At 56.0% G+C, this 115,343-nt stretch carries 79 protein-coding genes and 12 pseudogenes; 38 read left to right on the top strand and 53 right to left on the bottom strand.

Translation table 11 applies throughout. From position 1 onward, the window contains the following. The first annotated feature begins 420 nt into the window (after nt 1–420). Both HSEST_RS14180 and HSEST_RS14175 read left to right on the top strand, forming a co-directional pair. Nucleotides 421–609, top strand: coding sequence for a hypothetical protein (locus HSEST_RS14180; RefSeq protein WP_229123026.1), 189 nt, complete (start codon nt 421–423; stop codon nt 607–609). After that, complete coding sequence (locus HSEST_RS14175) at nt 609–1,970, top strand: amidase (RefSeq protein ID WP_229123025.1); 1,362 nt, start codon at nt 609–611, stop codon at nt 1,968–1,970. Before HSEST_RS14180 ends, HSEST_RS14175 begins: the two co-directional genes overlap by 1 nt. A gap of 270 nt (nt 1,971–2,240) precedes the next feature. On the opposite strand, the gene HSEST_RS14170 is transcribed toward HSEST_RS14175, so the two are convergent. Both HSEST_RS14170 and HSEST_RS14710 read right to left on the bottom strand, forming a co-directional pair. Beyond that, nucleotides 2,241–2,411 carry a hypothetical protein gene (locus HSEST_RS14170; RefSeq protein WP_229123024.1) on the bottom strand — a complete coding sequence of 57 codons (171 nt, stop codon included), beginning with the start codon at nt 2,409–2,411 and terminating at the stop codon, nt 2,241–2,243. 38 nt (nt 2,412–2,449) lie between these two features. Next, nucleotides 2,450–2,839 (bottom strand): annotated as a pseudogene (locus tag HSEST_RS14710) (formyltransferase family protein); the annotation flags it as partial. Between the two features lie 157 nt (nt 2,840–2,996). On the opposite strand from HSEST_RS14710, the gene HSEST_RS14165 reads away from it, so the two are divergent. The 3 genes and pseudogenes from HSEST_RS14165 to HSEST_RS14155 all read left to right on the top strand — a co-directional run. Continuing rightward, complete coding sequence (locus HSEST_RS14165) at nt 2,997–3,704, top strand: hypothetical protein (RefSeq protein WP_229123023.1); 708 nt, start codon at nt 2,997–2,999, stop codon at nt 3,702–3,704. Nucleotides 3,705–3,966: 262 nt separating this feature from the next. Then, nucleotides 3,967–5,298, top strand: a complete 1,332-nt coding sequence (locus HSEST_RS14160) for a PQQ-binding-like beta-propeller repeat protein (protein ID WP_229123022.1) — start codon at nt 3,967–3,969, stop codon at nt 5,296–5,298. A gap of 615 nt (nt 5,299–5,913) precedes the next feature. Next, nucleotides 5,914–6,042: pseudogene (locus tag HSEST_RS14155) on the top strand (IS6 family transposase); the annotation flags it as partial. Between the two features lie 252 nt (nt 6,043–6,294). Here HSEST_RS14155 and HSEST_RS14150 read toward each other — a convergent pair. Together HSEST_RS14150 and HSEST_RS14145 are read right to left on the bottom strand one after the other, a co-directional pair. After that, a complete protein-coding gene (locus tag HSEST_RS14150; RefSeq protein ID WP_229123021.1) occupies nt 6,295–6,951 on the bottom strand; it encodes a hypothetical protein in 657 nt (218 codons plus the stop codon). After that, on the bottom strand, nt 6,948–7,175 hold the full coding sequence (locus tag HSEST_RS14145; protein WP_229123020.1) for a hypothetical protein: 228 nt from the start codon (nt 7,173–7,175) through the stop codon (nt 6,948–6,950). The genes HSEST_RS14150 and HSEST_RS14145 overlap by 4 nt, the downstream gene beginning before the upstream one ends. 119 nt (nt 7,176–7,294) lie before the next feature. Here HSEST_RS14145 and HSEST_RS14140 point away from each other — a divergent pair, with 119 nt between their 5' ends. Then, nucleotides 7,295–9,508, top strand: coding sequence for an AAA domain-containing protein (locus tag HSEST_RS14140; protein WP_229123143.1), 2,214 nt, complete (start codon nt 7,295–7,297; stop codon nt 9,506–9,508). A gap of 183 nt (nt 9,509–9,691) precedes the next feature. Here HSEST_RS14140 and HSEST_RS14135 read toward each other — a convergent pair whose 3' ends face one another. From HSEST_RS14135 to HSEST_RS14125, 3 genes are all read right to left on the bottom strand, one after another. Next, a complete protein-coding gene (locus tag HSEST_RS14135; RefSeq protein WP_229123019.1) occupies nt 9,692–10,147 on the bottom strand; it encodes a hypothetical protein in 456 nt (151 codons plus the stop codon). A 327-nt stretch (nt 10,148–10,474) separates the two neighbouring features. Next, nucleotides 10,475–11,632 (bottom strand): hypothetical protein, encoded by a 1,158-nt coding sequence (locus tag HSEST_RS14130; protein ID WP_229123018.1) that lies wholly within the window; start codon nt 11,630–11,632, stop codon nt 10,475–10,477. Continuing rightward, the gene (locus HSEST_RS14125) at nt 11,625–13,379 is read right to left on the bottom strand and encodes a DEAD/DEAH box helicase (protein WP_229123017.1); all 1,755 of its coding nucleotides are present in this window, start codon (nt 13,377–13,379) and stop codon (nt 11,625–11,627) included. The genes HSEST_RS14130 and HSEST_RS14125 overlap by 8 nt, the downstream gene beginning before the upstream one ends. A 152-nt stretch (nt 13,380–13,531) precedes the next feature. On the opposite strand from HSEST_RS14125, the gene HSEST_RS14120 reads away from it, so the two are divergent. Continuing rightward, a complete protein-coding gene (locus HSEST_RS14120) occupies nt 13,532–16,741 on the top strand; it encodes a DUF499 domain-containing protein (protein ID WP_229123016.1) in 3,210 nt (1,069 codons plus the stop codon). Between the two features lie 25 nt (nt 16,742–16,766). Here HSEST_RS14120 and HSEST_RS14115 read toward each other — a convergent pair whose 3' ends face one another. Beyond that, nucleotides 16,767–18,599, bottom strand: a complete 1,833-nt coding sequence (locus HSEST_RS14115; RefSeq protein WP_229123015.1) for a DUF262 domain-containing protein — start codon at nt 18,597–18,599, stop codon at nt 16,767–16,769. Between the two features lie 83 nt (nt 18,600–18,682). After that, nucleotides 18,683–21,253: a TrlF family AAA-like ATPase gene (locus HSEST_RS14110; RefSeq protein ID WP_229123014.1), complete on the bottom strand. Its 2,571-nt coding sequence runs from the start codon at nt 21,251–21,253 to the stop codon at nt 18,683–18,685. Between the two features lie 266 nt (nt 21,254–21,519). On the opposite strand from HSEST_RS14110, the gene HSEST_RS14105 reads away from it, so the two are divergent. The 3 genes from HSEST_RS14105 (at nt 21,520) to HSEST_RS14095 (ending at nt 25,729) form a co-directional block, all read left to right on the top strand. After that, on the top strand, nt 21,520–24,189 hold the full coding sequence (locus tag HSEST_RS14105) for a DUF1156 domain-containing protein (protein ID WP_229123013.1): 2,670 nt from the start codon (nt 21,520–21,522) through the stop codon (nt 24,187–24,189). A gap of 193 nt (nt 24,190–24,382) precedes the next feature. Then, entirely contained in the window at nt 24,383–25,114 is a 732-nt protein-coding gene (locus HSEST_RS14100; RefSeq protein ID WP_229123141.1) for a hypothetical protein, read from the top strand. 231 nt (nt 25,115–25,345) lie between these two features. After that, on the top strand, nt 25,346–25,729 hold the full coding sequence (locus tag HSEST_RS14095; RefSeq protein WP_229123140.1) for a hypothetical protein: 384 nt from the start codon (nt 25,346–25,348) through the stop codon (nt 25,727–25,729). 30 nt (nt 25,730–25,759) lie between these two features. On the opposite strand, the gene HSEST_RS14090 is transcribed toward HSEST_RS14095, so the two are convergent. The 5 genes from HSEST_RS14090 to HSEST_RS14070 form a co-directional block, all read right to left on the bottom strand. Continuing rightward, the gene (locus HSEST_RS14090; RefSeq protein WP_229123139.1) at nt 25,760–27,514 is read right to left on the bottom strand and encodes a 5-methylcytosine restriction system specificity protein McrC; all 1,755 of its coding nucleotides are present in this window, start codon (nt 27,512–27,514) and stop codon (nt 25,760–25,762) included. Next, on the bottom strand, nt 27,504–28,751 hold the full coding sequence (locus HSEST_RS14085; RefSeq protein WP_229123138.1) for an AAA family ATPase: 1,248 nt from the start codon (nt 28,749–28,751) through the stop codon (nt 27,504–27,506). Before HSEST_RS14085 ends, HSEST_RS14090 begins: the two co-directional genes overlap by 11 nt. Before the next feature lie 193 nt (nt 28,752–28,944). Continuing rightward, nucleotides 28,945–29,454 carry a hypothetical protein gene (locus tag HSEST_RS14080; protein WP_229123137.1) on the bottom strand — a complete coding sequence of 170 codons (510 nt, stop codon included), beginning with the start codon at nt 29,452–29,454 and terminating at the stop codon, nt 28,945–28,947. A 90-nt stretch (nt 29,455–29,544) separates the two neighbouring features. Beyond that, nucleotides 29,545–30,060: a hypothetical protein gene (locus tag HSEST_RS14075; protein ID WP_229123136.1), complete on the bottom strand. Its 516-nt coding sequence runs from the start codon at nt 30,058–30,060 to the stop codon at nt 29,545–29,547. A 3-nt stretch (nt 30,061–30,063) separates the two neighbouring features. Beyond that, nucleotides 30,064–31,161, bottom strand: coding sequence for a hypothetical protein (locus HSEST_RS14070; RefSeq protein WP_229123135.1), 1,098 nt, complete (start codon nt 31,159–31,161; stop codon nt 30,064–30,066). Between the two features lie 658 nt (nt 31,162–31,819). On the opposite strand from HSEST_RS14070, the pseudogene HSEST_RS14065 reads away from it, so the two are divergent. Next, nucleotides 31,820–32,563 (top strand): annotated as a pseudogene (locus HSEST_RS14065) (ATP-binding protein); the annotation flags it as partial. A 70-nt stretch (nt 32,564–32,633) separates the two neighbouring features. On the opposite strand, the gene HSEST_RS14060 reads toward HSEST_RS14065, so the two are convergent. From HSEST_RS14060 to HSEST_RS14050, 3 genes are all read right to left on the bottom strand, one after another. Continuing rightward, nucleotides 32,634–33,626, bottom strand: coding sequence for a metallophosphoesterase family protein (locus HSEST_RS14060; RefSeq protein WP_229123134.1), 993 nt, complete (start codon nt 33,624–33,626; stop codon nt 32,634–32,636). Nucleotides 33,627–33,787: 161 nt separating this feature from the next. Next, nucleotides 33,788–37,501, bottom strand: coding sequence for a UvrD-helicase domain-containing protein (locus tag HSEST_RS14055; RefSeq protein WP_229123133.1), 3,714 nt, complete (start codon nt 37,499–37,501; stop codon nt 33,788–33,790). Continuing rightward, entirely contained in the window at nt 37,494–40,682 is a 3,189-nt protein-coding gene (locus HSEST_RS14050; protein WP_229123132.1) for a PD-(D/E)XK nuclease family protein, read from the bottom strand. Before HSEST_RS14050 ends, HSEST_RS14055 begins: the two co-directional genes overlap by 8 nt. A gap of 568 nt (nt 40,683–41,250) precedes the next feature. Here HSEST_RS14050 and HSEST_RS14045 point away from each other — a divergent pair. The 3 genes from HSEST_RS14045 (at nt 41,251) to HSEST_RS14035 (ending at nt 47,355) form a co-directional block, all read left to right on the top strand. Continuing rightward, nucleotides 41,251–42,660 (top strand): metallophosphoesterase family protein, encoded by a 1,410-nt coding sequence (locus HSEST_RS14045; protein WP_229123131.1) that lies wholly within the window; start codon nt 41,251–41,253, stop codon nt 42,658–42,660. After that, complete coding sequence (locus HSEST_RS14040) at nt 42,657–46,133, top strand: AAA family ATPase (RefSeq protein ID WP_229123130.1); 3,477 nt, start codon at nt 42,657–42,659, stop codon at nt 46,131–46,133. Before HSEST_RS14045 ends, HSEST_RS14040 begins: the two co-directional genes overlap by 4 nt. A gap of 205 nt (nt 46,134–46,338) precedes the next feature. Continuing rightward, entirely contained in the window at nt 46,339–47,355 is a 1,017-nt protein-coding gene (locus HSEST_RS14035) for an HNH endonuclease (protein WP_229123129.1), read from the top strand. 595 nt (nt 47,356–47,950) lie between these two features. On the opposite strand, the gene HSEST_RS14030 is transcribed toward HSEST_RS14035, so the two are convergent. The 3 genes from HSEST_RS14030 to HSEST_RS14020 all read right to left on the bottom strand — a co-directional run bounded on the left by HSEST_RS14030 (nt 47,951) and on the right by HSEST_RS14020 (nt 50,961). Further along, nucleotides 47,951–49,003, bottom strand: coding sequence for a hypothetical protein (locus HSEST_RS14030; RefSeq protein WP_229123128.1), 1,053 nt, complete (start codon nt 49,001–49,003; stop codon nt 47,951–47,953). Next, nucleotides 49,003–49,491: a CRISPR-associated ring nuclease gene (locus HSEST_RS14025; protein WP_229123127.1), complete on the bottom strand. Its 489-nt coding sequence runs from the start codon at nt 49,489–49,491 to the stop codon at nt 49,003–49,005. The genes HSEST_RS14030 and HSEST_RS14025 overlap by 1 nt, the downstream gene beginning before the upstream one ends. Nucleotides 49,492–50,067: 576 nt before the next feature. After that, complete coding sequence (locus HSEST_RS14020; RefSeq protein ID WP_229123126.1) at nt 50,068–50,961, bottom strand: hypothetical protein; 894 nt, start codon at nt 50,959–50,961, stop codon at nt 50,068–50,070. Between the two features lie 1,090 nt (nt 50,962–52,051). Here HSEST_RS14020 and HSEST_RS14015 point away from each other — a divergent pair. From HSEST_RS14015 to HSEST_RS14005, 3 genes are all read left to right on the top strand, one after another. Then, a complete protein-coding gene (locus HSEST_RS14015) occupies nt 52,052–52,288 on the top strand; it encodes a hypothetical protein (RefSeq protein WP_229123125.1) in 237 nt (78 codons plus the stop codon). A 207-nt stretch (nt 52,289–52,495) separates the two neighbouring features. Then, nucleotides 52,496–53,191 carry a hypothetical protein gene (locus HSEST_RS14010; protein WP_229123124.1) on the top strand — a complete coding sequence of 232 codons (696 nt, stop codon included), beginning with the start codon at nt 52,496–52,498 and terminating at the stop codon, nt 53,189–53,191. Then, complete coding sequence (locus tag HSEST_RS14005; RefSeq protein WP_229123123.1) at nt 53,188–53,550, top strand: SHOCT domain-containing protein; 363 nt, start codon at nt 53,188–53,190, stop codon at nt 53,548–53,550. Before HSEST_RS14010 ends, HSEST_RS14005 begins: the two co-directional genes overlap by 4 nt. Before the next feature lie 27 nt (nt 53,551–53,577). Here the strand turns inward: HSEST_RS14005 and HSEST_RS14000 are convergent, their stop codons facing one another. Continuing rightward, nucleotides 53,578–55,008, bottom strand: a complete 1,431-nt coding sequence (locus HSEST_RS14000; RefSeq protein ID WP_229123122.1) for a hypothetical protein — start codon at nt 55,006–55,008, stop codon at nt 53,578–53,580. Nucleotides 55,009–55,064: 56 nt separating this feature from the next. Next, entirely contained in the window at nt 55,065–55,700 is a 636-nt protein-coding gene (locus tag HSEST_RS13995; protein WP_229123121.1) for an IS6 family transposase, read from the bottom strand. A gap of 173 nt (nt 55,701–55,873) precedes the next feature. On the opposite strand from HSEST_RS13995, the gene HSEST_RS13990 reads away from it, so the two are divergent. The 3 genes from HSEST_RS13990 to HSEST_RS13980 all read left to right on the top strand — a co-directional run bounded on the left by HSEST_RS13990 (nt 55,874) and on the right by HSEST_RS13980 (nt 61,511). Further along, on the top strand, nt 55,874–58,027 hold the full coding sequence (locus HSEST_RS13990) for a DEAD/DEAH box helicase (RefSeq protein ID WP_229123120.1): 2,154 nt from the start codon (nt 55,874–55,876) through the stop codon (nt 58,025–58,027). Between the two features lie 173 nt (nt 58,028–58,200). Further along, nucleotides 58,201–59,388, top strand: a complete 1,188-nt coding sequence (locus HSEST_RS13985) for a PQQ-dependent sugar dehydrogenase (protein WP_229123119.1) — start codon at nt 58,201–58,203, stop codon at nt 59,386–59,388. A gap of 722 nt (nt 59,389–60,110) precedes the next feature. Further along, nucleotides 60,111–61,511, top strand: a complete 1,401-nt coding sequence (locus HSEST_RS13980) for an ATP-binding protein (protein ID WP_229123118.1) — start codon at nt 60,111–60,113, stop codon at nt 61,509–61,511. A gap of 51 nt (nt 61,512–61,562) precedes the next feature. Here the strand turns inward: HSEST_RS13980 and HSEST_RS13975 are convergent, their stop codons facing one another. The 12 genes from HSEST_RS13975 to HSEST_RS13920 form a co-directional block, all read right to left on the bottom strand. Then, the gene (locus HSEST_RS13975; protein ID WP_229123117.1) at nt 61,563–63,833 is read right to left on the bottom strand and encodes a hypothetical protein; all 2,271 of its coding nucleotides are present in this window, start codon (nt 63,831–63,833) and stop codon (nt 61,563–61,565) included. Between the two features lie 418 nt (nt 63,834–64,251). After that, complete coding sequence (locus tag HSEST_RS13970; RefSeq protein WP_229123116.1) at nt 64,252–64,629, bottom strand: YccF domain-containing protein; 378 nt, start codon at nt 64,627–64,629, stop codon at nt 64,252–64,254. A 235-nt stretch (nt 64,630–64,864) separates the two neighbouring features. After that, nucleotides 64,865–65,161 (bottom strand): hypothetical protein, encoded by a 297-nt coding sequence (locus tag HSEST_RS13965; protein ID WP_229123115.1) that lies wholly within the window; start codon nt 65,159–65,161, stop codon nt 64,865–64,867. A gap of 219 nt (nt 65,162–65,380) precedes the next feature. Further along, nucleotides 65,381–66,163 (bottom strand): HAD-IIA family hydrolase, encoded by a 783-nt coding sequence (locus HSEST_RS13960; protein ID WP_229123114.1) that lies wholly within the window; start codon nt 66,161–66,163, stop codon nt 65,381–65,383. Nucleotides 66,164–66,374: 211 nt separating this feature from the next. Beyond that, a complete protein-coding gene (locus HSEST_RS13955) occupies nt 66,375–67,580 on the bottom strand; it encodes an RNA-guided endonuclease InsQ/TnpB family protein (protein WP_229123113.1) in 1,206 nt (401 codons plus the stop codon). Between the two features lie 247 nt (nt 67,581–67,827). After that, nucleotides 67,828–68,949, bottom strand: coding sequence for a hypothetical protein (locus HSEST_RS13950; protein ID WP_229123112.1), 1,122 nt, complete (start codon nt 68,947–68,949; stop codon nt 67,828–67,830). A gap of 31 nt (nt 68,950–68,980) precedes the next feature. After that, nucleotides 68,981–69,637, bottom strand: coding sequence for a metallophosphoesterase family protein (locus HSEST_RS13945; protein ID WP_229123111.1), 657 nt, complete (start codon nt 69,635–69,637; stop codon nt 68,981–68,983). After that, nucleotides 69,634–70,572: an ADP-ribosylglycohydrolase family protein gene (locus HSEST_RS13940; protein WP_229123110.1), complete on the bottom strand. Its 939-nt coding sequence runs from the start codon at nt 70,570–70,572 to the stop codon at nt 69,634–69,636. Before HSEST_RS13940 ends, HSEST_RS13945 begins: the two co-directional genes overlap by 4 nt. 76 nt (nt 70,573–70,648) lie before the next feature. Next, on the bottom strand, nt 70,649–72,439 hold the full coding sequence (locus tag HSEST_RS13935; RefSeq protein ID WP_229123109.1) for a HEAT repeat domain-containing protein: 1,791 nt from the start codon (nt 72,437–72,439) through the stop codon (nt 70,649–70,651). Then, complete coding sequence (locus HSEST_RS13930) at nt 72,439–74,418, bottom strand: vWA domain-containing protein (protein WP_229123108.1); 1,980 nt, start codon at nt 74,416–74,418, stop codon at nt 72,439–72,441. The genes HSEST_RS13935 and HSEST_RS13930 overlap by 1 nt, the downstream gene beginning before the upstream one ends. Before the next feature lie 407 nt (nt 74,419–74,825). Then, nucleotides 74,826–75,353, bottom strand: a complete 528-nt coding sequence (locus tag HSEST_RS13925) for a hypothetical protein (RefSeq protein WP_229123107.1) — start codon at nt 75,351–75,353, stop codon at nt 74,826–74,828. Between the two features lie 11 nt (nt 75,354–75,364). After that, nucleotides 75,365–75,949: a DUF7437 domain-containing protein gene (locus HSEST_RS13920; RefSeq protein ID WP_229123106.1), complete on the bottom strand. Its 585-nt coding sequence runs from the start codon at nt 75,947–75,949 to the stop codon at nt 75,365–75,367. Nucleotides 75,950–76,208: 259 nt separating this feature from the next. On the opposite strand from HSEST_RS13920, the pseudogene HSEST_RS14705 reads away from it, so the two are divergent. Together HSEST_RS14705 and HSEST_RS13915 are read left to right on the top strand one after the other, a co-directional pair. Then, nucleotides 76,209–76,379: pseudogene (locus HSEST_RS14705) on the top strand (hypothetical protein); the annotation flags it as partial. 1,080 nt (nt 76,380–77,459) lie between these two features. After that, nucleotides 77,460–77,930, top strand: a complete 471-nt coding sequence (locus HSEST_RS13915) for an FKBP-type peptidyl-prolyl cis-trans isomerase (RefSeq protein WP_229123105.1) — start codon at nt 77,460–77,462, stop codon at nt 77,928–77,930. A 109-nt stretch (nt 77,931–78,039) separates the two neighbouring features. On the opposite strand, the pseudogene HSEST_RS13910 reads toward HSEST_RS13915, so the two are convergent. Together HSEST_RS13910 and HSEST_RS14565 are read right to left on the bottom strand one after the other, a co-directional pair. After that, nucleotides 78,040–78,252 (bottom strand): annotated as a pseudogene (locus HSEST_RS13910) (RNA-guided endonuclease TnpB family protein); the annotation flags it as partial. Nucleotides 78,253–78,362: 110 nt separating this feature from the next. After that, nucleotides 78,363–78,575 (bottom strand): FG-GAP repeat protein, encoded by a 213-nt coding sequence (locus HSEST_RS14565; RefSeq protein WP_267491937.1) that lies wholly within the window; start codon nt 78,573–78,575, stop codon nt 78,363–78,365. A 338-nt stretch (nt 78,576–78,913) separates the two neighbouring features. Here HSEST_RS14565 and HSEST_RS13900 point away from each other — a divergent pair, with 338 nt between their 5' ends. After that, nucleotides 78,914–80,260 (top strand): S8 family serine peptidase, encoded by a 1,347-nt coding sequence (locus HSEST_RS13900; protein WP_229123104.1) that lies wholly within the window; start codon nt 78,914–78,916, stop codon nt 80,258–80,260. Nucleotides 80,261–80,481: 221 nt separating this feature from the next. After that, nucleotides 80,482–81,117, top strand: a pseudogene (locus tag HSEST_RS13895) (IS6 family transposase). A gap of 20 nt (nt 81,118–81,137) precedes the next feature. On the opposite strand, the pseudogene HSEST_RS13890 reads toward HSEST_RS13895, so the two are convergent. Continuing rightward, nucleotides 81,138–81,434 (bottom strand): annotated as a pseudogene (locus HSEST_RS13890) (IS5/IS1182 family transposase); the annotation flags it as partial. Between the two features lie 186 nt (nt 81,435–81,620). On the opposite strand from HSEST_RS13890, the gene HSEST_RS13885 reads away from it, so the two are divergent. Then, complete coding sequence (locus HSEST_RS13885; RefSeq protein ID WP_229123103.1) at nt 81,621–82,625, top strand: glycerophosphodiester phosphodiesterase; 1,005 nt, start codon at nt 81,621–81,623, stop codon at nt 82,623–82,625. A gap of 294 nt (nt 82,626–82,919) precedes the next feature. Here HSEST_RS13885 and HSEST_RS13880 read toward each other — a convergent pair whose 3' ends face one another. The 4 genes and pseudogenes from HSEST_RS13880 to HSEST_RS13865 all read right to left on the bottom strand — a co-directional run bounded on the left by HSEST_RS13880 (nt 82,920) and on the right by HSEST_RS13865 (nt 87,983). Further along, complete coding sequence (locus tag HSEST_RS13880; RefSeq protein WP_229123102.1) at nt 82,920–84,404, bottom strand: alkaline phosphatase; 1,485 nt, start codon at nt 84,402–84,404, stop codon at nt 82,920–82,922. Nucleotides 84,405–84,692: 288 nt separating this feature from the next. Then, nucleotides 84,693–85,364, bottom strand: coding sequence for a hypothetical protein (locus tag HSEST_RS13875; protein ID WP_229123101.1), 672 nt, complete (start codon nt 85,362–85,364; stop codon nt 84,693–84,695). 476 nt (nt 85,365–85,840) lie between these two features. Next, nucleotides 85,841–87,202, bottom strand: a complete 1,362-nt coding sequence (locus tag HSEST_RS13870) for an alpha/beta hydrolase domain-containing protein (RefSeq protein ID WP_229123100.1) — start codon at nt 87,200–87,202, stop codon at nt 85,841–85,843. 207 nt (nt 87,203–87,409) lie between these two features. Beyond that, a pseudogene (locus HSEST_RS13865) lies at nt 87,410–87,983 on the bottom strand (IS6 family transposase). Nucleotides 87,984–88,376: 393 nt separating this feature from the next. Here HSEST_RS13865 and HSEST_RS13860 point away from each other — a divergent pair. The 4 genes from HSEST_RS13860 (at nt 88,377) to HSEST_RS13845 (ending at nt 90,793) form a co-directional block, all read left to right on the top strand. Then, nucleotides 88,377–89,216: a ParA family protein gene (locus tag HSEST_RS13860; protein WP_229123099.1), complete on the top strand. Its 840-nt coding sequence runs from the start codon at nt 88,377–88,379 to the stop codon at nt 89,214–89,216. Then, nucleotides 89,213–89,596: a hypothetical protein gene (locus HSEST_RS13855; RefSeq protein WP_229123098.1), complete on the top strand. Its 384-nt coding sequence runs from the start codon at nt 89,213–89,215 to the stop codon at nt 89,594–89,596. Before HSEST_RS13860 ends, HSEST_RS13855 begins: the two co-directional genes overlap by 4 nt. A gap of 244 nt (nt 89,597–89,840) precedes the next feature. Then, nucleotides 89,841–90,359 (top strand): DUF7342 family protein, encoded by a 519-nt coding sequence (locus HSEST_RS13850; RefSeq protein ID WP_229123097.1) that lies wholly within the window; start codon nt 89,841–89,843, stop codon nt 90,357–90,359. Nucleotides 90,360–90,361: 2 nt separating this feature from the next. Further along, nucleotides 90,362–90,793, top strand: a complete 432-nt coding sequence (locus HSEST_RS13845) for a hypothetical protein (protein WP_229123096.1) — start codon at nt 90,362–90,364, stop codon at nt 90,791–90,793. 165 nt (nt 90,794–90,958) lie between these two features. Here HSEST_RS13845 and HSEST_RS13840 read toward each other — a convergent pair. From HSEST_RS13840 to HSEST_RS13830, 3 pseudogenes are all read right to left on the bottom strand, one after another. Continuing rightward, nucleotides 90,959–91,153, bottom strand: a pseudogene (locus HSEST_RS13840) (hypothetical protein); the annotation flags it as partial. A gap of 7 nt (nt 91,154–91,160) precedes the next feature. Further along, nucleotides 91,161–91,794, bottom strand: a pseudogene (locus HSEST_RS13835) (IS6 family transposase). Nucleotides 91,795–91,859: 65 nt separating this feature from the next. Beyond that, nucleotides 91,860–92,435: pseudogene (locus HSEST_RS13830) on the bottom strand (inositol monophosphatase family protein); the annotation flags it as partial. A gap of 47 nt (nt 92,436–92,482) precedes the next feature. Between HSEST_RS13830 and HSEST_RS13825 the strand changes: the two are divergent. Beyond that, nucleotides 92,483–93,296 (top strand): annotated as a pseudogene (locus HSEST_RS13825) (IS5 family transposase). 419 nt (nt 93,297–93,715) lie between these two features. Here the strand turns inward: HSEST_RS13825 and HSEST_RS13820 are convergent. From HSEST_RS13820 to HSEST_RS13800, 5 genes are all read right to left on the bottom strand, one after another. Then, nucleotides 93,716–94,537: a hypothetical protein gene (locus tag HSEST_RS13820; RefSeq protein ID WP_229123095.1), complete on the bottom strand. Its 822-nt coding sequence runs from the start codon at nt 94,535–94,537 to the stop codon at nt 93,716–93,718. 132 nt (nt 94,538–94,669) lie between these two features. Continuing rightward, complete coding sequence (locus HSEST_RS13815; protein WP_229123094.1) at nt 94,670–96,007, bottom strand: sulfatase-like hydrolase/transferase; 1,338 nt, start codon at nt 96,005–96,007, stop codon at nt 94,670–94,672. A gap of 39 nt (nt 96,008–96,046) precedes the next feature. Beyond that, nucleotides 96,047–96,832, bottom strand: a complete 786-nt coding sequence (locus HSEST_RS13810; protein ID WP_229123093.1) for an IclR family transcriptional regulator — start codon at nt 96,830–96,832, stop codon at nt 96,047–96,049. A gap of 200 nt (nt 96,833–97,032) precedes the next feature. Then, nucleotides 97,033–98,385 (bottom strand): alpha-galactosidase, encoded by a 1,353-nt coding sequence (melA, locus tag HSEST_RS13805; protein ID WP_229123092.1) that lies wholly within the window; start codon nt 98,383–98,385, stop codon nt 97,033–97,035. A 72-nt stretch (nt 98,386–98,457) separates the two neighbouring features. Beyond that, on the bottom strand, nt 98,458–99,639 hold the full coding sequence (locus HSEST_RS13800; RefSeq protein WP_229123091.1) for a glycoside hydrolase family 27 protein: 1,182 nt from the start codon (nt 99,637–99,639) through the stop codon (nt 98,458–98,460). A 107-nt stretch (nt 99,640–99,746) separates the two neighbouring features. Between HSEST_RS13800 and HSEST_RS13795 the strand changes: the two genes are divergently transcribed. The 5 genes from HSEST_RS13795 to HSEST_RS13775 all read left to right on the top strand — a co-directional run bounded on the left by HSEST_RS13795 (nt 99,747) and on the right by HSEST_RS13775 (nt 106,244). Then, on the top strand, nt 99,747–100,928 hold the full coding sequence (locus HSEST_RS13795) for an ABC transporter ATP-binding protein (RefSeq protein ID WP_229123090.1): 1,182 nt from the start codon (nt 99,747–99,749) through the stop codon (nt 100,926–100,928). 129 nt (nt 100,929–101,057) lie between these two features. Beyond that, the gene (locus tag HSEST_RS13790; RefSeq protein WP_229123089.1) at nt 101,058–102,359 is read left to right on the top strand and encodes an ABC transporter substrate-binding protein; all 1,302 of its coding nucleotides are present in this window, start codon (nt 101,058–101,060) and stop codon (nt 102,357–102,359) included. 9 nt (nt 102,360–102,368) lie between these two features. Then, nucleotides 102,369–103,283, top strand: coding sequence for a carbohydrate ABC transporter permease (locus tag HSEST_RS13785; RefSeq protein ID WP_229123088.1), 915 nt, complete (start codon nt 102,369–102,371; stop codon nt 103,281–103,283). A 1-nt stretch (nt 103,284) separates the two neighbouring features. Beyond that, nucleotides 103,285–104,181, top strand: coding sequence for a carbohydrate ABC transporter permease (locus HSEST_RS13780; protein WP_229123087.1), 897 nt, complete (start codon nt 103,285–103,287; stop codon nt 104,179–104,181). A 68-nt stretch (nt 104,182–104,249) separates the two neighbouring features. Then, complete coding sequence (locus tag HSEST_RS13775; protein WP_229123086.1) at nt 104,250–106,244, top strand: beta-galactosidase; 1,995 nt, start codon at nt 104,250–104,252, stop codon at nt 106,242–106,244. A 29-nt stretch (nt 106,245–106,273) separates the two neighbouring features. Here HSEST_RS13775 and HSEST_RS13770 read toward each other — a convergent pair whose 3' ends face one another. Both HSEST_RS13770 and galT read right to left on the bottom strand, forming a co-directional pair. Then, nucleotides 106,274–107,353, bottom strand: coding sequence for a galactokinase (locus HSEST_RS13770; RefSeq protein ID WP_229123085.1), 1,080 nt, complete (start codon nt 107,351–107,353; stop codon nt 106,274–106,276). A gap of 91 nt (nt 107,354–107,444) precedes the next feature. Beyond that, on the bottom strand, nt 107,445–108,431 hold the full coding sequence (galT, locus tag HSEST_RS13765; protein WP_229123084.1) for a galactose-1-phosphate uridylyltransferase: 987 nt from the start codon (nt 108,429–108,431) through the stop codon (nt 107,445–107,447). Nucleotides 108,432–108,784: 353 nt separating this feature from the next. On the opposite strand from galT, the gene HSEST_RS13760 reads away from it, so the two are divergent. The 3 genes from HSEST_RS13760 (at nt 108,785) to rdfA (ending at nt 112,908) form a co-directional block, all read left to right on the top strand. Further along, nucleotides 108,785–109,732, top strand: coding sequence for an NAD-dependent epimerase/dehydratase family protein (locus tag HSEST_RS13760; protein WP_229123083.1), 948 nt, complete (start codon nt 108,785–108,787; stop codon nt 109,730–109,732). A 256-nt stretch (nt 109,733–109,988) separates the two neighbouring features. Further along, a complete protein-coding gene (locus HSEST_RS13755) occupies nt 109,989–111,926 on the top strand; it encodes an archaea-specific SMC-related protein (protein ID WP_229123082.1) in 1,938 nt (645 codons plus the stop codon). A 361-nt stretch (nt 111,927–112,287) separates the two neighbouring features. Continuing rightward, the gene (gene rdfA, locus HSEST_RS13750) at nt 112,288–112,908 is read left to right on the top strand and encodes a rod-determining factor RdfA (protein WP_229123081.1); all 621 of its coding nucleotides are present in this window, start codon (nt 112,288–112,290) and stop codon (nt 112,906–112,908) included. Nucleotides 112,909–113,105: 197 nt separating this feature from the next. Here rdfA and HSEST_RS13745 read toward each other — a convergent pair whose 3' ends face one another. Both HSEST_RS13745 and HSEST_RS13740 read right to left on the bottom strand, forming a co-directional pair. Further along, nucleotides 113,106–114,182, bottom strand: a complete 1,077-nt coding sequence (locus HSEST_RS13745) for a 2-hydroxyacid dehydrogenase (RefSeq protein ID WP_229123080.1) — start codon at nt 114,180–114,182, stop codon at nt 113,106–113,108. Nucleotides 114,183–114,556: 374 nt separating this feature from the next. After that, nucleotides 114,557–115,312, bottom strand: a complete 756-nt coding sequence (locus HSEST_RS13740; RefSeq protein WP_229123079.1) for an IclR family transcriptional regulator — start codon at nt 115,310–115,312, stop codon at nt 114,557–114,559. Nucleotides 115,313–115,343 lie beyond the last annotated feature (31 nt).

The following is a 115,343-nucleotide window of genomic DNA, read 5'->3' as shown; positions in this document are numbered from 1 at the left end:
AGACACGTTTTCGGGATTGCGAACCCACCACTCCCACCACTCGGGATTCCTCCGCGTTCACGTGGAGGGGGATGTCAACCAAGAGCCTGCGTCGTATTAGCGGTCATGCTCGTGTCCTATGTTTCCTAATATTTATCACCATCTGATCAAAGGGTATTCACCTGGGATTTATATGTGATGGGTTCAGGATCAGAAGTGGACAGTATGAGTAGGAAACCGCCGTTCACTCCTAGTATTAGTAAAGAAATCCAAGATAGTGGCAGAGAAGATGAAGAACTAGACGAAAAAACACCATTATCGATAAATCGACGATCCACTCTCGGTCTCCTTGCGGCACTCGGCAGCGCGGGGTTGTTCGCTACGCCGAGTACGGCGGACGAACACGACCCAGAAGACGTTTCTGTCGATGCTGATCGTCCGGTGGGGACGGAAGCATTGCTCCAGTTGATCGAGGACGAGTACGGGGATCTGCTGTCTAGTGAGGACATCGAGCAACTCGAAGAGGCGGTCGCGGGCAACCGCGAAGCAGCGAATACACTCCGGGATTTCGATCTCGCTAACGGTGCCGATATGGCGACGACTTTCCGAGCCTACAGGGGGTCGTACTGATGATTCCCGACGACGAGGTGTTGTTCGAGTCGATTCCGGAACTCGGTCAGCGACTCAGAGATGGGGAGTTCACGTCCTACGAATTGACGCTCGCCTACATCAGCCGGTTGATTCGCGTCGGGCCAACGCTGAACGCCGTCCAGACGATCACTTACGATCGGGCTATTGAGGCCGCTGAACGTGCCGATGAGGAACTTTCGAACGGAACCGATCGGGGGCCGCTTCACGGCATCCCTTTCGGTCTCAAGGACCTCATCGCCTTCGAGGGCTACAACACGACGTGGGGGGCCAATCCCTACCGTGATCAGGAGTTCGACTACGACGCGACCGTGGTCGAGAAACTCCTTGAAGCAGGCGCAGTCCCGATAGCAAAACTAGCGAATGTCGAACTCGCCGGTGGAATGGGGTACTCACCAGAGACGATGACATTCACTGGGAAGGGACACAACCCGTGGGCACCGAACGACGAGGACGAGTGGAGTGGTGGGTCCTCCAGCGGATCTGGGCAGGCCCCCGCCGCCGGACTTGTCGGGTTCGCTATCGGTACCGAGACGTGGGGCTCGATTATGTCTCCTACATTTAACAACGGTCTTGCAGGGCTCCGTCCGACCTACGGCGTCGTCAGTCGATACGGTGTGATGGCGCTGTCGTACACGATGGACAAGATCGGACCGATGTGTCGAACTGCGGAGGGGTCACAGGCTGTCTTTGAGGCCATCTACGGGTCGGACCCGAAGGATCACACGACCTCAGAAAGAATGGACCTTATCGAGGAGGTAAGCCTCTCGGATCCGCCACAACTGGCAGTTCTCGACACCGATCCGGACGACGAGAACCTACAGCAATCCCTCGACGTCCTGTCAGAGTTCGCCGAACTGACTGAGATCGATATCCCAGATTTACCCGCTGGGACGGCAGCTTCGACGATGATCTCCGCGGAGGCAGGGTCGATATTCAACGACTTGATCACGTCTGGCGACGTACAGGAGTTGACCGACCCCGAAGGCAGCATAGGCGGCTACGCCTTTGATTCGATTCTCGCCAAAGACTACATCACCGCTCTGCGCATTCGAAAGCGTATCCAGGAGGAGATTGACGAGGTGCTTGAACCCTACGACGCCCTCGTTTCGGCACCGTGGGCCATCAGTGGAATGACGAACCTTTGTGGGCTTCCTGGTCTTGGAATCCCGAACGGATTCGACGACAACGGCGTCCCGACGGGGCTGTTGTTCACCGGTCGTGCCTTCGATGATCAGAAACTCTTCGAACTCGGGAAGATGTACGAAGAGCGGACTGACCACATTGACCATTCAGACCTTCTTGGAACACTCGGCGAAGACACCTTCGACCGCGCGCTGTAGTCCTCCCAGTAATTGTTGTACGTCTGCCCCGGGTCGACCGCACGAAGGCGTGTGATCGTATCCGGTGATTTCTTTCCGGTGCAGATCGCCGACGATATCGAACCCGGCGATGAGGTCGTTGCCGTGATCAAGGCCAGCGAAGTCATGGTCAGCAATGACTAGCGAGCGGACTTTCGTCTCGACACCGTTGGCCTTGTTGAAGCCCCCAATCGGTGATAGGTTTCAGCAGTCCTGCTGAATACAATGCGCGTATCGGTCATAGAGATCCCATTAAAGAAACGCGTTGCCGCGCTCGTAGAAGAGCCGTCGCTCCTTGGGGCCCGGAAGCCCGTGATAGCCTGCTGGAATCGTCTCGTTGGGCCGCTCGGCTGGCAATTTGGGATAGGCGGCAAGCAACTCGACCGCAAGTGAGGCGCCCGCCTCGGCGAGTTTGCGGTACACCGAATCGACGGTGTCGGCGTCGTCGAGGGGAAAGCCCGCTGGGCGAGAATTGGGCCTGCGTCGAAGTGCTCAGTCATACGATGTGCTGTGATACCCGTTCGATCGTCGCCGTAGAACAGCGGCCAAAAGACGGTCGCCCGGCCGCGGTACTTCGGCAATAGCGACCCATGGAGGTTTACCGCGTCGTCGGCGCTCTCTAGCACCGGCCCGGGAAGCCGCTGGCCCGCCACAATCGAGAGCAGAAGGTCCGGTGCGAGGTCCTCCATACGCTCGACGAACGTCGGGTCACTCACGTCGGGGATTCGCTCAACTGGGACGCCATAGGCTCGCGCGACCGCCGGAACCGAGTGATACCGACCGGTGGCCCGCCGGGCGACCTGCCCGGGTAACGCGTCAAGCGCCCGACTCCGTCCGTAGCGGAGCGCCATCCGGATGCCCGCGCGGGCACCGTACATACCTGCCTGCGAGCGTAGCTGCTCAGCCGGGGAGGCGTTGAAGGGGGCGATGACAACCTGGTCGATAGTGTCAGCGTGGGCCTCGAAGAGCGGCTGGAGGTACCGGGGAAGATAGAGCGGTTCCGCACTCGTGAACAGGACGACCCGCACAATCGAGGATGAGAATCTGAGGCTGATATCTCTTCTGGTCGGTTGCCACAAAGCCTATTATATCCACGGTGAATGCAGAACCATGCCTCCCCCATTCAAGAGAAACGCCCTCCGCTCTGTGTTCAGAGACGTATGTCAGGCTATCGGTGTCTTTCTCTCCGGTGGCCTCGCCATCGCCGTGCTGTCACTGTGGCATTGGACCATCTCGTCGATCCAAGTAGCTAGAGACGGACCCGGAACTGAGGAGCACGATGACCCCGCACTCATCGAGTACGAACTCGACTGGTACCAGTACATCAAGGCCTTCGACGCCCACCACGGCCCTAGCGGGGGGCCCGACAGAGCTATCGATTCAGGGGCGTTCGTCCGCGGGCTGCACGTGTGGCTGAAAACACGTTGTCTCCGAGGCTACACGCTCGAAAACGAGGTGTACGTGTGCCCGAACGCGCCACGGGTGCTGCGCGTCCACCAGGCAGGCCACGCGCCCGCATTCGGAAAAGGGTGTGAGACGCTGGTCCAGCCACGCCGCGAGAACGGCGGTCTCGACGACGAACCGCTCTCCACTCTCGACGTGATGCTTCCGGGCCACTTCCCGCACACGTTGCTCCGCCTGCGGGACCCACGTGGACTCATGGACCGATACGAGGCGTGGCTACGAGACGGAAAAATCGCGCGAGTACGATCCTGAGGATAACTACTGTCGTCACTTCTCTGCTGAACTATCTCCCTGAGTTGGTCACGTGGTTACTGACAGGGTTCAAATAGGTGCGGCCGAAGCTGCTGAATAGAGGGCGCAAGTTCATCATACTTGTCCAGTGTCTGTTTAGACATTCGCCCAGATAGTATCTTCTCAGGGTCAAGCACGTCATTGTAGGGACCATGAGATTGCCTGAATACCCTAATCTCGAAAAACCGCAGACTTTTCGTTGTGTCCGCGTGTCGCGTCCCCTATGGACAACTGGAACCGACGTGACGTGCTGAAGTCTGGGGCAGCACTGGGGGCCAGTAGCCTTGCTCTTACGACGACAACTACTGGCGTGCGGGCTGCGGCTGGCGAGCAACAGTGGGCCTTCGAGACAGGTGATATGGTGAACTCGTCGCCGACGGTGGTGGACGGGACCGTCTTCGTCGGGAGTAACGACACCAACCTCTACGCGGTGGATGCGGCAACGGGCGAGCAACAGTGGGCCTTCCAGACGGGCAGCAACGTGACCTCGTCACCGACGGTGGTGGACGGCACCGTCTTCGTCGGGGGTTGGGACGGCAACCTCTACGCGGTGGATGCGGCCACGGGCGAGCAACAGTGGGCCTTCGAGACGGGCGACCGCGTGCACTCGTCGCCGACGGTGGTGGACGGCACCGTCTTCGTCGGGGGTTGGGACGGCAACCTCTACGCGGTGGATGCGGCAAGCGGTGAGCAACAGTGGGCCTTCGAGACGGGCGAGGTGGACTCGTCGCCGACGGTGGTGGACGGCACTGTCTACGTCGGGAGTTTCGACTACAACCTCTACGCGGTGGATGCGACCACGGGCGAGCAAGAGTGGGCCTTCGAGACGGGTGACTACGTGGACTCGTCGCCGACGGTGGTGGACGGGACCGTCTTCGTCGGGAGTCGAGATGGCAACCTCTACGCGGTGGATGCGACCACGGGCGAGCAAGAGTGGGCCTTCGAGACGGGCAGCTATGTGGACTCGTCGCCGACAGTGGTAGACGGCACTGTCTTCGTCGGGAGTTCCGACGACCTCTACGCGGTGGATGCGGCAAGCGGCGAGCAACAGTGGGAATTCGAGATGGAAAAGAGGGGGGACTCGTCGCCGACAGTGGTAGACGGCACTGTCTTCGTCGGGAGTGACAACGACAACCCCTACGTGGATGCCCTCCACGCGGTGGATGCGAGCACGGGCGAGCAAGAGTGGGCATTCGAGACGGGCGACTGGGTGTACTCGTCGCCGACGGTGGTGGACGGGACCGTCTTCGTTGGGAGTCGAGATGGCAACCTCTACGCGGTGGATGCAGGCGTTTCGGGCTCAAGCGAAGGGTCACGCGTGATGCTCGGAACGCTGGGCCATCACGGTCAGTCTCATCCTGGTCAGTCTATCAGCACTGCCGAGCCATCACAACAAGATACGGATTCAGGACCTGACGGCGACGATGAGACCGCCGGGGGCAGTGGATTCGGTCCCGGCTTCGGTGTCCTCACTGCTCTCGCTGGACTCGGCGGCGGTGGCTATCTGGCCCACCAAAATCAGACCAATCAGCACGCCGGGGAGGATTCGGAATAAGTCGATCTTCGCTACGCAAGACGCCAGGTCTCCCCTCATCTTGTAGGCAGTCGCATCTGCTCAATCACTCGACATATCTGTGTTTGTGAGCCAACAATGGTGGACACAGAGGCGACCAACCGAATTCGTACTTTATATTTCCGGTGTGCAACAAGCAAAGACCGATTGCTGACTTGATCCTCTAAATGTTGCACGAGTGTTTTACCAGTTGGTGGATCGTTCGTAGTTCTCCGCGTTACTTCGGCGGCCTAGATTTTGTATCAAGACTTTCCTGAACGCGGCATCATGACTGAACGACGGATGACACCACGAGTGCAACTCAACGAATGGGAGACACTGATTGATGAACTACGTCGATTCGGTCGCGCAGGTGATGTAACGGCGACTGATACTCGGATTCACATCGACTTCGGCTCTGCACGTGTCGAATTGTCGCGCGATGGGACGCTCCAGACTGGGATGCCATTGCACGATTTCACGCACGATGACACCGTTGCGGTTGTCGTGGATCACGACGCCGGCACCCTCATAGTTGACACAGATACGGTAAGCTACACGTTCAGGCGGCCAGGTGAGTGATGACTGCATCCTCTAAGTCTTGCACGCCGCTTGTGACACTCGTTCTGGCGGAGCAGTCAATCAAGCGCGAAACGCTGGCTGAGACGCTTTAGACACTACTACAACCGCAATCGACCGAACCACGCGTTGGGTGGCTCGACTCCAGCTGAGGAGGTGCTGAACTAGACAGTGCCGCTTGGATTATCGTATCAGTGGAAATATGTTTGTTAGGCGCTTGCTATCGGGGGTTTTGCAAGGATCTTCCCTCAACTCTACCTTTGCTTTGCGGACGTTGCGCCTCTCAGCGGCCTTACAGCCCCGAATTGAGTCCCCTCTTTGGTCGTAAGCCCACGTCCCGCTCAGCCCCCACCAATCTCTGACAACCGAGCCGAGTCTCCGAATATTGACCGGTAGTTGTCAGCGTATACAGTGGCCCTATTATACATCTGGATACGGGTCATCAGCTTGCCTGAAAATAGGATCTTTTCGCAGGACAGCGTACTCTGGTGTGTACCCCTTACTGCCAATCGAAGCGCACCAGACATGCGATACGTTTGGAACTGCTGTTAGTTCATCAACATTCGCGATTTGCTTGAGATGGGCTTCGCCCGCTTCCTTACTGGTGAATAACCGCCGTGCTCGTGTTTTTCCAATTTTTTGCTCGATGATATACGCATGCCAGACATATTCGGTCATATCTTCAAGTGTGAGTTGCTCTGAAGGTGTAGGCTGACGGAGGCGAACTCGGGCGTACTGGCTCGTATTAACCAATTCTAACTCGTCAAAGGCGATTAGATCCATCACTGCCCCGTGGATATCTTCCCGCTCCCAATCCAGTTCTTTCTCTAACTCGGCGGTAGAGGTAGCAGTTCCGTCTGGCGGCGAGAGGTAATCAATGATACGCTGATACAGCTTCCCTTGTTCTTCAGTGAATCGCATAGTATTTTCTACTCTATGGCCCACTTTTTTCGCTTGAGCCAGAATGAGGTCCTCATGTTCTGCCACCCACTCCTTGCCCTTCCGGTCGATAGTGACCTCCAACAGATCCTGCCCTTTGGGTGTCAGCTTTTCTTTTAGGCTACTCAAGTCGGTCATATCTTTATTGTCTCACGCTTGACCAAGTCGGTTATACTGTGACGCTTTTGTTTGTACTCTTTGCCGAGGGCTTCGCGGATGGTCTCTTCCGGATAGTTCTCGAATAGCAACGTGAGATATGTCTCGCCGAATTTGTCCTCGTAACGCCACTGATACGGCTTGTTGTTCTCGAAATGATCGTCCGGACCTAACTCGATCGTGGGAATGTCATCGTCGTCGGACACAAGTGTACTATTCATTTACGTTACTTGTTTGTTTCTCTGAGCTCTCAGAGAACGCTGTTCTATCACTTTCGCTTGATAACCACGAAGTATTATTAGTATCGCCCGAGCAGGATCGAATAATGTCTCTGCTGTTTGAGTATGCCGTCAACCAGTTCTCTCTCGCTGATGCTTCGCTCCACACTGCCTCTGAGGCGACCCTTTCACCATCCGGCAGGCAAATCCCTGTTCGTCCGATCGCTACGTTCGCCAGCCACCACGACGAGCTCAGCCATCCTGACCGCGAGTGGACGTGTATTCCGTTACACAGCCTCGACACGGCGACGCCGACCGGAGAGTTCGTCGCCTATACTGACCACGAAGTGCGTGGTGAGATTTTCATTGTCGAACAGGACGGCGATATTGAACCAATTGCTGCTGACGAATTTGGCGCCACTCAACTCGCTGATCGGATCCGATTCTGGCACTCCGATTATCTTCCGGAGACATACCCACCAGGCTACGACGCGCCGATTGACGATCACGAGGATCCTCGACATCCCGTGGCAAATACCGACTTGCTCACAGAGTTCCGAGATTACATCACCAACGAGCGTGCGGCAACGCGGGCAAGTCATGAGACGCGGGCCCGCAACCACTCAGCACGAGCGCTGTACGAACAAGGTGGATCCGCCATCCCCGAACTGACCTGCCGTGGCGTCGACGATGGGGAATACCGCTTCCGAGTTACGCTTGATCCGGAACTAGAAGACCGTCGCGACGGTGACTGGGCATACTTTATCGAGAGCGAGTTCGATATCTACCAGGATAACGAGGTCCTGATCCATGCCGACAGCGAGGACGCTCCTGATCCTTTCCCGGTCCCTGCAGAGGTTGCACGCATCCGCGGCCTGACCATCTGGCTGACTATCAAGTGGGGAAGCATCGACGACACGGCGATGGTAAGCGCGTATCTGGAGGGCGACCACACAGTCGGGTGTTCAGAGCTCCTGAATCCAGTCCCGTTTAACCGCGAGTTCGCGGCCATCGACGACCTACAAGACGATCCGTTTCGTGAGGTCCTCGTCGGCGATCGTCCACTCACGTTCTCGAATGAAGCCGCCGCAATGAGCGCGTCCTTTGACGACGAATTGAACCAAGAGCAACAACTGGCTGTCGAATACGCCCTCCTCGCCGATGACCTGTTCTGTATTCACGGCCCCCCAGGGACGGGCAAGACCCGAACGCTCGTCGAGATTATCCGTCGGGCCGTTGCCGCCGGCGAAGATGTTCTTGTCTGTGCAGATTCCAACCAAGCGCTGGACAACCTGGTTGTCGGCAACTCAACGCCAGGTAACCCCGACGCTGGCTCACTTCACGCTTATGGCCAGCACGGCACTGCTGAGTTCACGCTTGACCGTGTGAACGCCGAACGGTCAGCACACGACATCGTCCGGACGCAGTACCACGATGTCACCGAAAGAGCCGAGGTCGTCGCCGCGACCAACAGCAGTGCCGCCACGCTCGCCCGCGAGTTCACCCTCCTGGTCCTCGACGAAGCGACGCAGGCAACCTGTACCGCCTCGTGTATTCCACTTGCCCGTGTCGACCGGGCTGTCCTTGCGGGTGATCACCGGCAACTCCCACCGTTCAGTGCGACGGAAGATCCGCCCGTCTCAAGCTATGGACTCTCGCTGTTCGAGCATGTCTACGCTGACGGTGGCGTCTACGAGGGAGTGGGTCTCCAACTGAAAACGCAATATCGGATGCACCCCGATATCGCCTACTTTTCCAATCGCCAGTTCTACGACAGGTCTCTCCGCACTGGCCGAGTCGTCAAGCCACTTGAGGACAAGCCAGCAATCGAAGGGTATGACATCGGTGGCACGGTCGACGTAATCGACCATTCCCGGGCTAACGAAGCCGAGGCGCACCTTGTCGTCCACCTTGTCCAAGACATTCTCAAGGCTGTTCCGCCCGAGGAAGTCGGCGTTATTACGCCGTACGCGGCGCACGCTTGGTTGCTCCGTGACCTCCTCAACGAGCAGATCAACTGCGCCAACGCGATCACGGTCGACACTATCGATTCCTTCCAGGGAAGCGAGAAGACCGCAGTCGTCATCTCGCTGGTTCGGAGCAACGCCGAAGGGGACATCGGCTTCCTCGGCCGGCCCGATGATGGGCCGCGCCGGCTTAACGTTGCACTCACCCGGGCCAAGCGGTACTGTGCGGTCGTCGGCGACTTCCACACACTCCGATACGATACTGACGGGAAGTGTACAGGTCTCTACCGCGACTTCCGAAATTTCTTCGAGTCGACCGGCCGTCTCAACGATGTCGACCCGGCGTTTCTGTGAGTGTGGGTCTGATAGAATACGAATGCTTGTGCAGAGCTATCTTGAAGAGTTAGTAAATTGGTAGTGACACTATCTCGAATATCCTGAGAACCTCTATCAGTCCACTCCGGAATTTCATCATCCGGTGGCCACACATCACCGGGGGCCCGACGAAAGCTACCTGATCGGTCGACGTTTCGGAATCTAGGCGCCCATCCCAGTCCCTTCCCTTTGGGTTCCCCACTCTCTTCTCGCGTGTGGTCTCGACAGGTTGAGCGTTCGTTCAGCTGCTTGCTCGACAAAGTAGCTCTGGAAAAGGATGACGCTGCCCTTGCTCTCACGTTCGGAGGACGACGTTGATATTCGTCCGGAACCGATTATCTGTGTCGTAGATGACCTTCCGTTCGGCGAGTCGATCTGTACCTGGTCGTCGCCTGGGTCCGCTGTAGCGGTCATCGGCTCCAAGCTGTGCCTTCTCGACGAGGTCATCGGTCCGACCTCAAGCTGGCGATCGCCGTCGCACCCACTGGCCAGCACGCTCGCGACATGCAACGTGCCGGCCGCGAACACGCCCTTTTTGAGTCGTACAGCGAGGGATATCGTCTTCTTTACACACGAGAAGTCGTGATCTCTCCATCGTAGACGATCGAGGCTCGCCATCGACAGGCCCACGAAGATCGTCACCGCATTCGCGAAAGAGTTGGAGGATTTCCTGAGCCAGATCGAAGGGAACGTTGGAATGAGGACCGGAATCCCTGCTGCCTGGGTCTTTGTGGGCTGCTCGTAGACTTTGGTCTGGGTGTCGCTGAACGAGCGGTGCTGTATCGTGTTGCCGTACGTGGACTCATGGAAGAGTTCATCTGCTTCTGGTGGGTCGTCGATATCACCTATAGGGATCAGTAATTCGATCCAGACACTGTCGCTATTGCTCTGTTTTGACGGCTATCGATTCGTATCGACTGAACTCTGGAAATGAACGCTAATCCCTTAGTCCCCGCAATGAGAACACTGAACCCCGCATTTGATCGCGGAGATCGGGTTTTCTTCGCAGAGGTTTTGACCGCAGTTACTACACACGATGCTTTCGGTCGTACCGACACCGCTTCCATATCCAATGGTGACTGATTGGGATTCATCTCCTGTGGTAAGTTCGAAAGTAACCTCACCCCGTTCGTACTCTACTTGAGTCAGAGTGAGGGGTTTCACCCTGACATCGATTGCATGTCGGCTCCTGATTTCCCGTTGTCGTTCAGGAAAGCCCCGCTCTCGAGCTTCGCGTAAATCAGCTAATTCTTCTTCGATGTCCTTGTACGCGGATTTGACCTCTTTCCGTTCCTTGAGTAATTCCATCCGCTCAGATTGGGCACTCTGTTCGATGGCTACGTTCAGTTCGTCAACCTTCGACGAAAGCGTCGTATGCTTCCCTTCCAACTCTTCCATTCGTTGTTCCTGCATCTGGCGGTATTCCTCGACCTCTGAATCCGCGGCTCGGGATGCTTCCTGATGTATTTCGTCTATCCGTGGTTGGATGCGATCCACAAGGATCTCACCGGCATCCCGAACAAGTGGTTCGACATCACACCTCTCGATGTCGGTTCGACCAGTTTTGATTGAATCTTTCTCGAGGGACGTCTGCTCCAGGAACGTCTCTTCCAGTTTTGCGAGGGGCTCTTCTGACCGCAGGTCGATCGCAGCCGCGCGAAGCAGTTCCGTTTGATACTCGCTGACCGTCTCGATACTCACCTGAAACAGGATCACGACCGCGGTCCGATCGTAAAATGGTGTGAAATTCGTCTCAGTGACTTCTACTGTGTCGTTTTCGATCCAGCTAGGTGGTTCAACGCTGGTTCTCGATGTATCCACAGAGACTTTTCCGACGGGACTCCGTTCACTCGCTTCAGTCAAGAGCTCCTGAAAGAACGAACTCTCCGGGTGGAGTGCTCGTACTAAGTCATTGTCAGCATCGGCGTCATCACCAATGACGATAGACACAGTCTCGGTGATCAGTTCCGTCTCAGCGTCTTCGTCGGGTGTTACCCTCCAGTTGTCACCTTGTTTTTCGATTGAGCAGCCGACCGAAGGTAGGTACACTTCGGCAAACCGCTCTACAGCGGATTGTGTGATCGCAACTGAGGCGTCAGTCATCGCTCGCCCCCAGATCGAATCCTTCGAAAACGCCGTCGTTGAACTCTTCGAGTTTGTCCGCTAACTCTCGCTGTTCCTGAAGGTCGATAGCCATGTCGTCAAAGTCGTTTTCGAGATCGACTTCCGAATCGGCGTTGACCAGTCGCTCGAAGATTTCGTCCTCGAAACTCGTTCCCGACTCCTCCAGCCGGCTCAATATTGAACTCAGTTCACCGACGGTCTGTTGGAAGAGATCGATCTTGTGGTACAATTTATCCAGTACATACTCTTCGATGGTGTCCCGCAGCGCCATGTTGAAGATGTACACTCGCCGTTTCTGACCGATACGGTGAATGCGTCCAATACGCTGCTCGACGCGCATCGGGTTCCAGGGGAGATCGTAGTTCACCATGATATTGGCAAACTGGAGGTTGCGGCCCTCACTCATCGCGTCCGTCGAGACGAGGACACCACCCTCTTTTTCGAAATTCTCGACGATCTGCTCTTTCTCCTCACTGGAGTGTCCACCGTGGAACGAATGGACAGTGTATCCTTCCTCGGCCAGTCTATCGAGGACTTCGCGTTGGGTCGCTCTGAATTGCGTGAACACGATTACTCGTCCCATCTCGACGTTTTCACGGGCTTCCTCGACGATATCGAGCAGTCGTTCTTGCTTGGTCACAGTGTCGATATTATCGATGAGATCCAGAATCGTCTCCAGTTCATCCGCGTGAGTGAGCTCGTTTTGCTCGTATAGTCGTTTCTCGATCGTCTCTTTGAGTGCGGCAGGACTGCTGACCACCTCCTTCTGGAGAAGCATCAGTACGAGTTTCTGCCCTTGGTCCTGGCTGTATGCTCCCTTGACGTAATCCGAGACTGCCTGGTAGAGTTCTCGCTCGGCAGGACTCGGATCGAACTTTCGGGTGTCGATAACCCTCTCAGTGAAGTCAATATCAGTGTCCGCTCGTCGGTTGCGGATCATGACTTTATTCAGCCGGTCCTGGAGTTCCTCTCGATTGACCAGTGTCTCCTGACTGCTGTTCACGAAGTAGTGATGAAAGACGTCGCGAGTTCCGAAAAGGCCGGGTCGGAGCAATGAAACAACGTTGTAGAGATCCGTGAGTTCGTTCTGGATTGGCGTCGCTGTCAGGAAGAACGCGTAGTTGTAGGTGAGTTTGTCGATCAGGTCGTAGCGATCTGTGTCTTCGTTTTTGACGTAGTGGGCTTCGTCGAGAACGAGGACGTCCCAGTCTCGGTTGAGCACTGTCTGCCTGTGCCTGTCGCTCTTGGCCGTGTCGATGCTTGCGATGATGTAGTCGTGCTGGTCAAACCCAGAGAACTCATCGTCGTAGTTACAGACGAATTCGAGACCGAACTTCTCGCGCATCTCTGCCTGCCACTGCTTGGCTAGCTGGGCCGGCGTCAGGATGAGTACGGAGTCGTCAGTCTGCCTGAAGTGCATCTCCTTGAGGATCATCCCGACCTCGATCGTCTTCCCGAGTCCGACCTCATCAGTGAGGAGAGCCTTCCCGTCCATCTCGAACAGCGCCCGATACGCAGCATCGACTTGATGTTCGAGCAACTTCACCGAGTTTTCGTCGAGCTCTTTGAGCGAGCGGAGTTCCGAGTCCGGCTGACCCGCTTGGAGACGAACGGCCTGGACAGTCCGGACGTGATCCTCGGGATTTTGGCCCTCAGACAGCGATGCGAGAAGATCGTCCGCAGATTCGTGCGTGACCTCGATGTCCACGAGGTCGTAGCTCCCCATATCACAGTAGCATCGGGGGCGGGAAGATAGATTTTGCGACGCTTTGGAGTAGGGAGATATAGATGATCAGCCGTATGTCAGCCATTTTTCAAAGTGATAGGATGACCATAGTTCTTATTGACTCGGGCTGAGGTGTGTGTAGATACCAACAGATGGCAGAAACAGAACCGCTGTCCACCACTCTCTCGGATACGGTGACGCTGAGTCGTGAACTACGAGAGGAAGGACAGATAGACGGGCAGGTAAAACTCTACAACGTCGAAGACGACGGTGAATTCGAGTCCGACGCCGAGCTCTTCTTCGAGCGAACGCTGATGACGCAGGGGCTTCGGGAAGCGCTGACTATTCTGCGTGATTCGCTGACCGGAGACGACCCTCGTGGCACCCATATCCTCTACGGGCCCTACGGAAGTGGGAAATCTCACCAGATGGTCGCGCTTTACCACTGTTTCGACGATCCGGCAGCAGCCGGTGAGTGGGCCAGCGACTCCGTCGAGGGCTTCGACGCCGCGCTTCCGGACTCCGCGATCCCGATCACGGTCGCGATGCAGAACGAACAGTACGAGTACCTCTGGGAGCCGTTCTTCGAGGCGCTAGACTACGACCCCGGGACGTACGAATCGGGCGGCTATCCCGACATGCAGACGATCAAAGAGGCCGTCGGCGACGACACGGTCGCGTTCTTCGTGGACGAACTCGAGGACTGGTTCGACACGCTTCAGGGCGACCGCAAGAGTGCGAACAAGGCCTTCCTTCAGGCTCTCCTCGAATCAACGGCTCTCTCCGATCTGGAGCTCTACACCATCGTCTCTGTCCTCCGTGAGGGTTCCGAGGTTCACGATATTCTGAATCGCGAGCAGGCAGTCGAAGTCAACATGAACAACCAGGTGGACAAGCGCGAAGTCTTGCGCCACCGCCTGATCGATTCCGTCAACGAAAGTGTTGCTCGGGAGATCGTCAACGAATACTTCGACGCTTACGACCAGTCCGACCACGTCGATCTGCCCGACGACCTGCTGTCGGACATGCACGACCTCTACCCGTTCCACCCCGTGCTGATGGATGCCCTCGAGACGCGTTACTACGCTGACGAGGGTAACCAGAACACGCGCGGGATGATCTACCTCTTCTCGAAGGTCCTGCTCGAGATGCGAGATCAGACCGATCTGATCACGCACGGGGACATCGACGCCATCGAGTTCGAAGACGAACTGGCGAAGATCAACTACGAGCGCCTAAACGCTGCGACTGGAGACATACAGAACCGGATTGATACCGATGAGGTTCCGCACGGTCGCCGAATCCTGAATACGATCCTTCTCTACTCGCTCAAGCCCAGCGAGGGCGAAGGAGCAAACGTCTCTGAAATCGTCATGGGGGCGTACCGGACCGGCGACCTCGTCTCCGACGTCGTTCTCAACCTCGAACGGTTGCACGGCGTCGCTTGGCATCTCCACAAACTCAACGGCAAGTACGCGATCCGCGATCGACAGAACCCGAACGCGCTCATCCGAAACGCAGCCGTTGACGTCTCGGAAACGTCTGCGAAGGCGGAGATTGCAGATTTCATCACTGACATCTTCGGCTCTAATGCACACCCTGTCGGATTCAGAACGAACGACATCCAAGATATTCCAGACAACCGCGAGATCAAGGTTGTCGTCAAGGATGATCAGTGGACGCAGGAAGAAGTCAAGCAGGTAATCACGAATGACGGCCGTGGGCGCGAGTGGCGAAACACCCTCGTGTTCGTCCAGCCATCGGGCGACAAGGCAATCGAATCCGGGACTCGCTACATCGACAAGGCTCGCTACATCGAAGGGGCACGCCAGGTCCTCGCCGACGAATCCCTCGATGATGAGATACGGGCGTCGATCCAGGGAATGAAAGACCAGGAAGAGGACGAACTCCGGGAAGAGATTCAGCTCCTCTACGGTGAAGTCCTCGACGGTGACGACCTGCTCAACGAGTTCGACCTCGCGGCCCCGATGGATCTCGACGTGTTCGTCCTGGACGAGGCAGAACTCGATGCGTCGAATATCGCCGACTCTGCTGCGGCCGACCCGTTCGACATCCAGGGCCACATCTGGTCGATCGCTGAGGATCTGCTCGATCGGCGTGGCGAAGCGTCTATCGAAGATATCTACGAGCAGTTCCTGCGCGATCCGGAGCTTCCCATCCCGGGGAGTGCCAACGACGTGCTGAACGCGACTGTCGAGGCGCTCGATGACAAACCAGTCCTCGCCAGAGACACTGGCGGGTTCCGCGATGACCTCTCCGGAAGTTCTCTGGACACCGTTCTGGTCCATCAGGACGACGTGAAGGTCTGGGGTGTCGATGACGTCGAGCAGGAGCTTCGACAGCGCTTCGGCAGCGGGACGACGGCCATCGACATTGGCGACTTCGAGCTGGATCTCGTCGAAGATGGGGAGGTCTGGATCGACGGTGACAGCCACGACGTCGTGATGCGGGCGATCGGCCGTCTGAGCCAAGAGGATCAGTACGTCATCGTTCGTGGGAACGAGATTCTCGACAAGCCGAAGTCTGACGCGACGCTCCGTGACGTCGGCAGCGCAACGACGGTTGGCGCGTCGTACATCGTCGATCAGATTGAGGCGAAGATCAGCGAGGACGGATACGCGAACCTCGACACGATTATCGGCGAAATTCGCGCCGACGAAACGGTGTTCCTGCCACCGGACGAAACCGAAACCGCAGCTCGCGAGGCCGTCAACGAGTTCCTCGTAGACGACTACCTTCTCGAAGCCGGTGGTCGCTACCTCGATTCGCTGGGCGATCGCGACCCGACGACGGTCAAGGTCGTGCCGACCGTTCCGGATCGGATCGGTGAGCAGATTCTGGAGTACATCGACGACCTGGATGCCGAGGACCAATTCACCGTGAACAAGGTCGCCGAGCGCTTCGACAGCAGTATTTCGGAGTACATGGTTCGGACGTACCTGCTGGAGAACATCGGCAAGGACGAGCAACCGGAGTACGTCGTCAACACGACCGGCTCGGACAAAGCGTCCGACTGGGTCCCAGGATATCCGTTCCGGCGGGCCGATCCAGAGGCCGAGACGTGGCGCTTCGAGTACAAGGGCGACGACATTGCCGCTCTCCGGACGAAGTGGCGCGATAATCACCAGACCGGGACTGTCGAGTACGGCGACGTCACGTTCATGCTGCCCGACCGTGAGGGCGTCCCGGGCGCGTTGCAGGGGACTGCTGACATCGAACGGACACAAGTGAGCCTGACGCTGGTGTCCGAGCAGGACTATACGAAGGTGCAGGATCTGTTCGAGCGGATGCCCGACGAAGCGTCAAGTGTGAAGGTCGAGATTAGCTTCCAGACGGAGTGAGCGCTACGAACTGGCGGTTTGGTGCTTACCAGTGTGATGCGCTCGGGCCGGGCCAGACTTCGATCGCCTGCTCGGAAAGCCACTCTCCGCGCTCGGCGATTGTCTCCTCATTCCACTCCTCCGGCCAGTTCGTGACGAGGTGTTGATTCACCCGGAGTACCGTGTACTCCTGGATCGAGTCACGCTTGTCATCCCATGCTGCGTTCGAAATCGAGGGATTGAGTTTGTCAGTCAGGACCGTCAGATTACCGATCGTGTTCTTGATTTCGTCTCGCTCCATTCGCTCAACCTCCGCTGCCCGTTCGCCGGGCAGCGACCAGTGATGTGACCACTCCTGTGGGAGAAGATGCTCGATTTCCAGATCCTGCGTGATCTCCAGCGTCTCGCTGTATCCAGTGTCCCGGAGATTTCGCTCGATCGCAGCGAACACCATCTTCAGCCGTCGCTGATTGATCCGTGCCCAGTACTGTAGTTCGACCATCGATTCGCTGACCTCGTCGTCTTCGGGCCAGTAGTCGCTCTCACCCTCCTTGCTCTGGAAGTACCCGACGACGGTGTCCCCGACCTCTTCAGAGTCGGTTTGCTCGAGCACTTCCAACAGCTCGATGAATATGTTGTTGTAGTTCTTTGTCGTCAGACGGCACAACATGCGACGCATCAACCAGCTTTCGATCGCTTCGATTGCTTTCACTCGCTGGGAGTCCGGGATGTCGTCCTGACCGAACATCCAGAGGAGAACCGGAAACGGTGTCGTCGTATCGAGAACGTCTAGACGGTGGAAAAAGATTCCCTCACGCGACTCTGTGTCCGATTCGGAGATCTGCTGATAGATCGACGCGTAGTGGTCGATATCCCGAACGACTTCCTCGGTGGTGTGGTCGGTCCGATCGAGGTACTTGCGAAAAGCCGGGAAGAGCTTCTTGGCCCGGACCTGCTGGCGCATCTTCATCGTGAGCCAGTGCATAATAAATACGTCTATTTTCGGGCGTTCCAGACGACCCTGCGAGATGTCCTCTCGCCACTCGTCCTCGTCGAACTGAGCCCAGTACGTGTCGTGCAACTCCCCGGGATCGGTCTGTTCGATGGCCGCCTCACGGAACAGGTAGTTCTTGATCAGATCGGCGGCGAGCAGTGGAGTTCCGCGGGCGTTCAGCGTCTCGAAGATAACTTGCGCGTCGTCGTTGTCTTCGAGATCGATGACGACGACGCGGATCAGCGTCCACATCGTGGTCACCAGAGCGTCAAGTCGCTCGTTTGCTGGCTGTTCGCCGCTCTCGATCCACTCCTTGATCCGGGTGCGGAAATACCGGAAACACTCGTGGAGTATCTCGTCGCCATCGAGTTCGGACACGTCGGAGTCGGGATCGGAGAGGGACATCACATTAATGAATGCGTCCTGGTCCGCTTCGATCGGCCAGACCTTGAGTCGGTCCGTGTCCTCCCGAATCAGGTCCCTATCGTTGAACATCAGCTTCTCGAAGACCGAGGCAGATCCGGAGTCATCGAGATCCACCGATACTGCACGTGCGGCAGAGAGGAGCACCTGTAGCGTGATGAGTCGCTGTTGGCCATCGATGATTTCCCGGGTCTCTAACTTCTGGGTGGGTGTCGATTGCTGATCGAGAACGATCGCACCCAGGAAATGTGGCGACGTTTCGAGTTGGGCGTCGTCGCGCTCTATCTGTGTCTCTGCCTCCTCCCGGCGGGTCATCAGCTCGTCGACGACGAGCCGGAGGTCCTCCCAGAGGAGCTGCCAGTGTTCCTCCTCGTTCCAAACGTAGGGGCGCTGAAACCTCGGTACGACGTACCTCGTATCCTTCCGAAAGATGTCCTTCAGATCGAGCGTGTCCGCTTTCATCGATGCTCAAACGTTTACCTGACTGGCATATAAGCGGTTTGCCTGTGACAGACTTGACGTTGAATCCAAAAGTAGTGTTTTATTTACACAACCCGATGATACATCTCTCTCCGTCTTTTGAAAGCCGTTTCTCCGCCTTCAAGGATATCTTGTGCTAGTGCTTTGATTTCGTCGTCGTCGATGGAACCACAATCCCGATAGAAACCAGCACGTCCATTAGATCTCATTACGACTATCTGCTCAGCATCGCCTATGATGGGGATATTCGCGTTATGCGTCGCTGCGACCACTTGTCGGTCCTGCTTGATCGAACGGAGAATATCCACCACATCAGTGAAGATGAATTTATTGTCGAGCATATCTTCCGGTTGGTCTATGATTAACGGAACTTCACGCTCAATCATCGCGATGGAAAGAAGGGCTGTGCATTGCTGACCATCGGACATCTCATTGAGTTCTTTCCAACCGCCATCATTGAGTTCGATGACCGGCCGATCGTGAATCTCGTAAAGCTCTAACTTAGTCAGCTGCTCAACGAGGTCGTCATGAGTGACGAAATTCTCAGCAGTCGTCGGGGTGACATCGGCGAGTTCACAGAGAGTTTCGGTATCATTATTACGAACAATCTCGGCTAATTCTGGCGGATCGATGGTTTCAGTGATTTGCTCTTTATGCTCAGTCCAGACACCCGAACCTTCCAGCACGTGGTTGACCCAGTCCGTGTATTCATCCCGGTTCGATTGGCTGTGAAGTGACACTCTGACGTTGCCTAACTGAGCATTCAGTTCTTCAATCCCTTCCTTTCTGGCCTGGCTGAGATTTTGTCGGGCCGCTTGGAGGTCGTCCAGAAGATCAGCTTTCTCACCACGGGCGTCTCGTAGGCGTCCCCGTTTATTTTCCAAGTCTTCCGATACACCTCTCAAATCCTCTAATTCGGCCTTTTTATCGAAGAATTCCTCAATATCGACACCAATCTCTTCTTCGATCTCGTCTGCAAGAGACTCGTGCTCTTTCTCGCGCTTCTCATTCTCCTCGTTCCACTTCTCGCGAATATCTTCGATGTCTCCACGCCCCTCATTGACAATTCTTTTTAGCTCCTTCTCATGTTCAGCGATATCGTCTTGTAGTTCTGAAATCGTCTCATTTACAGATTGAAGCAAATCTTCGTTCGGACCATCGTCAACCTCGGTGAGCGATAGCTGGTCAGCGAGAGCGAGCGATGAGACTTCTTCCTCTAAGGCTTCGACATCTCCAATGACGTTACTGAGCGCCGCTCGTTCTTGTTCCCACTCCTCCTGGCCCTCGACGTATTCTTCTACACCCTTCTGCTCCATCACCTCGACCTGCTGTTTCAACGCTTCAAACCTCTCTTTTTCGGCCTTAAGAGAGTCTACCTCCTCACGGAGATCAGCGATCTCACGGTTTTTTGCTCTAATATCCTGTTTTACCGACTCACGTGCCTCGATTTCGTCATTGATGTCGAAGTAGGAGTCGAGTAGATCCAGTTGATCAATCTCATTCCGAGCTAACTCGACTAGTTCTCTCTGGCTGTGGATCTCGACATCGAAAAATTCCGTTCTAAACTGCTCAATCGTGAGGTCCACTTCCTGTGGCTCGCTATCCTCAGTATTCGGTATCCGTTCGATTTCCGGTTCTTCGCCGTACTCACGTCTAATTCGGTATTGATCACTATTCGTAGCAGTGACTAACACTTCCACTATCCCATCGGGTCGAAGGGTGTTCTCAATGAGAGCGTTATAATCGTCTTCGATATCATCCGAGCGTGGATCGATGTCCAGAGCGTAACGGATCTGTTCGATGACAGTTGATTTTCCTGTCCCTTTGCCCCCGATGAGACAATTGAGATTCTTATTCAGTTGGAGATGTCTGTCCTGAAGGAACCCGTTGTGACTGAGCAAACCATCCACACTCGGATGCGTGGTTGGTTCACTAGTCAGGGAGAGCCGGGACTCTGGGTCCGCAAACGCTGTACGCAGTCCCTCGAAGGTGGGTGAATCCATCTTGATAAAGGTATATCTTGATCCGATATCTGCCAAGGAATGGGCGTCAGAAGAGCGGATGTGAGCGAAGTCCTCGAATTCATCGGCCGTTTCCTCTGCGACGACTTCCAGAGCAGCGACTCTTTCGGGATCAAATACCTTCTGCCGAGTCGGATTGTTTCGATCAGTCAGCTCGAAGTCAGCACCAGCCTCCACATCAATGTGCGCTAATATCGGAAGGCCCCCATAATCGCGAGTCTTGTCACAAATTTTCGGAATCGTGTCTTCAGCGATCGCATGTTCCGGGTCTCCTCTGATGCCGATATCATGTAGGAAGGGAGACAAGGCATCAGCTTCCTCGGGAGGGAAGACTGCAGTCATGTGTATTTGATGTTCCCCGCTTTGTCCCGTTGTAATTTCCACCCCGGGCAGAACTGTGACGCTTGAACCCTCAGCCGCCTCTTGAAGCTGTTCGAAATACTCTCCGGTATTGTGGTCGGTGACAGCCACTAGGTCGAGGTTCTTATTTTCGAACTCCGCGACTAGATCATCTGGCGCAGCATCTTTATCGTCGTAATCGTGTGATCCGGGTGTATGTATGTGGAGGTCCGCTTTGTAGAACTTCGCTCCGCCTGGCGTATCAAATGATACCATGAAGTGGAATTCAATTCACTTGTCGTTGGTAAATAACTAATGGGACGTGAACTCTATGAGGTGGTTTCACTGTACTACGGCTGAACTGTCCAGCGGCCAGCCCTGAGCCAATCTCACCCTCAAGGAATCTTGACAACAAGGATGCAAGAGCTCGATAGTAGATTATTCTTGGATAATCTCATCCACAATGGAAGTTGCCATCCGAGCCAGTTGAGAGAACGCACACTTATTGGGCTCGCCTGTATTCGATGCTACATACTGTACTCATGTCTGAGCAATCCGGATCTTCACAAGGTCGGCAGGAGCGGACTGAACTCCCCATCGAGCGTGGCTTCCCCATCGAGCGCGTGAACGAGATTGCTGAGAAGGAAGGACGGGCGAAGATGTACTACCGCCCGATCTACACGATGCACAAATGGTGGGCTCGCCGTCTGGGCTGTGTCTTCCGCGCGATTTCTCTCTACACCCTACTCGACGATCCAGAGAAGGTGCAGGTATTCGAGCCCGGTCACGAAGGCGGTACACTCGCTGACTACGGCGACGACGCCGATGGTGAGTCCGACCTCGACGTGGCGTCGCTGCTCGAACGCGTGGACATGAGCGATCCAGAGAGTCTCTGGGAACTCTACCCGAAGGACGTCCGCGTCGAGGACAAGAAGATTCTCGACCCGTTCATGGGTGGCGGTACGTCGCTGGTCGAAGCCTCACGCTTCGGGGCTGAGGTCGTCGGCAACGACCTGAATCCTGTCGCGTGGTTCGTCACGAAGAAAGAACTCGAAGCGGGCCAGACCGATGTCGAAGAGCTTGAAGAAGCTTTCGAGCAAGTGAAAGAGGATGTCGCCGACGAGATTACGCAGTACTACAAGACACCCTGTCCGAACGGCGACCACGAAGCGGACGTGATGTACAACTTCTGGGTGAAGGAGTTGGACTGTGTCTCCTGTGGGCACACTGTTCCCCTGTTCAAGGACTATCGCGTCGCCGCGGGGCGCTACGAGAACGACGACAAGTACAACGTTCTCTGTCCTGACTGCGGCGCGGTGACGCTGGTGGACGACTGGCAGTCCGAGAGTGTCTGTAACGACTGTGGACACGGCTTCGTTCCGAAGGAGGGGAACGTCTCGCGAGGCGGGAAGTACAACTGTCCCGACTGTGGACAGAAGTACGCGATAACGGACGCGATTCAGGAACAGGGCGGGTACGATCTGCGGCTCTACGCTCTGGAGTACTACTGCGAGCATTGTGATGACGCTGGTGAGTCAAAGGCCGATCAAAAAGGGTACAAGGAGGCAGAGAAGGAAGACAAAGAACTGTATCGTCAAGCTAAGCAAGAGTGGGAGGAAAGTGACCATCTTCATGAATATGTGCCGAATGAAGAAATCCCAAAAGGAGCAGTTACGGCATCTTCATCAGTAAATGGAAACGACGTTTTCGAACACGGATACGACCATTGGTGTGATCTGTTTACTAAGCGCCAGCTTCTTTCTCTATCAAAGCTGCTGAAGGCTATCGAAGGAGTGTCAGATAAGAATGCTCGAGAGTATCTGCTTCTAGCTTTCTCTGATTCTATTAGGTATAATAATACCTTCGTGACATACAATAACGGATACAATAAAGCAGACCATTCATTCAAAACAAATTCTTTCGTGCCGACTATGTCTCCTGTAGAAAACAATGTCTGGGGGACGAAGTTCGGTTCCGGTCCGTTCACCACTGTTTGGGAGAGAGTACTGAGTGGTGTAGAATATGCAAATTCACCGTCAGAGCGCTATGTCGTTGACGGTGAGAATAACGAAGCGGAAGGATTCCCACCAATCGAAGCGAACGCAACTCTGTCATTAGGGGACGCAAGGCAATTAGACGCTGAAAATGAATTTGATGCGGTAATCACAGATCCGCCATATTACGATAACGTAATGTATTCTGAGATTTCCGACTTCTTCTACGTCTGGCAAAAAATCCTACTCAAAGACCACTACGAGGGGTTCCAAGCCGAAAAAACGCCCAGAGCCGAATCGATCGTCACGAATCCGTATCTTGGTAAAACTACTGAAGATTTCGAACATGAAATAGGCCAAGCGTTCGAAACGATTCACCGATCACTCAAAGAAGACGGTGTGCTTACCTTCACATATCACCATAGTGACTCTGAATCCTGGGGAGAGTTACTAGGATCGTTATGTACTGCTGGCTTCGAAGTGACGGCCACCTATCCACTTACTGCGGACATTAACAAATTCATAGGCGGTGAAGCAGTCTCTTTTGACATAGCTATCGTTGCCCGTCCCATTGACGACACAGAGGCAGCATCGTGGAACTCCCTTCGTCGCGACATCTACCGCACGGCCCGCCGGACCCGAAAACAGCTCGAAGAGAACCGCGAGCTCTCCCGCGGCGATATCGGCGTGATGGAGATGGGTGCGTGCTTCCGCGAGTATTCCAAACACCACGGGAAGGTCCAGCGCGACGGCGAGATCATGGACGCAAAGGAAGTCGTCCAAGAGATCTACGGCATTATCCAGGAGGCCAGCGATATCGGCGTCGAGGACGTGTTCATCGACCTACTGGACACGCCGAGTCCGTCCTTCGACGACGTCAATAAGCTCTGCAGGGGGACCAACGCCACGCCGGAGGACCTCAAGGAGATGCGCCTATACAACCAGGACGACGGCTTCGAACTCGGCACCTGGGACAACGAGAAGCGCCAGGCGTACATCCAGGAGCGCGCCAACGGCGACGGCGGCGACCATCTCTCGAACCTCGACAAACTCCAGTTCCTCCGCTACCGCTACGAGAAGGGCCAGTCCGTCCAGAACTACGTCGAGAAGTGGGGCGTCGATGACGACCTGCGTGAGCTCGCCGGTCGGCTCGCCGATGTAACCGGCGACGATACTTACACACGAGTGCTCGGCGATCGGGACATCACGAGCTACTAACGAGTCATCCGATTTTCGGAACGTCGAAGATAATTCAGAATACCAGTCTTTGAATGTCGCCCTTGGTTGTAAGCGGAACGCTCAAGAAACCCGAAGGAGTCATCAAAAGTAACCTGTGCGTCCCTTTCGTGCCGGAGAGACGATATACGAACGATCAGTAGCGATCGATGCGAGCACTATCGATGGCCTCACAGTGACAGTCGCCGTTACTGCTGATCGTACTGACGAACTCGATATTCTGGATAATATCTATACCGCTGCTGAGGACTATTCGTTCTACCCGTTCCGAGACAAATCGCACGACATCGAGTACGAAGAAAGCCGAGATCTCTTCGAGATCGCAATCGAGTCAAATGAACACTTCCTGGCGGCGACGACCCATTTGGGAAACGATGGTTCCGATCGGGAGAGGGTCGAAGCAGTCCAGTCGGCCGTTCTCGTGAAAGAGCTGGGTCTCACGGATGCACTCGTTATTCTCGACGGAGACGAAGACAAAGCTGAGCGATTTGGGCGGGCAATCACCGGTATCTCGGATACTTGCCCTCCGACTGCGACTTGCATTCAGTCTGAGCTTTATTATCCGAGTTCGCTCCTTGCGGACCTCTGTGCGAGTCATTTAGCATACGAAATTGAACACCCACGCCACTGTACCGAAGTCACTCCCTCTGCACCGGTCACCAAGGAGGCATTCAATGATCATTGGGGATCAGCATACCATAGTATGATTAATTCCTCGGATAGGGTTGAGACAGAACCAATTGAGCAACGACGTGCAGAAACCGTCCGGACTCGCATTAATTGCTGGTTTGAAGGCTATATGGGCGGTGGCGAACCAATGCCATACGACCAGTCAGTACAGCCTATTGTTCGATACGCACGGGAGGAAGGATACGAAGAACTCGCTACCAAACTCTCTCAAGTATAGGTATCAGGTGCGTTTCCTGTGCCCACGTCCGTCTTCAACGCCCATTGGCTTGCGCCGCCGGGCTTGCGGGTCATGGTCACACAGGCTCTACGCAGCACCACTGCGCTCATGTCTAGGTACTATACGCTGGCATATAGAAGTTTGGATGAGGGGAAAGTAGAAAGGGCCTCTCTTCCCACAGTCAGTTGGATAACACTTCATTTTTTACTCTATGGTACGGTGTAGTGAGCAATGGCTAGTCCTGGGCAGATCCCCGGTCGATACAATATCATCGTCAAAGGTGAATACGAAACGTTCGAGCATCAGATGCCTGTTGAGGAGTATATCCAGCGATTGGACAACGACGATGTTCCAGAGAAAGTGAGCGTGGTTGGTCTGGAGAAAGCGTTTGAAGACAGTGACTTGGCAGAAAAGCTAGCTCAGACAATGGATCGACGTGCAAACGATCTCGAGTATCAGAGCCCGACAGTCCAGTTCGTGGTGGAAGGATCGTTTCATCGTCAAGGGAAGACCTACGACTTGCGGTATGACGGTGAACTCTACTCCTTGCAGCAAATATTCGGTCCGCAGATTGAGCGGAAAGAGGAAGGCGACTGGTTAGTTGCCCCCTTCTGAATCGTTAATAATCAGCGCGGTTTTTCCGGCTCACAGGAGCTTCAGTGGCCCCTCTTTCGTGACCTCCCCTGCGCCGTTCTGGAGGAAATAGAGATCAATCCATTCGCTACCATCCTCTCGGCAGAAGACCGGGATACAGGTCGTCGCGTGTTCGTAGTAGTTACCACACCGAGTTTCGATCTGATCACGAGTCCAACTCCCACCTTGTTCTAAGTCGTCACGATTTCTGACGTTCCACGAGTGCTCGTTGGCAGCGGCTTTCACCACCCGGAGAGAGAATTCTTTCTCATCGCGGAACGTGAACGGACCACTCATATCTCGTGCTCGTTCCAAGTCAGTCTTGTCTGCCCCATCCAATGCGAGCTTGTTTTCGAATACTGCACGAAATGCTCGCAGTTCAGGATACTCTTCGACGAGAAGTTTGTGTAGATAGTCGTGTACAGTGTCGTCGTAGTCCTCGAGCGTGAATCCATTCTCAGGCGAGATGATCTCTAACTCAGCGTCCGTCTGCTTCACGCGACGGGTTCTCGGCTCCAGAAGCGGGCAGAGGAACCCAAGATGGTCTGCATACAGCAGGTATGCGTAGCTGAAGAGCCGGGATCGAGACGGCGATTCCTTGACTGGGTCGTGGCCTTCAGCATAGTACTTCGAGTCGAGAACAGCGAGCGTTTCTTCTCCCCGCTCGATCGCGTGGTCTGGCTGGTGGTAGATGCCGCCCTCTCCTTCGAACGGTTTCACAGTCGGCGACCGAGCAGAGGTCACGTTCATCAGATCGTCGAGGTAGTCGTACTCTCTGACGCTCTCGAGTTGCCGTTCGATAACCACCTGTGAATACTGTTCGAAGAGCGACTCCATGTTGAGTACGTAATCGACAGTCAACTCCCGCTGCCCTTCCTGCAACTGCTGGCCGAGCGACGAAGACGCGATGGCCTTCGAAACGTCCAGTGCTTTCTGGTAGTAATGCCGTTGCTTTGGAAGATCGTACAGTGAGAAACTCCGATACTCAGGCATCTTTCGCGGAGAGCTCGTGACACCGATTTCTTCTAATTCACGCACTTCGCGATGGACCTGCGAGAAGATATGATCGTACGCAGGGTGATCGTATTCGTCGGAGTGTTCACGGAAGAGTCGGAGTAAGACGGTCCCAGCGTAATGGAGCAGCGAATTTGCGGGGTTGTCGTATTCGACTTCTTTGAGAATGCAGTGCACCTGCGTACTGCCTTCTGCTTGATTCACGAGCGTACGCTCGACGTCAATTTCTCCACGGACATCATCAAGATCTGCCCGTCTCGTCTCCAGATTTCTAATGAACCCGTTGCGATGGATGATGTCGATACCCTCGAGATAGTTGATCGCGAGGATGAGGAACACATCAGAGAGCTCGATATCGTCGGATAGGAAGCTCTGGAGAGGAACACCGTGGTACTCGATGGACCTGTTTTGATCGTAGACAGCCAGCACCATATCGAAGATGTGTTCCCAGTCGATCTTCGGATTGATCTGGATTTTCGACGACGGCGTCAGACTCACGACACCGACGACGTCGCTCGCTTCGATGCGGAGATTAGTCCCCTTCAACGTCGCAGTGACGACTTTGTATTCTGTCTCGTCGTCGAATCCCTTCTGAGTCTTCTTGTATACTCCAGGACTGATCTGATCGAAGTTTGCGCGGCGAAGCTGTTCACCGATCGACCCCGGGCAGTCCTCGATGAGAATTTGCCCGCGTTCTGGCACGTCAAACGTCTTTGGGGCGAATTTGTACTGTCTATCTACGCTACTGCTCATAGGATCCCATCTGTCGCTGCTCGGACTCGAGTTCCCGCTTCGCTAGATCGGCAGCCGGTTTGAGATTGTATTCTTCGAACTGGTCGTTGAGCGCTCTGTAGTGGTTCTCAATCCGCTCGATCTGGGGGAAGGCAGCTGAATTAAGCAACCGTGGGACGATGTACGTTCGGAACGCCTGACCAACGGCTTCCCCTGGGTTGTCGAGATAGAGATCTGGGTCGCTTGTAGCCTCACCCAAGAAGCGAGCGATGTCCTCGTAGTGCATCGGTCCGAATCGCATTATCGGGCCCTGTGATGTCTGGTCGTTGCCTTCATTGATCCCTTTGTAGTCTATCTCGAATAATTCGAGAAGGTCCGATTCATCGAACACGGGCGAGCCGCCATCGCTCACTTGCTCGATATGGTCATCGATGAATTTCTCGAAGAGCTCCCGACGACTCTCGTCACTATATTCATCCACCTCGATCATAGCGAAGCGACGAGTGATTGCATTGTCCAGCTCGTTCACCGTTCGATCGGACATGTTCATCGTACAGATGAGATTCACATCGTCGTTGAGGGTGATCGGCTCGCCGTCATCTGTTTCGATGAGTTCCTGCTGTGGGTTCTCGATGGCGGTGTACAGAGGACCGAAGATTTTGGAGATGTCAGCACGCGTGATCTCGTCGAGGATCACGGTGTAATCGATCGCGAAGTCTTTTGACCGCTTGATCGCCTCCGAAACGCAGCCCAATTCAGTCTGGTAGTTGAGTCGGTGACCGCTAAGTTTCGGCCCGATTCCACCGATGATATCCTTCGCTGTCCAAGACGGTGTCGCGGTGTTGAGTGAATAACCGATTGACTCTTCTAGGGCGAGTTGCTTCGCGAACGTGGTTTTCCCCGTACCAGTTGGACCGTAAAGAACGACAGGTTTGCCAGCTTTGAGGGCTGTCTTCGCATTCCGATACACGTCATCCGGGACGAGGACATCCCGGGGTGTATTGTCGTTGCGAGTTATGACTAACCGCTTGAGGTCTTTTGAGGCGACAGAGGACTTGAGGACCGCTCGTCGTACTTGCCCGATTCCACGCTCCCCATCGTGGACGGTATCGAGTTGTTGCTCCCTGATGAGGAAATCAAGGACACCTTCGTCTGTTGCGTTGTCGATTGCGTCAACTACCTTGTTGGGAACTTCTTTGAGAACGTTAAGATCTTCCTTTGCATCGTCTTCGGTATATTCGCCAGATGAACTGCTCATTGTCGGTGAATCTGCGCGTGGTGACAAAAAAGTAGTTGGTAGTGTTGTTCCGGGCCCTCTGTCGCTACAGGTCTATCTGGCGCAGTTCGAAGCCGAAAATGTATGATTCCGTAGACGAGTCAGGCGTGATGAAGTACTCTATACCCGTGCCTGATGCGGGGAGCGTATCTTGCAAGAGGCGATTTCTGAGTTACTACGACTCTTCATGCTCAGGAAGACCTGCATCGAATTCCTTGAGTTGCTTCTGTCTGCCCAACTCAGCAGTAACTCGCTCTTCACATTCTTCCCGGAGATCATCCTTCATATCCTCGATTCGCCAATCAACCCATTTGCTCTCAAGAACCTGCTCTAGGTCATCCTTGGCCGTATAGTTCGAGACTACTTTCAAGTCAGCACGTTCATCGTCCCATTCAGAGAGAAAATTAATACGTTTACCCGCATCAATCAGGTCATCCACAATATTCCTCACTCGTTCCTCAGAGTAGTTCAGTGAACCTTTCGTGACGTATGACTCGATATCTGCACGATCAACACAGGGATGCCGCCCTACGACTCGACGTGCTTGCACCACGACTCGTAGTTGATCGACAATAATTGCGGTTGGTAACACGTCTGCCTGGCCAAAACTCGTGGTAACCCGGTCCAGCTCTCCATTCAACGCAGTCACGTCATGCGTATGTCGGCGATCTAGTTCCTGAAGCATCGCATCTGGATCGTCACCTTCCAAGTTGTCCGGGAAGGTCGTCGGGCGGGCTTGGCGAATCCATAACTCGTCGTGGTGAGCGTCTACAACCTAGGTAATGAACTCGGCCCCTTCCTCGATAATGGCCTTCGCGATTTTGTCTCCGTGGTTGACGTACGTCGAAACCACGAACTCCATATGATCGATCTCGCTTCCTAGGTACTCCTCTTCGATGTGTTCCTTGTGGTCTTCCGCGACCTCCTTGCGCTCCTCAAGCTGATTCACCACAGTGTCAGCGCTCGCTGGGACTGAAGACTTTGCCTCACCGAAGATCACCTTCCCATCTAAATTCCACAAGAGGAAATCGAAGTTTGGAACGTCGAGTTCCTCTAACGGTTCGGCTGTGAAGAACTTGTAGCCAGCCGGCCGCTCCTGTACGAACGGGAAGATGGAGTAGCTGATTAGTTTTCGGTGTTGCCGTTGAACATTGATTTCCTCACGTAGGTCTTCACTCTTAGACTGCTCAGGGAACTCCTCGAGCTTATGCTCAACGCACTTGCCGTATAGTCCACGATACTTCGTTTCTTGACCCTCTGGCACCGATTCAGGAGGGTCAACATTCGTCATATGTTAGGCTGCTGACTGTGACTCGTACAGTCGCATTTCAGCGCCACCATCTAACAGCTGTATCACAGCTAGATAGAATTCGACAAGAGACGGGAACGAGCAGTCATGTTTCGGCACGATCCGCATCGACTCCTCGGTCGCACTAACGTTGAATAAGGATCCCCGGTTCTCGTCAGTAACCTGAGCAGAGAAGTCGAGCGATCCAGCCTGCTTGGTGACGTCGGTGAAGCTAAAATTCAGATCATCACTGTTCTTTGTGCCCTTGATAAAATTCTCTGCCTGCATCAAAGACACTTGCTGATCAAAATCAATCTCACCAGAACTCACCTTCGGCACTTGCACTTTCAAGTTTCCCGGCACCACCTCTCGCTTCTCGAACTTAATTTGATTCGCCACATCCAGCAACTCGAGAACGTTTACCACGACCTCACTCAGCAGGTCAAACAGGATGTTGAAGCTCTCTTTGGTGACAGTTTCGAGCGTGAATTTGCCGGACGTGTCAATTCGGATCGAGACGTTTTCGTGTTCGTACTGAATCCGGGTCGGAACAACACCATACTCGTCACGGAATTCATCTAGTCGGTCCCGTCCATCAGCGCCTTTGTATTCGATTTCGCGATCAACGTCTGGTCGCGTTCGAGCGTCAGCAAGGCTTGGCACTCGCTTCGACTTAAATTCGGAAATTCGCATATCGTCGTAGGTACTGAGGACGATTTCGTTCATCGTCTGGAAGTCTTCAGTCATAATCGGCATTGGCGACAAGCAGTTGCTGTGCTCCGAAACCGGACGGAGCGCCTGTCGAATCGCTTCCTCAGTTTCGGCAGTTAATACCATCTGAAGATCGTCTTTGTACTGCCCAACATAGAATTTTGCCGGCTGTTCAGCACCCTTTCGGTTCGTATACTCTCCGACAAACTTCGTGATATTGCCGAGTTCCTCAGTCTCGTAGTGTTCATCAAGGTAGTCGCGCCAGCCGTCGTCAGAGAGGTAGAGAAAGGATTTGATGCGTTGGCCGTGATACCCATCAAGGACACGTTCTGGCGAGTCGAAAATCACTCGACAGAACTCCTTGAGATCGTATGGTCCTTCTGGGATGTGCATTAGGTACCTCCAGCAGCGTTGCTTGTTGATTGTCGTACACCAAACCGTATATTAGTTTCCCATCTGTGGTGAAAGTAGAATATCGGATCAGTCATCTCAGCTCTCTGTTTCACTCTGAATCTCTGTTCGGATGTCTGTGAGTCTTGACTTGACTTCGTTCTCGATGTCCTTGAGTTCGGTATCGATATCGTCAGCGGTGGACCTGATAGATGTCGTTTTCTTTCTAATTGTGCTGAATCGATCTATATCGGCCTCAATTTCGCTGATGTCAGTCTGGATCGCTTCCGGGTCAAGACTATACCCGTATCGACGTGCATCTGAACAGCTCGAGTCCACGCCCAATTGAACGCGATGTGAAGATACCCTGGCTCAATCTCCACTCCTTCATCAGCACCCAGGGCAACCGAGAGACGATCGCTATCGAACTCGTGGAAGTACCCGACCTTGTTGGGAACTTGCTCTTCGGATTCGAACACGATGATTCCAGGTCAGCATCCCGATTCTCGCATGTTCCGGACGGTCGGAACGCCATCAATCTGCTCAGCGAAAGACTGGAGACCTGCAATCAGATCCTCCTCGGTGGGGCTAGACTCCATAATGATTCAGTCACTCCTATGCAGTAATTAAAGCCACTCTTATGAAACTAGTTAGATTCCGGAATGGTCCACTCCATGATGAGCCTGAAACCGTCCTCCAGATGGAACTCAACGAAGTGAACCCGTATTTCTCCGTGCTGAAATAGATGGCTAGCGGGAATCACAGCCGAAACGAAATCGTACAGGGAGCTGGCATCGAGAGCACCAACATGTCGTACTATTTTGACCGGCTGGAAACCCTCCGGATCATCGAGAAACACCATCCAGAACTCGCCGATCCGGCACGCAGCAAGCGGACGCGATACCGGATCCGAGATCCCGTCTTCCGGTTTTACTTCCGATTTCTATACGGTCGAGAAGGGAAGTACAAACTCTATGGCGAGAACGCCTATGCAGACCTTATCGAACCAGAATTACCCGACTTCGTAAGCGACACGTTCGAATCGCTCTGTCACCAAGCGGTGCCAGCGTTCCGTGTAGACTACCAGCTCACAGAGATGCCAAACCAGTGGTGGTACAAAGGCCGGGAGGTAGACATTGTCGCACCAACTGACGAGGCAACGCTGATCGCTGGCGAAGCGAAATTCACCAGCGCCCCTCTCGGATATGACGTGCTTTCAGATCTTGAAGACGACGTGGAGCATATCGACTGGACACCTCCCGGAGGCGGTGAGCCGACGTATGAATTGGCCTTATTCAGCCGCTCTGGGTTCAAACACTCGGTTGAAGAAGCTGCAAACGAGCGTGATGATCTCCGTTTCTTCGATCTATCCGACATCGTTGCTGTTCTTGAAGATGACGAGTAAAGCCAGGGCGTCTCTCGCTCATGGAGCAACGTGAACAGCAACCGCCATAAGGATGCTGTCCGTTGGAGTGCTATGTCACGTCAACTCGTTCGATGCGGTTCGTCTCTGAAGAAAGACGAACCAACCACGCTGACTGATCGTCGGCGTTTGATTTCGTGCTGATGTCAGCGGTTGCCCCGAGATACTGTATTTTTGTGCGGGAGTGAAGACTGGATTCGTGGTCATGGAGATGGCCGGAGAGGATGAAATCGAACTCTGCTTCGCGAAGTGGGTCTAATGCTTCTAGCCTGAGGCCGCTTTCGGTACGAGGGGGGTCAATTTCGTTGTGTACGACGAGAATTTGTTGGTCTGCGCCGGAAATATCGACGACTTCAGATGCGGTGGTACGGAAGTCTGCTTCTGGCTGGTTGTCGATGCCGAACAGCGCAATTTGGTTGTTCAGTTGTGTTCCGTTGGTATCGAGATGGTCGATTTCAACATCGTCAATTCGGTCGTAGAATTCGTTCGCGATGGTGACGCCGTGGTTCCCGTACACGAAATAAAATGGGATGTTATTCTGTGCCAGAATTTTGAACCCGCTTTCCGCGAGCTGGATGTCCTCAGTAGTTGGGTGATCGTCGAAGAGATCTCCCGCATAGATGACCGCGTCAACGTCGTATCGGGCCGCATACCCCATTGTAGCGATGAATTGTCGGCTCGTGTGATAGGGAGCGTTGGTATCTTCTGGCCGAGTCTCACGCCCGATGTGGCTGTCACCTAGTGCAAGTAAATCTACGACATCTTCGGGGCGCTGAACCGCGAAGTCCTTTGTACTGTGTAGTGTTACCTGGCCACCTTGGCGACGCGTTCCTCGACCGGATTTGAGTATATATCGCCATCCCTCGCGCCACCACGTATCCACGTCGTGGGTATGCCAAATCTTCACCTCAAATTCGTTTCCTGCCGTGTCTTCGACAGTAAGCAACCATCCAAGAGAGGAATTGAGATGCTGCTTCACGTCTCGGACTGTCACGAGTATCTCATCAAACCGTTCTCCATCCACAATCTCATCTCGAAGAGCCACTACCATTGAGGACACGCCTCCAAGACATAAAACGGCTCTCTGTCGTTGGAGAGGTGCAGGAAATGAACGATAAATAGGCGCACTTCGAACTGGATGACATTCCGCGAATTCCGATCCTGACGAAGAGTTACGGCCTCATATTACACCATCTCTGTTGTGGTTCAATCCATGATTTTCCCGAGCTCCCGAAGTTCGTCGCCAATCGCATCACGATCGGTACTGTTCCATTGGAATGATTCTGTTGTACGGTCCTCGGTGAAGCGAAGGTTGACAATGACGTCGCGTTCTGGGTCGTGTTCTAGCAGTGCTAGGGCATAGCTCATCATCTGTGGGCGATAGTGCTCGGCGAGATCCGCGGTTGTTCGCCTTCCCAATTGGTTCGTTTTGTAATCGGTGATGACGAACGCGTCTGGTGTCACGCGTAAGTGATCGATCTCGCCGATAATTTGGAACTCGCCGACATCGACTGAGACGGGGAGTTCTGCGTAGGTTTCGGCGTCTTCGTACTGGTCTACCTGGGCGTCGAGGAATGTCCGTGCGTCAGCAGCGTGCTCGATGACTTCCTCGATGGTTTCGTCGGTGATCTCGAAGTCGTTGACAGCAGCAACACGACGAGCGAGTGCGGGCCATTCTGAGCGTGGCTGGTCGAATTCGAGAACGCGGTGAACGATCGTCCCGAAGTCATCCCGTGGCAGCGTCTCATCGTCGGTTCCAGACTTGTCAGAATCGCCTGCCTGATTCGTATCCCCGTCTGGGCCTTCTTCAGAGTAGTCTGAAGCGGCGTGGACGAGCTGGGTGGCTGTCACCCGCTGTTGAGTCTCGGTATCAGGGCGATCTTCGATGTCGATGCGTGGGAACGGCTCTGACTCGTTTGCCGTGTCGTCGGCAGCGCTTAGTGGACGTCCTTCGCTGGGCAGAGAAACGGTGTACGTGCTATCGTCGAGGTGTGCGTGCACGCGTCCGGTACGGAAGAGTGGTTCGACGATGCTATCGCGATCAAGGAGAATCGGTTGGAGCCAGTCACGCCACGCTGTGGCCTCGTCGTGGTCGTTGATATCGGCAAAGCCGAGAGTATCGTCAGTGGTTTCGAATTCGTGGGTGCCACAAAGGAGGAGGTGATCGCGGGCCCGTGTGCAGGCGACATACAGCAGACGTTTGGCTTCGGCGCGTTCGCGCGGGAGTTCGATCGAGTCGGCATAGTTGTGAGCGGTTGTCTTTTCGACGTTGAACGCATCGCTGGGTGAGGGGCCGCCAGCAGCAAGGAATGGAGCGTCATCGTGGTCTGTGATAAGGCGGACATATCCGTAGTCATCGATGCTGCGACCGAAGTTTAGGTCGGCTCCAATGTCAGGGACAGTGACGATTGGGAACTCAAGGCCTTTCGCTGCGTGGATCGTCATAATGCGGACACCCTCCGTGCCTTCAGGCACCTCAGCCTCGCCTTCTCGGGGGTCAAGTTCGGCGTGCCGGTCGATGCGGCGCAGCATATTCGCGGCAGTTTGGGTACCGTCTTGTGACCAGTCGCGGATTTCGTCACGGAATTTTTCGACGTTGGCGACAGCTTGTTGGCCGCCTTCGTCAGCACCAATGCTGACAAGATAGCCTGTGTCGTCGAAGACGCGTGTGAGGACGCGGTTCCACGGCAAGACATCCGTGTCGTCACTGTGGACACAGCCGGCGAGTTCGCGCCACTTAGTGAGTAAATCGGCTGCGTCGGCCAGTTGTTGGTCGTCAGTCGTTTGGAGGGACTGCCACAGCGAGTCGTCCGTCGCTGCGAGACGGGCGAGTCGATCGTCGGGGAAGCCAAAGAGTGGCGATCGGAGGACGCCGTAGAGTGAGACGTCGTCAGTTGGGTCGGCGAGAACGCGCAGGAGATTGGTTAGCGTCTGGACTTCAGGCGTATCGTAGAAGCCCCGGCCGGAGATAACGGAGTATGGAATATCGTGGGCCTCCAGGGCCCGCTGGTATCGGTCGAGGTGGGTGCGGCGGCGTAAGAGGATCGCGACGTCTTCGGGTGTCGCTACAGTGATTTCCTCGTTGTCCGTGTCATAGATCTCCGGTGGGTCGGCAAGGAGGCCTGAGAGACGCGCACCGAGGGCTTCGGCTTCCGCTGCGATGGAATGCTCGGCCGCGGCGTCGATCACCGGGTGGTCCGTATCAAGCGCTTGTTCCGCGCTGTCTTCATCTTCGGGGACCACCAAGTACTCGACCGACCCCTCAAGCTCGGCGACCGGTTCGATCTCGTCACGCTCGAACGACAGTGCCTGTGGCTCGGCTTCGTAATCGGCGTACTCGCCGTCCAGCGGCTGGAAGACGTCTGCGAAGAGTTCGTTCAGGAACGTGAGTGGGCCATCAAGTGTCCGGAAGTTGCCGGACAGTTCGAGGTTTGTGGGTGCGTCTTGGTCGCTGTCGGGGATCGAATCACGGCCAAGAGCCTGATTTTGGTCGCGTAAGGCTTCTTTTGCAGTTTCGAAGGTCGTCACTTCGGCGCCGCGGAAGCCGTAGATACTCTGTTTTTTGTCCCCGACGAGGAACACGTTGTCTGTCGGGACGTCGTTGTCAGCCAACTTGGCAAGCAGTGACACCAGCTCCCATTGCCGACTGTCGGTATCCTGGAATTCGTCCACCATCAGCGCATCAAAGGACGACTGTAACGACGACTGGATGGCGGGGTTGTTTTGCAGGAAAGTGATCGTGGTTTCGATGAGATCCGGGAAATCTAACGCTTCGCGTTGTGCTTTCTCAGCTGCGTAGACGTCCGTGAGATCGTCAAATACCCGTGCCAACGCAAGGACATAGTGCGCGCTGTTGCGTTCAAGATCACCCGGCGTAGTGGCAATCGCCTCCTCAATCTCCACCAGCCGATCCAGGAGCGTGTTAAGCGCGTCTTTGCAGTCGCTGTAGGCTTGTGTTTCGTCGTTCCAGGTGGCTTTGGTCCCAACGAGGTGGTGGCTCGCACTTGCATACAACCCGCCAGAACTCTTCTCTAACAGGTCGTATAGATCGCGGGACGCGACCTGATACGCCCGCTCGTCATCAGCGCCTTGGACAGTCGCACCGATAGCTGCAACTTCTCGGAGGACGGCGACGCCGTCGGCGCCGTCCTCAACGTCGAACTCGCCGTCACGGAATCGCTGTGCCGTTTCCAGTGCTGCTTGCACGTCAGGATCGGTGAAGAAGTCTCTAGCAGTTGGACCGTCGAGTTCACAGACGTTCTCCCAGAGATAGTCCATATAATCGTCTACGTCTCGGTCTCGCCAGGTGTCCAGCCACGCCTCGCTGTCCGGGCGTGCATCTAATAGGCCAGCCAGGATATCGACGAGACGGCCGCGGGAGCCGAAGAGTCGAGACAAGAGATCGACATCGGGGTCGGCGGGATTGGCGTCGAGATATTCGACGATGATCTGTTGTTGGAGGTCCGCGGCGTCGTCTTCATCGAGAACATCGAACTCCATCGGGACGGGTGCTTGGACGGCGTTTTCACGGAGGAGTCGAGCACAGAAGGCGTGGATCGTGTGGGTGTAACCGTCATCGAGTTCGTCGAGGACTGCCCGCCAGCGCTCGTACTCCGCGGGATCCTCGACGGACTGTAGCTCCTCGTAGATCTCTTCACGCACTCGCGTTTCCAGCTCCGCGGCAGCCTTCCGCGTGAAGGTGATCGTCACGACATTTTTCGGGGTTGCAGACGGATTGGACCGGAGAAATTCGAGGTACCGGTGGGTGAGTGTCGTTGTTTTCCCCGTGCCAGCGCCAGCCGTGATCGTCACGTTCCGATCCAGCACCAACGCGTCTGCCTGTTCGTCTGTCGGTTCGATCGTTGTTGACTCCTCGCTTGAGTTGCCGTCAGTGGTGGCGGATGTTTTCTTGTCAGTCATCGGCTTCACCTCCGAACTCGTCGTCAAAATCACGGTCTGTCGCTCGGATCGGGACGTACGTCTGTGGATCAGGGTCGAGGAGATCAACCCGGTCCCGGCGTTGATGAGGGCGCACGTCACACGATCGCTGGAAGGCACAGTACTCGCATCCTGCTTCACTCTGTGAGAGCATCGTCGTCTGGAAGCGGCCGTGTTCTACGGCAGTGGAGATCGTTTCGAGACGCGCTGGTATCAATTCGTCAAGAAAGCGTCGAAGCTCGCTCTCGGAGTCGAATTTTGATTCGATTCCGCGTGGTTCATGGAGTTTGTTCGGCGGTTTCGTCTGGTAGTACGTCGCAGCGATATCGGTTACAGTGTCCATCTTATCCGCCAACACCTCTTCGGCAGCGAGGAGGTAGATCGGGAGTTGGAATGTCGTGCCACCGGTTGTTTTCGTCAGCGAGGGTGCGTACCCGGTCTTGTAGTCGAATAGCTGTATCTGGGTGCCCTCATCGCTGACACCGATATCGACACGGTCGATATAGCCGCGGAACTCGACTGCTTCGCCGTTCGGGAGTTCAATCGCAAATGGATCAAGGTCTTCACCGGGGAGTCCGGTGCCAAACGGCGGCTCGAACCACGCTGGGAGGGCGTCTCCGTCGCGGTTGTATTCTCGTTCGACAAACCGGCTGAACAACCCCTGATCAACACCTTCGTGTGGACGTGGCTCTCCGTGATGGGGGTTCGACTCCGGATCGCCCAGGCCCGCAAAGAGTTGTTCGAGCCACCGCTGATAGAATAGCCCTGAATAGTCGAATGCGGCGTCTTCGAGTTCGTCAAGCGCGATCTCAAGCATATGTGATTCGAGCGCAGCCTGATCATACTCCCGTAGATCAACTGTGTCTCCGGGCTCGGATTGGAGGGCTTTGTAGAAGCGTTCAAACGTGTCGTGGACGAATGTGCCCGTTTCCAAGGGGTCGGGCGTCCGTTCGACATCGTCGTTACCCTCAAGATCCAAGATATGCTCCATATAGAATTGGAAGCCGCAATTCACGTATCGCTCGATCCGACTAGCACTGTACGGTTCCCGGTCGGAGTCTGGATAGATGTCCGCGACCGTTGCGGGCTCAAGTAACCCATCGTGCGGCGATAGATCCGGTTCTGCGCGCTCGGCGGCACACGTGATTCCACGGTCCGCGCGAATGGTCTGTGCCGTGGTAAAGTCATCGCGTTCGCCCGCTGAATCGAGCGCCGCGCGGCGCTCCGAGAGTGGCGAGATTGCACGCTGAAGATCTTCCCGAGACCCAATTCTGTCGTCAACCCCGGTTGTCGGTTCGATCCCAGTTACGCGCGTGAGTTCGTCTAAGACAGGGGACCGGACCACAGCAGTTGAGTTCGGATCAGTGGACGGGGTTGTGATCGTAACTGTATCGGCGTTCCCGAGGAGACACGCGAACGTATATCGATCCCGGACCTGTTCGTCGAGCACCTCAAGTTTCGGGTGTGCGTCTACCATTTCCTCGAAAAAAGCGGGATGCCGGCGGACCGACGGGAAGTGGTCAGTTGTCAGGCCCACAATGTAGAGCTGATCGAACGCGAACTCCCTGGCATCCAGATGGTCCAAGACCGTAATCTGCTCAGATAGTCCATTATAACCGCTAAGGGAGACGCCTTGGACCGCCCGCAGCAGCGCTGCTGCCGGTGTGAGATCGGTCGCCGACGAAGAGGTCTCCTCAAACGAACCCAGGACCGCGTGAACGTGCTCAAGCGCAGCCTGCTCTTGTGCGGCATCGATTCGAGAATCAGGAGCTTCAACCGCTTCAGCAATCTGAAGCTCCTCCAGTTGCGTGCGAACTGTTTCAATCGCTGTCTCGAAGGGGTCCTCTCGAAGCGTCCGCAGTTGCTCAAGCAGTGTCTGGACTTGCTCGGCCAGCGTGGACGGCAACTGGTCTTGGACAGCGCTAACCCGGACAGAGTCGGTCCGGCGCTCGGCCGTGACGACGATATCTTCTTCAGCTGGCTCACAGAATGTGACGACTGGATTAGTAACGAGTTCGGTGAGCGCAGCGGCACGTGGATTGTCTTCAGATAGATCGATGAGATTCTGGACTGCGCTGCCCACAAATGTATCGGCCAGTGCGTTCCCCGTATCGACGGTGTAGGGCAGATCGAACGTATCGAAGACATCAGCAAGATATCCTTCATATGCCTGGAACCCGGGGACGACGACACCGATATCCGCAGAGCCTGCGTCATCTGCAAGTCGCGTGCGAATGTCGCGAGCGACGTACCTGATCTCCCGCTCTGGCGTTGGAAGTTCACGCCAGTGAAGCGACTCCGGCACCGTTCGGTCTTCAGGAGGCTGATTTCTATACAGTGACTGTGCTACTCGCTGGAGAGCAGCCGACCCATACGTTTCTGTGACCTGCTCGACATCGAACTCAAGATTAGCATAGATCTCGCGGATCGCTTCCGTTGCCTGATCAACCCCGTCCGAGCGCGATGGCGTAAACGTCGGCACGATCGCAGCAGTCGGAAATGCTTCGATGAGAGCTTCTATGACGGACTGTTCAACAGATCCAGGTTGCAGGTGTCCAGACAAAACGACGGCATCAATATGCGGCTGAAGGTCCGCAATGTCGGCATCACCAACGGTTTCGAATGCGTGACTGTACGTGACATACCACGGTTCGGACACCGCTTCGCGTCGTTGGTAGTAGGCCTCGTATGCATCGACGGTCGTGTCCCGAATTCGAGCCGGCAGCTCCGACTGTTGAAATTCGCTTTTCACTCGATCTGGGTTGTTGAGACCAACGTTTTCGAAGCGAGCAAAGCGGCGGTTGAACGCATCGACGAGATTCGCAGAGGCGTATGGCTGAGTGGACATCCACGGCCGATCTTCGATAATAGTATCGAGGCTATGCTCAAGCGCTCGCCGGTCAAGCTCTTCCGGAATCTGTGAACTTGGGCCGACAATCTGTTCGTGACAATCATAGACAAAAGTGGTCAGCGTTTCCACTCGAAGTGTTAGGTGATCATACGTCTCTTGCCATCGCTGCTGGATCTGGTCGTGCCTGTTCGCTGTCTCTGAGAGATACAGGATGCGACCAATCCCGTCTCCGGCGATAGAGTGCGCCCACTCGAATGCCTCAGTTTCCAGCGCCAACTGATTAGATCCAGTAAAGAGCTTCCGCTCTGTCATTGGTTGTCTTGCTTCGTCTGCCCCCTTCTATCTTTGCACTATGCCAGACCGGCTGGTTCCTCGATCCCGTAAGTGGACTGTACTGATTTTCGTGTTTGCTGCGTTCTGGGTAGTCCCGGTTATTTATCACCTCAGGATGTTTGTGTGTAGTGAATGGAGTGGTTTAGCATAGCAGTTGTCTTACTATTTACCGTTATTATATTTCTAATCACAAGTGAATCATCTAGCTCCTCGAAAACAGAAGATGATCCAACGGATTCGACGGATTCGACGAATCTGATGGAAGAAGCGGACGAGGATCTGGATATGAGTGAAAAGCTAGATAGATTGCCAGATATTGATAGGTTAGGAGATGATTCTGGTAGTAAGGAATTGGGGGATGAGTCGTGGCGGCGGAAACAAAATCAAGGGTCAATCGAAGATAGACGGGGTCCTGGGAGGCTCTAAGATGGCGGTAGACGAGATAGCCTCGACAAATTCAGGGTATAGCTGATTCAGCGGAGAGAGATTTTCACCGCGTGAACGCGCGGCGGTCGGATATAGTGACTGGTGCCACGCTGTTAAAAAGGTGAATTCAGTCGATCTGGTTGGGGAAACGCTGGCAAGCGACCCGGGAAGGCCGTGGATTTTATTTACCAGTGAGGTATTATTCTTATCGCACTGTTTGGTCGCACTCATGAACGACGCTTTATCACTTCTGTACACCGGAGACCTCCACCTCGGTCGTCACCCGAGTCGGATTCCGGATGACCTGGATGGCCCTGGCCTGTCGCCGAAGGCTGTCTGGCTGTCGGCGGTCCGCGAAGCAATCGAACAGGATGTTGATGCAGTCGTGGTTGCTGGTGACATTGTTGATCAAGAGAATCGGTATTTCGAGGCATACGGGACGTTCGAGGACGGGATTGCCCAACTGGATGACGCAGGGATTCCGGTTGTCGTGGTTGCTGGGAATCACGACTATGAAGCCCTTCCGGAGATGGTCGATAATCTGGATTCCGACACACTTCAGTTTCTCGGGAGAGGGGGTGAGTGGGAGCGCTGGACGCTTGAAGAAGACGGGGAGCCGGTAGTTCATTTCGATGGCTGGTCGTTTGCGGCTGAACACGTCTACGAGTCTCCGCTTGCGGAGTACGAGCTTTCGGGGACTGATGATGTGCCGCAGATCGGTGTGCTTCATGCCGATCTTGATTCGCGGGGCAGCCGGTACGCACCGGTGCTGTCCAGTGACCTTCGTGATACCGCTGTAGATGCCTGGCTACTTGGTCATATTCACAGTCCAGGGATCCGGATTGATTCGCGTCCGCTGGCGTTGTACTCGGGGTCGCCACAACCGCTTGATCCGGGTGAACAGCAGGCTCATGGCCCGTGGATGATTACGATACTTGAAACCGGAGAGGTGCGTGCTGAACAGATTCCGTTGGCATCTGTTCGCTACGATCAGGTTTCGGTCGATGTGTCTGGGGTAGATGACCCGCAAGAAGCGACAGCCGTGATTTCGGCAGAACTCAAGGACCACGTTCGAGCTGACCTTGATGCGAGCTCGTTGGAGCTCAGCCTTGTTCGAGTGCACCTTACTGGTCGGACAGCGGCCCATTCAGCGCTTGTCGATCAGCATCGGTCGATGGAGCGTGACCTCGGATTCCGGGAGGGGTCAGTTTCGGTTCGGATCGAATCGATTGACGTCGATACCCGCCCAGAAATTGATCTTGAAGCGCTTGCAGAGGGGGAGAATGCAGCTGCGTACCTCGCTAACCTCCTGCTCGAAATCGAGAACGGTGATCCTCGCGATACCTACGGCGAGGTGGTCGAGGACTCGTTGATGGCTGTGCGGCAGGCGCATAGTGCGAATGCGTATAATCCGCTTCGACGCGAAACAGAACTGGAGGAGCCGGGTGACGCTGATGCTATCGAGCATCTTGAACAGCAGGCACGAGTCCTGCTCGATACTCTACTCAGCCAAAAGGAGGGGAATGCGTGACCAGAGATCCGATTTGCTTCGAGGAGGTCCAAATTGTCCAAGCGCCTGGGTTCGAAACGGGCGGCTTCTCGGTTGACGACCTCTGTTCTGGGATCAATGTCATTCATGGGCCGAATGCGGCAGGAAAGACGACGCTTGCGGAGTCGCTCGAATGGCTATGTTGGCCTGAGACTGCGGATGAACGGACATCTCTTGTGGGGCAGCTCTCATTGAATGGGGAATCCTGGCGGGTCGAGGTCGATAATGGACGCGCGAACTACCAACGTGATGGCCAGGCGGCGAACGGTCCAAATCTTCCGCCGGCCGATCAACGCGACCGCTACCGTCTGTCTCTCCACGATCTGCTCCAGCGGGACAACAACAATGAGTCGTTCGCTAAAATAATCGAGCGAGAATCTGCTGGCGGGTATGATCTCTCTGCAGCATACGATGAGCTCGGGTATTCGGATTCGCCGAGTCGGGCGAACAGGAACGTCGTCCAGAATGCCAAGGGAGCGATTCGGGAGTTGCGTGAGGCACGGAACGATGTTTCCGAACTCCGCCAGGAGCAGAATGAACTCTCTCGGCTCCGGAGTAAACTTGAGGCGGCGCGTCACGCACAAGAGCGAGCCGAACTGCTCAAGCAGGCGATTGACTATGCACAGGCGAGAAACGAACTGGCGCAGGCTGAATCGAGGCTTGATGAGTTCCCCGATATCTTGGATCAGGTTGACGATGACGAAATCGAGCGGGTTCGATCCATCGAGGCGGACCTCGATGAATGGACCAAGAAAAAAGACGACGCAGAGAAAACGAAAACGGATGCTCAGGAACGGCTTGCTGAGACCGACCTTCCTGAAGACGGCCTGCCGACAGGCCGTATCGACCATCTAAAAGCGCTTCGTGATGATCTCGATGCTGCGGGGGACCGGAAACGCGAACTCGAGGGCGACTTGGCTGACGCCGAACGGCAGCGCAAAACGGCTCGCGAGGACATTCCCCTCGATGTCGATACTGGGGATCTCGTTGATTTGGAACCCGTGACGTGGAAGACTGTCTCGAAGTTTGCGCGCGAGGCCGAAGCACTCCAGTCCGAGCGTGAAACCCGGGACGCTGTTGAGCGACTTCTAGAGGATGGGGAGCAGCCTGAGCCGGATCTACCGACGCTTCAACGTGCGAGTCAGTCCCTGGAGGAGTGGCTGGCTGCGTCCGCTTTGACTACGTCGAACGACGGGTCGGAAGCGTTCCGAATCGCTGTGTTCTCGGCTGTTTCGCTCGCCTCGACAGGGATCGCGCTGGGTCTCTTGGTTAATCCACTGCTGTTCTCCATCTTACTTGTCGCCGCTGGTATCTTCTGGTATGGACTACGCGCTCGCTCACAGTCCGTAGACGGCGGGGATTCACAGCAGCCGCACCGCGAGGCGTTCGAAAAAACCGGTCTGGAACCGCCGACGATGTGGAGCGACGACGAGGTTCGGTCCCGACTAATCGAACTGTACGATGCAATCGCAGCGCACAAGCTGGCCGAGCGACGGTCTGAATGGCGCGATAGCCTGGCGACGGATAGGGACTCGCTCGAACAGCAAGAGCAGGAGTTGGAGGAAACCCGTGCCGAACTCCAAGACCAGTTGGGCGCTGCGCCAGATGCGTCTGATGTCGAACTCGCTGTGATCTCCAAGCGAGTCCTCGACTGGCAGGAAGCCCACGACGAGGTTGAAGGACTGCAAGAGAGCATTGACACCGTCGACGAGCAGATTGCGAGTGCTCGCGAGCAACTCCACACAAAACTCGCTCCGTACGGCTACGATGACGTGCAGAGCTCCGGCGAGGCAACTGAGACAATCCGACAGCTGGAGACCCGTGAACAGCAACGCGAAGCCGCACAGCGGGACCTCGATCAGGCTACCGCGACGATGCAGGAAGCGACCGAGAAAATAGGTGCGCTGGCGGATGAACGCGATGCAATCTTTACGGCTCTGGATCTTGACTCCGATGACCACGATCGGCTGGAGGAACTCTGTGAGCAGGTCGACGCATACGAATCGGCTGTGGAGGAGGTGCGAGCAGCTAAGATCCGGGCGGACGCGGCAGCTGACGAACTCGAAAGCTACCCAGACTTTGAGCCGGACCTCAAGGAGCAAGATATTGCTGACCTCAGAGAGGACCTTCGTGAGGCGGAACGAACTGCCGAGGAGTTCGATGAGTTGCAGTCACGGATTGCTGATATCAGGGCGGAGATTAGGCAGGCGAAGTCCGACGATCAAGTAGAAATGGCGCTTGCGGAGCGTGATCGGGCGCTCGATGATCTGAAAGACCAACTTCAGGATGACTGTGCTGCGATGGTGGGGGACGTCCTAGTGGATCATATTCAGGAGGCGACGATGGAGACGAGTCGCCCGGACGTCTTCGAGCAGGCTCGGGAAATCCTGGCGACGATCACTTGTGGCCGGTATCGATTGGACTTTGATGAGGCCGAAGCCGAATTCCGAGTATTCGACGAAACCAAGCAAAAAGGGCTTGCACTCGATGAGCTTTCGAGCGGCACTCGGGTGCAGGTTCTGCTCGCCGTCCGAATCGCGTTCGTCGAACAGCAGGAACAGGGAGTTCAGATCCCACTCCTCCTTGATGAAACACTCGCTAACACTGACGATCGCAGGGCGAGGACGATCATCGAGTCGACGATCGAACTTGCGCGGAACGGTCGACAGGTCTTCTATTTCACTGCGCAGGGTGATGAAGTGGCGAAGTGGACTGCTGCACTGGAGAGCACGAACGGTGTCACCCACAAAATCATCGACCTCACAACGGTTCGCGATGTCGATGAGTCCGTCTATATTCCCCATATAGACTCTGTCGAATCGTTCACTCCGAAGCCCCCTCGTCCCAACGGTCACGACCACGCTTCATATGGGGACGAACTCGAAGTGGATTCATTCAATCCCCACCGTGGCGCCGGAACAGCGCACCTGTGGTACGTAATCGACGATGTCGACACGCTCCATCAGCTCTTAGAGCTCGGGATCGAGCACTGGGGGCAGCTGAAGAACCTACTCCAGTGGGGTAACGGAGACCTGTCCTCAGTTGATTCCGACCAGATAACGATAGTAGAGAAGAATGCTGCGGCGCTGAACGAGTTCGTCGACGCTTGGAAAGTCGGCCGTGGCGAGCCCGTTGATCGAGAGATTCTCGAAGCCTCTGGCGCGGTGAGCGGTACCTTTATCGACGAAGTTAGTGAACTTGCTGAGTCAGTCAATGGGGATGGTAGACAGATCGTCGACGCCCTGCACAATGGCGAGGTGAACCGCTTCCGAAGCGGAAAAGCAAACAAGCTCAAGACGTATCTCGAAGAGAACGGGTACATCGAACCTCGTGAGACATTAGATTATGGCCAGATCCGCGCCCGCGTCATCGAGCGCTACGTCGACGAAGGTGTCTCTCGGGACGAAGCTACAGACAGGACCGACGAACTGCTATCACGCTTGGGTGAGGCCTAATTCTCGCGAACTACTCACAGATGTCGTGCCCCGCTAGAGACCGATTATAGGATTTATTTTTCCCAAGGGGGAGAGGAGAATGGTACAGAATTTTAAGCTGGTAGCCCGGGGGCGGTGACCCCGAGTTGGATTGCAGCACTATATTGTCCCATTCCAGGAGTGCAGTGATGGGGGTTTATGCGGTTGTCAGGTTCAGTATGAGTGAATGGTTGACCGCCGGAGGCAATGGCGTGCTGAAAATCAAGATATCTCTATCAAGAGTAAGCGCGGTAAACAAGCCTACATCGTAAGCGGGAGTGAGGGGGACCCGTACGATGTTGATCTTGACATCCCATACTGTGAGTGCAAAGATTGGGAGAAGCGATCTCCATCAGGTGGCTGTAAACATATTTTGAAAGTCAAGATCAGGCAGGGTATCCTTGATCCGCTGCCAAGTGCAAAGACCAATTACGGAGCTGCGGACAATCGATCAGGAAGCAATTACTCTGCAAATTGGTCATCCCTTAGTGACCAGACAAAAGAGCGGGATGGTTGGGGATGTCAAAAGTGTGGTGCTGAAGGTGGGAAAAATGGGACAGTAAAATTACAGGCACATCATATAATTCCTAAATCAGAAGGTGGGCAAGATCAGAAAAGTAATCTCATAACAGTCTGCGCCAAGTGTCACGAAGAGATACATAGACATCCGATTCCTGAAGGAAATAGGGGAAGAGGCCACGCACGGACATCAGAAGCGTTAGAATATTTCCTCTCTGATAAGCAGCCATTTAATCCACGTTCGAACTCGCAAACCCCTCATGAAGACTCAATCAATTCTAAAGAAGAGAGACAGACCGAAAGTTCTGGAAGTGGCTCTGCTGGTTCGAGTAACAATCGTTCTTCAACTGGGTTTTGCGTAGATTCTCGCAATATAAATGGTTTGCAGCACACTCAGCTCGGATATGAGTGGAATACCTCCCAAAGTAGCTCCGCCACCAAATCACTGAAGAGTCGAAATACAGAGAAAACGCAGAATGACAGTCAGGAGCAAGCCCAATCACAACCCATCGAGAACGATGACGAACCTGATCCTGACGCTTCAGAAGCTGTAATGGGCGGTTTTATCTTATCTTTAGTTATTGGTGGTATAATTTATATAATAACATCCCCCTCAGTTGGAGTCGCAGCGTTTGCGCTGGCTATGACTCTATTCATTTGGGCCGGAATATCAGAAATGGACTGAATAATAACACGAACCCTTGAGAGGTATTTTGCTCTTTACTTGACCTTGTTTCGTATTGAAAACAGTATCACGAGGTCACTCTGTCGCTGCCTGCCGACAGTGAGCAACGAATTCGGTGACCATTGTTTCAAAGTTATCGAGATTCTCGCCGCGCGTTAGGATGTCAAATGATATGCTCTTTTCTCCTGCAGGCACGCCATCGAGGGTTTCGAATGTGGTTCGAAAGTCATCGTATGCGCTTGGGTCCTATGGAACTGGCGAGGATGCCGGATCGTCATCATTCAGCGGCATCCTTGCAGGCCGGATCTTCAGTTTCCCAGTGACATTCGCCGTGAACACGCTCGGCGTGCCACTGTAGTCCCCCTGGTGGGCTGATACTTGGAGACCAAAATTCGTATTTTTCGCTCCGCCGATATCGACCGCATCGCTGAGATCTTTCGAATATTCGTACAGATCAACGCCGAGCCGTCTACATTTCCTCGATTAGCCGAAGCTGGCGAAACTGAATCGTTGGAGCGGAGGCCAGTTGATGAAGACTCACTCAGAACTGACCGGCTCCGTATCAGCCACGACATTAAGAGTACCTCGATACAAGTCAAGAGTTCTCGTAGGACTGAACGATCGCCTGTTCACGGCCGAGTATCTCCCCGAAGCTGTCACTACGGCACTTGACATCGATCTCTTCGGCCCGCCAATTGCGCTCGTCTTTGTCATCCCACGCACCATAGAGCGTTGCCTTCGGCAGCACAATGACTCCAAAGAGCACGGCAAACTCATAGAGTAACAACGCGATCTCGTCCCACGTCGCCGTAATCGTTTCTGGCACATCAAGCTCAAAGTCGACGTGGATCGCCGGCACTTTCTGCTCGCGTGCTCGCTCAACGAAGCCGTGATCGTTCGAGAACAGAATGACACCCGTTGACTCGTCCTCGTAGTAGGCCTTACAGCCACGGATAATATCAGCGTCCCCTTCTCCAGACTCAACGATATCGTGTGGCCGGGATTCACGGAGCCGGCGGTACTCTTTGAGCCCTAACCGCATTTCTCGGCTATCCTCGTTTGGCTGACCGGCAAGACGCGTGAACTCTGAGCCAAGCGCAGCCGCAAGCTCCGTCGCATCCACTGCTGTCTGACCGTACCGGTGGCCGTGTCGTAGTTCCGCATCAACACCTTCGGCGAGTGTGTACCCGTTAATGGGAGCTGGCTCGCTATCCTGTCCGTGGAGCATGGGATCGATCCCGAGGACGTCATGCATCCGCCAGGGCAGAAGGTTGGTGTCGATACCAGCGTACCGTGGCGGGTGTCCCTCGTGGAGGTCCTGGTAGCCGTACCGCCGGAGAAACGTGTCGATCTCCTCGCGGTTTCGCACGTCAACGAGACCGCTTGCTACCATCGCCTTTACGTAGGCGACTTCATTCGGAAGTTCATCGGAGATTGCCTTCCCGTGGTCTCGCCGAATATCGTCTAGTAGCGATTCGTATGTCATTGCACCCGTCGTTATATGGACTGTGCTTGCTTCGGGCTCACCGAGGTCGATCCGGATTAACTCGCCAATCGCCTCAGCGGGATGCCGGACAGAAATCGTCCGTTCGTTGAGATCATAGAGTGCGTTCAACAAGACTAGCAGCTGCTGGCGAGAGACCTCCATCAGAGTACCTCCGTGAAATCGTACAGTTCGCCAGCTGTCCGCGGAATCGTCTGATAAATCCGCCCGAAATAGGCGTTCGAGTGCAGATAGAAATAGAAGAGATGATCGACCTCGTATGTGGTCCCGGCGTTGAAGGCGAACACCGACATAAACTTCCGGCCGGGCGTGACATCAATAGCGACGTCTGCGTCCGCCGCACGGGCGTCCTCGACGGCCGCTCGAAAGTAGGCAGCAATATTCTCGAAGTCCGTCTCGTGATCGATATCGTCCGTGCGGATCGTTGGTGAATCGATTCCGTGACCCTCCAGTATTTCTTTAGTGAGATGCTTGGCATCCGACAGCGTCGATCCCAGCCCAGGATTATCCAAAAAGTAGACCGTATCAGGGACGAACGACTCGGTAATCCCATCAGCGTTACAGGCGGCAGCGAGTGGGTTCACCATTGCCTCGACCGTGGTACTCCCGGTCGTAATCCAGACGGTGTCCATTCGATTTATGACACACCACCGACCGGCATAAAACTACGCCACCAGTCCCAGTCTGTGCGCTCTGGAAGTAGCACGATCGCTGCTCCCTCGCGCCTGTACGAACAATCCTGTGTGTCGTTGCATTGGAGATGTCCCACTAGATGCTCGAACGATTCTTCGTTAGCCTCAAAATACAAGAGAGTATACAAGCGATCACACGGCGCAAAGACGTCGTCCGTAATCCGATACTCGCGTTCGACGATAGCCCTCCTGTCGCTGTCGTCTCGGCCCCCAGTAGGGCTGACCTGCTGCGGCTCCGTCAAGTTACGTTTTGAATGCCGTGGCCGCCTCTGCGGCGGGTTCGCCAAGATGCATTAGTTGGATGAGGTGCCACCTCTCGGTATCGGCATAGAGAACTGAAGGTAACGTAGAAAGGATATTTCCAGATTGACTCTTACCTAATCTGGCGAAACAACCATTCGATGTGTGACATAGGCTAATACTGACTACTGAATATAGAGCTTACATATAGCCCGTGAATTCAGAAATTTGGACTCTTCACACAGTGTCCCTATTTACACAGACTCAAATATACATTTAGTCGGTCGTATTCAGCATTTCACTTAGCATTCGTCTTCCAGATTTATTGATATCGACCGTTTCAAACACTATTTCTACAGGAAGGTAGGTGATATCGTCTGGAATTTCATCAGGTTTAGAGTCTTCTGGGCCAAACATCAATACTTTAGATCCATCACCAATATAATCTTCAAGGCTGTCTAATTTATTCTTGACATCGTTTGTTCCGCCCATTGTTACTTCTCCCCAAATCCTGTGATTCTCTGCTACTCCAGATATATCAACATCAGCAACTTGACCGCCAATTGTCCGAACAGCTCGATAATCCTCATTTACGATTCGAAGATATTCTTCGCACAATACCTCCACCTCGTCAGCCCTCAATGAGTATACCGAGCGCCTTTGTTTTTCCTCATTAATTATTCTTCGTAGATGATCCTCTACATTCCACCAATTGATAATTGAAGCTGAGGGTGGTCTTATTGAATTATCGAAAAGTACTGGATAGTCCTCTCTTGAAACGGTCTTCACATCTTCCAATTGAAGAGTTTTGTAGATCTTGTAGTTCTCTTCATTTACATCCTCAATACTTCTACCCGGTTCGATCTCTTTCTCCCGAACCAAGTCTCCATCATCAAAATATAGTAATTTGATATTGGAATCGGACGGCACGACACCAACCAGCATTTTTGACGTAATGAACTCTCGATATGATGCCCCGACAATTCTGCCCTCCCTCGCAAACTCGTTCAGATATTGAATCTCATTTGCTCCTGAATCATAGTCATCAGGATTCGAACTCGGTATGTCGCCCCAATGCAACGCAATAAGCTCATTTTCCCAAAAATACTTTGCAACTTCCGTAACTCCGCCTTTATGCCGTGCGAAGCCAGTACCGTATTCCTCGTACACAAGACGGGGGTCGTATGGGAAATTTATAAATATAAGTGTTGCTTCTCTGATTTGGAGAGCTCTTTGCTGAATATGCCCTCCATCTTGCAAAGCTCCATCTATCGATTCTGGGATATGTCGAGTGTTTTGCTGTGTTCGGTAATAGCCTCCAGATTGGATATGCCGTATTACTACTACTAATGCCTGATTCCATAGGGCGAAATTCTGCTCAATCCCCTCTGCTCAACCCCCATTCTCTCGTACTCTCAAAGAGTATGACTGTGTCAGTCGACCCACTGTCGAATACGCATAGTCTCGTCCAACGTCGGATGAGCGAATTCCCAAGGCGGATCACCGGACGACGAGTCCTGCGGCACGGCTTCCAGGGTGATACCGAGAAGCCCAGCGATCTCAGGGGTACTCAGCGACGAGTTCGCGCGGACGAGCGCAGCGAGCGCCTCCACATCAGCCCGGTTGTCGGTCCGAACCACATCGAGAAACAGCAGTGTCGCGGTCGTGAAGTGCCTCGGGGTCAAGCCCCGAGGCTTCCTGTTTCCACGACGCGCTTTGCAGATTCCACGAGGGAATCCACAGGGAACGCAGTCTCCACAGGCGTGGATTCGGCCTCTCCCTGACCTACTTGGTGGCGACGGCGGAGCGTCCGACCGTCCGTGTTTTTGGACTTGAAGCCAGACGTGATAGGTGCCGTCACAGCTATTTATTGACCGTCATACGACTTAATCGTTTGTGTCACCTGGGACGGCTTCATCCACGGGGTCAAGCCCCGTGGCATTCGCCTCGTACCGCTTGTAAAGGCAGCACAGTGAGATGCAGGGATAGAACAGTAACTGCGAAAATGGCGGTGTGAGACAGTATATTCACAGTGGAACCGGTCGGATTCAGGGCCGTCATCCGCGGGGAGAATGGACTCCGGCATAAGATCTCAGTCGAGATAGGAATCCGACATCAATGTGGCGGTTAACGAGGATATCCAGCCGCGTCGATCACAGTTCTACTCAAACAATCACAATCAGACACGCACAGCGCTCACCCCTCCAGCATCACGTTAACCGGAATCTATATATTTACCACGCAACCGTTCGAGAGCGGGATGATCCTCTGGGACTCCTTCGAGACGGATGATCCGACCGTCCGAGATCGGGAAACACTGTACCAGATCGCCACTGGAAGTCACGACCTCGAAACTAGGCATCGTGCGCTTGCAGTTATGGATGAGTTTCCGCGTCCTGATGCAGACGTAGCCGTGGCTGAGGTATGTGGGATGCCCATTGAGACCGAGGCTGATCAGGAAATCCGAGAGCGCGCCGAAGCGATGTTACGTGCGTGAACCTGCCTCGGGGTCAAGCCCCGGAGCAGTCGCCTTGGCCGCCTGTCGAGCCATTGAGACGGGGGTGTTGGCAGCCGGGAGAAACGGTCGTGTGATTGCAGGACAGTCTAAGCAGTTTATACACGTTCTAAAACGATTTGAGGCGTTCGTTCACGCCCACGGAGATAACTCCCCATCCCTCCAAGGGGGAAGTAGAGTGATCATCCAATGACGAACATCTCGACACGCTGGCTGCTTGTGGCAGCCGCACTGCTCGGTCTCGCATTACTGCTCCCGGTCGTGAGCGCACACGGTGGACTCGGTGTGGTTAACCCCACTGACGACACGGCCAGGGATGTCTCCCCACAACCAGGAGACCGCCACGCGCCGATGGTGAACGATCGCCCAGCTGTGACTGACGGCGACCGCTCAGGTCACGACCGTACGGATCGCGGTCACCACCACGGGCCGTGGATGAACGAAACCCATTCGGGCGAGTGGGCTAACGGAACGTACTCTGGAGAGTGGACGAACGACACGTACGGGCCACACGGCCCGATGCACCACGGTCAGTGGGCAAACGACACCCATTACAACGAGACGTACGCGGGCGACTGGACCAACGGGACAGACGGACCGTACGGGTCGTGGATGAGCCACACGTACCACAACAGGACGTACTCCGGTGAGTGGGCCAACGAGACATATGACCCATACGGCCCGATGCACCACGGTCAGTGGGTGAACGACACGCATTCCGAGTGGGCTAACGGGGCGGACGCAGGCGACTGGACGAACGAAACGCACGGACCGCACGGGCCGTGGGTGAACGAGAGTCAGGACGACAACGCATGGACGGGTGACACAGACGCGTCGGACACCCGGAACGGCGGTCACCACCGCGGCCCAGGAGGCTGCCGATGAACACCGTCAGTCGGGTCGTCGTCACGGGTATCGTGTCGGCCGGGGCACTCCTCTCACTGGTCGTCCCGGCCGCAGCACATCCCTCTGGGGGAATGGGCGGCGGCTACGGTGGAACCTCGGCTGCGATGGGCGGGACCTTCGGCGGGTCCGGCCTTGGATCGCTGCTCGTGATCGTTGCGATCGTGATCGCCGCTGCGCTTGCGATTTGGTATCTCCAGTCGGGTTCGACCTCCGAGGGCACCAGCAGGCACCGTTCGAGCGCACAGGCCGACGCACTGGCGACGCTCAGAGAACGCTACGCGCGCGGTAACCTCTCAGATGACGAGTTCGAACGCCGTCGGGAGACGCTAAGCCGGTGACTGCTGCGGCTGATTGATTATTATGTGCTATTCGCGCTGGAGCTGTCGCCACTGATAGAGTGTGTAGCCGACAACGGCGATGAAGAGAAGGGCCATAAGAATAGCTGCGCGACCCTGGTTCGGATCGAATAGTTGCTGGATCAGCAAGTGCCTGCGGCAAGCATCTCTGCGGAGGCCGGGCTCTGGATAGGCACTGGTCGTGACGTGAGCGTCAAGCCACGTGTTGTACGAGGTGCCCGTCACGTTTTCGACGATCCGCGTGAAATCAGTGTACGTGACGGTCCCGTTGTGCATATTCATCTGGTAGATAACATCGTCGAGTGTTCGTTTCCCGTCGGTATCTGCCCTGATTCGTTGATCCAAGGCAGACAGTACTACAGCACCTTTTCGGTACGGCCCTTGCTCGTATGGCCCCCACCGGCTGTAATTACTGAGAACGACAGGTCCTATCCGTGTCCGACTGAGCTCCCGGAAATAGTGTGTATACTCACAAGGGCCAGTGGACGGTTGTCTTGTAGGTAGCTCGGCAGCATAGTATGTCGCGCTAGCTTCGACGAACCACGCCATCTGCGCCCCCGTGCGGACAGTCGAATGCGTCACGAACAGTTGTCGGGTGTGAGTGTACTCGTGGAGCCATGTGTTCGATGGAATCATACCGCTGCGGAACTCGGAGTCGAAATCGAAGGTAGCTGCATCGTGCACCCAGAATTCGTGCGTTGTGGCTGCCCCACCGTGACGGATCGGGTCAGTGACTGCATACGCGTTGACGTGGCTATATCGCGGACCGGCATCGAACTGCCGCGACGCCGAGACAAGCGCAGCCGTGATACGCTCCGGTGATTCGGACAAATCCGCAGCTTCAGGGACGACGAGTCGAATCTCTTGGCACCCCGCTGTCGCCGAATAGACAGTATTCGGTCCTGCGAGCATAAATTGGTCACCAATAAACCCGGCCCCAGTGAAGCTCAGATTCGTTGGCAGCGAATGACTTGGGATTGGAAAGAAAGCCCAGTTCGGTGTCGCTGCATATTCGTGATCTGTTTCCCGTGGCGCGGGTTGATGATTGACGGTCAGAGTGATTTGTGGTCGTGGTGTTGCTCCAGTCCAGTGGAATGAATAGGCGTTATCGGACGATAAATTGGTGAATCCGGTGGTGTTGGTGATCCGAATTCCCCTATCGAGGTGGGTCGTTGAGAGATCGACCCAAAAATCCGCATCGGAGGAGAGGTTCCGATACGTGATAGTGAGCGTTTGCGTGTTTCTGTCGTAGTCAGCGTTCCCACTGATGTTCGCGTCGGCACGCGGCACTGAGATGCCGTTCTGAATCGCAATATCGGCGCGAGGATCTACGCAGGTGTGAGTCGGCGTTTGCGTCTGTGGTGTCAGAGGAGAGCTGAAGAGAAGTAGCGCAAAAAGACCGCTGAGCACTAGAAACCCAACAACGTGTGCTCGTTGCATCACCCAAACTTATATGCGTACTATCATAAATTCCCGGACTGGCTGCGCGGTCGTGTTCAGATTAGCTGATTCCATGCGAAGGCGAACGATCGAAGCCAGTCGTCAGCTGTCTCTGCTTCGGCGTTGCTGAAACAGTTTGAAAACGAAGATGTGCGTCGTTTTACCTCACGAAAGACACGTTCGACACTATTCCGATTTCCGTGGCGTTCGTATCTGAAATCGAGGCCGTGTCGTGAGCAGGCGTCTTTCAGTGAGAGCGACCCATCGATGAGAAACACAGCGTCGTCAACGTTGTGTTTCTCGCGAAGTTCGGTGAAGAAAGAGTGAGCGATCACCTTGTTTGTCGTCGGTTCAAGCTTTGTATGGAGTAATTCGTTAGTTTCGGGATCGACCGCAGCGTACAGCCAGTACCGCTCGTCATTGAGTCGGATCACGGTCTCATCGACCGCAACGTGATCCGGAGATCGACCCGACTCTGGCTGTAAATCAGCCTTGTGAACCCAATTATGGACGGTCGATCGTGCCCGCTCGACACCAAATACCGCAAGAATCGAAACGGTATTCGAAAGCGATAGTCCAGCAAGATGCAGCTGAATACCGAGCTTCATCAGCAGCCGCGGTGTCGCTTCTCGTTCAACAAACGCTAAGTTGATCTGGTCGATACTACCGCTGAGGCGTGTGTTTTCGGGCATGGACCACTCAGAAAACACACCGTCTCACTCTTCAATCCTTATCTGAACACCGCCGGCTGCGCGGGTCCTAGTTTCGACCGTTAGATATCTCGTCTTCAAGTGGTGTTAGAAAATATGGAAATTATCTTCTGAGATTCATAATGTATTAGTGGATGTCCGTCACCTGTAGTGTTGTGCAATATTTCGCGTCTGGCTCTGTTTCAGAAGATGACCCGGGAGGGGAAGCCGAGTTAGCGGTATGGGCTCGACTGAAAGATGCATTTGACCCAGACGAGAACGGTGTGCTGTATCATCAGTATCCGATCTTCAATAAGGGTGGTCACCGGTTCGACCGGAAACCGGATTTTGTTTTGCTGCATGAGGAACTAGGGCTCATAATCGTCGAGTGTAAGGGCTATACTGTTGACCAGATAGATTACATTGCTGGTGAGACGTGGCATCTACGAGGGACCCGACAAGACCAGGCAGCCCCGGTTGAGCAAGCACGTGATCAGGGATTTCATTTGCAGCAGTTCTTCCGGCAAGAACGAGCTCTGCGGGATGGCCAGCAGGTCAAAATTCCGATGAACGTGATGGTCGCACTGCCGAATATTAGTTACAAGGAATGGGAGCGACGCGATCTAGACGCGGGGCCTGCTTCGCCACGGGTAATACTGAGTGATGATCTCACGCCGGTAGCACTACGAGAGCGACTTGAGTCAGTGAAAACGTTTGAGCCGCTGAGCGAGGAAGAATTTGAAGCAGCAACGAAGGTGTTGAGTTGTGGACAGCCGATTAGCGGGGCTCATGAGCAGCCGACTGCCGACCCCACGACGAAGGCAGAATATTATGAGTCTGTGGAGAAAGGGCTTCGAGGACTAGATCAGCAACAACAGAAAATCGGGATGCGGATTCCGCCTGGCCCACAGCAGATTCGCGGTATTGCTGGATCCGGGAAGACGGTGCTTGTGGCAATGAAGGCCGCGCGGATTGCAGCTGATCCAGCGTACAGTGACTGGGACGTCGCATTGACATTCAGTACGAAAAGTCTCTATAACCATATCACTGCGCTCGTCGCTCGATTTTATCGACAGTTCACCGGTGAGCCATTCGATGAAGACGAAAGCAATATAGAGATCATCCATGGATGGGGTGGGGAAACGACAGGAGACGGGTTATATTGGCGCGTAGCACAGGCAACACCGGGTGTTGAGCCGCTCTCGTTTGGAGACGCGAAGAGGAAATTCGGGTATAATCCGAATATGCAAGACCGTGTAGCCAAAGAAGTACTGGAAACCGGTGGTATCCCTGATCTCTGGGATGCGATTCTTATCGACGAGGCGCAAGATTTTGAAACAAATTTCATGAATATGTGCTTAGCGGCGCTTGACGAGCACAACCGCCTCATCTGGGCATACGATGAAGCGCAGGATCTAGGGACACTTACTGCGCCCAGTCCGAAACGGATCTTCGGGACTGCTGATGACGGTGAATTGGTCGTAGATATGAGCGGATCCTATGAGAACGGGATCCAGAAGAGCCACATTATGCGGGAATCGTATCGAGCACCGCAGGAGGTGTTGTTGGCTGCGCATACGATCGGCATGGGGCTTAAACGAGAGGGCGGGCCTGTCCAGACAATCACGCGAGCAGAGGGCTGGGAGAACATCGGATACGAGCTTGACGGGGACTTCAGAAAGACTGGGAGCCAAGCGACATTGTCCCGGCCAGAAAAGCATTCGCCGCATCCACTTGAGGGGGATCGCGATGCAGGACCGTTTGTCCGAAGTGAGTGGTTCGGTTCAAAGACGGCAGAAATCGAGTGGGTTGCTGATCAAATTGCCCAGGATATTGCTCACGAGGGGTTAGATCCCGAGCAAATTCTGGCGATCCCGCTTGGGCCGAACGCAAAAGGACACGGTCACTACACCCTCCGGGAAGAATTGGCGGAACGAGATATCGATATCAATTGTGTCTGGAACGAGGACAACAAAGTATTCGAGAAACCTGGACAAGTCACTGTCTCGCGCATTAATCGTGCGAAAGGGAATGAAGCAGCGGCCGTCTATGTGATCGGGGCTGAAGAAATTGCTAACGAAGACTATCTTGGCGAAGAGGTTCGACGTCGGAATCAGGCGTTCGTTGCGATCACGCGATCGCGAGCGTGGTGCACAATATCGGGCATCGAGACTGCCTCGCTGGTTTCCGAGTTCGACGAGGTGCTTGGAGAGATTCGGAAAGTGGACCCGGAAATTACATTCAAAATCCCGAATGCGAAGGAACTGGATAATGAGCTAGAGACGGATACAGCCGAGTTAGAAGTGATGACATTAGATCAATTTGACTGAATGAAATCCTCGAATAGACTAATATAGATTAGGCTAATTGAGAATAGGCTATTTGAGTATAGTATCCTAGACGAGTGCAGGTAACAGGAGATGCGGCTTCGGAAGTGCGACGAGAAAACCTCGCGCCTCGGCGTGGGGTGGAAGTCAAATATGCGTAGTACGATAGACGAAGTATGGTCGATAAGCACATTTCTCGCCGCCGGCTGCTCGCAGCAGTGGCCCTCTCTAGCTCGGTCGCAGGCTGTACCGGCATATCCGACGAGGCCACCCCATCGGGTAACTCGACCACCAGTGTCGAGGTCACCGAGGCAGTAACCGGCATCTCGAATCCCTGGGGACTCGCTTTCCTCCCCGACGAGTCGGGTCTGCTGGTGACCGAGCAGGCAGGGCGGCTCCTGCTGACGGACCCGAAGACCGGCGACCGAACCGCACTGGCAGGGGTCCCCGATGTCTATGCAGGTGGCCAGGGCGGGCTACTAGACGTGACGCTGCATCCCGACTTCGACTCGAACCACCTCGTCTACCTCACTTACTCTGTGGCGGATGAGGGCGGTTCGACCACACGGGTCGGTCGCGGACGGCTGGAGCGCGACCGGGGGCAGATCGCTGACTTCGAGCCCATCTACACTGCCCGTCCGTTCGTCGAGTCGGACGGCCACTACGGCTCACGAGCAGTCTTCGATACCGAAGGGTACCTGTACGTCAGCGTCGGCGACCGGCAGTTCAAGGACTTCGGTCCGAATCACGTCGCACAATTGCGTGAGAACGACCTCGGTTCGGTGCTACGACTCCACGACGACGGGTCGATTCCTGATTCAAATCCGTTCGTCGACGACCCGGGCGCTTCGGGCGCAGTATTCACCTTCGGAAACCGGAACCCGCAGGGACTCGCAGTCCATCCTGAAACCGGCGCAGTCTGGGAGACAGAGTTTGGAGAGCGCGACGGTGATGAGATCAATATCCTCGAAGAGGGAGGCAACTACGGCTGGCCCGTCGCCGACAACTCCTGTAAATACGGCACCGACGACCCGGTCGGCGTCCCGCACGAGGAGCGTGAGGACGTGGTCGCGCCTGTCTATGGGTGGGCCTGCGGGAGCGGCGGATTCCCGCCGAGCGGCACCACCTTCTACGACGGGGACGCGTTCCCTGACTGGCGTGGCGACCTGTTCATCGCCGGCCTGGCGAAACGGTATCTCGCGCACTTTACCGTCGACGGTCGCGAAGTAACAGAGGTCGAGCCACTACTGGCCGACCGCGACCAGCGGATCCGTGACGTGATAGCTTCGCCAGTGTCGGGTCACCTTTATGCAGCCGTTGATGCCGACAATGCGCCGATATACCGTATTGCGCCCGATGGGTGATACCGATCTCGCAGTTGGCAAATGGGGCTGTGGAAGATGGAACGCGCGTTTGCAGCAGCCATATCAGACGGTTGGCTTATGTATCAAAATCCCTATTCGAATGTAGTCCGGCGTTCAGCACTACATCCGGAACTACTTGACCAGATAGATTTCAAAAGAAAGCCAAGGCGGATTCCCCGCCCTTCCGAAAACCGTAGGTTTTCGGCTTTCGCAAATCTTCGATTTGCGTCAACACCGTGGGCGGGGGTGAAGCCGACACTCGCTGTACTATACTAACCTTTTAGCAGATGGCATCCCAACAGTCTGGTAGTGGTCGGCGGCCTACAGCTGTCGTCGGCTACGGGCCGCAGTCAACCGGCCCCCGAAGTCAGGGATGCCGACCTGTGAACGCCCGAAAGCTCTTCGGGTACGACGCGGCGAGTCCACTGACAAGCCACGGGCCACCGCGCCCGTGGCAGTTGACCTCTATCTCCACGATCGTAACACCCCCACTGTTTCAGCAATTTCGACCAACCCAACTTCCTTTTCTAGATTTTGAGGAGCCTCCGTTTCATCAATTCGATTGGAAACACTTGGAAGGGGTCTCAAGGTTGAGTGTCGCACAGTCGAGAGTCGAAACGGACCTGAGAGTTCAGGGGACACTCAATCATCATACTTTAGAGTATCATACTTTGGAGTACGATTATCGGTAGTACTATTATCTATCCGACGGTATGAGTTGTATGCCCGAGTTCGTGGACCGGACGGAGGAGCTCGCCCGTCTCCGAGAACTCTATGACTCAGACGACGCTGAACTCGCGGTGATATTCGGACGTCGCCGCCTTGGAAAAACAGCGCTCGTCCGAGAATCGCTGCAAGAATACGATGACGCTGTCGTATACCAGGCAAAGCAGAAAACGAGTGAGTTGCAACTTCAGCAATTCATCGACGCTGCTGCAGAATCACACCCCGGAGTAACGCGGATTCGAGAAGATTGGGATGAGATTCTCGGGTATCTCGCTGAACAGGATGCGATCATTGTCTTGGACGAATTCCCTTATCTTGTGGCACAAGACGAGAGTCTCCCATCCGTGCTACAGGCAATGTTCGATCACGAGCTTGACGGGTCAGCTGCGACGTTTGTGCTTGTCGGGTCGTCAATCAGTATGATGGAAGACGCGGCATTACTCGGGAACAGCCCGCTCTACGGGCGTTCATCAGTAAAGCTCGATATCAGACAACTGCCGTTTGACGCCGCGATGGAGTTCTTCGACGATGAATATACTGCAGAGGAGCAGGTGCTTATGTGGGGCGTGTTCGGTGGGGTTCCGTACTATTTGGAAGAGGTTTTGCCGGATGCAACGCTTGCAGAGAATATTCTGCAGACGATTCTCTCCCGGCACGGGACGCTCCACAATGAGCCTGATTATGTCCTCCGAATGGAACTCACCGAGCCGACTCGGTACTTCTCAATTCTGGAAGCCATCGCTGGTGGGAGTGTCAGTCGGAACGAAATTGCTGGGACAACCGGCATCGACTACAACCAACTCTCGAAATACCTCAACCGACTGTCTCGATTGCGACTCGTGGATCAACACGTCCCAATCACGGAACAGAAAGAGCGGAGCAAGCGCAGTCGCTACCGAATTCGTGACCCGTTTTTTCGGTTCTGGTTCCACTTTGTTTACGGAACAGGTGAGGAGTACGACGAGTTAGGAGACGATGCTTACGACGCGTTGATCGAACCAGAACTGGCTGACTTCGTGAGCCGGTCGTTCGAAGACCTCTGCTGTTCTGCACTTCGAACGCTGTACCCAGATTACACGATTACGAACACTGGGCAATGGTGGTACGGTGAACATGAGATCGACGTTGTCGGCCTTACAGCTGGCGAGACGCTGATTGTTGGCGAGTGCAAGTTCCAGCAGGCACCACTCGGATATGATGCGCTATCGAACCTTCAAGATCACGCCGATGAACTTCGATGGTCGCCACAAGATGGGGGCGACCGTGTTGTAGAGTACGCGCTCTTCTCTCGAAGCGGTTTCAATCCGTCAGTCGAAGAGGCTGCCGCCCAACGAGATGATCTCCGTCTGTTCACCGTCAGTGACGTTGTGCAAGCCCTTTCAGCGGACAGGTCGTAGTTCCTTTGTTCTATGTAGTCTCCCGCGAGAGTCGGACAGGGGTCCAAGAGACTAGTCCCCGAACAGCCGAGACAGGAATCCGCCGGAGTTGTCCGTATCCGATGCGTCTTCCGTGGTTGTTGACTGCTCGGTGTCTGTGCCGGTTTCGGCTGCCCCGTTCAGGAGGTCATTGACGGAGTATCCGATCCACTCGGCGAATTCTTCAGGTGCGCCGATGTAGACGCTCGTGGAGGATTTCTCGGACATGAATCGTTTGGGGAGACGTTTCTCGTAGTCGTACACCTCGTATTCTTCGCGGTCGAAGTCAGCTGTGATGGCATTCGGCTCCGATTCGAACGTGACACGGCCGCCCTGAATGTCGCGCTGCCACTTCAACCGCCCTGTGTCGTACGTCTTCTCGGCTGGCTCATCGGCGGGGAAGTACTCGGGCTGCTCTCGACCGGCTTCGTTGTAGAATTCGCGGACAATCCGGCGGACGTCTTCGATCGTGCCGTTCCCGTCTGTCCACGGTTGTTCGGTGAGCATGCGGCGGGCCACGTAACTGAAGATCGGGTTTTGCCGTTCCAGCACGCCCGACAGGTCTTCTTGTGCTTTGCGGAACCCTGGATCTTCCGGGTTGGAGGGGAAGGAGACGTCCATGCTCAGGATTTTCATTCGGTTCCGGAACTCGGATTTTGGGAGTGCGTCGTTGGTCGTGAAGATAAGGCACGGCTGATCGACGTTAGTTGGGGTCCAGTCACCCCAGTAGTTTCGGATCGGGCTCCAGCGCTGGATCTTCTCTTTTTCGGCGTCGATGATGGCGTACGGGAAGCACGTGTCCCACTCGCGGACGCCGCGGACTTCCTTGACGCCGACGTCGTCTGCGTCCACCCCGGAGATGACCGTGTTGTCGGAGACGAGTCGCAGGATATACTCGGTGAGTTTGTCCTTCCCTGCGTCGCTCTTCCCTTCGATGTAGAGGTGCTGCAGGACGTTGTCCAGCGTCCGTGACGGTGACGACAGTGCCTCGGCGTACTGGTTGGCGAACGGGGCCCAGAACCCGTAGAGGAACGCCTCGTACATCTGCGCCATCACTGCGGTCTCGGATTGCGTGTGACCGTGGTTCTGGACGGTCTCGATGTAGTCCTCGATGGTTTCGAGGCAGTGATCCAGGACTTCGGGGGTTGGCTCGTCGGTGGCGACGAGAATCATCTCGTCGTCCTCGCCGATCACGACCTGCTCGGCCTCCGGCAGGACCGACATCGTCGGGATAGCCGTCGATTCCTTGACCTGGTTGTTGTACGCGCTCAGCGGCGCGGTGATGCTGTGATCCTCGACAGTTGCGCCTCGGTCACGGAGCCCGGCCCCGAACTCGTCGGCAGTGTCCTTGTCTACCTTGCTGGTTCCCATTCGGATCTTCTCGTCGGGCGCACGGACCCGCGGACGGTCGAGCCCGTCCGTCAGCCCCGTTTCGTGTTCCGATTCGACGAGCCCAACGTCCGGTGACTCGTCCTCGTCTAGAGCGACGGAACCGTCTTCGTCCGTTGGCTCGTCCGGCTCGACGACGTTACGGTCGGCGTTCTCGGGTTCCTCGACGAACGCAACCGTCTCGTCAGCCTCCTCAGGGTCGTCAACAACGGCGGTGACTTGGTCGGCGGCGTCTTTCAGGTCCTCAACAGCATCCTGATTCAGGGCGGCAGTGTCGCTCACATCAAGGTCACCGGCACCAACCCAGTACTCGATGCGGTTCTCTCGCTCTTCCGGTGAATCAGCCTCCTCCAGCGCTTCGACAAGCCCTTCGAGGAGCGTCTGGTCGCTGTACCCGTCGCGGTATTCGTCGATGAACCGCTCGAACTCTTCGTCGAGTTCAGTCCCGACATCGGTCGTGATGACGGATATCTGGTTCGTGTGGTACTCCCAGGAATTCCGCGAGAGATTCGCCGATCCTTGGACGAGCTTCACCGTGTCGTCCGGCATCACGATTCGGTAAATCTTCGAGTGGACTGTCTTCCGGTTCTTCAATCGAATCGTGAGTCGGTCGTCCTGTCGAAGTCGGGCGAGCGACCTCGCTGTCGAGACTTCATTTACCTGGTCGGCGTAGTCTTCGGCGTTCCCGATGAGCACGTCAAGTGAGCCGATATCGTATTCGGTTAGCATCTTCACCATCAGGTCGGGCGTCTCCGCGTACGTCACGGCGTCCACGTGACGAGCGCCTGCGAACAAATCGAGAAAGTCATCCCGCTCTTTCACCATCGCCAGGCGGTATTCCGCAGCACCGGATCCGTAGAATTCCGGCATATCTGCGAATCGGTCGAACGAAATATTCGCTGTCAGTTCGTCCATACACACGGCAGCAGTCTGAAACGAATAAAACCGTGCCATAGGGCGGTAGTAGAATATACGTAGCCGGTACCTGGTGACACTTCGACATCGATGAACGAGACGGACATATTCCCCCGTCCGGAGACGAGGAAATCCCACAGCACTACACCGCTGGATTGGATTGTTAATACGTAGGTTGGGTCTGGTCGCGTTCCGTCTATGGTCGCTATCAGTACCTCGATATCGGATCTCCGCTGGGAGTACTAACGTTCGGCAGAATATACGTACTCACGTACTTGTGGACATACACATAGATGCGAACGCACCCCGGGGTCAAGCCCCGGGGCAGTCGCCTTGTACCGCCTGTACATACCCAGAGACGTACTGCCGAACGCTTGCCCCTCTTATTCTATTTCTGACACTTAGAGATCGCGTCGAGTCACCCGTGAAACCGGTACAGTGACGTGACGTATGGCAGGCGGTTGAGCATCCAGATTGCGATCGGGATCCCCACAATCGTGATTGCGAGGAACGACGCCACGTTCGCCCACAGCAGGCTCAACCACCATCCGACGAGGACGAAATAGATCGCCCGGACGGCGAGCGAGTGTTGCCCCCGAGCCGACTCAGGCGTTGATAGCGACCGCGGCTCAGCGAGAGTGAGCACCGTCGGCACGAGGTTGATCAATTTGATCCCGATCGGGAGCAGGATAACTGTAACGTTGAGTAGCCACGCAGTGTTCACGACAATCGGCGTTGCCCACCAGCCGACGAACACGAACCACAGCGCACGAACCCAGAAAGAGCGTTGTGCCATCAGTTGTCCTAGATGTCCAGGAGATAAATCCATATCGTTGCTCCTGGCGTTTCTTGACTTGCTCAGGTGTAGTCCGCACCGACAGTGTGTGGCCCACACGCAGGATATATGAATACTACCGAATCAAGTGCTTCAGGGCAGATGGAAGAGACTCCAGAGGTGGCCGATCAGCTGAGAGCGGCGAGTACAGACGGTGATCAAGCCGAAGAATTCGAGCCCCTTATCGCTCAAGTATTCACTCGCTGCAGAGTCGGTCAGCGAGGCGGGCGGCGGCGACAATGTGTTTGTTCGCGACCGGGTCGTTGATGTCTCCAACCTCGTCAAGGAGTGAGACGATATGGGTTGCACGCTTGCGGATCAGGTCTGCATCGTTCGGAGCTTCGACAAGATCGGCCGCGACTGCTTCTGCTTCGCCGATCCATCGGTTCGCGGTGCGTTCGATCGGGAGTTCGGCTGTTGCCGCCAGATGTTCGTGGAGTTCGACGACAGCGCGTCGCCGGGCGTCGTCATTTTCGATCGGTTCGACCATCATACTTTGATAGAAGGTGCTGACGCTATTTACGCACCCACGACTAGCCGCAGGTTTTCTCCGGCATTTCGTATACGAACAATCAGCACTAGTTGTAGCACTTCGGCAACGGGGATATCGGTACTCAAGCGCTCGGAGTTTCCTCTCTGGGCGTCGTCTGGGGAAGTCGCGTGGACAATCGACCGACCGTCCGAGATACCACGGTTACTAGTAGCACGCCCACTACTTATCGAGAATCGACCCGATGTCACCCAGCGAATCGACGGTGAAATCGGGTTCGACAGTTGCGTTCGGAGTCGTGTCTTTGTTACTGCCTGTTTCGACGAGGACGGTCGTCATCTCAGCGCGCTCACCGAGGGTGATATCCGTGTCGATGCGATCGCCGATCAAGAGATACTCGTCAGTGGGATGGGCAAGACGGTTCGTGATCGCGTCGATCATCCGATCGGAAGGTTTCCCGAATATCTGGTCGGGTTCGCGTCCGGTTGTCTCGGCGATTGCACGGATAATAGAGCCCGACCCGGGCACGGGTCGGCCGTCGCCGTCCGGGAACGTGCGGTCGGGATCTGTCCCATAGAAGGGAATCTCCTGTTCGAAGGCCCTGAGGGCACTCACCAAATCGTCGTAGGCAAACTCGGGCGTCCACGACGCGAGAAAGACATCAGCTACTGTCGGATCGTCACAGCATCGGATCCCTGCCGCCTGCAACTGTTCACGGAGGCCGGCGCTGCCAACGACGAATACGTTCGCATCAGAGTGAGCGCTGGCAAGATACTCAGTCGTCACAATGCCCGAGGACAGAATACGATCGCGTTGGGTTTCGATACCAATCGCTGTGAGGCGATCAACAAACTGCTGTGAACTGTGTCCAGGATTGTTTGAGACGTATAACACGCCGTCCGGGAGTGATTGGAGTCGATCGATCCCATTGAGGGCCCCGTCGATGGGTTCTCCATCGTGATAAACTGTGCCGTCGAGATCGACGACGGCGCCTGCGAATGTCATCACCAACAGTACACCTGACAAGCCAAAACCGCTATCGATTACTGCCTGTGGTCCGTCATTGACTCCGAGGCAGTTGACGCGTCAATAGTCGCCGAGAACGCCGAGTCGGCGGGCTCGCCGTGTCGCGTAGTAAACTACCCTACCCTACTTCGCTCGGGGGCAACCGCCCCGCTCGCTCGTTGAGGGTAGGGCTTTCGCGTGGACTCCCGTTCTACGCCTCAGATGGGGCGGGAAGGTCGTACTCTCCACTCACGTTCAACGTCCCGCGATTCAAGCGCACGTCTACGGGTGCGCCTCCAACGTCTGCGTTTTGCCGACGCCGGAGATACTGAAGGCCGATGTTTTTCGCCGCGTTGTAGTCGGCATGGTTCTGGTAGCCGCAGTCCTGACACTCGAAGTCCTCGCCGTTGCGGTTGTCGTCGTGGGTAAACCCACAAGTCGAACACCGCTTCGACGTGTTCCGTGGGTCTACCTGAACGGCTTCGACACCGTGTTCTTCAGCCTTGTATTCGACGTACTCGTAGAGGCGGCGGAACGCCCACAGATGATGCCACGACGCCTGTGGCACGTTCTCACGAATGTCGGTCAGGTCCTCGAACACGATGTGCGAACAGTCGTGTTCGACGGCTTCGGCTACGATTTCGTTGGCGACACGATGCAGGAATATCTCGAAGCGTCCGTCCTCCTTGCGCTCGACGCCTGTTATCGCGTCGTGTGCCGCCCGTGTCCCACACTGCTGAAGGTCGCCACGCCGTTTTTCGTACTCTCGCTTCCAGTGGTTGAACTCGTCTGCCGACCAGAATCGCCCGGTCGAAGCGACCGCGAGTTGGTTCACACCGAGGTCCACACCGAGGACTGTCCTGTGCCCGGTGGTGGTGTCGGTATCGTCCTCTTTGAGCATCGACGCATGGAGATACCAGTCGCCGTCACGTCGATGGAGTGTCGCCCGCCGAAACTCGTAGTTCTCGTTGGCGACGTACTTTGTCGGCGGTGTGTCGTCGTCCTTGGGGAGAATGTAGTCGCACTCGATTCGTCCGTCCACAGTCGATAGCGAAACGTGGTCGCGGTGGAACGTGGCACTTCGCTTGTCGTAGACGGCGGTATCCGCCGTGAACGTCGGACGAGACGTATCTTGGCCGTTTTTGAGCCGTTCGACGCCGCTCTTGATGGCTTCGACGGCTTGGCGTATCCCTTTCTGGACGAGATTCGCGGTCAACTCCGTATCTTCGCGTAGCTGGCCGTACAGCGCATCTTCGGCCTTTGCTTTCGATGTAACGTGGTAGCCGTCGTCGCCGTGCCAGCACCATTCGCTTGCGGTGTTGGCACAGTAGTTGAATTGCTCGACAGTCTCCCGCAGATATTCATTCGCGCCTTCGGGTGTGTCGAGTTTGATGACGGCAGTTCGACGGGACTCCACGATGTTTCACATTTATGCTTGTAGTCACTTAATAATTGAGAGTTAGAAGGCAACGATCTGTCGCCAGTCAGTACCGTGTCGGCTTTCCCCCCCACCCTACTCGCTTGTGCTTCCGCCGGGGCCGGAAGCCCGGCGCTCCTTGAGGGTGGGGCCTCCGCCTCGAATTAGGTGAATTGAACAGCCGATGTTTCCAGTAACTTAGCCACCGCATGGCAATCCTATATGACCGACTCGGTGGTCCTCCATACTACCGCTCCGCCTCAACGATGTCATATGCAGTGGCCTCGGCGATATCCCACTGGAGATTGTCGAGCGACTCTTCGTTGGCTTCGTAATACGAAAGCGCGTATAGTCGCTCACAGACCTCAAGCGCCGTTGGTGTGATGCGGTACTCGTGTTCGACCGTGGTCTTCATCTCGCCGTCGGTCTCCGAGCGCAGCAACGCTGACCGAACAGAGACGCCGTCGAGTTGTGTCGATTCGAATGAATCACTATCTGCGTCGTCGGCCGTGTCGAGCCCTTTTGGCTGTATGAGGTGCCACCCGTCCGCATCGTTGTAGAGGAATTGTGTCCGAAGCCCCTCGCTCCGCTGGGACTGCACATGGGGGTTCACCGGATCTTCGGACCAGAGTCGCCGGCTGACAGTGTGGCTAAACACGAGTGGCTGGTTGCCAAGCGGTTGCGTCTCGATCGGGAATCGCTTGAGCACCGGATCGAACTTTGAGGGGCCGGCACGAGCTTGGGTTAGGAGCAGTTGTCCGTTGTATCGAGTCAGCCCAAATTGCCACGGTTTCGAGGTCGACCCGCGATACGTCGCTATTGGTATCGGCTCCCCCACGCCATCACTCTCAGCGCTGGGTTGAGAGGCAGTGACGGGCCGATACAACTCGCGTTCGACGAGGACACCGAGGGGATGAAAATGGACATCCTGGGTGTCATGCTGATACCGAGAGGCGAGCTCGTAGTTGCTGATCACGTCCCCGTTATCGTTGCGGAACACTGCGTCAATCTGGTTAGGACCATGCGTGGCTTTCCCCACAATCAGGGGTGCTTTTGACAACTCGAACCGGGTGGCGATGGCCGTATCTGGGAGTTCAGTTCGCTCTGCAAGTTCGTGGGCTGTCGCTAGACCGATCAGTTCGTCAGTACGACGCACGCTAGTTGCAGACTCGAACGCTGTGTCGGGATCGACGTCTGCTGAAATAGCGACAATGGCGATACCGTTGATCGTTTGGTCGTTGAGCGACAGTCCTGTCGAGACGATTTCAACGTCGATGCCGGCTGTGGTGGCGTCGGTTTCGGCTTGCTGTCTCGTTTGATACTGGATGTTTCCCCCACTGCCCTCGAATTCGTACGTGAGCTCGTACATTGGTAGTTGTGTCTCTTGATGGATGGTCGAGCTATCGTCCCCTCGCCAGTCGCTCAGCGTTGTAGCTGTCGATGCTGGTGTTCTCGATCCGCCGCCGTACCTCCTCGATATCATAGGAAACTCGATGCAGATCAACAGTCATCGCATCGAGATTGACGACCGCATAGGCAGCATCTGGGTCCCTGTCACGTGGCTGGCCGACACTACCGGGATTGACGACGATCCCGTCAGCAAACACTTCGGCATGCTGGACGTGTGTATGCCCGAGGACAAGCACGGCTTCGTCGTCGAGGAGCGTCGGTTCAAACGCGGCGGGTCGTGTGTACCGATTCCGCTCTTCGGGGTGATCGTGGACGACCTTCAGTCGCCCATCGAACAGCAGGCGCTCTCGCGGGAGCGCCGCTAGCCACGACCGCCGCTCCTCCGACAGCGTGCGGCTGGCGTACTGGTCGCCTGATTCGTAGGGCTGGTCGTTGACAACGGCCCGGTCGTGGTTGCCCTCCACCGTTGGAATCGATCGCTCGCGAACCATCTCGATGCACTGCCCCGGCGATGGGCCATATCCGACGATGTCACCGGCACAGACGAGTGCATCCACGTCGTCTATCTCTTCAAGGACGGCTTCTAGTGCGATGGCGTTGCCGTGGATATCTGAAAGGAGGCCGATACGAGTCGGGCGGTCACTCACTTGGCATCACTCCCAGTACGCTCCAGTTCGAGCAATTCGCCCGCGAGGTCGCGGAGGTCGTCGGTTTCCTCGATCGCGGCCAGCCACGCGTCGGGAAGTGACTCCGCGCCAAAGCGAGCGCCGGCGACAGCCCCGGTGATCGCACCGACTGTATCGGCGTCGCCACCAGCGTTGACCGCCCGGACGATCGCGTCTTCTGCACTGTCTGCGTCAAGTGCATAGTAAAGCCCCGCCTGGAGCGCATCGACGACGTATCCACCGTTGTTGAGCTCGCTTGCCGAGACGCTGTCCGGCAGTCCCTCGACAGCGTTGATGAGCTCCGGTGCGTCCGACTGGCCGGGATAGGTCGTCTCAAGAGCGCGTCGCAACGGCTCGTCCTCGCCGTGAAGCAGACCCGCGATAGTGAGATTCAGGATGGCACAGCCACGCTTGCAGCGGGGATCCGCGTGGGTGATCGCTGAGGATTGTTCGCTCACGCGCCCGAGATGCTGCGGGTCGTCGGTGAAGGCCAGCGCGTACGGTGCACACCGCATCACACTCCCGTTGCCGGCGTTACTGCCCTCCGGTCGTGACTCCCAGACGTCTTGGCCGGCGTGTTCCCACGGTTCACCCTGCTGGAGACGAGCGAGGGCGTCGCGAGTCATCAAGCCAATATCGAAGGGGCCGGTCTCGTACCAGCTCACGAACCGCTCTGCGACGTCAGCGCCGTCAAAGCCGCCAGAGTCGACGAGACTGCGAGCGATCCGAAGCGCGAGTTCGGTATCGTCGGTAATTGTGCCGGGCGGTTGCCCGTGACTGCCGTCGCCGAGCATCGAGTCAACGGTGCCATACTGTGTATCGATCGTGACGGCGGATTTGAATTCGACTGGCCGGCCAAGGGCGTCGCCACAGGCTAGCCCGAGGAGACAGCCTTCCGCTTGCGAGGTGGGGATCATAATTGGAGCTCCTGTGATCGCTTTCGACACATGACGAGCTGTGCTACTATGTGTGCTGGAATCCTGGTAAGCGTATTCATACTGGGTCGATCTCTGAAAGTGCCCACGCAATCCGGTTCCGAACGGCTTCACTTGGCTCCTCCTGGAGACGCTCTTCGAGTGTCGCTTTCGCCTCCGAGGCCTCGAGACGGCCCAGCGCCCAGCAGGCGTTCTCTCGGACCTGCTCGTTGTCGTCCGAAAGCAATTCGACGAACATCGGGGTCAAGTGACTGACCGACGCTGGGAAGTCTTCAGCCACACGTGCGAGTGTCCCACTCGCGTTGATACGAGTCTGAGAATCGTCGTCAGTAAGCAACGCTGCGATGTCATCGATGTACTCCTCTACGATATCGGTGTGTAGGTCTGCCACCTCGTACGTCAATGCGATAGCGTTATTCCTGAGTTTGTAGTTATCAGTATCGTACAACTCGACGACGTCCTCGAAGATCTCAGTCGTAAATGCGGCAGGCGCCCTAAGAGTGCGGCCAAGGGCTGCCGTTGCGAGTTGTCGAACCTCATTCGATGCTGATTCCTCAAGAGCGATCTCAGCGAGATGACCGGCAGTTGATGCAGTCGTCTCGGGGGATTCAGCAGCCACCTTTGCAAGAGCACGGACAGCGTACCGTCGCCTCTCGTCATCCTCCTCGAGGAAATCGACGAGCTTCGGTACCGCATCAATGCAGTCGGCCGGGTACTCCGTGGCAATCCCGGCAAGACAGCCAGCTGCCTCGCGCTGAACCGGCGTACGCTCTGAGTCGAGATACGGTTCGATATCATCGAGCGCCGGGGCGATGTCTTCAGGGCTGGCTTCTGCGATTGCGTGCAGTGTCGTCAAGGCGTCGTGAGGAGCGACGGGGTCATCTTCCTGAAGCAGGGAGCGCAAGATGGGAATCGCTGGCGAACACGCATCTGGTCGAACCGTTGTGAGGGCGGCCAGCGCGTGGAGGGCGTCTCGCTGCTGTTGCGGTGGCAACGCTTTCTGATCCAGTAGTGTCAAGACGGGGGAAAGCTGCAGCTGGTTCGGCGCTGCATCCGCAAGCCGGCGGAGCGCCGCTGCTGCGTCGGGTTGTGTCTCGGCTTGTGCGGTGACCGCTTCCGGTGATAGTTTGACAACGTGGACGACATCGATTGCACCGATGGGCACAGTGAACGACTCCCCCTTGGGGATGAGTGACGAGCAGCGAACGATCGGTGCCTCACTCTCTGCTGTGTCCTCGACTACAGTAACGTCCCAGCACAGTCGCGTCACATCGTCGCCGTCCTGTTCGTAGGTAATTTCGAATCCGGGCGTGTCGTCGTACCCATCGAGGAACGACGCGAGGTGGTCGGCGTCCGCGGGCTTGATCCCCGCTACCGTGGGCAGCCCGCCATCAGTGGCCAGATCGTCATCACTCACTTGATCATCCGTCAACGGGGGCGCGAGGTCGAGGTGCCCATCACGGACTGCCGGGACAAACTCCCAGGCGTGGTAGTGCTGCCAGCCCTCGACGTCGCTCAAATCGAGGTCGTCAACGACGATATAGCGATCGGCCGCCGGGTGCAACGCTTCGATCAACGTCAACCGTTCCCGCCGCGTCGGGAACGACTCATACCGACCGTCCGGCTGTTTGTCGCCAAGCCAGTCGTCCCAGTCGGCAGGGTGGCGACCGACAATGTCAACGACGCCGGGAATCGCCGCTTCTTCAGCGAGGTCTTGATTCCCGATCGCGTAGACTGCGTGGTCGGTTTTGTGTGCGAGGTAGCGGACCCACTCTAGGGGGACTGCCTCATACTGCGGATGAGGGTTGACATCGACGGTCCAGTCACGATCGAACGCGAACACCAGCATCAGTCCCAATCACCTGCCTGCTCAACCGTCGGCTGTATCTCGATGCCAGCCTCGGCGCACAGCGTCTCAAGCACCTCAACCTCCTGGCTCAGCGTGTCGTCACCGAGTGCGTTGGCTTCCGCAACCAGGTACGCCCGTAGCGTCTTGAACCGGCGGCCGTACTCTTCTGGGACTGTCAGCGGTACCGACTCGCGTTCCTGTTCATCTGGCCTCCCGGAGTCGATCCAGTCATCAACACCTGACGACACGTTCGTGCGCGAGTGGACGTCCTCGGCCCACGCTTGAAGCAGACTCGCGTACCGGGCGAGCGCGGTGGCTTTCCGGATGCCACTGTGATCGAACGTGCGCCCATTCCGTGGGAGTTCGACGGCGACGCGCTCGGAGTGATGACTGCCGTCGCGCTCAACCCACGATGCGACCAGATCGACCGCGCGGTCCGTATCGGTCACGTCGAGTTCGACCAGGACGACCCCGCCGCGGGTCTCGCCGTCGACCTTGGGCGAGGGGAACAGCGTCGTCACGTGAATCAGCTGGTCAGTGCTGTCGTTGCCGGGGGCGCCATGGACATCGGCGACCTCACAGCCCTCCGCGTCGAGTTCCAGCTGGAGATCGAACACCAGCGGTGACACCATATACGCGAACTCCTCGCCAAGGCGTTGCTCGAACTCCTCGACGGAGTGGACAAAGTAGTGGTTCGCACCACGGACGTCTGAGACGGCGTCAGCAAGATCGGCGTTCTCGTCGAGCCCGATCCCGAGAAACGTCGTGTGGATCCCATCAGCAGCAGCGTCCGCGAACAGCTCACGGAGCCGCGTCTCACCGGTGCTGCCCATATTCGGCATCATATCGGTCATGAACACGACGCGGCGCTCGGTGTCGGGTTCGGCCGGTGCGTCCTGGAGGAGATCCCACGCCGCCATGAAGCCGTCCTCCATATTCGTCCCGCCGCCAGCAGACACCTCACGGATATGTTCCCGAATCGCGTGCATATCTGTCGAGCCGACGTCTCGCAACGGCTTGGCAACATGGGCGCGGTTGTTGTACAGGACGACGCCGAGTCGGTCCTCGTCGTCTAACTGCTCTGTAAGCGCACACAGCGCGCGGGTGGCGGCGTCGATCTTCCGCTCGCTTGTCGTCTCAACCTCGCGCTGGCGACCATGTTCGTCGTAGTAGTACTCATCGAACGGCGAATCCATAGACCCCGAGACGTCCACCACTGCCACCAGATCGAGGCGCGGCCGCTCGAAGTCATCAGTCGACAGCGTCGAGTCTAGCCCGACGCTGAGGACGTGTTCGGTCTCGGCGGTGACGGGATGTTTCGAGACGCCGGCAGCGTACCGCGGCGCGAACAGCGCGTCCGTCTCGGCGCGGCGGCCGCCCGTCTCGAAATAGTAGTCGTAGAACAACCCTTCTGTGCTGATCGCGCCAGGCTGGGGCGTGAATCCCTGCTCGATATTCTCTCGGAAGTTCGTCGCGTCCTTCGCACCGCCAGTCGCAAGCCCCATCGTGTCCGACGACGACGCCATCGGCGACTGATTGACACTCTGCATAACAGGGGCGCTCTCCGCGTCGGTCGGGAGATGCAGGTCGCGGTCGTCGAAGACCTCCTCACAGTTGTCGCAGACATAGTCCGGCGCCGTATGTCGAGTTCGGTCGTCTCGGTCCATCGGCTGCCAGTCGTCAACCTTCTCCCAGTCAGTCGGGACGAGCCGCGTCTGCTCGGTCGCGATGAAAAACGGCTCGTCGATTTTCAACTCCGTGGCAGCCTGTCGAAGTGGTGCCGGTGCAGCGTCTATTGCGACGGCGTGGCGCAGTTGCGCGCCGCAGTTCGGGCACCGTTCGTCACTCGGGTCCGCAGCAGCTGTCGGCACGCAGTACCGTGCCTCGGCGATCTCATAGCGGCGTCCGGTCTGGAGGCCGTGGATGTCGCAGTCCGCAGCGGCTGGAATCAGTAACGTCTGCGTTGTCTCGTCGCCCATCGAACGAAAGCAAATACATTCCAACAGTAGAACACGAAACGGCGGATTCAGACTCTGTGAGCCGTGATTTCGGCACGAATCGCAGCGATGGGCGCTGGAGGCGCTTGTCCGACTGTCGAACGAATCGCTTTTCCAGGCGTGAGACATCCGAATTTGAGGGCCGCAAATAGGGCTTCCAACAGTGGTTCGCGTGGGAACGACCAAAGAGTCTCGAACTTGCGGACCGCGAAATAGCGTCACACAAGCCACCGTTCACTCCCATCGCTCACGTCTGGATCACTTCATCCGCTAGTGCAATGACAAAGGAATCACGGCTACGACCGGCGCACCGTGAGGGAAAAGATGGAACAGCGGGGAGAATACGTGGATGACCTGTAGACGAACCCATCCGGAATTGCTCAACGAGGTCACGTAATCTCGTCGATTAACTCGAAGCCATTTTTGAACTGAACGCGGTTCTCGAACCCGTTCGCCTCAAGCGCAGCCACGGCACCTTCTCCGGCATCGAGGTCCGTCGTCACGATAGAGACGTAATTGGTGTTCTCTTCGAGTCGTTCGGCCGCGACCGCAGCGAGTGCAGTGTCGGCTTTCTCAATCTGGTCTTCGTCCCGATTCGACGAACGGGCGATGAACGACAGGACGTCGTCCATAACCCGTGACACCGTGCTGTTCCTGTAATCCGGTTCGTCAGCGACCGTGACCCAGCCCGCGTCGATGGCGCTGTTGATCGGTGTCTGACTCGGTGTGCTCCGATTCGGGGCACCACCAAGTTCGTCGTAGACCCGCTGCGGAATGAGGAAGGTAAGGTCGTTCCGTTCGGCGAAGCGTTCGAGTGCAGTATACTTGTTGTTCTGCTGGCGGCCACACGCAATGAACAGGCCCGTATCTGCCACCCACGCTACCGACTCTTGAAATGGATCGAACGGCTTACTCATCGTTTCCGTCCTCAGTCCTCTGTTGTTGGCGGCTGCTCACGGGCGTTCCGGATCTCCTCGAAATATGGATCGACCGTCTTCATATCAATGACGACGTCTCGCAACGCCTGTAGCACGGCAATTGCGAACGCGTGCTGGAGATCAAGCTCTCGGGCCGCAACCCGTTCTGACATCTCACCTTCCGCGTATGGGACGGCATACGTGATCGCTGCTGCGAGCTTTCCGAGTCCATATCTTTCGATCAAGAGATTGAGATCTTGGTCCCGAGCCGACCGGCCGAACGCTTCGATGAGCGTCGGCGTGATCGTGTACTCGTCTCCGTCGAGATTCGCGGTGAGCGTAATCGGGACTGCCGAATACGTGTGCGTCTTTTGTTCTTCATCCCGGGTCAACACCCCGAGTTCGACGAGCGTGCCGGCATCCGAGTACGCTGTCGTCCGCGGCAGCTCCAATTCCTCGACGATGTCGTCGATGGTGACTTCTCCTTCTCGGAGAACGAACGTGTAGAGTCGCGCCAGCCGCAGTTCCTCCAGCAGCTGTGCCACTGATAGCAGGCCATTGACGGCGCGCTCGGGATCTCCAGCAGCCTTCGACATACAATTCATAATTCGTGTATTAGGTAATAACGCTTGGGGCACTCGGATGCACCAATCGTCGTGAACGTTCAATATCTAGACCTGAGGGAGAATATCATGTACATCGGTGTCCATCGGTGCTCGACAGGATGGGTCGCTGTCCAGTTCGACGAGGACGGCTACGAAGACACCAATCGATACGAAGACGTCTAGGGACTGTGGATGGCTCACCTCGATACGGCAGAACAAATACTGATCCACGGACGAAAACTCAAATGCAAGGCGTTCACGTGATGACACCACTCGCAAGAAACTCAGTCCGAAGTGCCGTTCTAGCGTGTTTCCTGTTCTCGCACGAGCGGCTGTTCACGAGGGGAGCTACGAGGATGCAAAGCAGAGGCAGGAGAAGCGCACTGATGGTAGTCTTGGCGTCCAGCGTGGGGTATCGTGAATAAGATCACTGAGCTTGGCTCGTCCCTCTGCGAGAACCCGTATCAATCGGCGATTGATTTTCGCTGTTGGGACCAGTGTGGATGGACGCGAACTCCCGTGGACGCCACTCGCCCGGTTGCACATCGAACGAAAGCAAACACATTCCAACAGTAGAACACGAAACGGCGGATTCAGAGGCTTTCGGCCGTGATTTCGGGAGGAATCGCAGCGATGGGCGCTGGAGGCGCTTGTCCGACTGTCCAACGAATCCCCTTCCAGGCGTGAGGCGTCCGAATTCCGGCAGCTCAGAAACAGCTATTCATCAATTAGTATACTATTTGTAGCTCCGGTGAAAGAGACAGAGCGCGAGTATAGTATTCCATCAACAGCTGTCGTCGCAGGTCAAGGTGAAACCAAGGGGTTCCCAAGAGCGATAGAAATCCCTCGATGAAAACACACTCTTACTAACCGCCAGACTCCCCTGGTCTAGATAGATCAATACAGATCACTATTGAGAAGAGTTTTCTCTCTTTCTTGTGGAGATTCTATTCCGTCTCTCGATAATACTGTAGACCATCGAATGATGGATACAGGGGCTATCTCTGCCGATCCGCAACTCAGGTATGACAACTGTTCTAACACCCTTTGTGAACAGCTCTACATTATCTGACCCCTTCTCAGATCAGCCACATCTCGAGAGCCATAGAACTATTGACGTTCCTGATTAGCCAATTGATAGAGAAATTCCACGGGAACCTTTGTTTGCACCGATATCAAATGATTGGGGGGGTGATATGGGGGTGGGGGAAAGGTGGGTATGAAACCACCCAATCTGTGGCTTCGGTTGCCCCAACTGGGGCAAATAGTTGTGGGGGCAGTCATATATAAATCTCTGGCGATGACTTTCACTGAATGGGATTCCTGTTGAAGCAAACCACGGTACGAAGTACTCGGTTCGCGCTCATAGTAAACGGGAACTGTTCAGTTGGATTATATGAGCGTGCCAGAATGACGTCCTCAGCCCCGTTTGATCTCCCGTGAGCGTTCCATATGGTGTTCTGATGGAACGACTTATCTGTAGGACTGCTCTTGGCTACATATGACGATTGCAACTGGCGATTCTGTGACGATTGAGTATACTGGACGATTGGACGACGGATCTGTCTTCGACACATCACGTGAGGAAGTCGCTGAAGAAGCGGGCTTGGCCGAGACGCAACCCGACCGTGAATACACTCCGCTAACGTTCGAAGTCGGATCAGGGCAGGTTATCGAAGGACTCGAAGACGCACTGAGTGGGATGGAACAGAGCGACGACTTCACTGTCGAAATCCCTCCCGAAGAAGCCTACGGTGAATGGAGTGAGGAGCGTGTCCGAGAATACGATCGCGCTGAACTCAGTGAGATGCTCGGCGGTAAAACCCCAGAGGAAGGTGCGTACATTGAAACCCAAGAGGGCGAGCTCGCCGAAATAACCGCTGTCGAAGACGACGTAGTCCGCGTTGATTTCAATCCAGGGCTCGCTGGTGAAACGCTCCAATTCGATATCGAAGTTGTCGACGTCAACTGACGGTTGCTGTTGTGGGTGAACGAGCCTCGCGTGATACACAGTGCGTGTTTGACCTCCTCCACACGACTGAAGTCGTGGGATTCCTCCGTGGGTAATCCAACCAGATCGATTACCCCGGCTGTGAACTTGCGGGTTTGCTGAGGCTGGGTTGGTCGAGCGACCGCGACTGTTCCCCAAAATCCGCGGGTATCCAGTCGTGTTCGTTCCACTGCCAGTACGCCCCATCCGTGGGTGCGTCCCTGTCGCGCTCAGCAGACAGGGCAGCGGGCCTGGCCATCGGCCCCATTTCAGACTGCAACATATTCCACGCCCCCGCCACGTCACATACGTTCTAACAGCTGATTCATCGAGTTAGTGCTCCGAGAAACTCCTTGTGAATCGTTCTATGACTCCCTCGACAAAGTATGAGATCTCCAGTTTGACTGGTGTCACCTACAGTTTGAATACGTATGCCGATCCCGCATCTTCGCCGTTGGGATCATCGTCGTGGTAAGCCCCAATGAGAGCAGTGGTCCCGTCACTCGACACTGCCACGGACCTGCCGAAGAAGTCAAGGCTCTCACCGTCATCGGCAGCGAATTTGCTGATCTGTGACGGACGTTGCGTCTTCGATTGGATGCCGGTCTCTGGTTTTGTTCTTGTCACTAGAACACCCGGCCAGTACGCCTACTCCGGTCGCTCCAACCAACTGAAGAAGATCTCGACGCTCCCAGTCCATAGAGTACATAACGAGCGCATTGTGAAAAAGACGGGTCAGTCGAATCTCATTGGCAACGGCTACTGACGCTGTCTTGATCGATTTGTTCCCAACTCTGCGTCAATCGCTATCTAAGATACGCGCCCTCCATCTCGCACGGGCGCTATCGGCCTACTCAGCCTGTGTCAGATAACAGGTGATGCAGACCTCGATCTGAAGCCCGGTCTACCGGAAAGATTGGGGCCTATGAATAACTCTTATGGCCATATGATCCTCAAATGACGCTATGGTACACGGTACCAGACGAGACGTTCTCAAGGTAAGCGGAGCATTGCTCGGAGGCATCGCGCTCGGGACTACCGTTACAGCGGCAGCTTCGACTGATCGGTACATCGTCCAAACAAAGGGCCGCGGGTTGCCGAAGAGCGTTGAGATGGTCCACGAGATGCCGGGGACCGACATAGCAGTCGTTTCCGGAACCGAGGGAGCGCTGCAGTCGTCGAGGGGGGTGCGAGAATTCGCGCCGGACGTCGAGCTCGAACTGAGCGAGCCGTCGGTGAACGTGGAGATGCCGTCCTTCGACACCGCGGACTATGAGGGTCAACCCGGCGACTTCCTGCAGTGGGACAAGGCTGCCCTAAACGTCTCAGAAGCCCACGAGACGACAGAGGGTGAGGGCACACGCGTCGCTGTCATCGATTCTGGCGTACTGGAGACCCATCCAGACCTTGCCGGACCGCTGAACCTCGATCTCTCGCGGAACTTCACCGACGATGGCGGCGACCACAATCCCGTCGGCGGCGACGATCACGGCACCCATGTTGCCGGCATTGTCGCCGCAGACAACGGGGGCGGCATCGGTGTCAACGGCACGGCACCACAGACCGACCTAGTGGACTGCCGCGTGTTCTCCGGGCCGAGCGCGTCGTTCGCCGACATCCTCGCGGCGGTCGTCTACAGCGCGAACATCGGCGTGGACGTGGCGAATCTCTCGCTGGGAGCGTATCCGATTCCGCGGCAGGCCAATGGGGAATTTTATGGGAAGGTGCTCAACAGCGCGATGACCTACGCGAACAAGGAGGGGACCCTGCTGGTCATCGCGGCTGGCAACGACAGCGCCGACCTCCAGCACGACAAGAACTTCATCAGCCTGCCGAACGAGGGGGCACAGGCGCTGTCGGTATCTGCGACCGGCCCACTCGGCTACGGCTGGGACGCCGATGGCGACGGCGAGGTGACGGATCTCGCCGCCTCGCCTGAGAGCCCGGCGTTCTACACGAACTACGGCACCAACGCCGTCACACTCGCTGCGCCGGGCGGTGATGCTGACTCCGACGCCATTGGAACCGGCGTTCCGTGGTTCAACGACCTCGTATTCAATACGGTGTTTACCTATGAGGACACCGACGGCGATGGCGAGCCCGATACCCAGGTGCCTGGCTACGGCTGGAAGGCTGGCACCTCGATGGCCGCGCCGAACGTCGCTGGCGCCGCGGCGCTAGTCAAGAGTGCGAACCCGAACTACAACGCCAGCCAAGTCGAGTCAGCGCTCAAGCGAGCCGCCGACGTCCCCGAGGACTACGACAAGGCGTTCTACGGCAGCGGTTACCTGAATATTCTCGACGCGCTGTAGGGGGGAACGGAGACACGTTTTCGGGATTGCGAACCTAACACTCCCACCACTCGGGATTCCTCCGCGTTCACGTGGAGGGGGATGTCAACCACGAGCCTGCGTCGTATCAGCAGTCACTATCGTGTCCTATGTTTCCTAATATTTATCATCATCTGATCAAAGGGTATGGCGGTGTTCAGATAAGGATTGAAGAGTGAGGCGGTGTGTTTTCTGAGTGGTTCATGCCCGAAAACACACGCCTCAGCGGTAGTATCGACCAGATCAACTTAGCGTTTGTTGAACGAGAAGCGACACCGCGGCTGCTGATGAAGCTCGGTATTCAGCTGCATCTTGCTGGACTATCGCTTTCGAATACCGTTTCGATTCTTGCGGTACTTGGTGTCGAGCGGGCACGATCGACCGTCCATAATTGGGTTCACAAGGCTGATTTACAGCCAGAGTCGGGTCGATCTCCGGATCACGTTGCGGTCGATGAGACCGTGATCCGACTCAATGACGAGCGGTACTGGCTGTACGCTGCGGTCGATCCCGAAACTAACGAATTACTCCATACAAAGCTTGAACCGACGACAAACAAGGTGATCGCTCACTCTTTCTTCACCGAACTTCGCGAGAAACACAACGTTGACGACGCTGTGTTTCTCATCGATGGGTCGCTCTCACTGAAAGACGCCTGCTCACGACACGGCCTCGATTTCAGATACGAACGCCACGGAAATCGGAATAGTGTCGAACGTGTCTTTCGTGAGGTAAAATGACGCACATCTTCGTTTTCAAACTGTTTCAGCAACGCCCAAGCAGAGACAGCTGACGACTGGCTTCGATCGTTCGCCTTCGCATGGAATCAGCTAATCTGAACACGACCGTCTCTACGACATATCGCAAGATTCGTCCGATTCGTGTAGTGAACTGAGATATGGGCTCGTTCAAACACGGACGTATCGATGCCGGTGACACCGTTGACCGGCAAATCCCTAAGTGAGACGTTTAGTAACACCCGCCAAACGGCGTTCTCCAGACGGTCAAACGCCTTATAGAGCGTTGAGGGTCCGGGGATCGAATCAAGGTCGAGGACGTCACGGATGCGGGGCATCTCGATGAGTTCGTCAACAAGGTCGCGGTACGTGATCGTCTTCTTGACCCCCAGACAGAGCAAGACGACGTGTTGACTGAGCATGAATCATTTCCGAGAATAGCGCGTCGAGAACCGAGAGCCAGCAAGGGTTACAACAAGGACTTGGAGACCATGTCCTGTTTTTGATTTGCCTACTGTACGTGCGTTATCGTTAAAAATAATAAAAACCACCCCAATCCTCGGGGAATGAATATATTGAAAACCGTTATGAATTGACCTCATGCGATGCCTAGGTTATCCAGTATCAATCGTCGAACCGTACTGAAGGGCACGACCGGCGCGGCACTTGGATCGCTTATAACAGGGACAGCAGCTGGTCGCGCTCGAAACGGTGGCTCATCGTCAGATGATTCGTCACCCAACCTCATAGCCCATCGGGGCTTTGCAGGCGTACATCCCGAAAACACCGTCGGCGCAGTGGCAAAAGCCGCTAAAGGAGGCAAAAGCAACGACGCGGCCAAACGCGGCGCTGACATGATCGAAATCGATGTAGTTCCCTGTGGGGGCCGACCATACGAGGGAGAGGACTTCGAGGTGGTCGTCTTCCACGACGATCGTTTGGCCTCACGTGATGGAGGTGAGCGCGGTCTTACCGACCACGAGAATACGCTCGTGTGGGAGACTCCCTGCGCAGACGTCCAGAACGCTGAAGTTCTCGATAGTGGGGAGACAGTCCCGACGTTGCAGGAAGTATTGCAGGCGGTCCCGGCGCACGTAGGCATCAACATCGAGTTGAAGAATCCCGGCGACACCGGGATTCGATTCGCCGAAAACCTAGAGGGAGAAGAACTTGAAGCTCGAAAAGACGTCTGGCGGCCGTTCACTCAACGTGTGCTTGACATCGCGTCCCAGTTCGAGAACCACATCCTTGTGTCGTCGTTCCTAGAGGCCGCCCTGGCGACGACGCGGGAATACGATCCCTCCATTCCGATCGCATTCCTGTTCTGGGATTCGATCGAAGTCGGTCTCAAAATCACCGAGAAATACGATTGTGAGGCAATTCATCCACCGTATAATATGGTCAAAGGGGCGCCGTTCTTCAACGACGCGTACTACATCGAGGAGCCGGAATTCGCCGATATTGATCTAGTGGAGAAAGCGCACGATGCAGGGCGGAACGTGAATACGTGGACTGTGGGTACCTGGTATCAGGCTGAGCAACTCGTTGACGCTGGAGTCGACGGGATCATCGCGGATTATCCCAATGTATTTAATTGGAGTGTCGAGTAACGCACTAGTATTGTTGCAGAATATACATTAACTAACCTCTTTTCTTATAGTTGATCGAATAATCCGGTGAGAACGTTCTCTATCCAAAAATCAGATTGACTCAATCGAAATAATCCAACTATTCGTAGGTGATAAGATCCCCCACAGTCTCTGTATCTTTCACTCGGTGATCGAAAAAGTCAGCGATCATATTAACCAGGGACTTAACTAACTAGGAAAACTGCGAGGACCGGTATGCTTGGAAAGGCAACCGGCACCTGCTGAGACTGTCCTAAAGTCCACTATCTATCGGTTCTAGAGCTTCAACGCCTGAGCCATCGCTTTGTAGATGTCCGTGTTATCGTTCGCGCCGGCGAGATACTCGGCATTCGGGCCGGAGGCCCAGATCGGGAGTTCACGACCGCTGTGTGAGCAGGACCCCCAGCCGATGTTCGCATGCTCACTGACAACCGACGGGAACCCTTGGGTGTTCGGATACCACTTCGTGTCTTCAATTCGGCTAATTTCCTCGGAAGTGAGCGACTCGATGGGAGTGTTATTAGTGACTACTTCTTCAACGTTGTCTGCGTCCTCAACCATGGGCCAGAGCGTTTCGAGACTGATCTCCATCTCGTTGATGAACTCCATGTTGACGTTGTAAGCGTCGCGCCCCATCTGGAGGCCACCCGTTTCGTGGTCGCCCGCGTTGATAACCAGCGTCGGTTGAGTACCCTTGCTGTTAGCGTAGTCAAGGGCGACTCCGGTCGCTTCGTCGGCTTCGAGTTCCTCGTGCGGGAGGCTGGGATCGTTGGCGTGGGCTTTGTGGTCGACACGTCCGGCCTCGACCATCAGGAAGAAGCCTTGGCTCTTGCCAGGACCCTTCTTCCGGAGGAGTTCGATCGCTTTCTCCACCATGTAGGATAGACTCGGGGTTTCCTCCCCTCGATCCAGTGTATACGGGATGTGACTCTCCGAGAATAGACCGAGGACGGGCCCTTCCGTCACATCTTCGAGATCGGATTGCGTTGTGACGTACTCGTATTTGTCCTCGGCTTTGTCGATCAAGTCGTCGCTGAACTCCCGGCCACCGCCGCCGAGTAGGACGTCGACCCACACCTTTTCCTCGTCTGGTTCCGCCCACAGTGGACCTTCGATATATTGTCGGGCAATCTCTGTCTCGTGATCCCGGTCGGGCCAGTGCGTAGCGAAGGTCGCGGGAGTGGCATGGGTAAGTCGCGTCGTCGTGACGAGTCCCGTCGCATACCCGGCTTCGCGGGCCTTCTCTAGCACCGTCTTTACTGGAACGAATCCTTTATCGTAATCAAGGACACCACCGACAGCTCCGTTATACGTCTTTGTCCCGGTAGACATAGCCGTTCCGGCGGCAGCAGAGTCAGTGATATTCTGGAATCCATTATCCAGTTCATCACCCGTGAAATCACCCTCGTATTCGCCCCCCCACTCTGTTTCTCCGACATCGTCGGGCATCGTCGTCATCGTGCCCATCGTATCGAACCGATCGACGTTCAGCTGTGTTTCGTCCGGAGTGGCATTCACCGGGAACGCCTCGGGGTCGTCTTGGTACGCTTTCAGATAGCGGGCAGCGGTTACCTGCGACTGCGATTGTCCGTCAGGGATGACGAGCACGACGTTCCGCGCTGGTGTCCCTTTTTTCGCAGAGACGGTCGGTCCACTAAGGACAGCACCACCAGCAGCGGCCCCAAGACCTGCCAAAAATGTTCGTCGGTCACTAGAGTACTTGCGATGCGCCTTGGCGATCGGATTGGGTTTGTCGGTCATAACACACCCCAAGTCACGGCTTCAGCCCCTTGTGGTAATTATTCACACCCCAAATTGAAAGGGGTATTATTTGCCGGTAAAATGAATGGGGGCGTTCAGATCATGATCTCCTGGTTCACAAAGCCAAGTGGTAGAGGCCGTCTGTGCTGTCTTCACCTTCGGAGTAAGACGCACATAAAGGTCGTCACAGGCTCTCACCTGCTCAAGTGCAGACCATTCGAATAGATAGCTGTCTTAAGTGACGCCACACTGAGTGCACATCCAGACGCAAGCGGACACATCGTCCGGTCAATCCTGGCCGGTATAGACGTGTTTGGTGGACCCACAGTGCTTGCAGGCTTTGATCGCAGTGACCTTGTCCTCGAGATCAGGGAAAGCGTAGTCCTGCTGCCAAATGACACCGGTGATAATCCAGTATGCCTTGCCAAAGCGCTCTTCGAGGTCCAAAGTCGTTTCCCGGTCGTCGATGGGCTTGCCGAATTCAGTGTACAGCTGTGGCGATTCGTCATCGCGATCCTGCATATCGGCGGCAAGATCAGCCAACAACTGCTGGCCAGGGTCAGAACGGGCCCGGACGATATCGGGCAACGCCTCGTAGCCGTGATCGGTCGGTGAGGGTACATTTCCACCAAAGTCACTGATCAGTGTCAGCTGCGTGCCCGTTGATGTCGACCACTCGAATTCCGAGCGTTTTTTCGGCGTGACCTGACCGGCGATGCTGGCCGTGTACCTGTGTTCGTCGGTAACGACAGCAGCGACGACCCGGTCAAATGTCCACTCGCGGGAGACCGTCGCACCGGATGCTGGTGAGCGAGAGCCACATCGGGCAGTGGCTCGACCGGGGGGCAAACGCCTTGCGAGCGCAGTCACGGCAGTAGTCGTCAGTCGGTGGAATCTCCCAGTCACACTGATTGCAGGTGTGGCGTTTACGCTCTTCGTTTCGATCAGAATACCCTTCATTGGGGAGTGTGTCGTCGGCTTTCGGATCTGCGTGAGGATCGTCGGGAGCAGGTACCCCCCGCGGATCCGAGAAATCATACATCTGGTGCTGGTTGTCTATCACATTGAGGGGTCAGCCATTATCTCATAAAAATAGTCATATCAAGTAAGTATCAAGTACCACTCCAATCTGAGGATTATACTGTCGTCTGGTCGGGAATCGTCTCAATCAGGTGTTCGGCAGCATCGGAGATTTGATTGGGGCGTCGAATCCCAATCGGTCGGCAGCATCGAGTAAGCGCGTCGACGAGTCCGTCAGCCTCGCCGTGGGCGTCGGTCTCGAGCTCGGGCAATGGCTCTCCCTGCGTTTGGGAGGGTAGTGTTCAGATTAGCTGATTCCATGCGAAGGCGAATGATCGGAGAGGGACCACTCTACGGCGGCCAGACGCTCGGATCGGTCCTATCCGTTTTCAAACGGCCAGCTTCGGTTGCGGGGGTCAGGCGCTCGGCTCCGGAATCGACGACGCCCGAGCGGCCTCCATCAGGTACTTACCGTCGTTCTCGACGAGCCAGCCGCCCTCAACCGCTGCGTCGACTGCGGACTGCATCTTCCTCACGTACTCGTCATGAGTCGGATATAGCTCGTGCAGCGTCTCGCCGTCGAACTGCTCGGTTCGACCGCGCATCACCATGCAGTCGTTCGATTCGTATAGTGCGACTGGGACGTCGACGACCGGTAAGCGAAGGCCACCGACCGCATTTCCAAATTTATCTTTCTTCGGTTCATTGTCCGCGCGTTCAAGGCGTGGGGCGCTTGCCGCCTCCTTGTTCCTCGTAAGCCATCGGTTCATCTGGTGTAACGCTGCACGGTGGACGTACTGATGGGGAAAGAGGTTAGATGGACAGTCGGACCCGCCCTGTTCGCCGTAGTGGCGCATCGCTTCCGGGTTCCACTCCACGTCTGCGCCCTGGTCGCGCGCGTTGACCTTGTCGCGGTAGACCATGGAGTAGTTGTTCGTGTGGGTCGCTCCGGCAACCTCCCAAAGCTTGAACAGACCGCCGTCCTCGCGCGGATTGGTTGTCCCTGGGTAGCCGAAGTTCCGTACCTCTGTCTCGGTATTCACCCACAAGACTGGTACCAGGTCGTCTCGAACTCTTCGTTGGGACCCTGGTGCGAACCATTTCAAAGGAATGGATTCTGGAATGAAGCCGTCAACGATGTCGTGGGCTTCCTGCACCTCATTTATATAAGTGTGCAAGTACATCGCGGACTGAGAGATGCCCATGGCGATAACGTTTCTGACATTAAGCTTGGCGATCGGATCCGGGTCCGGTCGCGGACGAGCGCGAAACGCCTGAATAAGCTGTGAAAAGATGTCGTAGGAGTATGCATCGCCAGGATGTGAGATCGCAGCGTAGCGTTCTGGATCCCACTCTCGCAATGCGTCGGCTCCGACTTTCTGCACGGAGGCAATGACTAGGACATACCCCTCTCGCATCGCGTAGTCGAACTTATTGGCAAAGGAGAACGGGACGTCGTTGCCCTCCGTGACGTTCGCCCAGTTTATCGCAAGCGTCCCGTTGAACTGGCTTGGGCCGGACGGACGATACACTAACACACGTGTCGTGTAGGACGCGGTTTCGTCCGAATCGTTGACTAGTTGTTGCGCCGTTCCCGAGATGAAGTACTCTTCCTCGGTGTAGCTGTACTTGTCGATATCAGCGACAGTCGCTGTCATCGGTTTCCCGGTCCTAACACCGCCAGTTATGGGGCCCTCGACATCGGGTACCGGAACCTCGTGGTACTGTTTCGCGGCGACGCTACTACTACCCATCCCTGTTGTGATGCCCAGTGCCACCGAAGCGCCGCCCAGCTGTTTGAGTAAGGCTCGTCGGCTGATTCGACTTTTTCGAGGGGTATTAGAATGACCCATAGTTTGTGTATACTATATCACATTATTAATAATTATTTATAGATAGTTGTCATTTTTGGGTTGGGTAGTGAACCGGTTTCGAGTGGTCACGTTTCGGCGGTTTATGAGTTAGTACACACTCGTCGGTAGTGTTCAGATTAGCTGATTCCATGCGAAGGCGAACGATCGAAGCCAGTCGTCGGCTGTCTCTGCTCGGGCGTTGCTGAAACAGTTTGAAAACGAAGAGGTACGTCGTTTCACCTCACGAAAGATACGTTCGACACTATTCCGATTTCCGTGGCGTTCGTATCTGAAATCGAGGCCGTGTCGTGAGCAGGCGTCTTTCAGCGAGAGCGACCCATCGATGAGAAGCATGGCGTCGTCGTCATCGTGTTTTTCGCGGAGTTCAGTGAAGAAAGAGTGAGCGATCACCTTGTTTGTCGTCGGCTCAAGCTTTGTATGCAGTAATTCGTTGGTTTCGGGATCGACAGCAGCATACAGCCAGTACCGCTCGTCATTGAGTCGGATCACGCTCTCATCAGCCGCAACGTGATCTGATGATTGACCAGACCCTGGCTGTAGATTGGCTTTGTGAACCCAAAAGTGATAATCCAGCCAGATGCAGCTGAATACCGAGCTTCATCAGCAGTCGCGGTGTCGCTTCGCGTTCAACAAACTCTAAGTTGATCTGGTCGATACTTCCGCTGAAGCGTGTGTTTTCGGGCATAGAGCACTCAGAAAACACACCGCCTCACTATTCATCCTTATCTGAACACCGCCCACTCGTCACAGGCGCTGGTGAAGATCATATGGACAACCAATAACCTGGGACAGTGATTTGAGGCAGAAGGCCACTGTCTCGGGGGTTGGTTGGTCGTGATGTCGGCTTCCTCTCCGGCCTACTCGCTTGTGCTTCCGACTAAGCGTGGGAAGCCCGTCTCATTGAGGCCGGAGGCTCCGCCTCGAAGCCGCTGATTAGGCTACCTAATACATCCAGCTACCCCCTCGAGGTGGCTCAGCCAGATGGCTTATCTAACAAGCTTAACTAAGTAGTATAGCTATGTCGAATAGGTACACCGTCTGACTGGCCTTTATAACTGAGTAGATCAAATGGGTAAATATGCTGGCCTACACAGTATATTCAGAAGCAGGCGGCGTTGGCAAGACAACGCTGGCCGCAAACCTCGCGAAGGCAGACGTTCGTGCCGGCAAAGACGTCCTTATGATCGATCTCGATACGCAGGAAGCGTCGCTATCGTATCTACTGAACGTCAACGGAGATCGCGACGACGAAACAGCGGATAGCCTCCTCCGGCATATGATCGAACGCCCCCGAGGTGACTTCGAAGACCTAATCAAGTCGAGCGAGGGCATCGACATTATCCCAGCCCACAATATTCTCGAATACGCCTCAAAACACCTCCGGCGCCGTGAGGAAGAAGCCGCTGACTTTGGGGAGTCCTGGAATCCCAACAAGCAGTTGCTCCGTGTGCTGCGAGAAGCTGGCGTCCACGAGCAGTATGATACATTAATCGTTGATCCCCCAGCGAGCGCAGATATCAAACTCCACAACGCAATTCACGCGACACGGCATCTAGTCATTCCATTCGAACCCTCTGGGAAAGGCTACGAATCAGTCCAAGGGCTTGATCAGCTCGTGGGCGGCCTCGAAGAACAACTCGGCATCGAAGTCGGTGTCCTTGCAGTCGTTCCGAACCGCTACAAGGGAATGAACGACCAAGAGCGTTTCCTTGAGCAACTGCAAAACGATGGCTGGGACGTGCCAATCAAATTGCGAGAACGATCATCGATGCTCGAAGGCTGCTGGGCCGAGCAATGTACCGCATATCGCTATATCGAGGAGCACCGTAAGCGAGAGCGTGACCACGAACTCGACACGATCGAGAAGATCGACAAGCTCGCAGCTCACATCCGGCAGACAAAGGCGGTGGAAGCATGAAGAAAGGTTCAACTGACGATCCCTTTGCTGATGACGAGGAAGAGGCCGACAATGAACCGGAACAGCCGGAAAGCGAGCGATCCGAGCTCAGTACGTCAGCAACGAGTGAGTCGGTAACATCATCACAGAGGACGACGCAGCGGCAGTCACTTCCGTATATCCACTCACGAGATGGTGTCAAAGACGGACGTAAGCAACGGCCAGTATTTCTTCGCGAGCATATCGAAGACGGTATCGATGATCTCGTCGATCAAATGGAATCTGAGTTCGGCGAAGATGTGTACAAGACAGACGTGACAGAAGCTGCGATGGCAGTCGCCCAAGAGCATCCCGAATTAGTCCTAGAGAAGCTCGAAGAGTGGGGATACGGCTGGTCGTGATTCGTTCGGTGGGCCAACCCAGTTCTGGTCCGTAGCATCTTCCCGCGCCGTTTCTCGTACTTGAGACGCTTGCAGCTGACCAGTCGGTATTTCCAATGAACGACTCGTCGACGTGACAGTGGGGAGTCCATCCACATTTGAGTCCACACCGAAGTCCCCTCGCTACCAGAAGACAGTCAGAAACAGAGAACAATATATATCGGTTGTAGAAGGAAATATATACTTGAAGTCCGTTAGATGAGGTATGGCTAAGAGCTCCGGTCGCGACGGACCACCTCCATTCGATCGACCGTTCGAAGACGAGGATACGAAACAGCGGGTCTATGGGACGGTACTTCATACTCGGGAGCCAACGACGGCTGGGGAGATTGCAGATCAAGCAGACTGCTCAGAGGATGCAGCGCGATCTCATCTGTCCTTTTACGCTGATCTGGGAATCGTCACCCGCCACGAGGGACGCCCGGTCAGGTACGAGCGCAACGACGACTACTTCGAATGGCGACGGGTAAACGAACTTGCTCAAGAACATACCGTCGACGAGTTGCAGACCCGCGTGTCAGAGCTCACGGACCGGATTGAAACGTACCGTGACGAATACAATGCGAACTCACCTGCTGACGTCGACGTACTAGAATTCGATGCGGCCGAAATTGATGATGTGTACGTGGATCTCAGTGAATGGGCGACAGCTGTAGAGGATCGGCGTCTTCACGAGCGCGCCCGAAGGAAGGTATCCAGCTCTACAGCACCATCACACAGCTGACGATGGTGCCAGTAGACGACGGCGCAAGTCCCGCACCGATCGATCGGGCAGTGCTACAACAGATACGTGCTCGGTTTACCGGGAGTCGTCTGGCCGAGACTACGGAACTTGTCAAAGAGAGAAAATCACACTTGCGAGTCGAGTTATCTGACGAGTACTATCCAAACGAGGTCTCGGCTCACTTTGAGATCCGCTGGTACCGTAACGACGATTTCAACATTCACTACCAGGAAAAACGACAAGGCGGGACGTGGAAGTGTCGGTGGGATCGGCATCCAAACGTACACAATTCACGAGATCATTTTCACCCACCACCGGACGCCAGTCGAACCGACGCCCAAGACGATCAGTGGCCAATGGACCACCGAGACGTGTGCCGTCTCGTCATAGATTACTTGGAAGAACGTGTCGAGACGCTGTGGAAACAGCAGTAGGCGGACAAGTTTGCGTATCGCTAGTGAGGTTATAGAAGTTCGAGGAGAGAGCTTCGCGCTTTTACTGAGGATGAATCCAACATCTGCTGAATTTGTCACGGTCAGCGTGCGGAGGAAGTAAACGGCGACTCCAATCAACGTGACGGCAACTGGTATCTCCATACATCAATGCTCAAAGAGGACGACGACACTGATATCACTACAGATTTGCGACCAAGTCCCCCGCTTGTGCTGCTTCGAGTATTTTTTATGCTCTCGTCCATTCGATGCAACAAGTCCCCTGGTATCATATGACCAGGGATCCCCTTCTAGGTCGGTAACTGTACCACCGGCCCATTCAACCATAGCTGCACCAGCAAGGTAGTGTTCAGATTAGCTGATTCCATGCGAAGGCGAACGATCGAAACCAATCGTCGGCTGTCTCTGCTTGGGCGTTGCTGAAACATTTTGAGAACGAAGAGGTACGGCGTTTTACCTCACGAAAGACACGTTCGACACTATTGCGATTTCCATGGCGTTCGTATCTGAAATCGAGGCCGTGTCGTTGGCAGGCGTCTTTCAGCGAGAGCGACCCATCAATGAGAAACACGGCGTCATCGACGTCGTGTTTCTCGCGGAGTTCGGCGAAAAATGAGTGAGCGATAACATTGTTTGTCGTCGGTTCAAGCTTTGTATGCAGTAATTCGTTGGTTTCGGGATCGACAGCAGCATACAGCCAGTAGTTCTCGTCGTTGAGTCGGATCACGGTCTCATCAACCGCAACGTGATCCGGTAATTGACCAGACTCTGGCTGTAGATCGGCTTTGTGAACCCAATTATGAACGGTCGATCGTGCTCGCTCGACACCGAATACCTCAAAAATCGAAACTGTATTCGAAAGCGATAGTCCAGCAAGATGCAGCTGAATACCGAGCTTCATCAGCAGTCGCGGTGTCGCTTCGCGTTCAACAAACTAAGTTGATCTGGTCGATACTTCCGCTGAGGCGTGTGTTTTCGGGCATAGAGCACTCAGAAAACACACCGCCTCATTATTCATACTTATCTGAACACTACCACCAGCAATAGTATCCCAAGGGTTCGTCATAACATTCGTAATAACACCCTCGAAGCTACCAGCGGAAAGTAAAGACAAAGCAGCCTGTGTTGATCCGATCCGATGCATATCAGAAAAGAGTTGAATAATAGATTTTGTCACAGCTGTGAACTCAATCCGACGCTCAAATCCCCACCAGAACGTCGGTACAACTCTGAAACAGTCCATATCAACTCGATCGCTGACGGACACCTGTTCTCCGTTCCGATAGACTCCGTCTGTTGTTGCGACATAGGTGTCGCCCATCATAGGGAGGATATTCACCGCCGTAACTACTTGGCCGTTGACAAGGCAGGCGACACTGGTTGTCCAGCGACGATTCCCACGTACATGGTTATTGGTGCCATCGATTGGATCAATCACCCATGTTCGACCAGTCTCAGAGATTGCTGTTGCCGTTGTGCCTTCCTCGCCATAAATTGTGTCGTTCGGAAACGTTTCTTTAATCCTGTCAGCTACTGCCCGCTGAGCAGTTCGATCCGCGGCGGTAACTACATCTGTTTTTGCCTTGTTTTGCCGCTGGCTGACCGGAGTTTCAGACGCTCTCACAGGAAGATTCCGTCAAGCTAACCGGAAATTGGACGCCATCTGGCGATATGAGATCGCTCAGACGGTAGCGGTGATGTATCGAAGTCTTGCCAAACAACACGTAGACGACCCTGACGTACCGCCGCGCCGGACGGCGCGGACGGGTACGCCAAGTGGACACAGATCGCGTTGATTTTGTTCCGCGTTGAGTTGAAGAAGAGTCTTCGTGAAACTGAAGACTACCTCAACGAGATGCCCGGCATTCTCGCCGTATTTGATCTTGACGAGGCACCACACTACAGTTCGTTTTGCCGGTGGGAAGACGAGTATCGGATGCGTGAACTCCGCCGCCTGTTCCGCCGAAGCGCGGAGCAGGCGGGCTGGAGTGGTGAAGCCGCAATCGATGCAAGTGGCTTCCAGCGTGATCAGACCAGCTATCACTACCGTGACCGTGCAAATTACTCGTTCCAGTCGATGAAGACAACGATCTTGATCGACGTGAACTCCCTAGCGATCAAAGACGTTCATTTCACGACACAGAAGGCATGGGACGGCCACATCGGGATGCAGGTCTTCCGCCGGAACGCGGAAGACCTGCGTGTATTGTCTGCTGACGCGAACTACTCGTGGGGCGAACTCCGTGAGGAGTGTCGCTCCAACTCAACGCGACCGTTGATCAAGCACAGAGAGCAGACACCGTTGCAAAAGGCTCACAACGCCCGAATGAACGAGGATTACAACCAACGCTGGATGAGTGAGACGGGCTTCTCGCAGTTGAAGGAAGACGACGGCGAGAAGCTCCGCTCCCGGAGCTGGCACGGCCAGTTCCGGGAGCTGACTCGGAAGTGCATAGTCCATAACCTAACGCAGGCGGCGAGTTAGGGCTCGCCGCCTGCCCCCCTTCTCCGGACGTATCCGGGAGAGGCATCGCCGTCGTCACCGAAACAACGAAGCAAGATACCATAGTTTTGACCCTTCGACAACCACCGTGAGTGACGGCTACTGCATCTTCTGACTCCACATACCTGCCTCTGATGGCGTGAGACTACAAACAATCGCCCCTACCCCGTCGCTGTCTTGCGTTCAACAAGGCAGTGATTCTTTTAAGTAGAACAGCAGTGATTAGATCTTTAATGATTGATTCTGTTATACAGAACCGAGACAACGACAGTATGGGAAGCATAGTATTACAACCAAATGTTTGTAATCTCATAAACTATCTGTTATTAAATGCAACCTGCAAACGCAGAGGTGGCCATTACAAGCATACATTCGTAAATCAACTTGGCCCGGGAGAGATATCAGGTAGCACCGTCAACGAGGGCGTCAATACTGGAAACGTTATCCAGAAGCGTCCACACTTCGGTATGGACCGCGCACGTGTCTGGGTCGATAGTTTCGAGCGTGCCGAGTGTTTCGAGTTCGAGAAAACCAGGTTGTGTATAGACCTCAACGGCACTCCCTCCATCAGGATACAACCCGTCCAGGTCAATCGTGATCTCCTTTCGGAACGCGCGATTGTCCCGAACGTATGCTACCCACTCATCACTCACAGTAGCGCCAATCTTCAGTGGTCGATCAATGTCGTTGTTCTGCTGGACTGTAATAGCCTCTTGATCAAAGTGGAGGCGGTCGTCGTCAGGATGAGTGTACGGCCAGAATTGGATGGACCGATCAGGCTGTAAGGAGTCCTCCGGTGCTTGCCGGCAGAATGGCAACACTGCAGTACCGCCAGCCTTGAGCACGGTAAGCCCCCACGGAGCGAATTTGATCGGCCAGTGGCCTTCATTGTGAATGCGGTGCGTGACGGTCATCGACGGTTGCGACGGCGACATCTGAACCTCAAGCTCGCGACGTAGGGGCGATCCAGGATCCATCTCTCGGGTTGCGCGCACTACCCCATCCTGAATCGCGTACTCGACGGGCAAGTCATCAGGCACGTGCGTACGAGAATGCGCCTCGGGAGCGTGCCAGAGGCGATGACCACCATATTGCGGAAACTCATCGCGTTCTTCAGGGTACGTTCGGAATTCGTTAGTTCCGTCTTCAAAGCCAAAGTGGAGTATCCGCGGGCCTATTTCTGTGCTGATTTCAGCCCGCACAGTACCGTTCGCCAATTGCACACAGCGTCCCCATCGAGGATTGTCAGTTTGAGTTACAGATACAGCGCACATTATTATCATATATGCTCCCCCTGGGACAAGTCGATTACGGTCGATGAAACAGCGATAACAATACTTCGAAAAGTGTCACAATCACGGGAAGCCGCGATCGAATTGCTTGATCGAAGGTTTCTCTCCTTCGACATCCGCAATGTAGTCGAGCAGCCGTTCGCGGAGATCATTGGCGACATCCCGATACTCTGGCCGACCAGCGAGGTTGATCGTCTCGCCCGGATCCGTCCAAAGGTCGTACAGATATCGTTCAACGTAGATCTCACTCGACTGATCAGCGTTTCCGCCACGCCATCCGGTCATTGTAGGTGCCGCAACGGCGTACTTCCAGCGGTCGGTCCGAAGCGCACGACCGACCTGGGACTCGCTGACCTGGATAAATGCCTCGCCGTCATCGTCAGGGACGTCGCCGCGCACGACTGGGAGGAGGCTCTCGCCGCGCATCGAGTCAGGAATGTCTATTCCGGCAGCGTCGAGCACTGTCGGAGGGAGATCAAGCATGCTGCGGACGCTCTGGATATTGCGACCGTTGTCGAATCCCGGTCCCGCGAGAATGAACGGGACCCGAACTCCGGATTCGTGCGGAGTCCGCTTGTGTTCGCCGGGCCGTGTTCTAAAGTGACAGCCGTGGTCCGATGTGTATGCCAACAACGTCCGATCTCGAATGTCGTGATCGGAGAGCGCATCTAATAACTCCGCAACCTGTTCGTCGATCCGCTCAACGATGCCATAATAATCTGGAAGTTCCTGATGCCACTCGCCGGGACGATCCACAAGGTCGTCGGGAACATACGGACGCTTCGCGTGGCGGTCAGCGTATTCGTCCGGGGCGACGAACGTCCACCGATCGTTCTGGTCGTGCGGTTCGACGTACCCGATCACGAGAAAGAACGGCTCGCTCAGCGTTTCGATCCCTTCGATGGCGAAGTCGGTGAACGCATCAACGCGATAATCGTCGAATGTTACCGGATCCCCGTCGGCGTCAAACAGACGGCCCTGATATGGCTGAGTGGTGAATTCAGGGACATCGGCCGCAATCCAGAAGTCCTCGTACCCGCCACGCTGGGCCGGCGGTACGGGATCGTCAAACGTGCTTGCGAGGTGCCAATTCCCGACGTATCCGACATCGTACCCGGCAGCCGAAAATCGGTGGGCAAGCGTTTGTTCGCCTTCTTCGAGGGGAATTGCACTCTGCCAGACACCTGTTTCCGTGGCGTACTTGCCCGTCTGTAGGGCCGCTCGGAAGGGGCCACACAGTGGTTGTGGGGAGATTGCCTGCTCAACGAGAGTGCCCTCACGTGCGAGGTCATCAAGCGTCGGCGTCAGCCCCATCGGATTCTCGTAAGCCCCAAGCGTATCCCACCGCTGCTGGTCCGTCAGGACCACCACGACGTTCGGCGGCGTTCCGTCGGTGTCCATACCGGCCATATAGACGCACACCGACTTGTATGTGATCCCCTAGTGGTACAGATGACTCTGGATCGAATCAGCGGTGCTTCCGACGAGACTTGTGAAGTCGGCGGTATTGACCTTCTCGTTCATTCGGTCTGATGGACCTGACACAATGACAGCACCCAATGGATTACCCTCTAGATTCGTGATCGGTGCAGCGACACACCGCTGATCAGGGTGGTATTCACCCCGGTCAATCGCCCGGCGTCTGTTTCGAACGCGCCGGAGTTCATCGCGGAGTTCTGCCGTATCGGTGATTGTGTTCTCTGTCAATTCGGGCAACCCATTGCGATCGATAATGTGGTCACGTTCCTCTGTAGACATGTTTGCGAGGATGGCCTTGCCGCCAGCAGTTGCCGTTAGCGGGACACTATCACCCTCCCGGATATCGATGTCGGGACGCCCCTCGGCACTCACTCTGAGGACGTATACGCCATATCCGTTTTCGGCTATCATTATACTCGCGACTTCCCCCGTCGCTTCGGCAAGTTTCTCAACCGGGCGATATGCAACCTGATAAATTTCCAGATTCGATCGGGCAGTCGTTCCGAGCCCCATAAATCGGAGGCTTAGCCGATACTGCTCGCCTTCCTGGACGACGTAGTTCACTTTCTGTAGCGTCGAAAGGTGCTTGTGAACAGTCCCTTTCGCCAAGTCGAGCTCGTCGGCGAGGTCACTCACACGGGTCCACGGCTGTCGTTTGAGTGCCTCAACAATCCGGAATGTCGTCACGGTCGTCTTCGCAGTCTGCCGGTCGAAGGTCGACGCCTCCGGGATGTTCGGGGTGTCCATACCATCCCTGTGCGGTTCCGAGCACATAATTGTTCACAAAGTATGAACGAACTGGCGGGCAACTGATACCGTCTCCAAGGGACACCCTCTTCTCAAGGCGACAAACACCAATGTGGGCGGCATACGTTCATATTTTGTGAACGTGAGTTCTTGTCGCCTGCTAGCAGCACAACCGGGACGGAACGTCTCACTCGCCACGATCAGTCGTCAGCTGCTGTGGGCATCGCGACCTGTTCGTCTTCAGGGAACTCAAGCGGCGGGAGATATGCCTCGTTTGCATCGATCAACTCTTCAGTCATCTCGTGGAGTTCCTCAAGCGTGCAGGCCGCCGACGAAAGAGGATCAAGCTTGACGGCTTTGTGGATCTTCGAACGGTCACCCTCCAGCGTACCCTCGACGGCGAGTTCGTAGACGGCCGTGTGCTGCTGATTGAGCGCTGCGATCTCAGGTGGTAGCTCGCCGACTGAGCACGGGTGGATCCCCGTCCCATCAGCGAACACGGGAACCTCGACACATGCGTCGCTCGGCAAGTTCGTGATCGAGTTCTCGTGGTTGGGAACATTGAGGTTGAACCGCCGCGGCGTGTCGGTCTCAAGCGAGTGAATGAGCCGTGCCGCATACTCTTCGGACCGTTCGACACCGACTTCTTCGAGGTTAACGTCGAGTTCAGGACTATCACGATCCTCAGACCGCTCCGTCCAGCCCTCAAGATACGTCGCTGTCGGCATCCGCTCGGCGTAGTCGGTTCCGGTCATCTCCTCGATAGTGTCCTCGTCGGTGCGGAAGTACGGGACGTACTCGCTCATGTGATGGCTTGACTCGGTCGGGAAGAGGCCGAAATGACGCAGCATCTCGAAGCGGACTGTGTCCTTGCGATAGGTCTCCTCGTCGTGGTAGGCTTCTCGGAGGTCCGGATAAACAGACTCGCCGTCGTGTTTCGCTTCGAGGAAAAACGCCATGTGGTTGATGCCCGCGACCCAGTAGTCGAGTTCGTCTTCGGGCACGCCGACGTACTCAGCGATCGCTTCGGCCGTATGTGGGACAGAGTGACAGAGTCCGACGACTTCGATGTCGGTCGCCTCGTCGACGGCCTTGCAGACGATCGCCATCGGGTTCGTGTAGTTCAAAAGCAAGGCGTCGGGACAGACGTCTTCCATGTCGCGGGCGATATCGAGCATCGTCGGGATCGTCCGTAAGCCACGAAACACGCCGCCCGGTCCCGTCGTGTCGCCGATGGCCTGCTCGATTCCGTACTTTTCGGGGATGCGGATCTCGTTCTCGAACGGCTCCGTCCCGCCGACGTTGATCATGTTGAGGACGTAATCTGCCCCGTCGAGCGCCGCTCGCCGATCGGTTGTCGCCTCGACGGTAGCGTCGAGCTCCTCGTTTTCGATCATCGCGTCCGCGACCGCGTGAGTCTGTTCGAGTCGGTGCCCGTCGACGTCCATCAGCCTGATTTCGCTGTTGGATAGCTCCTCGTAGGAGAGAATATCCCCGATCAGGTTCGTGGCGAACACCATACTGCCGGCACCGATAAACGTGATTGTCGGCATGCAAAGCACTCAATATCGAATGATAATAAAACTTATCCAATTTTCGAAATTCTCGGAGTGTAAGGGAGGCAGTTATTCGGGGATAACTCGGAACATCGCGACATCGTGAGAATCGACCGTCGCGTGCAATCGACCGTCAGTTTCCCGGATTTCGTCGTTCCAGACGTCTCGCACGGTGTAGGTCGCTGCATCGACCGGCATGTCGATCGTCTCGACAGTCGTCTGGATATCCGTGGTCGAGTCGCCGCGGTTGAACAGAATCACTGCACACTCCTCACCGGCCAGTCGTTTGCTCCAGACTTCCGTCTCCCCGAGGACGCCGTCGCGGGTTCCCTGGATCCCCAGCGGGTCCTGATTGATCGCAATGGCGTCTTCATTAGTCAGTAGTTCGCGGGTCCAGTCGTCCATCGCCGTGAGGTCGTTGCCGGCCATCAGCGGCGCGCCGAACAGACACCAGAAACTGAAGTGCGTTCGCTCCTCGGCGGGCGTCAGCGCACGGTCGACGTCGACATCTTCGAGCTGTGACTGGCCGGAGTCCGGTCCGTTCCCTATCTGGAGCATGTCAGGGTCGTTCCATCCGCCGGGACCGTGGCAGGGAGCCATCCCGCGCTCGTCCATCTGATCGATGATGTCGACGATCCCGAGTCCGAATTCCTGCTCGTCGGTCGTCCACTTCGCGACGATGTCGTGGGTCGCTCGCCAGAGATGGCCGCCGGCGTTGCGACCCCAGCGCCACGGCTCGTTTTGTCCCCACTCGCAGATGCTGTAGACGATGTCGCGGTCGACGTCTGCGAGCGCGTTCCCCATCGCGCTGTAGCGCGCGATCGCATCGTTGCTCTCGTGATCGCCGCAGTTGTCGTACTTCAGGTAGTCGACGCCCCAGTCGGCGAACTGCCGGGCATGCAGCCGTTCGCGTCCGAGACTCGCCGGGAGCCCCTGGCAGGTTCGCGTGCCTGCCGACGAATAGATCCCGAACTTGAGCCCTCTCTCGTGGACGTATTCGGTCAGCGATTCGATACCGCTCGGGAAATCGTCCGGGTGGGGCTGGAGTCGACCCTCGTCGTCTACCTCGTCGGCCATCCAGCAGTCGTCGACCACGAGATACTCGTAGCCGGCGTCCCGGAGCCCGGTCTCGACGAGCTGGTCCGCCGCAGTGCGGATGTCCTCCTCGGTCACGTCACAGCTAAACGCGTTCCAGGAGTTCCAGCCCATCGGTGGTGTCGCGGCTATGTTCGTGTCGTCCGTCGCGAACATGCGACTACCTGCATGACACAAGTATAAATATCTTCTCACTATCTTCGCCAAGTAGTGTAAATACAGAATAATAAAGACATAAGTGAGTGTATCGAGAGGGGCCATGCATGGGAGAACTCGAGATCGAAGACCTCACCAAAGTATTCCGCGACGACGGCGGTGATATCGTCGCTGTTGACGACCTCGACATCGAGATCAAGGACGGGGAGTTGATCGTTCTCGTCGGCCCGTCGGGATGTGGGAAGTCGACGACGCTCCGGTGTGTTGCGGGGCTGGAGTCGCCAACGGAGGGCGATATCGTCCTCAATGGAACAACCGTAACGGATCAGAAGCCCAAAGAGCGGGATATGGCGATGGTGTTCCAGAGTTACGCGCTGTACCCGCACATGACTTCCCGAGAGAACATGGAGTTCGGTCTGAAGATGGCGACTGATCTCCCGGAAGACGAGATTGAGTCACGGGTCGACGAGGCGGCAGAGATGCTGGGGATCGCTGACTTGCTCAAAAAGAAACCGGACGAACTCTCGGGCGGTCAACAGCAGCGGGTTGCGCTTGGACGGGCGATCGTCCGCGAACCCGAGGTGTTCCTGATGGACGAGCCGCTCTCGAACCTCGACGCGAAGTTGCGCACCCAGATGCGGACCGAGCTTCAGGAGCTGCAGCAGGACCTCGGAGTAACGACGCTGTACGTGACACACGACCAGACCGAGGCGATGACAATGAGCGATCGGATCGCCGTGCTCAACGACGGCGAACTCCAGCAGATCGGGACGCCACTGGAATGCTACCACGAGCCCGAAAACGAGTTCGTCGCCGGCTTCATCGGTTCGCCGAGCATGAACTTCTTCGATGTCGAGTTGGACACCACAGGTGACGATCCCACACTCATCCACGAGGGATTCAGGTACGATCTCACCGAGGACGTCTACGCGGACATCGAGGGACACGGTGAACGGTTCACTCTCGGTATCCGACCGGAGGACATCGAGCTGGCCACAGCCGACGAGCCTAATGCCGTGACGACGACGGTCAAGGTCACCGAGCCGCTCGGAGAAGTGACCTACGTCTACCTCGACATCGGCGAGCGGCAGTACACGGCGACACTCGAGGGTGATATGGTCATCGAGGCAGGACGGACACTGACAATCCAGTTCCCGCAGGACCGCATTCACCTGTTCGACGGGCAGACGGGCGAGGCGCTCCGGAACCGCACCCGCCCGACCGACGAAGCCGTCGAATCGCTACCTGGCCTCCAGAATCCCGACGGTGTGGAAGCCGGTACGGAGTGAGGACTTGCGATCTTTGTTTCCATACTCTCAGAGATCTTCTGGGAAAGGTATAAATAATATCCGCTACAAGCGCTCAATGGGCATTAAATCATGAACGAGTCAGGTTCCAGTGGCTTGAGTCGACGGTCGATGCTGAAAGGACTCGGCGTCGGAGCGGCAGCCGGTCTCGCAGGCTGTAATGCACTCGGCGGTAACGGCAACGGCGGGCAGGCCCTCATGTGGGAGTACGGGTTCCCGAACACCGAAGGCGCAGAACCGGTCTGGCGGAACAAGTTCGAGTCGATGTACGAGGAGCTGGCTGGTGAGGAGATCAAGATCAGCCGGTATGCGTACGAGGACCTCCGGCAAAAGTTCCTCACGGGCGCGAGCACAGGCGAGCCAGACGCGATCGAGGGGACGCTGAGCCACCTTTCGGAGTACATCGCAGCGGGACACCTAGAACCGCTTGACGACTTCGCCGAATCGCTGGATTACTTTGATGGGTACGTCGACAGCACCATCGAGGCGATGACATACCAGGACACGCTCTACGCGCTCCCCTACGAGGGCAACGCGAGAGCGTTCTTCGTCCGCCAGGACATCCTCGACGAACTCGGTCAAGACGTCCCGGAGTCGGCCGAGGCGTTCCACGAAATAGGCAGGATGATCAACGACGAGTACGACGACTTGACCGGCTTTCACAACTGCACGAAAGACGGGAGCGTCCGGGCTTTCCAGGAGTGGATGACCCACATCTACCAGCATACCGACCGACTGTACGTCCCGGATGGAGACAGCTGGCAGCTCAACATCGAGGCCGACGCGCTGGGGCAGGTCTTCGACAACTGGTACTACCAGATCTACGCGGCCGACAACCCGGTCGGCGATCCGGACGATCTCGGTACGGGCTGGCAGACGAACGATCCTGGCTACATTAACGGTAACTACGCCTTCATCGAAAGCGGTACGTGGATGCGTAACTGGACGACAGGAGAAAACATTCAAAGCAGCGATACGGCCAAGGACATCCTCAACAACAAGACCCAGATCGCCCACCCGCCGCGCGCGGATGGGGCCTCGAAGGGGACGTTCCTCGAGGTCAAGCCGGTCATGGCCAACACACACTCGAATCAAATCGAGAAAGCCAAGACGGCTGTTCAGGCGTATACCCATCCCGAAACACTTGACGAAGGCATGGCCGAGGACCCTGAAGCGTCGGGCAAAGCGATGACACCCGTCCACGAGGACGTCGAGTCGACCATCGAAAACGAGAACTGGCAGCCGATGACCGACATCTTCACGACCGGTCGTGCGCTGGCGAAAGCGACCTGGGGCCCGGTCCGCGAGGAGTTCTACACGTACATGCAGGAGGTCGCCTACGGGGAGACTGATCCCTACGACGCCGGCGAACAGTTCCACGAAGCACTGAAAGGCAAAGAGAGCGAAATCTAACTTACTTCCATGGCAACGCAGACAGAGTCGCAATTCAGCCGATACAGGGAGGAGTTCTCGTCGTTTCTCACGGACACGTGGATCGGCTACGCGTTCGTGTTTCCGGCGGCGCTACTCCTCGCTGTCGTCATCGGCTATCCCACGCTCCGTGGGCTCTATCTGGCGTTTTTCGAGGTGTCGTTACTGAGTCCCAACGAGATGGAGTTCATCGGCCTGCAGCACTTCCGTGCACTCGCGACCGATCCGATATTCAAAGCCGCGCTGTGGCATACGGTCCTGTTGACCGCGCTGGCCGTCTCGTTCCAGTACCTCCTGGGACTCGGATTGGCTCTGGCACTGAAAGAGAAAGTTCCCGGTGCCGGGGTCTTCAGGAGTCTCTCGATGGTGACCTGGGTGATGCCGATCATCGTGATGGTCATCATCTTCCGATTTATGGTCCAGAACGGATTCGGCCCGGTCAACATCGTCCTCGATAGTCTGGGGATGGAGACGACCTACTGGTTCGGCGAACCAGGCGTGGCGTTCCCGCTGATCGTGGTCATGCACGTCTGGCGGAACGTCCCGTTCTACGCGATTTCACTGCTAGCTGCGATGAACTCCATCCCGAAAGAACAGTACGAGGCTGCACGGCTGGACGGTGCCGGCCCGCTCGAGCGCTTCCGGTACATCACGCTGCCCCAGATATCCTACGTATCGATGATCATGATCGTATTGCACGTCACGTTCACGTTCAAGAACTTCGATATCGTCTACCTCGCAACCGGCGGTGGACCGCTGGGGAATACTGAAGTGCTTGCCACGTACGTCTACAAGCAGGCGTTCCAGCAGTACGCGCTCGGGTACGGTGCCAGTATCGGTGTCGTGATGCTGATCCTGATGCTCACATTTACTATCGTCTACGTCAAACTGGAGGAGGTCGAGTAACATGGCAACCCGCACGGACTCTGAAGACCGCAACCTCGTTCAGCGAATCGACGCATGGTTAGGCGAAGACATGTCTCCGCGCCGTGCGCTCGGTGTGTATCTCGTGCTAGGGTTGTATTTTGCGTTCCTGCTGCTGCCGGTCATCTACATGGCTCTGGTTTCGTTCACTAGCCAGGACTTCCTGTTCTCCTCGGAGCTGATCCCGTCGCTCGGTGATCTCACTCTCGCAAACTACGAGACGGTCCTCTCACGAGGTGATTTCCGGACGTACTTCATGAACTCGATGATTGTCGCCACGTCGACGACGTTGCTGGTGTTGACTGTGGGAATCCTGGCCGGATACTCGATGAGCCGGTTCGACTATCCGGGACGGAACGGACTCCTGTACGCGTTCCTCTCGACGCAGATGCTCCCGATCGTACTCATCTTGATTCCGTTCTACATCTTGATGTTCTCACTGGATCTCGTCGATTCGCTGCTCGGTATCGTCATCGCTCATTCGGTCATTGGAATTCCGCTCGGTACGTGGCTTCTCAAGGGGTATATCGACGATATTCCCGAATCACTCGACGAGGCCGCGAAAATGGACGGCTGTTCGCACCTGAGCATCATACGGCGGATCATCCTCCCGCTTGCGATGCCCGGAATCGCCGTCGCTGGCTTCTACACGTTCATTCTATCGTGGAACGACTTCTTGCTGGTGTCCATTCTCTCACAGACGGCAGGGACCCGAACGCTACCGTTCGGCCTGCAGCTGTTTCAGGCCCAGAATACCGTCGCGTGGAATCTACTGATTGCCGCTGCGGTTATCACGATGGCGCCGGTGATATTGCTGTTCGCAGTCGCCCAGAAATGGGTCGTTGAGGGACTCGCCAGCGGTGGTATGAAGGGTAACTGACTGCACCCCTTTCGTCTTTCTTTCGCGCCGGCAAAACGCTTTAGCGGTTGGCCCGAGTCAACCGGTATATGACAGTCGGAGTCTGTTATTTCCCTGAACACTGGCCGCGCCAGCGCTGGGAGCGGGATATCGAGCAGATGGCGGCAGCCGGACTGGAGTACGTCCGCATGGCCGAGTTCTCCTGGGGACGGATCGAACCCGAGCGCGGCCAGTTCGACTTCGAGTGGCTCGACGAGGCGATCGAGTTGATCGGCGATCACGGGATGGAGGTCATCCTCTGTACCCCGACCGCGACGCCGCCGAAGTGGCTCGTCGACGAGCGTCCCGAGATCCTGCAGGAGGACCCCGACGGAACCGTCCGAGAGTTCGGTAGCCGTCGCCACTACTGTTTCAACTCTCCGGCCTACTGCGAGGAGACTGAACGGATCGTCACCCGGATGGCACAGCGCTACGCGGACAACCCACACGTCGCGGGCTGGCAGACCGACAACGAGTACGGCTGTCACGAGACCGTCCGGTGTTACTGTGAGGACTGCTCGGATGCGTTCAGTGAATGGCTCGCTGACCGTCACGGCGACGTCGACGCGCTCAACGAGGCTTGGGGGACGACTTTCTGGAGCCAGCAGTACCCCGACTTCGAGGCGGTCGAACCGCCGGGGCCGACGCCGGCCGAACACCATCCCTCGAGGCTGCTCGCGTACTACCGGTTCGCCAGCGACAGCGTCGTCGAGTACAACCGCCTGCAGACAGAGATCCTCCGGGAGATCAACGGCGACTGGCTGGTGACACACAACTTCATGGGGCATTTCTCGACGCTTGACGCCTACGACGTAGCCGACGATCTGGACCTCGTCTCGTGGGACTCCTATCCGACGGGGTTCGTCCAAGACCGCCGCGAAGCCGAGGCGACCGTGGAGGAGTTACGGGCGGGCGATCCGGATCAGGTCGGGCTGAACCACGACCTCTACCGCGGTGCACTGGAGCAGCCGTTCTGGGTGATGGAACAGCAACCGGGCGACGTCAACTGGCCGCCGCACGCCCCCCAGCCCGCCGAGGGCGCGATGCGTCTGTGGGCACACCACGCGGTCGCCCACGGCGGCGACGCCGTGCTCTACTTCCGGTGGCGACGCTGTCGACAGGGCCAAGAGCAGTACCACGCGGGCCTGCGAAAACAAGACGGGTCGCCCGACCGCGGTTATGCGGAAGCGAGCGACGCCGCCCAGGAACTGTTTGATCTCGGAGCCGTGGACGCCCCAGTTGCGTTGCTCCACAGTTACGAGAGTCTCTGGGCCACAAATATTCAGCCCCACGCGCCGGAGTTCGACTACTGGACGCACGTGGGAACCTATTACCGAGCGTTGCGCCGCCGCGGCGTGCAGGTGGACATCGTTCCTCCGGATCGCGATCTCGATGGGTACGCGGCTGTCGTCGCGCCGACGCTGTATCTCCTTGAAGACGCGCTAGCGACCCGGCTGGAAGCGTACGTCGAGGACGGTGGACAACTTCTGGTTGGCGCCCGAAGCGGCGAAAAGGGCCCGTACAATAAGTTGCCTGACGCCCTACAACCGGGGCCGCTCGCCGATCTGATCGGCGCGAGCGTCACCCAGCACGAGAGCCTCCCGGTGCAGGTACCGACGCAGGTCGTCTACGACGGCGACGAGTACGACTACCGGACGTGGGCCGAGTGGCTCGACCCCGACGACGCAACGGTCCGTGGGCAACATCGCAGCGGTCTGGGCGACGGACAGCCAGCTATCGTCGACGCCACGCGCGGCCAGGGACGCGCCACGTACTGCGGCGTCTGGCCCGAGCGCGGACTGACCGACGCGCTCGTTGATGACCTCCTCGAGCGGGCTGGGGTCACGACCCACGCACCACTTCCCGACGGCGTTCGAGTCGCCGAGCGGGACGGGCACGTCTGGGTGACGAACTTCACGGACGCACCGCTGTCGGTCGATGTCCCGAACGCCGCTACCTGGCTCATCGGCGACGAGCGCGTCGGAGCCTACGATGTCAGCGTCTTCGAAGGCACGCTCGGAGACGTGACTGTGACACGCGAGTGAACAGCGGACCGTGACACGAGAGAACAGCGTCACATTCTGGAGACGGAGACACCGTCAGAGGGCGCGATCAGGTGGACGGCCGGATCGTGCTCGGGGAACCGATACTCGTACTCCTCCTGCAGCGACTTCGCGAAGGTTTCTGCTTCGGAGGCGTCAACGAGGGCGATCGCTGCGCCGCCCCAGCCGGCGCCGGTCAGCCGTGCGCCGTAGGCTCCCTGCTTGACAGCGGCCTCAACGACATAATCCAGCTCCGGACAGCTGGCCTCGTAGTTCTCGGCGATGTCGTGATGTGCCTTCACTAGAAGGTTCCCAAACGCTCCGACGTCACCGCTTTCGAGGACTTCGACAGCTCGGTCGACACGGTCGTTCTCCCGGACGACATAGCCCAGTCGCTGGCGCTGGCGTGGCGTGAGCCCGTCGAGGTCGTCGGCTTCGAGTTCGACCGAGGAATCGACGCCCAGCGTTTTCATCGCCGCCTCGACGGTTTCGCGGCGCTGGTTGTACGCCGAGTCGACGAGCTCGCGCTCGACGCCCGTGTGAAAGACGACGACCTGGACGTCCTCCGGGAACGGGACCGTCTCGTACTCCATGGTGCCAGTGTCGAGATGCAGGGCGTGATTTGCCTCGCCCAGCGCGACGGCGAACTGGTCCATGATGCCACAGGAGACGCCGACGAAGTCGTTCTCGACGCGCTGGCTCAGTTCGGCCAGTCGCTCGCGGGACAGTCCGAGGTCGTACGCCTCGTTCAGAAAGGCCATGACCGCGAGTTCGAGACTCGCCGAGGAACTCAGACCGGATCCCAGCGGCAGATCGCCGGACAACTCGCCCCGGAAGCCGCCGGGTCGGTGCCCTTCCGCTTCGAGGACTGCGTAGCAGCCCTTGACGTAGTCGGTCCAGTCGTCGTCTCGCTCGCGATCAGTCGTCGAAAACGTCCGTTGCTCCTCGAGCGCCGCCGAGTATACGGTCACGTCGTCGTCCGGCGCCGCCTCCAGTTGCGTGTGGAGGTCTGTCGCCATCGGGAGGACGTAGCCGCCCGTGTAATCGGTGTGTTCCCCGATCAGGTTCACGCGACCCGGCGAACGCACGCGATAGCTGTATTCGTCGCTCATTGTACGATCGTCCACCCGAATAATCGAAGCCCACGGTTGTAAAACAACCGGGTGCCAGCGACGACGAAGAGATCGCCGACTGCCGTTTCTGTCACTCCCGCGCAGCGTCGAGGCTCTCGCGGAGTTCAGCGGCCGACTCTTCGGCGAGCTTGTTGTTGATGTAGGTTCCGGCGCCGAGTTCGCTCCCGGCGAGGTGCTTGAGCTTGTCTGCAGTACGTTTGGGCGGGTAAAGCTCCATGTGGAAGTGGGCGTAGCCTTCACCGGTCCCGTTTGTCGGTTGCTGGTGCATAGCCATCACGTACGGCATTTCCCCGTCGAACAGGCCGTCGTATGCGAGCTGGATGTCCTTGAGCAGCGATCCGAGTGCCCGCTCGTGTTTCTCATCGAAGTGCTTTAGCGAGGGGAGGTGGTCGTTCGCGTAGATGTGCACCTCGTACGCCCATCGCGCGAAGTACGGGACGACTGCAGTGAAGGCGTCGTTCTCGGCGACGATCCGCCGGTCGTCCTCGCGTTCGGCATCGAGCAGGTCACAGAACAGGCAGCGTCCGTGTTCCTCGAGGTGGTCCCGACTCGATTGGAGCTCCGTGCGAATCTTCGGCGGGACGAACGGATAGGCGTAGATCTGGCCGTGTGGATGGTGCAGCGTGACGCCGACGTCTTCGCCGCGGTTCTCGAAGATGTAGACGTACTCGTGGTCGGCCTTCTCGCCGAGGGTTTCGTAGCGATCCCGCCAGAGCTTGACGAGCTTGACGAACCGCGAGACCGGCTCCTGGGACATCGTGCCGTCGTGCTCGGGGGTGAATAGGACGACCTCACACTGGCCGTTGGCAGGCTCGGCAGGTAGGAGGTCGGACCCTTCGACGGCGGGTTCGGGCGGATCGGGCTGTAGCGACGGGAAACCATTCTCGACGACGGCCATGTCGTAGTCCGGCTCGGGGATCGCCGTCGGGTACTCTGCGCCCTCCTCAGTGGGACAAAACGGACAGTAATCCTCGGGCGGCTTGAACGTCCGCTCCTGGCGATGTGTCGCCGTGATGACCCACTCCTGGAGCGTCGGATCCCACCTGCGCTCAGTCATCGTCTCCCTCCGCCTTCTCGTCGACTGGCGTCAACTCGTCCGATTCGTCGAACTCGAAGAGCACGACGTACTTGTCGTTGTGGTTGACCTGCTTGCGCTTGCGCATGATCTATCATCTCGGCACCTTCGATTTCATGAGTGAAAAATCCATGGGATACGAGACTAACTTCGGCTGCCGCCTTTTCGAGAGTGCGTGTCATCGAACTATAGAAAGCACGGCACAGACATTCATAAAATACGAACATCTGGTTTGCCACGACGAACGGCAGGTACCGATGTAAAGTGGTGATTATTAACCGCTATACGATAGTTACCGACAGTTATTTAATGCTCATTTACGACGTGGTACCCGTATGGACCTCACCGATAGCCGCATTCTGATCACGGGCGGTGCCGGATTGATCGGTGCACCGCTGGCCGAACGCCTGGTCGCGGACAACGACGTGCTGGTCGTCGACGATCTCTCGAACGGGATCCGCGAGTCCGTTCCCGAGCAAGCCGAGTTCCTCGAGGGCGACCTGACCGATCCCGATGTCGTTGCGGAGGTCGTGACGGGCGATCTAGACGCGGTGTTTCACCTGGCGGCCGACAAGTACGTCAACGCCGAGCGGCCGCGCGAACAGTTCGAGTCCAACGAGGCGATGACGTACAACCTGCTGGAGCGTATGGAAGAGGTCGGCGTCGAGAACTTCCTGTTTACCTCTTCGTCGACGGTCTACGGCGAGGCGCCGCGGCCGACGCCCGAGGACTATGCGCCCTTGGAGCCGATCAGCGAGTACGGCGCGGCGAAACTCGCTGAAGAGGGCTTGCTCTCAGTATATGCGCACACGCGCGGTTTCACGGTCTGGAACTTCCGGTTTGCCAACATCGTCGGGGCCCGTTATGGCGCGGGTGTCGTCCCGGATTTCGTCTACAAACTGCAGGAAGATTCTGAGACCCTGACGATTCTCGGTGACGGTCGACAGGAGAAATCCTATATGTACATCGATGACTGCATCGACGCGATGTGCCACGTAGTCGAGCACGCCGACGAGCCAATGAATACCTACAATCTGGGGACGCGAACGACAACGTCAGTCACCCGGATCGCCGAGATCGTCAGCGACGAGTTAGGCATCGATCCCGACTACGAGTACACAGGTGGGGACCGCGGCTGGGAAGGCGACGTACCGAAAATGCGCCTCTCGGTCGAGAAACTGGCCGCGCTGGGCTGGGAACCTACCCTCTCTAGCGACGAAACTATCCGCCAGGGCGTGCGCGATCTGCTTGACGATCCCGAGAACGAACCCCACCTGAGTTAGGCTGGCATCCGGTGGATCGACGCGGGCAGCCACGCCGAGTATTCATATTTTGTGAACGGAGCGGCAGAGGGTTAGTGGACCGAGTGAGAGTGCTCGAACTGTGACTGAGGTGTCGAGCTGTCCTCATCCTGTCGAATGAAATTACATCAGTATGTTTGTAATGGATGGTGGCGCCGGTCGAAATATCTCGGTCACACGGTGCAAAACTTCAGAATAAGACGAAATATTAATAGTATAGTAGGCACGACAACTGTATATGTCTGATTCAAAAAATGTTGAGGAAGGGGCAACTATCTCTGCCCGAAATATCGGAGGAATCGACGACACAACGGTCGACTTACACCCTGGAGTAAACGTCCTAGCTGGTCGGAACGCGACCAATCGGACGTCATTCCTGCAGGCAATTATGGCTGCAATCGGCAGTCGCAATGTCGCGTTGAAAGGCGACGCCGACGAAGCAGAAGTGGAACTGACGATAGGTGACTCGACGTACCGTCGACGGCTGATTCGTCAAAACGAGAACGTCCGATTCGAGGGGGGGCCGTATCTCGACGATCCGGAACTCGCTGATCTGTTTGCTTTTCTCCTGGAATCGAACGAAGCCCGGCGCGCAGTCGCGACCGGGGCGAACCTGCGCGATCTCATTATGCGGCCAGTCGATACTGAAGAAATTAAATCGAAAATTACCCGCCTTGAATCGGAGAAAGACGAGATCGATGAAGAGATCGAGGCGATTGAACAGCGCAAGCAGAGACTCCCCGAACTGGAGTCCGAACAGACGCGTCTCGAAGCGGAAATTGAGGAGACGCAGGCGGCACTCTCCGAGAAGGAGGCCGAGATCGACGCTGCGGACGCCGATGTGCAGACACAACGTCGCGAACAAAAGCAACTCGAAGAGAAACTCGAAGCACTTCGTGAGGCGCGTAACGATCTCGAAGATATCCGCTACGAGTTAGAGACCGAACGGGAAAGTATCGAGTCGCTCAAGCAGGATCGGGCGACTCTTCGCGAGGAACTCGACGCGCTCCCAGAGACACCTGACAAAACAATCGACCACCTCGACGAAGAGATCGAGAGACTACGTGAGCGACGCCGACGGCTGGATAGCGAGATCAACTCGCTGCAGAGCACTGTTCGGTTCAACGAGGAGATGCTCGAAGGCGAACGGACCGACGTCTATGAGGCGATGACTGATGATGATGGTCACACGACCGACGACCTCCTGAGCGACGACGTCGTCTGCTGGACATGTGGTTCCGAGGTGCCTCGCGATCAGATCGAGGGAACGATAGAAGACCTCCGGACCCTCCGACAAGAAAAGCTCGACACCAAACGGGAAATGACCGACGAGCTTGACGAGCTGAAAGCCGACAAGGAGGGACTGGAAGGACAACGTGCGCGCCGCCACGAGTACCAGCGGCGACTCTCGGAGACCGAAGACGAACTGCAACAGCGAGAGGAGCGTATCGAACAACTCAAAGCACGCCGCTCAGAGGTGGAAACGACAATCCAGGACCTAGAGAGTGATGTTGAGGCTCTCGAATCGGAGCAGTTTGAGGAGATTCTTGACCTCCATCAAGAGGCGAACGAACTCGAATACGAACTCGGACGCTTGGAGACTGACCTTGAAGACGTCAATGACGAGATCGAAGGCATCGAGTCACGTCTGGACGACCAGTCGGAACTCGAAGCCGAACGCGAGCGAATATCTCAGGAATTGACGGACCTTCGGACCCGCGTTGAGACTCTCGAGGAGGACGCCATCGAGGCGTTCAACGACCATATGGAGGGTGTCCTCGACACACTGAATTACGATAACCTCGAGCGGATTTGGCTTGAACGTGTCCAGCGCGAGGTTCGGGATGGCCGCCGGAAGGCAATCAAGACATTCTTCGAGCTACACGTCGTCCGTTCGACAGCCTCTGGTGTGACCTATGAAGACACAATAGATCACCTCAGCGAATCTGAGCGGGAAGTGACCGGCCTGGTATTTGCTCTCGCTGGATATCTCGTCCACGATGTCCACGAGAAAGTACCTTTTGTGCTGCTTGACTCGTTAGAAGCGATCGACTCCGAACGGATCGCTGACCTCGTCGATCACTTCAGCGACTTCCCTGACTATCTACTCGTCGCGCTCCTGCCCGAAGATGCGCAGGCACTCGACGACAACTACGCCCGGATCAGATCACTATGAGATAGAATTCTTACATTACAATATAATTCTAATATATTCAATATTAATAGGCAGAGACAAGCATATTTATCTGATCTGGAGGACTTTGTATTGAGAGGATTCTCAAGCGCGATTTATAGGATGTGATCATATTATTTTCGGAGAAGACAATGAGATGGGTATAAAGTATAAAAACGTCATTCTCACGCCTTATAAGTAGATATTCAAGGTGAGAGTCAGACAGCACATCGTCTCGGACTCGGCAATAATATAATATCCCATTAATATATATTTATCTTATATGTCTGCAGTAAGACTCGTTAGCGACTAGTCGAGACGGGCCAGTCGACAGTATGATTATACCGACGGATGAGTAAGAAGTATGGAGCAGCCATCAATTGGCCGAGCCGATGGAGGACGACCGCGGGTCAAGGTCGCCCGTGTCATCGAAAAATACGGTCTCGACGGACTTGGCGCAGAGCTGGAGCGTCGGTGGCTTGGAAAAGACGAACAGCGGATGAGTCTCCGGGATCTTGCCGATTACTTCAACGAACAGGTACTAGAAGCGGCCATCGAGGGCAGCGACCTTAGCCCGATCGACACCGACGTCGAGACACTCTACCAGCAGTTGACCGACGAGGACATGAGCGCAGGGATCAGAACGCGCGTCGAACGACGACTCGACCGGAACGGTGTCGACATTGAGGCCGTCACGAGCGACTTCGTCACCCATCAGTCGATACACACCTACCTGCGGGAGTATCGAAACGTCAGCCAACCGGAGGCCACACCAGAGGAGCAACTGGATACCGCCCGCGAACGCATTCAGAAGCTCCAGGATAGGACGGCGGCCGTCACCGAAGATGCACTGCAGAGCCTCCAACGTGAGGGAATCGTCCCCGAAGGGGATATCGACGTACTCGTCGATCTACAGTTGGTCTATACTGATACCGGTGAGCAGTACAGTATCTTTGAAATGCTTGAGGATGCCGCCGAAGAGTAATACGGTCGGCAGTATGCGCGTCGTGAAGTACCCCGCGCACGGTGGCGCGGGGCATCCGTGTTTACTCTGGCACTGCTGAGGCAACGGATTTGAATTCCTCTCGCGTGGGACTCGCGCTATTTCTTTTATAGAAGCAGGAAAACTCACCCTTAAGAAGCGAACGGCGTCAACCGTGAGCGAGCAGGGTGAGGAGAAAGTCACTCTCCGAGCGTCAGGTTGAACTCTTTCAGGGCCTCAGGGTTTTTTACGTGCATCGGGTCGTCTCCCGATAGGAGAGCCTCAATATCCTCGGCAATTAGTGTAGAGTGACGGTCGATCACATCCCTAGACGCGGACGCGATATGTGGTGTCGTAACTACGTTGTCCATCTCAAGTAGCGGGTCATCCTCGGCAATCGGCTCCTGATGATAGACATCCATCGCCGCACCCCAGATCTCGTCGTTCTGGAGAGCTTCGACGAGTGACCCCTCCTGGATAATCGCCGCGCGGGCCGTGTTGACGAAGACAGCGTGGTCTGGCATCGCCTCGAATTCAGCGGGACCGACCAAGTCGCGAGATGTCGGATTTACCCCCGCGTGCAGGCTCACAACGTCGCTCCGTCGGCATAGCTTCTGCAGATCGGTCAGCTTCTTAGCACCAAACGGCTCCATCTCGACGTGATCAACGAAGGGATCGTACGCGATGACGTCCATATTGAACCCATCCTTGGCACGCTTTGCGACCCGCCGACCAATCCGACCGAACCCGATGATTCCAAGCGTTCGTGAGCCCAATTCGGGGCCGCGCAATGTGACGTATGGCGAGTCCTTACCGATCCCCCAAGTGACGTCCTCTCGCTCCCCTCCTTCGGCCGCATCCGCCGAGGGGCTCCCAGTGTAGGTCCCCTCGTGGAGCCGGTGGTGGGCAAGCGAAATATTTCGGGTGATGCTTAGCAGCAATCCCAGTGTATGATCGGCGACAGTCTCTGCGTTCCTGCCGGGAGCATACAGAACCGGAATCCCACGTTCGGTGGCTGCCCCAATATCGACGCTCGCTTCCGGCCCCCCGCGGGGGCAGGCGATTAGATCAAGATCGGTGGCTGCGTCCATCAACTCCGCCGGCACGCCTTCGAAGCCAGAAACGAATATCTTCACGCCCTGCAGCCGCTCCTTCAGCGCTTCGACCGGCATCCGACCGTCACGCTCCTCAATGGGATCGAACTGGACGTCGAGGCCTAGTGATTCGAGCCGCTCGATACCGTCGTCCGAGAAATTCGCTGTTACAAGTGTCTTCATTGTTATTGGTCTGACGCCGAGTCGCTGAGGACAACGTCCTCGTGGATCCGACGTTCGATTTCGCGCAGTCCAGAGAATAAATGTATCCGTAATATAATAATGGTTTGGGTCAGGGCCATCCGACAGCACTAGACCGCTTCATTCGAATATTGTTCCTGTTCACTAATACCGAACCACTGGCCCAGGTGATAGCCTGCCCCGATCTGTTGTAGACATCACTCCGACTTCATGAAAGTGACTTGTGTTACAATAGTACGTATGTAAAGATAGGTGTCGTATGCACTGAGACGATAGAAGAGAGACATTCCTAAACGCCGGTTATTCAGTAAGAGTGGACACAGTTACCCGGTTGTAGTGGTCACAACGAGCCGTGGTTACTCTAGTTCCGACTGTATCTCGTGGGCTGAACTGATGAGCAGGCCTGGAATGTCTTGTTCGAACCGCTTGCCTGACAGGGCGTCAGTCGGCCCAGTGACACAGAGCGCGCCGTGCAAGCGTCCGTTCGTATCTGTGACAGCGGTCGCGATACACCTCATACCTGTCTGCCACTCCTCCCGGTCGACTGCCCATCCCTGGGTCCGAACGTCTTCCAGCGTCTCCAAGAGCTCCGCAGTTGTCTGCGTATTCTCCGTACACGGAGTCCGTTCGGATTCTGAGAGGAGCGCCGAAACTTCCTCGGGCGGATACGCTGCCAGGATCGCTTTCCCGGGCGCAGTGCAGTGCAGGGGAAGCACGTCGCCGGAATCAACGGCTGGGTCATCGACGCCCATCGCCGGAGCTGTGTAGAGACACGTGAGTCGTCCCCGTTCGAAGACGAGCAAGCTCGCGCTCAGACCAGTCGCATTCGACAGGTTCTCCGTGTGTGCGCGGCCGACATTGTAAAGGGTAAAGCGAGTGCGCGTCGTCGTCCCGATCTCCAGAAATCGGAGACTGGCCCGGTACGTCTGTCCGTCCTTGACCACGTACCCGAGCTGCGTCAGCGTCGAGAGGTGGTTGTGGATCGAGCTCCGCGAGTGTTCCAGCCGCTCGACCAGGTCCGCAAGCGTCATTCCCCCCGAATCGATGATAGCCTCCAGCACGCGGTGGCTAGTCTGTACCGCCTTGACCGGTGGATCGCCGTCGGCTGTCATACAATAGTAAACAATAGATGAACGTAAATAG

Source organism: Halapricum desulfuricans (genome assembly GCF_017094465.1).
In the GTDB taxonomy this organism is placed as follows: domain Archaea; phylum Halobacteriota; class Halobacteria; order Halobacteriales; family Haloarculaceae; genus Halapricum.
Note: the sequence above shows the minus strand (reverse complement) of the source record. Positions and strands in the feature narration are given on the sequence as shown.

What these genes read in the sequence shown, in the direction of transcription:
- HSEST_RS13845 (WP_229123096.1), top strand. Translation starts at nt 90,362, where the DNA reads ATGGTGCCAGTAGACGACGGCGCAAGTCCCGCACCGATCGATCGGGCA.
- HSEST_RS14080 (WP_229123137.1), bottom strand. Translation starts at nt 29,454, where the DNA reads ATGCTTCAGGAACTAGATCGCCGACATACGCATGACGTGACTGCGTTG.
- HSEST_RS13950 (WP_229123112.1), bottom strand. Translation starts at nt 68,949, where the DNA reads ATGTACGAGCTCACGTACGAATTCGAGGGCAGTGGGGGAAACATCCAG.
- HSEST_RS13960 (WP_229123114.1), bottom strand. Translation starts at nt 66,163, where the DNA reads ATGACATTCGCAGGCGCCGTCGTCGATCTCGACGGCACAGTTTATCAC.
- HSEST_RS14055 (WP_229123133.1), bottom strand. Translation starts at nt 37,501, where the DNA reads ATGACTGACAAGAAAACATCCGCCACCACTGACGGCAACTCAAGCGAG.
- HSEST_RS13860 (WP_229123099.1), top strand. Translation starts at nt 88,377, where the DNA reads ATGCTGGCCTACACAGTATATTCAGAAGCAGGCGGCGTTGGCAAGACA.
- HSEST_RS14115 (WP_229123015.1), bottom strand. Translation starts at nt 18,599, where the DNA reads ATGAAAGCGGACACGCTCGATCTGAAGGACATCTTTCGGAAGGATACG.
- HSEST_RS14050 (WP_229123132.1), bottom strand. Translation starts at nt 40,682, where the DNA reads ATGACAGAGCGGAAGCTCTTTACTGGATCTAATCAGTTGGCGCTGGAA.
- HSEST_RS14090 (WP_229123139.1), bottom strand. Translation starts at nt 27,514, where the DNA reads ATGAGCAGTAGCGTAGATAGACAGTACAAATTCGCCCCAAAGACGTTT.
- HSEST_RS13930 (WP_229123108.1), bottom strand. Translation starts at nt 74,418, where the DNA reads ATGGGCGACGAGACAACGCAGACGTTACTGATTCCAGCCGCTGCGGAC.
- HSEST_RS13985 (WP_229123119.1), top strand. Translation starts at nt 58,201, where the DNA reads ATGGTCGATAAGCACATTTCTCGCCGCCGGCTGCTCGCAGCAGTGGCC.
- HSEST_RS14035 (WP_229123129.1), top strand. Translation starts at nt 46,339, where the DNA reads ATGGTTGACCGCCGGAGGCAATGGCGTGCTGAAAATCAAGATATCTCT.
- HSEST_RS13975 (WP_229123117.1), bottom strand. Translation starts at nt 63,833, where the DNA reads ATGGACGAACTGACAGCGAATATTTCGTTCGACCGATTCGCAGATATG.
- HSEST_RS13880 (WP_229123102.1), bottom strand. Translation starts at nt 84,404, where the DNA reads ATGACCGACAAACCCAATCCGATCGCCAAGGCGCATCGCAAGTACTCT.
- HSEST_RS14110 (WP_229123014.1), bottom strand. Translation starts at nt 21,253, where the DNA reads ATGGTATCATTTGATACGCCAGGCGGAGCGAAGTTCTACAAAGCGGAC.
- HSEST_RS13785 (WP_229123088.1), top strand. Translation starts at nt 102,369, where the DNA reads ATGGCAACGCAGACAGAGTCGCAATTCAGCCGATACAGGGAGGAGTTC.
- HSEST_RS14135 (WP_229123019.1), bottom strand. Translation starts at nt 10,147, where the DNA reads ATGGCGAGCCTCGATCGTCTACGATGGAGAGATCACGACTTCTCGTGT.
- HSEST_RS14105 (WP_229123013.1), top strand. Translation starts at nt 21,520, where the DNA reads ATGTCTGAGCAATCCGGATCTTCACAAGGTCGGCAGGAGCGGACTGAA.
- HSEST_RS13760 (WP_229123083.1), top strand. Translation starts at nt 108,785, where the DNA reads ATGGACCTCACCGATAGCCGCATTCTGATCACGGGCGGTGCCGGATTG.
- HSEST_RS13800 (WP_229123091.1), bottom strand. Translation starts at nt 99,639, where the DNA reads ATGTTCGCGACGGACGACACGAACATAGCCGCGACACCACCGATGGGC.
- HSEST_RS14095 (WP_229123140.1), top strand. Translation starts at nt 25,346, where the DNA reads ATGGCTAGTCCTGGGCAGATCCCCGGTCGATACAATATCATCGTCAAA.
- melA (WP_229123092.1), bottom strand. Translation starts at nt 98,385, where the DNA reads ATGCCGACAATCACGTTTATCGGTGCCGGCAGTATGGTGTTCGCCACG.
- HSEST_RS14010 (WP_229123124.1), top strand. Translation starts at nt 52,496, where the DNA reads ATGACGAACATCTCGACACGCTGGCTGCTTGTGGCAGCCGCACTGCTC.
- HSEST_RS13745 (WP_229123080.1), bottom strand. Translation starts at nt 114,182, where the DNA reads ATGAAGACACTTGTAACAGCGAATTTCTCGGACGACGGTATCGAGCGG.
- HSEST_RS14125 (WP_229123017.1), bottom strand. Translation starts at nt 13,379, where the DNA reads ATGGGGAGCTACGACCTCGTGGACATCGAGGTCACGCACGAATCTGCG.
- HSEST_RS13900 (WP_229123104.1), top strand. Translation starts at nt 78,914, where the DNA reads ATGGTACACGGTACCAGACGAGACGTTCTCAAGGTAAGCGGAGCATTG.
- HSEST_RS13915 (WP_229123105.1), top strand. Translation starts at nt 77,460, where the DNA reads ATGACGATTGCAACTGGCGATTCTGTGACGATTGAGTATACTGGACGA.
- HSEST_RS13935 (WP_229123109.1), bottom strand. Translation starts at nt 72,439, where the DNA reads ATGCTGGTGTTCGCGTTCGATCGTGACTGGACCGTCGATGTCAACCCT.
- HSEST_RS13775 (WP_229123086.1), top strand. Translation starts at nt 104,250, where the DNA reads ATGACAGTCGGAGTCTGTTATTTCCCTGAACACTGGCCGCGCCAGCGC.
- HSEST_RS13780 (WP_229123087.1), top strand. Translation starts at nt 103,285, where the DNA reads ATGGCAACCCGCACGGACTCTGAAGACCGCAACCTCGTTCAGCGAATC.
- HSEST_RS13770 (WP_229123085.1), bottom strand. Translation starts at nt 107,353, where the DNA reads ATGAGCGACGAATACAGCTATCGCGTGCGTTCGCCGGGTCGCGTGAAC.
- HSEST_RS14140 (WP_229123143.1), top strand. Translation starts at nt 7,295, where the DNA reads ATGTCTCTGCTGTTTGAGTATGCCGTCAACCAGTTCTCTCTCGCTGAT.
- HSEST_RS13815 (WP_229123094.1), bottom strand. Translation starts at nt 96,007, where the DNA reads ATGGACACCGACGGAACGCCGCCGAACGTCGTGGTGGTCCTGACGGAC.
- HSEST_RS13875 (WP_229123101.1), bottom strand. Translation starts at nt 85,364, where the DNA reads ATGAAGGGTATTCTGATCGAAACGAAGAGCGTAAACGCCACACCTGCA.
- HSEST_RS14075 (WP_229123136.1), bottom strand. Translation starts at nt 30,060, where the DNA reads ATGACGAATGTTGACCCTCCTGAATCGGTGCCAGAGGGTCAAGAAACG.
- HSEST_RS13970 (WP_229123116.1), bottom strand. Translation starts at nt 64,629, where the DNA reads ATGGCACAACGCTCTTTCTGGGTTCGTGCGCTGTGGTTCGTGTTCGTC.
- HSEST_RS14070 (WP_229123135.1), bottom strand. Translation starts at nt 31,161, where the DNA reads ATGCACATCCCAGAAGGACCATACGATCTCAAGGAGTTCTGTCGAGTG.
- HSEST_RS13885 (WP_229123103.1), top strand. Translation starts at nt 81,621, where the DNA reads ATGCCTAGGTTATCCAGTATCAATCGTCGAACCGTACTGAAGGGCACG.
- rdfA (WP_229123081.1), top strand. Translation starts at nt 112,288, where the DNA reads ATGGAGCAGCCATCAATTGGCCGAGCCGATGGAGGACGACCGCGGGTC.
- HSEST_RS13810 (WP_229123093.1), bottom strand. Translation starts at nt 96,832, where the DNA reads ATGGACACCCCGAACATCCCGGAGGCGTCGACCTTCGACCGGCAGACT.
- HSEST_RS13850 (WP_229123097.1), top strand. Translation starts at nt 89,841, where the DNA reads ATGGCTAAGAGCTCCGGTCGCGACGGACCACCTCCATTCGATCGACCG.
- HSEST_RS13755 (WP_229123082.1), top strand. Translation starts at nt 109,989, where the DNA reads ATGTCTGATTCAAAAAATGTTGAGGAAGGGGCAACTATCTCTGCCCGA.
- HSEST_RS13980 (WP_229123118.1), top strand. Translation starts at nt 60,111, where the DNA reads ATGCCCGAGTTCGTGGACCGGACGGAGGAGCTCGCCCGTCTCCGAGAA.
- galT (WP_229123084.1), bottom strand. Translation starts at nt 108,431, where the DNA reads ATGACTGAGCGCAGGTGGGATCCGACGCTCCAGGAGTGGGTCATCACG.
- HSEST_RS14015 (WP_229123125.1), top strand. Translation starts at nt 52,052, where the DNA reads ATGATCCTCTGGGACTCCTTCGAGACGGATGATCCGACCGTCCGAGAT.
- HSEST_RS13965 (WP_229123115.1), bottom strand. Translation starts at nt 65,161, where the DNA reads ATGATGGTCGAACCGATCGAAAATGACGACGCCCGGCGACGCGCTGTC.
- HSEST_RS13795 (WP_229123090.1), top strand. Translation starts at nt 99,747, where the DNA reads ATGGGAGAACTCGAGATCGAAGACCTCACCAAAGTATTCCGCGACGAC.
- HSEST_RS14025 (WP_229123127.1), bottom strand. Translation starts at nt 49,491, where the DNA reads ATGGACACCGTCTGGATTACGACCGGGAGTACCACGGTCGAGGCAATG.
- HSEST_RS13995 (WP_229123121.1), bottom strand. Translation starts at nt 55,700, where the DNA reads ATGCCCGAAAACACACGCCTCAGCGGTAGTATCGACCAGATCAACTTA.
- HSEST_RS14150 (WP_229123021.1), bottom strand. Translation starts at nt 6,951, where the DNA reads ATGACCGACTTGAGTAGCCTAAAAGAAAAGCTGACACCCAAAGGGCAG.
- HSEST_RS13940 (WP_229123110.1), bottom strand. Translation starts at nt 70,572, where the DNA reads ATGATCCCCACCTCGCAAGCGGAAGGCTGTCTCCTCGGGCTAGCCTGT.
- HSEST_RS14160 (WP_229123022.1), top strand. Translation starts at nt 3,967, where the DNA reads ATGGACAACTGGAACCGACGTGACGTGCTGAAGTCTGGGGCAGCACTG.
- HSEST_RS14120 (WP_229123016.1), top strand. Translation starts at nt 13,532, where the DNA reads ATGGCAGAAACAGAACCGCTGTCCACCACTCTCTCGGATACGGTGACG.
- HSEST_RS13920 (WP_229123106.1), bottom strand. Translation starts at nt 75,949, where the DNA reads ATGTCGAAGGCTGCTGGAGATCCCGAGCGCGCCGTCAATGGCCTGCTA.
- HSEST_RS13740 (WP_229123079.1), bottom strand. Translation starts at nt 115,312, where the DNA reads ATGACAGCCGACGGCGATCCACCGGTCAAGGCGGTACAGACTAGCCAC.
- HSEST_RS14085 (WP_229123138.1), bottom strand. Translation starts at nt 28,751, where the DNA reads ATGAGCAGTTCATCTGGCGAATATACCGAAGACGATGCAAAGGAAGAT.
- HSEST_RS14030 (WP_229123128.1), bottom strand. Translation starts at nt 49,003, where the DNA reads ATGGAGGTCTCTCGCCAGCAGCTGCTAGTCTTGTTGAACGCACTCTAT.
- HSEST_RS13855 (WP_229123098.1), top strand. Translation starts at nt 89,213, where the DNA reads ATGAAGAAAGGTTCAACTGACGATCCCTTTGCTGATGACGAGGAAGAG.
- HSEST_RS14130 (WP_229123018.1), bottom strand. Translation starts at nt 11,632, where the DNA reads ATGACTGACGCCTCAGTTGCGATCACACAATCCGCTGTAGAGCGGTTT.
- HSEST_RS14005 (WP_229123123.1), top strand. Translation starts at nt 53,188, where the DNA reads ATGAACACCGTCAGTCGGGTCGTCGTCACGGGTATCGTGTCGGCCGGG.
- HSEST_RS13790 (WP_229123089.1), top strand. Translation starts at nt 101,058, where the DNA reads ATGCTGAAAGGACTCGGCGTCGGAGCGGCAGCCGGTCTCGCAGGCTGT.
- HSEST_RS14000 (WP_229123122.1), bottom strand. Translation starts at nt 55,008, where the DNA reads ATGCAACGAGCACACGTTGTTGGGTTTCTAGTGCTCAGCGGTCTTTTT.
- HSEST_RS14175 (WP_229123025.1), top strand. Translation starts at nt 609, where the DNA reads ATGATTCCCGACGACGAGGTGTTGTTCGAGTCGATTCCGGAACTCGGT.
- HSEST_RS13925 (WP_229123107.1), bottom strand. Translation starts at nt 75,353, where the DNA reads ATGAGTAAGCCGTTCGATCCATTTCAAGAGTCGGTAGCGTGGGTGGCA.